114 protein-coding genes, 1 tRNA gene, 3 pseudogenes and 1 riboswitch are annotated in these 110,418 nt (G+C 59.2%); of the genes and pseudogenes, 64 read left to right on the top strand and 54 right to left on the bottom strand.

What is annotated here, in order from left to right:
• Positions 1-48: 48 nt before the first annotated feature.
• Entirely contained in the window at positions 49-522 is a 474-nt protein-coding gene (locus tag ACYP2A_RS21600; protein WP_459747936.1) for a phosphate-starvation-inducible protein PsiE, read from the bottom strand.
• A gap of 223 nt (positions 523-745) precedes the next feature.
• Here ACYP2A_RS21600 and ACYP2A_RS21595 point away from each other — a divergent pair, with 223 nt between their 5' ends.
• A complete protein-coding gene (locus ACYP2A_RS21595; protein ID WP_459747935.1) occupies positions 746-1,009 on the top strand; it encodes a YebG family protein in 264 nt (87 codons plus the stop codon).
• Between the two features lie 77 nt (positions 1,010-1,086).
• Here ACYP2A_RS21595 and ACYP2A_RS21590 read toward each other — a convergent pair whose 3' ends face one another.
• From ACYP2A_RS21590 to pdhA, 4 genes are all read right to left on the bottom strand, one after another.
• Positions 1,087-1,728, bottom strand: coding sequence for a DsbA family protein (locus ACYP2A_RS21590; RefSeq protein WP_459747934.1), 642 nt, complete (start codon positions 1,726-1,728; stop codon positions 1,087-1,089).
• A 130-nt stretch (positions 1,729-1,858) separates the two neighbouring features.
• On the bottom strand, positions 1,859-2,962 hold the full coding sequence (locus ACYP2A_RS21585; protein WP_459747933.1) for a dihydrolipoamide acetyltransferase family protein: 1,104 nt from the start codon (positions 2,960-2,962) through the stop codon (positions 1,859-1,861).
• Positions 2,963-2,979: 17 nt separating this feature from the next.
• Entirely contained in the window at positions 2,980-3,966 is a 987-nt protein-coding gene (locus ACYP2A_RS21580; protein WP_459747932.1) for an alpha-ketoacid dehydrogenase subunit beta, read from the bottom strand.
• Positions 3,956-5,056 carry a pyruvate dehydrogenase (acetyl-transferring) E1 component subunit alpha gene (gene pdhA, locus ACYP2A_RS21575; protein ID WP_459747931.1) on the bottom strand — a complete coding sequence of 367 codons (1,101 nt, stop codon included), beginning with the start codon at positions 5,054-5,056 and terminating at the stop codon, positions 3,956-3,958. Before pdhA ends, ACYP2A_RS21580 begins: the two co-directional genes overlap by 11 nt.
• A gap of 257 nt (positions 5,057-5,313) precedes the next feature.
• Between pdhA and ACYP2A_RS21570 the strand changes: the two genes are divergently transcribed.
• The gene (locus tag ACYP2A_RS21570) at positions 5,314-6,117 is read left to right on the top strand and encodes a SirB1 family protein (RefSeq protein WP_459747930.1); all 804 of its coding nucleotides are present in this window, start codon (positions 5,314-5,316) and stop codon (positions 6,115-6,117) included.
• A gap of 2 nt (positions 6,118-6,119) precedes the next feature.
• Here the strand turns inward: ACYP2A_RS21570 and ACYP2A_RS21565 are convergent, their stop codons facing one another.
• Complete coding sequence (locus tag ACYP2A_RS21565; protein ID WP_459747955.1) at positions 6,120-6,659, bottom strand: hypothetical protein; 540 nt, start codon at positions 6,657-6,659, stop codon at positions 6,120-6,122.
• A gap of 229 nt (positions 6,660-6,888) precedes the next feature.
• Between ACYP2A_RS21565 and ACYP2A_RS21560 the strand changes: the two genes are divergently transcribed.
• Complete coding sequence (locus ACYP2A_RS21560) at positions 6,889-7,272, top strand: hypothetical protein (protein WP_459747929.1); 384 nt, start codon at positions 6,889-6,891, stop codon at positions 7,270-7,272.
• A 58-nt stretch (positions 7,273-7,330) separates the two neighbouring features.
• Here the strand turns inward: ACYP2A_RS21560 and ACYP2A_RS21555 are convergent, their stop codons facing one another.
• The gene (locus ACYP2A_RS21555) at positions 7,331-7,852 is read right to left on the bottom strand and encodes a hypothetical protein (protein WP_459747927.1); all 522 of its coding nucleotides are present in this window, start codon (positions 7,850-7,852) and stop codon (positions 7,331-7,333) included.
• Between the two features lie 250 nt (positions 7,853-8,102).
• Here ACYP2A_RS21555 and ACYP2A_RS21550 point away from each other — a divergent pair, with 250 nt between their 5' ends.
• Both ACYP2A_RS21550 and ACYP2A_RS21545 read left to right on the top strand, forming a co-directional pair.
• Positions 8,103-8,555, top strand: a complete 453-nt coding sequence (locus ACYP2A_RS21550; protein WP_459747925.1) for a hypothetical protein — start codon at positions 8,103-8,105, stop codon at positions 8,553-8,555.
• Positions 8,556-8,668: 113 nt separating this feature from the next.
• Entirely contained in the window at positions 8,669-9,769 is a 1,101-nt protein-coding gene (locus tag ACYP2A_RS21545; RefSeq protein ID WP_459747924.1) for a hypothetical protein, read from the top strand.
• Between the two features lie 10 nt (positions 9,770-9,779).
• On the opposite strand, the gene ACYP2A_RS21540 is transcribed toward ACYP2A_RS21545, so the two are convergent.
• A complete protein-coding gene (locus ACYP2A_RS21540) occupies positions 9,780-10,232 on the bottom strand; it encodes a flavodoxin (RefSeq protein WP_459747923.1) in 453 nt (150 codons plus the stop codon).
• 179 nt (positions 10,233-10,411) lie between these two features.
• On the opposite strand from ACYP2A_RS21540, the gene ACYP2A_RS21535 reads away from it, so the two are divergent.
• The 7 genes from ACYP2A_RS21535 to ACYP2A_RS21505 all read left to right on the top strand — a co-directional run bounded on the left by ACYP2A_RS21535 (position 10,412) and on the right by ACYP2A_RS21505 (position 14,321).
• Positions 10,412-11,026 carry a hypothetical protein gene (locus ACYP2A_RS21535; RefSeq protein WP_459747921.1) on the top strand — a complete coding sequence of 205 codons (615 nt, stop codon included), beginning with the start codon at positions 10,412-10,414 and terminating at the stop codon, positions 11,024-11,026.
• A gap of 175 nt (positions 11,027-11,201) precedes the next feature.
• On the top strand, positions 11,202-11,771 hold the full coding sequence (locus tag ACYP2A_RS21530; RefSeq protein ID WP_459747920.1) for an antibiotic biosynthesis monooxygenase: 570 nt from the start codon (positions 11,202-11,204) through the stop codon (positions 11,769-11,771).
• 189 nt (positions 11,772-11,960) lie between these two features.
• Positions 11,961-12,671 (top strand): dihydromonapterin reductase, encoded by a 711-nt coding sequence (gene folM / locus ACYP2A_RS21525; RefSeq protein ID WP_459747919.1) that lies wholly within the window; start codon positions 11,961-11,963, stop codon positions 12,669-12,671.
• A gap of 34 nt (positions 12,672-12,705) precedes the next feature.
• Positions 12,706-13,269: a GTP cyclohydrolase I FolE gene (folE, locus tag ACYP2A_RS21520; RefSeq protein WP_459747917.1), complete on the top strand. Its 564-nt coding sequence runs from the start codon at positions 12,706-12,708 to the stop codon at positions 13,267-13,269.
• Entirely contained in the window at positions 13,269-13,640 is a 372-nt protein-coding gene (gene folX, locus ACYP2A_RS21515; RefSeq protein ID WP_459747916.1) for a dihydroneopterin triphosphate 2'-epimerase, read from the top strand. The genes folE and folX overlap by 1 nt, the downstream gene beginning before the upstream one ends.
• Before the next feature lie 53 nt (positions 13,641-13,693).
• Positions 13,694-13,987, top strand: coding sequence for a DUF1244 domain-containing protein (locus ACYP2A_RS21510; RefSeq protein WP_459747915.1), 294 nt, complete (start codon positions 13,694-13,696; stop codon positions 13,985-13,987).
• Positions 13,980-14,321, top strand: a complete 342-nt coding sequence (locus ACYP2A_RS21505; RefSeq protein WP_459747914.1) for a HopJ type III effector protein — start codon at positions 13,980-13,982, stop codon at positions 14,319-14,321. The genes ACYP2A_RS21510 and ACYP2A_RS21505 overlap by 8 nt, the downstream gene beginning before the upstream one ends.
• A gap of 207 nt (positions 14,322-14,528) precedes the next feature.
• On the opposite strand, the gene trxB is transcribed toward ACYP2A_RS21505, so the two are convergent.
• Together trxB and ACYP2A_RS21495 are read right to left on the bottom strand one after the other, a co-directional pair.
• Positions 14,529-15,491 carry a thioredoxin-disulfide reductase gene (gene trxB, locus ACYP2A_RS21500; protein ID WP_459747913.1) on the bottom strand — a complete coding sequence of 321 codons (963 nt, stop codon included), beginning with the start codon at positions 15,489-15,491 and terminating at the stop codon, positions 14,529-14,531.
• Positions 15,492-15,555: 64 nt separating this feature from the next.
• The gene (locus ACYP2A_RS21495) at positions 15,556-16,155 is read right to left on the bottom strand and encodes a redoxin domain-containing protein (protein ID WP_459747912.1); all 600 of its coding nucleotides are present in this window, start codon (positions 16,153-16,155) and stop codon (positions 15,556-15,558) included.
• Between the two features lie 265 nt (positions 16,156-16,420).
• Between ACYP2A_RS21495 and cysZ the strand changes: the two genes are divergently transcribed.
• Together cysZ and ACYP2A_RS21485 are read left to right on the top strand one after the other, a co-directional pair.
• Positions 16,421-17,176 carry a sulfate transporter CysZ gene (cysZ, locus tag ACYP2A_RS21490; protein WP_459747911.1) on the top strand — a complete coding sequence of 252 codons (756 nt, stop codon included), beginning with the start codon at positions 16,421-16,423 and terminating at the stop codon, positions 17,174-17,176.
• 325 nt (positions 17,177-17,501) lie between these two features.
• Complete coding sequence (locus tag ACYP2A_RS21485) at positions 17,502-18,134, top strand: hypothetical protein (protein ID WP_459747910.1); 633 nt, start codon at positions 17,502-17,504, stop codon at positions 18,132-18,134.
• Positions 18,135-18,177: 43 nt separating this feature from the next.
• Here the strand turns inward: ACYP2A_RS21485 and ACYP2A_RS21480 are convergent, their stop codons facing one another.
• Positions 18,178-18,516 (bottom strand): flagellar protein FlhE, encoded by a 339-nt coding sequence (locus tag ACYP2A_RS21480; RefSeq protein WP_459747954.1) that lies wholly within the window; start codon positions 18,514-18,516, stop codon positions 18,178-18,180.
• A 394-nt stretch (positions 18,517-18,910) separates the two neighbouring features.
• Here ACYP2A_RS21480 and ACYP2A_RS21475 point away from each other — a divergent pair, with 394 nt between their 5' ends.
• On the top strand, positions 18,911-20,101 hold the full coding sequence (locus ACYP2A_RS21475; RefSeq protein WP_459747909.1) for a glycosyltransferase family 4 protein: 1,191 nt from the start codon (positions 18,911-18,913) through the stop codon (positions 20,099-20,101).
• Here the strand turns inward: ACYP2A_RS21475 and ACYP2A_RS21470 are convergent.
• Together ACYP2A_RS21470 and ACYP2A_RS21465 are read right to left on the bottom strand one after the other, a co-directional pair.
• Complete coding sequence (locus tag ACYP2A_RS21470) at positions 20,070-20,552, bottom strand: glutathione peroxidase (protein ID WP_459747908.1); 483 nt, start codon at positions 20,550-20,552, stop codon at positions 20,070-20,072. The genes ACYP2A_RS21475 and ACYP2A_RS21470 overlap by 32 nt on opposite strands.
• A 121-nt stretch (positions 20,553-20,673) precedes the next feature.
• Positions 20,674-21,159: an FKBP-type peptidyl-prolyl cis-trans isomerase gene (locus ACYP2A_RS21465; RefSeq protein WP_459747907.1), complete on the bottom strand. Its 486-nt coding sequence runs from the start codon at positions 21,157-21,159 to the stop codon at positions 20,674-20,676.
• A gap of 13 nt (positions 21,160-21,172) precedes the next feature.
• Here ACYP2A_RS21465 and ACYP2A_RS21460 point away from each other — a divergent pair.
• From ACYP2A_RS21460 to ACYP2A_RS21450, 3 genes and pseudogenes are all read left to right on the top strand, one after another.
• Positions 21,173-21,507: pseudogene (locus ACYP2A_RS21460) on the top strand (DUF3565 domain-containing protein).
• Between the two features lie 57 nt (positions 21,508-21,564).
• On the top strand, positions 21,565-23,661 hold the full coding sequence (gene pta, locus ACYP2A_RS21455; RefSeq protein WP_459747906.1) for a phosphate acetyltransferase: 2,097 nt from the start codon (positions 21,565-21,567) through the stop codon (positions 23,659-23,661).
• 61 nt (positions 23,662-23,722) lie between these two features.
• A complete protein-coding gene (locus ACYP2A_RS21450) occupies positions 23,723-24,631 on the top strand; it encodes an acyltransferase (RefSeq protein WP_459747905.1) in 909 nt (302 codons plus the stop codon).
• Here the strand turns inward: ACYP2A_RS21450 and ACYP2A_RS21445 are convergent.
• Positions 24,628-25,332 (bottom strand): OmpA family protein, encoded by a 705-nt coding sequence (locus tag ACYP2A_RS21445; RefSeq protein WP_459747904.1) that lies wholly within the window; start codon positions 25,330-25,332, stop codon positions 24,628-24,630. The two genes, ACYP2A_RS21450 and ACYP2A_RS21445, sit on opposite strands and share 4 nt — an antisense overlap.
• A 436-nt stretch (positions 25,333-25,768) precedes the next feature.
• On the opposite strand from ACYP2A_RS21445, the gene ACYP2A_RS21440 reads away from it, so the two are divergent.
• From ACYP2A_RS21440 to ACYP2A_RS21430, 3 genes are all read left to right on the top strand, one after another.
• Positions 25,769-26,947: an HD-GYP domain-containing protein gene (locus tag ACYP2A_RS21440; protein WP_459747903.1), complete on the top strand. Its 1,179-nt coding sequence runs from the start codon at positions 25,769-25,771 to the stop codon at positions 26,945-26,947.
• A gap of 321 nt (positions 26,948-27,268) precedes the next feature.
• The gene (locus tag ACYP2A_RS21435; protein ID WP_459747902.1) at positions 27,269-30,661 is read left to right on the top strand and encodes a toxin VasX; all 3,393 of its coding nucleotides are present in this window, start codon (positions 27,269-27,271) and stop codon (positions 30,659-30,661) included.
• Between the two features lie 126 nt (positions 30,662-30,787).
• Positions 30,788-31,489 (top strand): permease, encoded by a 702-nt coding sequence (locus ACYP2A_RS21430; RefSeq protein WP_459747901.1) that lies wholly within the window; start codon positions 30,788-30,790, stop codon positions 31,487-31,489.
• A 64-nt stretch (positions 31,490-31,553) separates the two neighbouring features.
• Here ACYP2A_RS21430 and ACYP2A_RS21425 read toward each other — a convergent pair whose 3' ends face one another.
• The 4 genes from ACYP2A_RS21425 to ACYP2A_RS21410 form a co-directional block, all read right to left on the bottom strand.
• Positions 31,554-32,918 (bottom strand): DUF1329 domain-containing protein, encoded by a 1,365-nt coding sequence (locus ACYP2A_RS21425; protein ID WP_459747900.1) that lies wholly within the window; start codon positions 32,916-32,918, stop codon positions 31,554-31,556.
• A 24-nt stretch (positions 32,919-32,942) separates the two neighbouring features.
• Positions 32,943-34,880 (bottom strand): DUF1302 domain-containing protein, encoded by a 1,938-nt coding sequence (locus ACYP2A_RS21420; RefSeq protein ID WP_459747898.1) that lies wholly within the window; start codon positions 34,878-34,880, stop codon positions 32,943-32,945.
• Between the two features lie 279 nt (positions 34,881-35,159).
• Positions 35,160-36,842, bottom strand: a complete 1,683-nt coding sequence (locus ACYP2A_RS21415; protein ID WP_459747897.1) for a fatty acid--CoA ligase — start codon at positions 36,840-36,842, stop codon at positions 35,160-35,162.
• A gap of 130 nt (positions 36,843-36,972) precedes the next feature.
• A complete protein-coding gene (locus ACYP2A_RS21410) occupies positions 36,973-37,602 on the bottom strand; it encodes a LysE family translocator (RefSeq protein WP_459747896.1) in 630 nt (209 codons plus the stop codon).
• 123 nt (positions 37,603-37,725) lie between these two features.
• Between ACYP2A_RS21410 and ACYP2A_RS21405 the strand changes: the two genes are divergently transcribed.
• From ACYP2A_RS21405 to ACYP2A_RS21395, 3 genes are all read left to right on the top strand, one after another.
• On the top strand, positions 37,726-38,691 hold the full coding sequence (locus ACYP2A_RS21405; RefSeq protein ID WP_459747895.1) for a 2-hydroxyacid dehydrogenase: 966 nt from the start codon (positions 37,726-37,728) through the stop codon (positions 38,689-38,691).
• 35 nt (positions 38,692-38,726) lie between these two features.
• The gene (locus tag ACYP2A_RS21400; protein WP_459747894.1) at positions 38,727-39,725 is read left to right on the top strand and encodes a methyltransferase; all 999 of its coding nucleotides are present in this window, start codon (positions 38,727-38,729) and stop codon (positions 39,723-39,725) included.
• Positions 39,726-39,764: 39 nt separating this feature from the next.
• Positions 39,765-39,864: riboswitch (yybP-ykoY riboswitch) on the top strand.
• A 104-nt stretch (positions 39,865-39,968) separates the two neighbouring features.
• Positions 39,969-40,553: a TMEM165/GDT1 family protein gene (locus ACYP2A_RS21395; protein ID WP_459747893.1), complete on the top strand. Its 585-nt coding sequence runs from the start codon at positions 39,969-39,971 to the stop codon at positions 40,551-40,553.
• A 16-nt stretch (positions 40,554-40,569) separates the two neighbouring features.
• On the opposite strand, the gene ACYP2A_RS21390 is transcribed toward ACYP2A_RS21395, so the two are convergent.
• Positions 40,570-41,388 (bottom strand): M48 family metallopeptidase, encoded by an 819-nt coding sequence (locus ACYP2A_RS21390; protein ID WP_459747892.1) that lies wholly within the window; start codon positions 41,386-41,388, stop codon positions 40,570-40,572.
• A 288-nt stretch (positions 41,389-41,676) separates the two neighbouring features.
• Between ACYP2A_RS21390 and ACYP2A_RS21385 the strand changes: the two are divergent.
• Together ACYP2A_RS21385 and ACYP2A_RS21380 are read left to right on the top strand one after the other, a co-directional pair.
• Positions 41,677-42,951 (top strand): annotated as a pseudogene (locus ACYP2A_RS21385) (methyl-accepting chemotaxis protein); the annotation flags it as partial.
• Between the two features lie 15 nt (positions 42,952-42,966).
• A complete protein-coding gene (locus ACYP2A_RS21380; RefSeq protein WP_459747953.1) occupies positions 42,967-43,809 on the top strand; it encodes a methyl-accepting chemotaxis protein in 843 nt (280 codons plus the stop codon).
• 9 nt (positions 43,810-43,818) lie between these two features.
• Here the strand turns inward: ACYP2A_RS21380 and ACYP2A_RS21375 are convergent, their stop codons facing one another.
• The 3 genes from ACYP2A_RS21375 to ACYP2A_RS21365 are packed head-to-tail and all read right to left on the bottom strand — an operon-like array spanning position 43,819 to position 44,885.
• Positions 43,819-44,439: an SOS response-associated peptidase gene (locus tag ACYP2A_RS21375; protein ID WP_459747891.1), complete on the bottom strand. Its 621-nt coding sequence runs from the start codon at positions 44,437-44,439 to the stop codon at positions 43,819-43,821.
• A gap of 3 nt (positions 44,440-44,442) precedes the next feature.
• Positions 44,443-44,703: a putative signal transducing protein gene (locus ACYP2A_RS21370; RefSeq protein WP_459747952.1), complete on the bottom strand. Its 261-nt coding sequence runs from the start codon at positions 44,701-44,703 to the stop codon at positions 44,443-44,445.
• A complete protein-coding gene (locus tag ACYP2A_RS21365; RefSeq protein ID WP_459747889.1) occupies positions 44,703-44,885 on the bottom strand; it encodes a CPXCG motif-containing cysteine-rich protein in 183 nt (60 codons plus the stop codon). Before ACYP2A_RS21365 ends, ACYP2A_RS21370 begins: the two co-directional genes overlap by 1 nt.
• A gap of 135 nt (positions 44,886-45,020) precedes the next feature.
• Between ACYP2A_RS21365 and ACYP2A_RS21360 the strand changes: the two genes are divergently transcribed.
• Together ACYP2A_RS21360 and ACYP2A_RS21355 are read left to right on the top strand one after the other, a co-directional pair.
• Positions 45,021-46,190, top strand: coding sequence for a 1-acyl-sn-glycerol-3-phosphate acyltransferase (locus tag ACYP2A_RS21360; protein WP_459747888.1), 1,170 nt, complete (start codon positions 45,021-45,023; stop codon positions 46,188-46,190).
• Positions 46,191-46,312: 122 nt separating this feature from the next.
• The gene (locus tag ACYP2A_RS21355; protein ID WP_459747887.1) at positions 46,313-46,519 is read left to right on the top strand and encodes a hypothetical protein; all 207 of its coding nucleotides are present in this window, start codon (positions 46,313-46,315) and stop codon (positions 46,517-46,519) included.
• 65 nt (positions 46,520-46,584) lie between these two features.
• On the opposite strand, the gene ACYP2A_RS21350 is transcribed toward ACYP2A_RS21355, so the two are convergent.
• Positions 46,585-47,172, bottom strand: a complete 588-nt coding sequence (locus ACYP2A_RS21350) for a YajG family lipoprotein (protein WP_459747886.1) — start codon at positions 47,170-47,172, stop codon at positions 46,585-46,587.
• A gap of 179 nt (positions 47,173-47,351) precedes the next feature.
• Between ACYP2A_RS21350 and ACYP2A_RS21345 the strand changes: the two genes are divergently transcribed.
• Positions 47,352-47,585, top strand: coding sequence for a hypothetical protein (locus tag ACYP2A_RS21345; RefSeq protein WP_459747885.1), 234 nt, complete (start codon positions 47,352-47,354; stop codon positions 47,583-47,585).
• A gap of 689 nt (positions 47,586-48,274) precedes the next feature.
• Entirely contained in the window at positions 48,275-49,786 is a 1,512-nt protein-coding gene (gene mqo, locus ACYP2A_RS21340; protein ID WP_459747884.1) for a malate dehydrogenase (quinone), read from the top strand.
• Between the two features lie 381 nt (positions 49,787-50,167).
• Here mqo and ACYP2A_RS21335 read toward each other — a convergent pair whose 3' ends face one another.
• Positions 50,168-51,064 carry a homocysteine S-methyltransferase family protein gene (locus tag ACYP2A_RS21335; RefSeq protein ID WP_459747883.1) on the bottom strand — a complete coding sequence of 299 codons (897 nt, stop codon included), beginning with the start codon at positions 51,062-51,064 and terminating at the stop codon, positions 50,168-50,170.
• 143 nt (positions 51,065-51,207) lie between these two features.
• Here ACYP2A_RS21335 and ACYP2A_RS21330 point away from each other — a divergent pair, with 143 nt between their 5' ends.
• Both ACYP2A_RS21330 and ACYP2A_RS21325 read left to right on the top strand, forming a co-directional pair.
• A complete protein-coding gene (locus ACYP2A_RS21330) occupies positions 51,208-51,996 on the top strand; it encodes an ABC transporter substrate-binding protein (RefSeq protein WP_459747951.1) in 789 nt (262 codons plus the stop codon).
• Positions 51,993-52,826, top strand: a complete 834-nt coding sequence (locus ACYP2A_RS21325) for an amino acid ABC transporter permease (protein WP_459747949.1) — start codon at positions 51,993-51,995, stop codon at positions 52,824-52,826. Before ACYP2A_RS21330 ends, ACYP2A_RS21325 begins: the two co-directional genes overlap by 4 nt.
• Positions 52,827-52,837: 11 nt before the next feature.
• Here the strand turns inward: ACYP2A_RS21325 and ACYP2A_RS21320 are convergent, their stop codons facing one another.
• The 3 genes from ACYP2A_RS21320 to ACYP2A_RS21310 form a co-directional block, all read right to left on the bottom strand.
• Positions 52,838-53,128, bottom strand: coding sequence for a PA4642 family protein (locus ACYP2A_RS21320; protein ID WP_459747881.1), 291 nt, complete (start codon positions 53,126-53,128; stop codon positions 52,838-52,840).
• Positions 53,129-53,194: 66 nt separating this feature from the next.
• Positions 53,195-53,677, bottom strand: coding sequence for a hypothetical protein (locus ACYP2A_RS21315; protein WP_459747880.1), 483 nt, complete (start codon positions 53,675-53,677; stop codon positions 53,195-53,197).
• 50 nt (positions 53,678-53,727) lie between these two features.
• Complete coding sequence (locus tag ACYP2A_RS21310) at positions 53,728-54,285, bottom strand: hypoxanthine-guanine phosphoribosyltransferase (protein WP_459747879.1); 558 nt, start codon at positions 54,283-54,285, stop codon at positions 53,728-53,730.
• Between the two features lie 167 nt (positions 54,286-54,452).
• On the opposite strand from ACYP2A_RS21310, the gene upp reads away from it, so the two are divergent.
• Positions 54,453-55,091, top strand: coding sequence for a uracil phosphoribosyltransferase (gene upp, locus ACYP2A_RS21305; RefSeq protein ID WP_459747877.1), 639 nt, complete (start codon positions 54,453-54,455; stop codon positions 55,089-55,091).
• Positions 55,092-55,095: 4 nt separating this feature from the next.
• On the top strand, positions 55,096-56,355 hold the full coding sequence (locus ACYP2A_RS21300) for a uracil-xanthine permease family protein (protein WP_459747876.1): 1,260 nt from the start codon (positions 55,096-55,098) through the stop codon (positions 56,353-56,355).
• A 71-nt stretch (positions 56,356-56,426) separates the two neighbouring features.
• On the opposite strand, the gene hemH is transcribed toward ACYP2A_RS21300, so the two are convergent.
• Positions 56,427-57,449, bottom strand: coding sequence for a ferrochelatase (gene hemH, locus ACYP2A_RS21295; protein WP_459747875.1), 1,023 nt, complete (start codon positions 57,447-57,449; stop codon positions 56,427-56,429).
• A gap of 12 nt (positions 57,450-57,461) precedes the next feature.
• Positions 57,462-58,364, bottom strand: a complete 903-nt coding sequence (locus ACYP2A_RS21290) for a TIGR01777 family oxidoreductase (RefSeq protein ID WP_459747874.1) — start codon at positions 58,362-58,364, stop codon at positions 57,462-57,464.
• A 303-nt stretch (positions 58,365-58,667) separates the two neighbouring features.
• On the opposite strand from ACYP2A_RS21290, the gene ACYP2A_RS21285 reads away from it, so the two are divergent.
• The 5 genes from ACYP2A_RS21285 to phrB all read left to right on the top strand — a co-directional run bounded on the left by ACYP2A_RS21285 (position 58,668) and on the right by phrB (position 63,331).
• Positions 58,668-59,654, top strand: coding sequence for an NAD(P)/FAD-dependent oxidoreductase (locus ACYP2A_RS21285; protein WP_459747873.1), 987 nt, complete (start codon positions 58,668-58,670; stop codon positions 59,652-59,654).
• Positions 59,651-59,866, top strand: coding sequence for a TIGR02450 family Trp-rich protein (locus ACYP2A_RS21280; RefSeq protein WP_459747872.1), 216 nt, complete (start codon positions 59,651-59,653; stop codon positions 59,864-59,866). Before ACYP2A_RS21285 ends, ACYP2A_RS21280 begins: the two co-directional genes overlap by 4 nt.
• A gap of 106 nt (positions 59,867-59,972) precedes the next feature.
• Positions 59,973-60,935: a YbgA family protein gene (locus tag ACYP2A_RS21275; protein WP_459747871.1), complete on the top strand. Its 963-nt coding sequence runs from the start codon at positions 59,973-59,975 to the stop codon at positions 60,933-60,935.
• Between the two features lie 2 nt (positions 60,936-60,937).
• A complete protein-coding gene (locus ACYP2A_RS21270; RefSeq protein WP_459747870.1) occupies positions 60,938-61,876 on the top strand; it encodes a MerR family transcriptional regulator in 939 nt (312 codons plus the stop codon).
• A 24-nt stretch (positions 61,877-61,900) separates the two neighbouring features.
• The gene (phrB, locus tag ACYP2A_RS21265; RefSeq protein WP_459747869.1) at positions 61,901-63,331 is read left to right on the top strand and encodes a deoxyribodipyrimidine photo-lyase; all 1,431 of its coding nucleotides are present in this window, start codon (positions 61,901-61,903) and stop codon (positions 63,329-63,331) included.
• Positions 63,332-63,333: 2 nt separating this feature from the next.
• Here the strand turns inward: phrB and ACYP2A_RS21260 are convergent, their stop codons facing one another.
• The 6 genes from ACYP2A_RS21260 to hemA all read right to left on the bottom strand — a co-directional run bounded on the left by ACYP2A_RS21260 (position 63,334) and on the right by hemA (position 68,743).
• Positions 63,334-63,852, bottom strand: coding sequence for an acyloxyacyl hydrolase (locus ACYP2A_RS21260; protein ID WP_459747867.1), 519 nt, complete (start codon positions 63,850-63,852; stop codon positions 63,334-63,336).
• Between the two features lie 119 nt (positions 63,853-63,971).
• A complete protein-coding gene (gene murI, locus ACYP2A_RS21255) occupies positions 63,972-64,787 on the bottom strand; it encodes a glutamate racemase (RefSeq protein ID WP_459747866.1) in 816 nt (271 codons plus the stop codon).
• 4 nt (positions 64,788-64,791) lie between these two features.
• A complete protein-coding gene (locus ACYP2A_RS21250; protein WP_459747946.1) occupies positions 64,792-65,541 on the bottom strand; it encodes a molybdopterin-synthase adenylyltransferase MoeB in 750 nt (249 codons plus the stop codon).
• A gap of 11 nt (positions 65,542-65,552) precedes the next feature.
• Positions 65,553-66,386 (bottom strand): peptide chain release factor N(5)-glutamine methyltransferase, encoded by an 834-nt coding sequence (gene prmC / locus ACYP2A_RS21245; protein ID WP_459747865.1) that lies wholly within the window; start codon positions 66,384-66,386, stop codon positions 65,553-65,555.
• Positions 66,387-67,469 carry a peptide chain release factor 1 gene (prfA, locus tag ACYP2A_RS21240; RefSeq protein WP_459747864.1) on the bottom strand — a complete coding sequence of 361 codons (1,083 nt, stop codon included), beginning with the start codon at positions 67,467-67,469 and terminating at the stop codon, positions 66,387-66,389.
• Complete coding sequence (gene hemA / locus ACYP2A_RS21235) at positions 67,466-68,743, bottom strand: glutamyl-tRNA reductase (RefSeq protein WP_459747863.1); 1,278 nt, start codon at positions 68,741-68,743, stop codon at positions 67,466-67,468. Before hemA ends, prfA begins: the two co-directional genes overlap by 4 nt.
• A gap of 224 nt (positions 68,744-68,967) precedes the next feature.
• On the opposite strand from hemA, the gene ACYP2A_RS21230 reads away from it, so the two are divergent.
• From ACYP2A_RS21230 to ACYP2A_RS21190, 9 genes are all read left to right on the top strand, one after another.
• Positions 68,968-70,695, top strand: a complete 1,728-nt coding sequence (locus ACYP2A_RS21230; RefSeq protein ID WP_459747862.1) for a tetratricopeptide repeat protein — start codon at positions 68,968-68,970, stop codon at positions 70,693-70,695.
• A gap of 4 nt (positions 70,696-70,699) precedes the next feature.
• The gene (gene lolB / locus ACYP2A_RS21225; protein ID WP_459747861.1) at positions 70,700-71,317 is read left to right on the top strand and encodes a lipoprotein insertase outer membrane protein LolB; all 618 of its coding nucleotides are present in this window, start codon (positions 70,700-70,702) and stop codon (positions 71,315-71,317) included.
• 2 nt (positions 71,318-71,319) lie between these two features.
• Positions 71,320-72,168, top strand: coding sequence for a 4-(cytidine 5'-diphospho)-2-C-methyl-D-erythritol kinase (gene ispE / locus ACYP2A_RS21220; protein ID WP_459747860.1), 849 nt, complete (start codon positions 71,320-71,322; stop codon positions 72,166-72,168).
• A 38-nt stretch (positions 72,169-72,206) separates the two neighbouring features.
• A tRNA-Gln gene (locus ACYP2A_RS21215) sits at positions 72,207-72,281 on the top strand.
• Between the two features lie 47 nt (positions 72,282-72,328).
• Positions 72,329-73,270, top strand: a complete 942-nt coding sequence (locus ACYP2A_RS21210) for a ribose-phosphate pyrophosphokinase (RefSeq protein ID WP_056841711.1) — start codon at positions 72,329-72,331, stop codon at positions 73,268-73,270.
• Between the two features lie 137 nt (positions 73,271-73,407).
• On the top strand, positions 73,408-74,013 hold the full coding sequence (locus ACYP2A_RS21205) for a 50S ribosomal protein L25/general stress protein Ctc (RefSeq protein WP_459747858.1): 606 nt from the start codon (positions 73,408-73,410) through the stop codon (positions 74,011-74,013).
• A 233-nt stretch (positions 74,014-74,246) separates the two neighbouring features.
• On the top strand, positions 74,247-74,831 hold the full coding sequence (gene pth / locus ACYP2A_RS21200; RefSeq protein ID WP_459747857.1) for an aminoacyl-tRNA hydrolase: 585 nt from the start codon (positions 74,247-74,249) through the stop codon (positions 74,829-74,831).
• Between the two features lie 20 nt (positions 74,832-74,851).
• Positions 74,852-75,952 carry a redox-regulated ATPase YchF gene (ychF, locus tag ACYP2A_RS21195; protein ID WP_459747856.1) on the top strand — a complete coding sequence of 367 codons (1,101 nt, stop codon included), beginning with the start codon at positions 74,852-74,854 and terminating at the stop codon, positions 75,950-75,952.
• 154 nt (positions 75,953-76,106) lie between these two features.
• Entirely contained in the window at positions 76,107-76,301 is a 195-nt protein-coding gene (locus ACYP2A_RS21190; RefSeq protein WP_459747855.1) for a helix-turn-helix domain-containing protein, read from the top strand.
• 51 nt (positions 76,302-76,352) lie between these two features.
• Here the strand turns inward: ACYP2A_RS21190 and ACYP2A_RS21185 are convergent, their stop codons facing one another.
• The gene (locus ACYP2A_RS21185) at positions 76,353-77,483 is read right to left on the bottom strand and encodes an RNA-guided endonuclease InsQ/TnpB family protein (RefSeq protein ID WP_459747852.1); all 1,131 of its coding nucleotides are present in this window, start codon (positions 77,481-77,483) and stop codon (positions 76,353-76,355) included.
• A gap of 289 nt (positions 77,484-77,772) precedes the next feature.
• On the opposite strand from ACYP2A_RS21185, the gene ACYP2A_RS21180 reads away from it, so the two are divergent.
• On the top strand, positions 77,773-78,297 hold the full coding sequence (locus ACYP2A_RS21180; RefSeq protein WP_459747851.1) for a hypothetical protein: 525 nt from the start codon (positions 77,773-77,775) through the stop codon (positions 78,295-78,297).
• Between the two features lie 28 nt (positions 78,298-78,325).
• Here ACYP2A_RS21180 and ACYP2A_RS21175 read toward each other — a convergent pair whose 3' ends face one another.
• Positions 78,326-79,084 (bottom strand): SDR family NAD(P)-dependent oxidoreductase, encoded by a 759-nt coding sequence (locus ACYP2A_RS21175; protein ID WP_459747849.1) that lies wholly within the window; start codon positions 79,082-79,084, stop codon positions 78,326-78,328.
• 158 nt (positions 79,085-79,242) lie between these two features.
• Here ACYP2A_RS21175 and ACYP2A_RS21170 point away from each other — a divergent pair, with 158 nt between their 5' ends.
• Complete coding sequence (locus ACYP2A_RS21170; protein ID WP_459747848.1) at positions 79,243-80,142, top strand: AraC family transcriptional regulator; 900 nt, start codon at positions 79,243-79,245, stop codon at positions 80,140-80,142.
• Between the two features lie 135 nt (positions 80,143-80,277).
• On the opposite strand, the gene ACYP2A_RS21165 is transcribed toward ACYP2A_RS21170, so the two are convergent.
• The gene (locus ACYP2A_RS21165) at positions 80,278-80,835 is read right to left on the bottom strand and encodes a hypothetical protein (RefSeq protein WP_459747846.1); all 558 of its coding nucleotides are present in this window, start codon (positions 80,833-80,835) and stop codon (positions 80,278-80,280) included.
• Positions 80,836-80,922: 87 nt separating this feature from the next.
• Between ACYP2A_RS21165 and ACYP2A_RS21160 the strand changes: the two genes are divergently transcribed.
• A complete protein-coding gene (locus ACYP2A_RS21160; protein WP_459747845.1) occupies positions 80,923-81,225 on the top strand; it encodes a hypothetical protein in 303 nt (100 codons plus the stop codon).
• A gap of 34 nt (positions 81,226-81,259) precedes the next feature.
• Here the strand turns inward: ACYP2A_RS21160 and ACYP2A_RS21155 are convergent, their stop codons facing one another.
• The 3 genes from ACYP2A_RS21155 to ACYP2A_RS21145 all read right to left on the bottom strand — a co-directional run bounded on the left by ACYP2A_RS21155 (position 81,260) and on the right by ACYP2A_RS21145 (position 85,492).
• Positions 81,260-83,758 (bottom strand): TonB-dependent siderophore receptor, encoded by a 2,499-nt coding sequence (locus ACYP2A_RS21155; protein ID WP_459747844.1) that lies wholly within the window; start codon positions 83,756-83,758, stop codon positions 81,260-81,262.
• Positions 83,759-83,999: 241 nt separating this feature from the next.
• Positions 84,000-84,980 (bottom strand): FecR domain-containing protein, encoded by a 981-nt coding sequence (locus tag ACYP2A_RS21150; RefSeq protein ID WP_459747843.1) that lies wholly within the window; start codon positions 84,978-84,980, stop codon positions 84,000-84,002.
• Positions 84,977-85,492 carry a sigma-70 family RNA polymerase sigma factor gene (locus tag ACYP2A_RS21145; protein ID WP_459747842.1) on the bottom strand — a complete coding sequence of 172 codons (516 nt, stop codon included), beginning with the start codon at positions 85,490-85,492 and terminating at the stop codon, positions 84,977-84,979. Before ACYP2A_RS21145 ends, ACYP2A_RS21150 begins: the two co-directional genes overlap by 4 nt.
• Positions 85,493-85,868: 376 nt before the next feature.
• On the opposite strand from ACYP2A_RS21145, the gene ACYP2A_RS21140 reads away from it, so the two are divergent.
• Positions 85,869-87,509, top strand: a complete 1,641-nt coding sequence (locus ACYP2A_RS21140; protein ID WP_459747841.1) for a methyl-accepting chemotaxis protein — start codon at positions 85,869-85,871, stop codon at positions 87,507-87,509.
• Between the two features lie 7 nt (positions 87,510-87,516).
• On the opposite strand, the gene ACYP2A_RS21135 is transcribed toward ACYP2A_RS21140, so the two are convergent.
• The 3 genes from ACYP2A_RS21135 to ACYP2A_RS21125 all read right to left on the bottom strand — a co-directional run bounded on the left by ACYP2A_RS21135 (position 87,517) and on the right by ACYP2A_RS21125 (position 90,243).
• A complete protein-coding gene (locus tag ACYP2A_RS21135) occupies positions 87,517-89,325 on the bottom strand; it encodes an ABC transporter ATP-binding protein (RefSeq protein WP_459747840.1) in 1,809 nt (602 codons plus the stop codon).
• Between the two features lie 139 nt (positions 89,326-89,464).
• The gene (locus tag ACYP2A_RS21130) at positions 89,465-89,791 is read right to left on the bottom strand and encodes a helix-turn-helix domain-containing protein (RefSeq protein WP_459747839.1); all 327 of its coding nucleotides are present in this window, start codon (positions 89,789-89,791) and stop codon (positions 89,465-89,467) included.
• A 122-nt stretch (positions 89,792-89,913) separates the two neighbouring features.
• Positions 89,914-90,243 (bottom strand): helix-turn-helix domain-containing protein, encoded by a 330-nt coding sequence (locus ACYP2A_RS21125; protein WP_459747838.1) that lies wholly within the window; start codon positions 90,241-90,243, stop codon positions 89,914-89,916.
• Positions 90,244-90,498: 255 nt separating this feature from the next.
• On the opposite strand from ACYP2A_RS21125, the gene ACYP2A_RS21120 reads away from it, so the two are divergent.
• Entirely contained in the window at positions 90,499-90,735 is a 237-nt protein-coding gene (locus tag ACYP2A_RS21120) for a hypothetical protein (protein ID WP_459747837.1), read from the top strand.
• On the opposite strand, the gene ACYP2A_RS21115 is transcribed toward ACYP2A_RS21120, so the two are convergent.
• The 4 genes from ACYP2A_RS21115 to ACYP2A_RS21100 form a co-directional block, all read right to left on the bottom strand.
• Positions 90,692-92,335 carry an ABC-F family ATP-binding cassette domain-containing protein gene (locus ACYP2A_RS21115; protein WP_459747835.1) on the bottom strand — a complete coding sequence of 548 codons (1,644 nt, stop codon included), beginning with the start codon at positions 92,333-92,335 and terminating at the stop codon, positions 90,692-90,694. The two genes, ACYP2A_RS21120 and ACYP2A_RS21115, sit on opposite strands and share 44 nt — an antisense overlap.
• Positions 92,336-92,482: 147 nt before the next feature.
• Positions 92,483-93,247, bottom strand: a complete 765-nt coding sequence (locus ACYP2A_RS21110; protein ID WP_459747832.1) for an SIR2 family NAD-dependent protein deacylase — start codon at positions 93,245-93,247, stop codon at positions 92,483-92,485.
• Positions 93,240-93,524: a hypothetical protein gene (locus ACYP2A_RS21105; RefSeq protein ID WP_459747830.1), complete on the bottom strand. Its 285-nt coding sequence runs from the start codon at positions 93,522-93,524 to the stop codon at positions 93,240-93,242. Before ACYP2A_RS21105 ends, ACYP2A_RS21110 begins: the two co-directional genes overlap by 8 nt.
• Positions 93,511-93,921, bottom strand: a complete 411-nt coding sequence (locus tag ACYP2A_RS21100) for a hypothetical protein (RefSeq protein ID WP_459747828.1) — start codon at positions 93,919-93,921, stop codon at positions 93,511-93,513. The genes ACYP2A_RS21105 and ACYP2A_RS21100 overlap by 14 nt, the downstream gene beginning before the upstream one ends.
• Positions 93,922-94,030: 109 nt before the next feature.
• Between ACYP2A_RS21100 and ACYP2A_RS21095 the strand changes: the two genes are divergently transcribed.
• Complete coding sequence (locus tag ACYP2A_RS21095) at positions 94,031-95,137, top strand: saccharopine dehydrogenase NADP-binding domain-containing protein (RefSeq protein ID WP_459747826.1); 1,107 nt, start codon at positions 94,031-94,033, stop codon at positions 95,135-95,137.
• Positions 95,134-95,604, top strand: a complete 471-nt coding sequence (locus ACYP2A_RS21090; protein ID WP_459747824.1) for a DUF2269 family protein — start codon at positions 95,134-95,136, stop codon at positions 95,602-95,604. Before ACYP2A_RS21095 ends, ACYP2A_RS21090 begins: the two co-directional genes overlap by 4 nt.
• Before the next feature lie 6 nt (positions 95,605-95,610).
• Here the strand turns inward: ACYP2A_RS21090 and ACYP2A_RS21085 are convergent, their stop codons facing one another.
• Positions 95,611-97,305: an aryl-sulfate sulfotransferase gene (locus tag ACYP2A_RS21085; RefSeq protein WP_459747822.1), complete on the bottom strand. Its 1,695-nt coding sequence runs from the start codon at positions 97,303-97,305 to the stop codon at positions 95,611-95,613.
• A 156-nt stretch (positions 97,306-97,461) separates the two neighbouring features.
• Here ACYP2A_RS21085 and ACYP2A_RS21080 point away from each other — a divergent pair, with 156 nt between their 5' ends.
• Positions 97,462-98,415, top strand: coding sequence for a LysR family transcriptional regulator (locus ACYP2A_RS21080; protein ID WP_459747820.1), 954 nt, complete (start codon positions 97,462-97,464; stop codon positions 98,413-98,415).
• On the opposite strand, the gene ACYP2A_RS21075 is transcribed toward ACYP2A_RS21080, so the two are convergent.
• A complete protein-coding gene (locus ACYP2A_RS21075) occupies positions 98,412-100,775 on the bottom strand; it encodes a TonB-dependent receptor (RefSeq protein ID WP_459747817.1) in 2,364 nt (787 codons plus the stop codon). The genes ACYP2A_RS21080 and ACYP2A_RS21075 overlap by 4 nt on opposite strands.
• Before the next feature lie 112 nt (positions 100,776-100,887).
• Between ACYP2A_RS21075 and ACYP2A_RS21070 the strand changes: the two genes are divergently transcribed.
• The 4 genes from ACYP2A_RS21070 to ACYP2A_RS21055 all read left to right on the top strand — a co-directional run bounded on the left by ACYP2A_RS21070 (position 100,888) and on the right by ACYP2A_RS21055 (position 103,280).
• Positions 100,888-101,034 (top strand): hypothetical protein, encoded by a 147-nt coding sequence (locus ACYP2A_RS21070; protein WP_459747816.1) that lies wholly within the window; start codon positions 100,888-100,890, stop codon positions 101,032-101,034.
• A 4-nt stretch (positions 101,035-101,038) separates the two neighbouring features.
• Positions 101,039-102,640 carry an alkaline phosphatase family protein gene (locus ACYP2A_RS21065; protein ID WP_459747814.1) on the top strand — a complete coding sequence of 534 codons (1,602 nt, stop codon included), beginning with the start codon at positions 101,039-101,041 and terminating at the stop codon, positions 102,638-102,640.
• A gap of 86 nt (positions 102,641-102,726) precedes the next feature.
• The gene (locus tag ACYP2A_RS21060) at positions 102,727-103,008 is read left to right on the top strand and encodes an antitoxin of toxin-antitoxin stability system (RefSeq protein ID WP_459747812.1); all 282 of its coding nucleotides are present in this window, start codon (positions 102,727-102,729) and stop codon (positions 103,006-103,008) included.
• Positions 103,005-103,280 carry a type II toxin-antitoxin system RelE/ParE family toxin gene (locus tag ACYP2A_RS21055; RefSeq protein ID WP_459747811.1) on the top strand — a complete coding sequence of 92 codons (276 nt, stop codon included), beginning with the start codon at positions 103,005-103,007 and terminating at the stop codon, positions 103,278-103,280. Before ACYP2A_RS21060 ends, ACYP2A_RS21055 begins: the two co-directional genes overlap by 4 nt.
• A gap of 34 nt (positions 103,281-103,314) precedes the next feature.
• Here the strand turns inward: ACYP2A_RS21055 and ACYP2A_RS21050 are convergent, their stop codons facing one another.
• Positions 103,315-104,220, bottom strand: coding sequence for a TauD/TfdA dioxygenase family protein (locus ACYP2A_RS21050; RefSeq protein ID WP_459747810.1), 906 nt, complete (start codon positions 104,218-104,220; stop codon positions 103,315-103,317).
• 166 nt (positions 104,221-104,386) lie between these two features.
• Here ACYP2A_RS21050 and ACYP2A_RS21045 point away from each other — a divergent pair, with 166 nt between their 5' ends.
• On the top strand, positions 104,387-105,301 hold the full coding sequence (locus tag ACYP2A_RS21045; protein ID WP_459747808.1) for a LysR family transcriptional regulator: 915 nt from the start codon (positions 104,387-104,389) through the stop codon (positions 105,299-105,301).
• A gap of 140 nt (positions 105,302-105,441) precedes the next feature.
• The gene (locus ACYP2A_RS21040; RefSeq protein ID WP_459747805.1) at positions 105,442-106,125 is read left to right on the top strand and encodes a hypothetical protein; all 684 of its coding nucleotides are present in this window, start codon (positions 105,442-105,444) and stop codon (positions 106,123-106,125) included.
• Between the two features lie 54 nt (positions 106,126-106,179).
• Here ACYP2A_RS21040 and ACYP2A_RS21035 read toward each other — a convergent pair whose 3' ends face one another.
• Positions 106,180-107,046 carry a hypothetical protein gene (locus tag ACYP2A_RS21035; protein ID WP_459747803.1) on the bottom strand — a complete coding sequence of 289 codons (867 nt, stop codon included), beginning with the start codon at positions 107,044-107,046 and terminating at the stop codon, positions 106,180-106,182.
• Between the two features lie 444 nt (positions 107,047-107,490).
• Here ACYP2A_RS21035 and ACYP2A_RS21030 point away from each other — a divergent pair, with 444 nt between their 5' ends.
• On the top strand, positions 107,491-108,174 hold the full coding sequence (locus ACYP2A_RS21030; protein WP_459747801.1) for a hypothetical protein: 684 nt from the start codon (positions 107,491-107,493) through the stop codon (positions 108,172-108,174).
• 54 nt (positions 108,175-108,228) lie between these two features.
• Here the strand turns inward: ACYP2A_RS21030 and ACYP2A_RS21025 are convergent, their stop codons facing one another.
• A complete protein-coding gene (locus ACYP2A_RS21025; protein WP_459747800.1) occupies positions 108,229-109,092 on the bottom strand; it encodes a hypothetical protein in 864 nt (287 codons plus the stop codon).
• Between the two features lie 444 nt (positions 109,093-109,536).
• Here ACYP2A_RS21025 and ACYP2A_RS21020 point away from each other — a divergent pair, with 444 nt between their 5' ends.
• Entirely contained in the window at positions 109,537-110,220 is a 684-nt protein-coding gene (locus tag ACYP2A_RS21020; RefSeq protein WP_459747798.1) for a hypothetical protein, read from the top strand.
• Positions 110,221-110,294: 74 nt separating this feature from the next.
• Here ACYP2A_RS21020 and ACYP2A_RS21015 read toward each other — a convergent pair.
• Positions 110,295-110,418 (bottom strand): annotated as a pseudogene (locus ACYP2A_RS21015) (IS5/IS1182 family transposase); the annotation flags it as partial.

The raw sequence follows: 110,418 nt of genomic DNA, 5'->3' as shown, positions 1-110,418 counted from the left end.
GCTTGACGAAAATGCCCCGCACCTGGCGGGGCATTTTGTTGTCCGGCTTTATTTATCCGTGACGTTGTCGCCCACATACTCGCCCGTCGAATCGATGGCCTTGCTCGACGGAAATTTGTACGAGGCATAGCGCACGGCAACGACCGACAGCGCCAGCAGAAAGATCCCGCCACACATGTACAGCAGGCCAACTTCGGGCGCCTTGTGGTGCGAGACATCGCCGATCAGGTAGCGGGTCAACGCGGTGATGGCGATGTACAGCAGAAAGCGGATCGGCAGATGGTTGGTCTTGAAATAGATCCCCACCATCGCACCCAGTTCGAGATAGATGAACAGCAGCAGAATGTCATCGATGCTGGCATGGCCCTTGTCGAGCATTTCCATGAACGCCATGACCGATGCCCAGGCCGTGACGCCGCCAATGGCAAACAGCCCCAGATAATGAAACCCTTCGACCAGCAGGTTCCCGATGGCGTTGGCGCCATCATGCATGCGCTTGCGGCTGTTGTTTGCCCACTTCATCTTCTATTTCCTCAAGAACCAATCAGGTATTGCGGCCAGCTTTGTAAAGCAGGATCAAGGCCAGATCCAGCTTCGTAGACGCGTCCCGTTGTCGCAAGGCACGTTTGACAGTGGAAAAGATCTGCATGAGCCACTATGCATAAGAGGCAAGAATGGCGTATGCTCGACACTGTATAAAAACACAGCTATCGTAATTCAATCTGAAAGGCTTGTGAGGTGGTGAATGGCCGTCGAAGTGGTATACCGCAGCAGCCGAGATCTGGAGCGTTTGTTCATGGATAAAGCCGAAGCTGATCGTCATGACAAAATGCTGGAACTCGCCGAGTTGCTTGGGTCCGTGTTGAAAAAAGCCGTACCGTCGCTGACGGAAGAGCAGCTTGAAGAAGCCGGCATCTATATGGCCAAGAACCGCGATGTGTTTGCCCGCGCGTTCAAGAGCCAGCCGGACGCGTTGAACGAGCTGATCAATGGTGCCGAAGCCGAGTGACGGTTTCGCGACATTGAGCAAAGGACCCGTAAGCAAGGGCAGCGCCCTGCTGACGGGTCAGGCTGCAAGCCGCTGTATCAAAGTGTACGCAGGCTGTTCAGCAGTGTGTCGAGGCTCGCAAAGAGCCCATTGGCACTCACCAGGCGCGTTTCATTACCGCGGCTGACCACCAGTGCCGGCACACCATTGGCGCCCAGGCTTTCCATTACTGCGCGACTTTTCGCAAGGCGTGCATCGTTCAGTGCCAGCAGCGTTTCGCTCTGGGCACAAAATACATCCGCCGCTTGCTTGAGCCCGATATCGTCAAGCGTCTGCGCGAGAATATCCTTGTCAGTGATATCCAGTCCCTTGATGTAGCGCGCCTGCTGAATAGCTTTCAAGGCCGCCAGTTCCAGCGTTGGCGCCGTGGCAGCCACAGCGGTCAATGCACGTGTGGCGGGGCCGGAATCGAACAGTGTGGCGTGGTCAGCGAGCACCTTGTTCTGGTAATCCTCGGTAAAACGCTGCCCGGTAAGGCGCTCGATACGCTGGTCGTTCGACCAGGCGTACTCGGCAAAGCTCTTGTTCATTGCCCGAGCATTGCGGTCTGCAAACAATCCGGTCGGCCAGAGTTCTACCGCAAACTCCTGCAGGCTGACCAGTTGCTCAAGCACCGGCGATGCGCCGTAGCACCAGCCGCACAGTGGGTCAAAAAGGTAGGCGATGCGCAAAGGATTCATCCTGTCATTCGTGGATAGACCGAAAGACTAATCGAGATAAATGCACAGAAAAACGCCGAATTACGCTCAGGTTTGTTTCTGGAATAGCACCAATAAAGGCCAGCCGTGGCACGGCTGGCCTTGTCCGAACTTACTCGGGCTTCTCGAGTGCCTGCACCAGCGCCTTGAAAAACCGAGCCGCCTCACCGCCCGTCACCGCCCGATGATCGAAGGTCAATGACAACGGCAAAACCGGATGAACCACGACTTCGCCGTTGACCGCCACCGGCTCATCGCGAATGCCACCGGCGCCGAGAATCGCCACTTGCGGTGGCACCACCACCGGATTGGCGTAGCGCCCGAACAGCGTGCCGAAGTTCGACAGGGTAATGGTGGCACCCATCATTTCCTGCGGTGGAATCGAACGCGCCTTAACATCATTGCGCAAGCGGCTTAGCCCGTCTTTCAGATCCTGCGCACTACGGCCGCCCACATCACGCAGCACCGGGACGAATAAACCGTCCGGGGTGTCCACGGCAATCCCCAGATCCAGCCGTTCGTGTTGACGAATCGACAGCGATTTACCCTCGAACCAACTGTTGAGCACCGGCTCGACCTTGCACGCCTCGGCCATGGCCTTGCCGATACGAATCAGCGGGTCGCGGGCCTGCCCCCAGGCATGCAGGTCGGCGTCGGCAAACAAGGTGACGGGCACCACCTCGGCATGCGAGCGGGCCATATTGATCGCCATGCTGCGCCGCACGCCGCGCAGTTTCTGGCCGCCAAAGCGGTCTCGTTCGGCCTGGGCTGCACCCTCCACATCGTTGCGGGTGATCAGCCCGTCATTGCCCGAGCCGGTCAGGCCATTGAGTTCGACCCCCAGTTGCCGGGCCAGCTGGCGCACCGCAGGCGTGGCACGGGCGGCCAGGTGCTCACGGGTCGAAGGCGCGGCACCGACGAAGAATTGATCTTCATGGCTGCCGCCGCCTTCCAGTTTGCCAACGACGGTGCCGTTGTCGCCCTCGCCTTCGAAGGCAATCAGCGGTTCGCCCACATGCAGAATCTCGCCATCGGCGCCAAACAGCCTGGCCACCACCCCATCATAAGGCGCCGGAATATCGACCAGCGCCTTGGCGGTTTCGACCGACACCAGCAGTTGATCGGCCTTGACGCTGTCGCCGGCCTTGACGTGCCACTGCACCACTTCAGCTTCTTGCAAACCTTCGCCCAGGTCGGGCAATTTGAAAAATTTCATCGCAACCTCCTCGGGTCTCAGGCGTAGTCCAGCGCGGTATCGCAGGCATGCAGAATGTCTTCGACGCCCGGCATATACAGCTGCTCCAGCCGGTACAGGGGCGGCGGGATATCGGGTGCGGTGACACGCTGAATCGGCGCCTGCAGGTCGAGCAAGGCGCGCTCGTACAGGCTGGCGGCGATTTCTGCGCCCACGCCACACGAGCGCGGCGCTTCATGAACGATCACGCAGCGCCCGGTCTTGCGCACCGAGGCTTCGAGGGTGTCCAGGTCCAGCGGCTTGATGCAGGCCACATCGATGACTTCCGCCGACACCCCGCGCTCGGCCAGCGCCTGCGCCGCCTGCAGGGTTTCATGCACGCTGGCGCCCCAGCTCACCAGCGTGATATCGCTGCCTTCACGCAGGGTGAAACACGTGTCCAGCGGCAAGCGCTTGCCATCGTCGACAAGCGGTTGCGGGTTCATGCGATACAACCGGGTCGGCTCCAGAAAAATCACCGGATCGGGATCGTCGATACTGGCCAGCAGCAACCCGTACGCCCGGGCCGGCGATGACGGGATCACCACGCGCAAGCCGGGAATATGCGCAAACAGCGCTTCGGTGCTTTCACTGTGATGTTCAGGCGCACGAATGCCGGCGCCCATCGGCGCGCGCAACACCATCGGGCAGCTCAGGCGGCCACGGGTGCGGTTGCGCAGGCGGCTGGCATGCGACACCAGGTGTTCCATGGCGGCATAGATAAAACCCAGAAACTGGATCTCCATTACCGGTTTCAGGCCTTGTGCAGCCATGCCGACTGCCAGCCCGCCGAGCATGGTTTCGGCCAGCGGCGAGTCGATCACGCGCTTGAAACCAAAGCTGTCACGCAGCCCCTGGGTGGCACGAAACACCCCACCATTGACGCCGACATCCTCACCCAGCACCACCACGTTTTCATCTTCGGTCATGGCCCGGTGCAGGGCCATGTTGACCGCTTCGAGCAAGGTGATCTTTTCATTGTTCATGCTGTTCGCCCCCCTCACGCCGTGCGACCCGCTCCATAAACCACTCGCGCTGTTCGGCCAGTGCCGCAGGCCATTGCGCATAGACATGGTCCATGGCCGACTCGGGCGGTTGCGCAGCGCGGCTTTCATAAGCGTTGACGGCGTCTTGCACCAAGGCCTGGCATTCGGCAATCAGCGCCTGCTCACGGCCCTCATCCCAGATGCCCTGCCCGGCCATGAAGCTTTGCAGGCGTTTGATCGGCTCTTCCTGCCAGGCCTGCCGGACCTCTTCGGCCGAGCGATAGCGGGTCGCGTCATCAGCGGTGGTGTGGTCGCCAAGTCGATAGCTCAGGCACTCCAGTAACACCGGCCCCTTGCCTTTGCGGGCACGGTCAAGGGCGATGCGCATCCGGTCGTAGACAGCGATGATGTCGTTGCCGTCGACCTGTTCACCGTGAAACCCGGCGCCAATGGCTTTTTGCGCCAGCGTTGGCGCACCGCACTGAATCCGCCGGGGCACGGAAATCGCCCACTGGTTGTTGTTGATCACGAACACCACCGGCAATTGCCAGGCACCGGCGACATTCAACGCCTCAAGAAAGTCGCCCTTGCTGGTCGCGCCATCACCACAGGTAGTGACCGCCACCCGATGCTCGCCGCGCACTTTAAAAGCACTGGCCACGCCACAGGCATGCAATGACTGGGTTGCAATCGGTACACATAAAGGGAAGTCCTGCGCAACGGCAGGCTCCGCGTATGCGCTGCCGCGCTCGTCGCCGCCCCAATACAGCAGAATCTCGTCCATGCGTACCCCGCGCATCAGTTGCACGGCAGTGTCGCGGTAGTACGGCACCAGCACGTCTTCGGCCTGCATCAGGCTGCCAATGGCCACGCCGATGGCCTCCTGGCCCAGGGTTGGGGCGAAGGTGCCGATGCGGCCGGTGCGTTGCAGGGCGACGGTTTTCTGGTCAAACAGGCGGGTCAGTACCATCTGCCGATACAGCCTTGTCAGCAGGTTGAAGTCGTCAGCCCAGGCGGGCAGCGGTGCGATGAGGTGGCCGTCGGGGGCCAGATAACGGGTGTACGCAAGCTCATTGTTGTTATTGGACATTGCCTACTCCTGCCACGCAGAGGCTGCGTGGTACGCATGGTTCGCAGCTTGTGGCTGCATGGAACCGTCGGGCAGCACCGGGTAATGGTGCGTTGGCCGACACTCGAAAGGCTCATGGTATTGAGCATGAACCTTCCACAATCGTAGCCCGAATCGGAAAATATGCGCGGCCGGCGTGGCTGGTGCGTCCAGTGCTGGACGAAACCCGGCCAGAGGGCTACAACAGGTTTGAAACAAGGAAAGAGCGGGAGGAGATCATGACTCCACGTCAACAGTGCCTGGCCTGCCTGCAACGCACGCCCATCGCGGTATTTGAAGCGGCGCTATGGATCAGTGCCGAGCACGACTCCGGTTTTACACCACCACAGATCCTCGAAGACATGGACCGGCTGCAACGCCAGATCAACGCGCTGCTGCCCGCGCTGCCGGTCACCGAACTGGCCCAGCCGCTGCTGCGCGAGTTCATCAACCTGGGCTTTCAGCGTGACGAGTGGAACCCGCCCAAGCCAGAATCCGCCCTGCTGCACAAAATCGTTCAACGCCGCCGGGGCCAGCCGTTGGGCCTTGCGCTGGTGGCCATGGAAATCGCCCGGCGCCTGGGCATTCCCATGGAGGGCGTGAATTTTCCGGGGCATTTCCTGCTGCGCGTACCCGGCGCCGATCATGTACTTGACCCATGCAGCGGCCGCCGCCTATACCCCAAGGACTGCCGCGAGCTGCTGGTGCGCCAGTACGGCCCGGACATGACCTTGCGCGCCGAACACATGCTCCGTGCCAGCCCCTTGAGCCTGTTACAGCGCATGTCACGTAACCTGCGCCATCTGCACCAGATCAACGATGACTTTCTCTCGGCCCTCAAGGACGCCAACCGCATCGTCGAACTCGGCGAAGCGACCAGCAGTGACCACATGGCCCGCGCCAGCCTCTACGAAACCCTCGACTGTCCGCAGGCCGAACGCTTCGACCTCGAACACGCCCTGCTGCTCAGCGACGACCCGCTGCAGCGCTTGAGGCTGGCCGCGCGACTGAGCCAACTACCCGGCAGCCGCGCACTGCACTAGCGTTATTGAATGCCATCTCTTTGCGCGGCCTTGCTCTTCTGCATTTCATAGCTGTCGCCTGAACTGGCGAAAGCCTGCAGATTCTGGATGACATGAATGGCGCGCACGTAATCGGGCATCAAGGTCTGCGCATACGGGTCGCCCCACGCGGTTTTCTCTCTCATGATCACGATCTGATTGGCCAGAAATTCCAGCGCATTGATCGGCTCATCGGCATTGATGACCTTACCGGCCTTGTCGAACTCCGCGCCGGCACGGTTCATCAGGTCAGCGGTTAAATTATCAATGAAGCCGCTCTTGTACAGCAGTGTGCCCGCCTTGCTGAGTTCCCTGGGTGTGATGTGTTCGGGGTCGAAGCCCTTGAACAGTTTTTTCATGTTGCTCTTTTCCATCGCCAGCGAATTGAGCGCAATGGCATTTTCGCCCACTTCACTGAGCACCTGAAATGCCTGCGCACTGGTGGGGCTGACCGTACTTTTCTTTGTTATTGATGAAGGCCTGATGGTAAACGGCGGAAGGTCGCCCCAGATGGGTTTGGACATGGTGAGTACTCCTGAAGAGTGCGGTGATGACTTCAGCACTATCGGAGTTTTCGAGGATTAATTAAGGGTGAAATTAAAAACCATACAAGACCTACAAGGCGAAAAGAAAAGTCCTACATAATCTTCAGGTAGCACTGCAGGACAGAAATGTGCTTAAAGCTTTATTAGTCGGTTAAAAACATTGATCGACCTAACCTCAAAAAACAACAAGAACGAAAGGAAACATAGCATGAAAGCACTCATTCTTACATTTGCACTGGCATTTAGCCTTGCAGGTTTTAATCAACCAGCATTGGCCAATCCGCTATCCTGCCTGCAGGTCACTCAAACCATTTACGAAAGCATGGCTCAGCCGGGTGAGTACAAGGTTGTTTATGGGCCTTATACCGCGCACTGCGCAACACCATCGCACCGGATCGAGCTGCGCACCCGAAGAGGGATGCGCTTGCCAGTGACCATTGAGAAGCTGCAAGACGGCGTATGGAAAACTGTGATATCCAAACAACTGGATCCCTCTTCACAACTGGGAACAGGCACCTTCCGGGTCGTTCTGGACTGGATTGAGGAAGACAAACCAACTCATTACAGAGGAACGGTGAAAATGCCCTTGTAAATGATCGCATGAGATGTCCGGCTTCCTCTTACAAACCCGGACACTCATTAAAAAACGCTCAAACATGTACATCTACAAAATCAGGATGAAAGCGCTTCGATTTATCCTCCAGCGCCAACATGACTGTCAGTGCCAGCTCAAATTTTACCAGGCCATCTCGTGCATAACCGTGCCCCTCGCTGATTTCTTTCTTTAGAAAATCCAGATTCATATGCAGCCAGGCAATGGCATTTACTTTTTTGTCCTTGTTGATTTGCATGCCATTCCGATCAAACTCTACGCCGGCATAATCCAGCCCAGAACGGGTCGCCGAGTCGACAATGCCAAGATCCAGAAGGAGCAGGCCGATTGTTTTCATTTCGTTGAAACTCGTATTACGGGGGTCGAAGTCAGCCAGATCAAGCTCAAACCCCGACAACTTGACATCATTCGGAATATTTTCATCTGCCCAGAATTGCCTAAGCTTCTGCATGACCGCCTCTTCGTCCGATTTATACCCCGACTCGGTTCTAAACGCCGGATCCGGCCTGGCCGTGTAATGCGCCAGCCGATCGTTGATTCTGATAAATGCATCTTCCATTTTTTGTCTCCACGACGAGTTAATTTCGGCATTCTATCGGATGACATTGCGGGTACTTGATAGAGCAAAGCACGACTGCTTCAACATTTAAGAAAAAGCCGAAAATTCCTACACCCATCTCAGAGCGCGGACTACAGAAAAACTGCTATCGATGTGTTTAAACATTTACTAATACGTCGACATACAAGCACCACAAACTGAAAATTTATTGGCCTTACTCAAAAAGCCAAACACAAACAAGGAATGCATAATGAAAGCGCTACTCTTTACCGCACTTATCCTGGGATCTGCCTATGGCTACGCCGGAGAAAAGACCATTGAGAAATCCATAGCACCTGACATCGTAAATCTCCGACTGGCTGGCAGCGGGCTTGCACAATTCAGTATCAGATTCGCAGACTTACCAACCCCTCCGCTCGGAGGCCCTATGAAAATTGAGCAGATACTCTGGCGTACAACCTTCTACCCTTACGAAACCATCAATGAAACTGTAGAAATCTGCTACGAACCTTATGGTCCTCAAAGAGCCAATCCTCCCGTTTGTGAAGGTATCGTTCCAAATTCGGCCGGGATCGCACATACATTTAATTCGCTCAGATTCGGCCATGAATCACGACTGCTGATTCGTCACAAAATTACGGGCGGGCGGCAAACGCTCAGGCCTGCGGGTAAAGACAGTGTAACGATTCGCGTCAGCTACTGATTGCAACGGGACTGCGCATCACTGCGCAGCCCCATTTGGCCTTCTGCATACGGAATCATTGGGTTCACCAAGGCCGCCATGTGGATTCACCCATAGAATGAATGGATAGCCCTATGTCTACCATCAATGGCAATGGATTACTGATCAGCCATTCTTATCGTCCGACAATAGCAACCCCTGACACGTTAGCTGCTGATAATGCCGGGGCTACGGTAGCCAATATACCCGGCACCGTAGCTATAACACCTTCTTTATTGAGCGAAGCAACTATTCGGGCTGAAGCTTTCGATGCAGCCCTTGTCCGGCCTCCTTCCCAACGAGCTATTAAATTGCAGGGCAACAATAGTGACACGCTCACCTACTCAGCCAGTAAAGCGCTGAATGACTACAGACAGTTTGCAGCTCTTGAGCAGTCGGACGGCGCTCATGAGGCAGACCGGCCGTCGCAGCTATCACTATTCCCTCATCGTGAAGGCTATAAAACCCTTGTTTCTCGTCTTTTTTTCAATAGCGAGCCTCCCGTGCGCGATGGGGTAACAGGAATGAACAGCCTTAATATAAGCCGGCCTGAGGTTGAGTTTCTTACACAGCAAGACCGCACTCTGCTTTCACGCATGTACAACTATGCTCAGGAACAAGGTGCCGACTTACAGTATGTCGATGACGTAGCCAGAGACATTGGGGATTATCGGCAACATAATGACGGTCGCGCATTAGTCAACATGAATACCGGAAACAGCTACGATATACAGGGACGTCAGTTAAGCGTCAAATTCACTGAACCCTATGCAGCCACCGTCGAGCACATCCTGAATGGAACCGCTATCAATAGCACGCTGCTGGATAAAGGGTTTCTGCGCTTTTCTCTTGACCCTGGCCACCACCCCTACACGACGCATAGCGACCTGAAATTTATGGCGCAGATGGTGAATCATTTTTCAGTTCAACCCAGTGAAGGCAATGTTTTGAGCCGTGATTTCGCCACTTACAGCCGCAACCACAAAATCAAGGACAAAATCGTTCAGGCGTCCGACACAATACGTCTTGAACTTCGTGAAGAGCCCGAAGCCTCCAAGGTCACTGCCAAACCAAAAGCCCCCATCAATCCTTTCGAGGGCCTGATCGGCAAGAAAGCCGGCAAATCCCGCCTGCTCACCCTGTTCGACTACCTGTTCATGAAAATGAAAACCCAGGGCCGGGTGCGCAGGCCTTGATCGGTCGGCCTCAGCCCAGCTTCTGGATAAACTCGGCCAGCCAGGGTTCGGCGTCGGTGTCCGGGGTCACGCTTTCACTGGCGTCCAGACGCAGGATGTCCTGCACCTCGTTCACGCCCAGTTCGCCGAACAGTTCCTGAATCAAACCGCCGCCACCGCAAAAGGTGTCGTCATAGCTAGAGTCGCCAAGCGCGATGACACCACCGGGCAACCCGCGAAAGACCGCCGGCAGGGTGTCGCGAAGCTGGTAATACAGCGGTTGCAGGTTGTCGGGCAACTCGCCCAGACCAGTGGTCGAGGTCACCGCCAGCAGCGCTTCTGGCGCGAATGCCAGCAGTTCGGCCTGGGTCAGGCGTGTGTTGAACAGGGTTTCGTGACCGGCCTCACGCAGCAGCTTGTCGGCATGACGGGCAACGTCTTCTGCCGAGCCGAAGACGGTTCCGGAAATGATGGCGATTTTCATAAGGATTCCGATGACAGAGTAAAAACTCAGGCATTATGCATCATTCGATCAGCCTGCTTGTGCGGCAGAATGATCCGCACGGCGATGGCGTGCAGACGTCGAAAAAATGACCAACGGTCACAACACACCAGGAAATTTGTGGTCTCTTTTCCACTTAACGGATCGATCCGGGTTTCATCATGCAACCTGAAACAATTCTGACCCAGGACGAACTGGATTTTATCCTGGGCATGCAGCGCAATCCTCAGTTGAACGTGCGCGACTCGACACGCAACCTGATCGTCAATGGCGGTATCCAGATCCAGGATCTGTTGGCGCGGCTGGCGGCCAGTGAACAAGTGACGATCCAGGCACAGTTCAACAATCAGAAAATCAGCTTTCCACTGCAGATGGTGGAGGATGAGTTTCATGCCCAGCATCTGGAAATCGGTACACCCAGTATCTATGAAGAAGGCCCGCAGATTCGTCCATGGCGTCTGGTGCTGCCTCAACCGATTCCATTGGAAACCGAACACGGTGCCTTGACCCCTTTGTGGGTACACGAAGTGTCGTTCAAGGGCGTGTTGATCGAATACCGCCGCAAGGGCAACCCGCCCCGGCATTTTTCGGCCTGGTTCAACCCGGCAGGTCACGCACCGATCGCCATGCGCGGCCGTCTGGAGCGCATGACCGAGAAAGGCATGGCGGCCTATCACCTCAGCGAAAAATACCCCGAAGACACCGAGCGCCTGCGCCAGTACATGCTCAACGAGCATCGTCGTCTGCATCCGGCCGTGCACACGCTGGCCGGTTGACTCGCCGCCAGAATCAGCTGTTTGCCTGCCGCACCAGATTTCCATGGCGTATTTCAGGATTTCAGGAATAATCCTTGCTTGCTTCTTACCCGAAGCTGACACGTTGCCACCACCCCGGCGCCGTGCCTGATGAGTTCCCTACCCGGGAATCTCGTACCGCCCATGGAGATACACAATGTCTACCGCTCCCGTCACCTTGATGGTGGCCCGCCGTGTTGCCCACGGCCGCTACCAGGAACTTATCGCCTGGCTACATGAAGGCGAACGACTGGCCACCGACTTTCCCGGCTACCTGGGTTCGGGCGTGCTGGCCCCGCCGCCTGGGGACAATGAATTCCAGATGATTTTCCGCTTTGCCGATGCGCAAACAATGCACGCCTGGGAGCATTCTGCCTCGCGACGCGCTTGGTTGGTGCGTGGCAGCGGTCTGTTCGAGCAGCCCTCGGAGCATCGCGCCAGCGGCATCGCCGGCTGGTTTGGCGCCGCCGGCTCCCGCCCGCCGCGCTGGAAACAGGCCGTGGCCATCTGGCTGGCGTTCTTTCCGGTGTCGTTGCTGTTCAACTTTGTGCTGGGCCCGTTGCTCAGCCAGATGGAGCTGATGCCACGCATCATGTTCAGTACCCTGATCCTGACGCCGCTGATGGTGTACCTGTTTATTCCTCTTTCGACCCGCCTGCTGGCGCCTTGGCTGCAAGGCAGTACGCAACCGTCGCACAGCAGCACCGAATCGGCCTCCTCGCGCTGATCGACGCGCGTAGCCGGTGCCGAAAACAATCCGGTGCCGGCTGCATGCCGCGCCCTCCGATACAGCAGGCCGCCCCAAGGTTGTACAGCGTTCGGCATTGGTATAACTTTGCCGCTTATTGCTGTTTTCCTACCTTGTTGATGGGATCGTGTTCCCATCATCGCGCCTGAGTGGATTCGTGAGCTGTCGATGGCCCCCAGCATTGCACCGATACTGATCACCGGCGCCAGCCAGCGCGTCGGCCTGCATTGTGCGCAGCGCCTGCTCGATGACGGCCAGGCGGTGATCATCAGTTACCGCACCCTGCGCCCCGGCGTCGAGCAGTTGCGTGCTGCCGGTGCTATCGCCCTGCCCGCCGACTTTTCCAGTGAAGCCGGCATCATGGCCTTCATTGAACAATTGAAGCAGCACACCGACTGCCTGCGTGCCATCGTCCACAATGCCTCCGAGTGGCTGGCCGAAACCCCGGGCAGCGAGGCTGAGGTCTTTACCCGGATGTTCAGCATCCACATGCTGGCACCCTACCTGATCAACCTGCACGGTGCCGAACTGCTGCAGCGCAGCGCGGTCGCAGACATCGTGCATATCAGCGATGACGTGACCCGCAAGGGCAGCAGCAAGCACACCGCCTATTGCGCCAGCAAGGCGGGCCTTGAAAGCCTGACCCTGTCGTTCGCCGCACGCCTGGCGCCGCAGATCAAGGTCAATGGCATCGCCCCGGCCTTGCTGATGTTCCAACCCGATGACGACGCGGCATACCGCGCCAAGACCCTGGCCAAGTCGGCGCTGGGAATCGAGCCCGGTGCCGAGGTGATCTACCAGAGCCTGCGCTACCTGCTCGACACCCCCTATGTGACCGGCACAACCCTGACCGTAAACGGTGGACGGCACCTTAAGTAAGCCACTTGAGCAAGCCGCCCCGAGGACCCCGATGATGAGCGAATCCCTGCCACAGCAATACCGAGACATTCTCGTGGGCCTGGGCGAAGATCCAGACCGTGAAGGTCTGCTGGATACCCCGAAACGCGCCGCCAAGGCCATGCAGTACCTGTGTCATGGCTACAATCAAAGCCTTGAAGAAATCGTCAACGGTGCGCTGTTCGCGTCCGACAACGACGAGATGGTGATCGTCAAGGATATCGAGCTGTATTCGCTGTGCGAGCATCACCTGCTGCCGTTCATTGGCAAGGCGCATGTGGCCTACATTCCGACCGGCAAGGTGCTGGGCCTGTCGAAAATTGCCCGGGTGGTCGACATGTTTGCCCGCCGCCTGCAGATTCAGGAAAACCTGACCCGGCAAATCGCCGAGGCCATTCAGGGCGTGACCCATGCTGCCGGTGTGGCAGTGGTCATCGAAGCCAAGCACATGTGCATGATGATGCGCGGTGTCGAAAAGCAGAACTCGACCATGAACACCTCAGTGATGCTTGGCGCCTTCCGCGAGTCGAGCACCACGCGTATGGAGTTTCTGCAACTGATCGGACGGAGCAAGGGTTAATGGCCAGACTGGAACCAGGCACCGCGCGCATTCGGGTCAAGGACCTGCGCCTGCGTACGTTTATCGGCATCAACGAAGACGAGATTCTCAACAAGCAAGACGTGCTGATCAACCTGACGATCTGCTACGCCGCCCAGGAAGCCGTGCGCGACAACGACATTGATCACGCCCTGAACTACCGCACCATCACCAAGGCAATCATCCAGCACGTCGAGGGCAATCGCTTCGCCCTGCTGGAGCGCCTGACCCAGGAAGTGCTCGACCTGGTCATGAGCCACAAGGCTGTGACCTACGCCGAGGTCGAGGTCGACAAACCCCACGCGCTGCGCTTTGCCGAGTCGGTGTCGATCACCCTCGCCGGGCAGCGCTGAACCGCCTTATCATTGCGCGCCTCGATAGCGCCCGACATCAGCGAGCAATCTCTATGACCGATCAACAACGCCTGGAACTCGAAGCCGCCGCCTTTCGCCGACTGGTTGCACACCTGGACAGCCGCAAGGATGTGCAGAACATCGACCTGATGAACCTGTCAGGCTTTTGCCGCAACTGCCTGTCCAAGTGGTACAAGGCCGCCGCCGACGAGCGCCAGATCGACGTCAGCCTCGACGATGCCCGGGAAGTCGTTTACGGCATGCCCTACACCGAGTGGAAATCGCTCTACCAGCAAGAAGCCAGCGCCGAGCAACTCGCCGCCTTCAAGGAACCCAAGCATGACTGACCTGACCACCCTGCGCGCCAGCCTGCGCAGCGGCCAACACGCATTCGCCGACACCCTGGCTTTTATTGCCGAGGGCTACGATTACCAGCCACAAGCCTTTCGCAACGGTGACGTAGAAAACGCCGCCGGGCAAAACGAAGGCTCGTGCAAGACCCTGGGCCTGGCCCTGCTCGAAGGCCTGAGCGACGAAGAAGCGTTGCTGGCCTTCGGTGAGCACTACCGCTCGGTCCAGGCCACGCCTGAAGGCAGCGACCACGGCAACATCCGCGCCCTGATCGCGCATGGCCTGGCCGGCGTGAAGTTCGAAGCTGAGCCGCTCACGCGTAAAGCGTAAAAGCAAAAAACCGGCGCAAGGCCGGTTTTTTATTGCTCGCAAAACGTGATCAGAACGAGGCGTTAGTGTGCCTCTAAAAACGTAGGCGAGGCAGTCAGCGCAATACCGATGGCGGCCCCACAAAAACAGGCGAGGAAGCAGAATGTACTGAAGTACATAAGCATTCCGAGCCTGTTTTTAACGCAGCGATGACAACGCAGGTAGTTTTTAGAGGTGTACGTTGGCCAGGCCGTCCAGATAACGTTCCACGTCCAGGGCCGCCATGCAACCGGCGCCGGCCGAGGTGATGGCCTGACGGTAAACGTGGTCAGCCACGTCACCGGCGGCGAACACGCCTTCTACGCTAGTAGCCGTGGCATTGCCTTCACGGCCGCCGTGCACAACCATGTAGCCGTCCTTCAGTGCCAGTTGACCTTCGAACAACGTGGTATTCGGCGTGTGGCCGATGGCGATGAATACGCCGTCGACTTTCAGTTCGTCGCTGCTGCCGTCGTTGTTCTTCAGGCGCGCACCGGTCACACCCATGTTGTCGCCCAGCACTTCGTCCAGGGTCGCATTGAGCTTGAGTTCGATCTTGCCTTCGGCAACCCGCGCATGCAGCTTGTCGATCAGGATCTTCTCGGCGCGGAAAGTCTCGCGACGGTGCACCAGAGTTACCTTGCTGGCGATATTGGCCAGGTACAGCGCCTCTTCCACCGCCGTGTTACCACCACCGACCACAGCCACCGGTTTGTTGCGGTAGAAGAAACCGTCGCACGTCGCGCAGGCCGAAACGCCCTTGCCCATGAATGCTTCTTCCGAGGGCAGGCCCAGGTAACGGGCGCTGGCGCCGGTGGCGATGATCAGCGCGTCACAGGTGTAGGTCGCGCTGTCGCCCTTGAGGCTGAACGGCTTGCCGGCCAGGTCAACGGAGTTGATATGGTCGAAGACAATTTCAGTCTCGAAACGCTCGGCGTGTTCGCGCATGCGCTCCATCAGGGCTGGCCCCGTCAGACCGTGCGGATCGCCCGGCCAGTTGTCGACTTCGGTGGTGGTGGTCAACTGACCACCCGCCTGCATACCGGTGATCAGCAGCGGCTTGAGGTTGGCACGGGCGGCATATACCGCCGCACTGTAGCCGGCAGGGCCGGAGCCGAGAATAATCACTCGTGAATGACGTACATCAGACATGACACACTCCTAACGGGGTGGATCAGCGCACACGCGCTGATCGCGTAATCAGATTGGCTGCGTCTTACAGGGCAGTGGCGTTGGACGCCAAATAATCGGCAACGCCCTGGGCGTCGGCCTTCATGCCTTTCTGGCCTGGACGCCAGCCGGCCGGGCAGACTTCGCCGTGCTCTTCGGTGAACTGCAACGCTTCGACCAGACGGACCATTTCGTCGACATCACGACCCAGTGGCAGGTTGTTGACCACCTGGTGCTGAACCACGCCGGCCTTGTCGATCAGGAACGAAGCACGCAGGGCCACGCCCGCATCGTGCTCGATACCGTAGGCGCGAGTGATCTCGTGCTTGACGTCGGCAACCATGGTGAACTCGACTTCGCCAATGCCGCCCTTCTCGACCGGCGTGCTGCGCCAGGCGTAGTGAGTGAATTGCGAGTCGATCGAAACGCCAACCACTTCAACACCCAGCTCGCGGAATCTGGCGATTCGGTTGTTGTGGGCAATGATTTCCGACGGGCAGACAAAGGTGAAGTCCAGCGGCCAGAAGAACAGTACGACGTACTTGCCGCGCAGGGAAGACAAGGTGAAGCTGTCGACGATCGAACCGTCGCCCAATACGGCGGCGGCATCAAAGTCAGGGGCTTGCTTGTTGACCAGTACGCTCATGAATGACTCCAGATCAGAAAGGGGAAGGATAGGTCAGGAAAGTGATCGCCAGCCTATCGGGGTGGCGCAGATTAAGGAAATTTCGTTTCACAATCCACTTCATAGACTTCGCCTATGTTGAAAACGGCAGGCCACTATTTTACGCCAGGCGCCGGGCAATCGCGAACGCCGGTCAACCAGGCGAAAGGTGCGGCCGCAAACCTTCTCTTTAACCGTTACGGCAAAGCCGGTAAGGTCGGCCTTCGAGCATTTTTCGGAGACCATGATGCCCTTACCCGCCCTTACCGGCCCGCAATACCTCGTTCAGGGCTTGCAACTGATCATGCGCCCCGGCCTGCGCCTGTTCGTACTGTTGCCCCTGAGCATCAACCTTGTGCTGTTTGGCGGCCTGGTCTATCTGGCCATGCACCAGTTCGGTATGTGGGTCGATACCTTCATGCCCACCTTGCCGCACTGGCTGAGCTTTCTCAGTTATATCCTCTGGCCGCTGTTTGTGGTGCTGGTGCTGCTGATGGTGTTTTTCACCTTCACTTTGCTGGCGAATATCATCGCCGCACCGTTCAACGGCTTTTTGTCCGAGAAAGTCGAATCGGTGATCCGCGGCGTAGACGACTCGCCGCCCTTCAGTTGGGCCGAGTTGCTGGCCATGATTCCGCGCACACTGTCCCGCGAACTGCGCAAGCTGGGTTATATGCTGCCGCGAGTGATCGCCCTGTTCATCCTGTCGTTCATCCCGGTGGTCAACCTGATCGCGGCCCCTTTATGGCTGCTGTTCGGCGTGTGGATGATGGCGATCCAGTACATCGACTACCCCGCCGACAATCACAAGATGAGTTGGCAGGACATGCTCGCCTGGCTACGCGCCAAACGCTGGGCCAGTTTGAGTTTTGGCGGCTGCGTGTATGCGGCTTTGCTGATTCCCTTCGTCAATATCTTCATGATGCCGGCAGCGGTGGCGGGGGCGACGTTGTTCTGGGTACGTGAACGGGGTGCGCAGGAAGTTACAGGCGCACGGGGTTGATGGATAAGCAGGGCAAAGTTTTTAATCTTTGCCCTGCACGTTTACTTACTCATTACAACACCGTATAGAAACAAAAGAAGAATCCTACAAACAAAAAAGAAAACAGCCTGACTTCTTAATTTTTTTCAGTGGCTCTATCGGCAACAATTTTCCATATTCGGCAAATGCTCGCCTGACACCTCTGCGTTGGCACTCTATACATCCGTTGAATCAAACAGGCCTCTTGCCCCTGCTATTGCGAGGCATGCCTGTCGACATAAAGGGATATTCGGATTCTGGCATCCCGCTTGCTCTTGTACTTGAGACACGTCAAAGAGTAGATGCCATGAACATTACCTCGTCACCCATTGATAATCATCGTGCGCCCACCGCCCTGAAAACTGCACCCACCCCGCGCACTTCGGGTTTTAGTCAGATATTGCAAGGGCTCACCACCGAGAAACTGCCAGTCACCACTCAGGCTTCACGAGCACCTCTTTCTGCCGAAATCCGATTAGAGGACATGCGGTTTTCCCGACGTACCAGTTCTGAACCCGAGTTTGTCAACGTGACCTGCAAAGGGCCACGTGCCAAGGTGGTCGTGAAGACACATGAAGACGCTGACACACGTACCGGAATCAAAAGAGGTGGCGCATGGCGGCAAGACCTGCTCGATCAAGCCGCCAACGATCCCGCCGAAGCTGCAGACCTGGCAAGAAAATATGCCTTTAACTCATTGAATGGACAGATCCTTGATTTATCCGAATACCCGACCATTCGCTATAGCGCGACAGGCGAAATCGTCAATGACGAATCCACTGCCTGGTTCGAGAAAAACCTGCAACTCATGCAAAAGCAGCGATCAGAACTTTATGAGTCCGAGATGATGAAAGGCACGCCGGCTTCTGTCGTGCTGGAAAAAATCCTGGACTTCAATGATGCATTGCCACAACGATTTCGCGACATGGCCTTTTGGTAAACCCCTTGCCCCCGATGATTGAAATCGGGGGCGATCAAGCCGCTTACCAATTTACTGTGATACGTCCCTGCTGCCCTGCAAGGGGGACGTGGCCGGACTGCCCTATTCTGAGTGCAAAATAGAATTTTTGCTGCGCAGGGTTCCCAATGAAATGTCGGGTCGACCCAGAGCGCTGCCGAGAGACGTCGATACAATTACTTTTCCCCGTGCACAGTTGAACCTCCAAAGCTCTGGGCCAACCGATCACATTCCAGGTCCAGCTAACGTCAGTAACTCTCCCCCCTGCGGGAGGCCTTCCAGAAACTGGAATATGGGCGGTATATAAATACCCCTTCGAATGGGCCGTCGGCAGTGTCACAGACGAACTGTAGTTGCCCGCCATTGCCATGGACGAAAGGCCCAATGCCATAAAACCAATAATCGAGGCCGAACGAATCCGTTTCGACTTTTTAAAGTCAAATTTCATTTTATGCTTTCTTACATTGTCGAGGTGAGCGCAGCGAACTAACCGTCCACTGCGACTTGATAACCAGATCGATTAATCTGATGGCTCGACGTTATCCAGAAAGCATTGTGTTGCAACACCAAAGTACGCTTAAACAAGAATTACAGACGTTTCCTACAATCGCATCGGAATTTAAACTCAGGGTGTAGTCCCATTTTAAGAAAAACCGACTAATCCTCGAAAAGTCGCAACTCCTGCCATGGGCCTTTTCGTCACAAACCCATCACAAATCCGCCACAGAACCGCAACCCGGCCAGCCGACACTGGACCAATGAGCACACTCCTGCATGTCACCCTGGTCACCGAAACCTACAGCCCCGAGATCAATGGCGTCGCCAATACGCTAGGACGGTTATGCGACGGGTTGCGGCTGCGTGGGCATACCGTGGAGCTGGTGCGTCCGCGTCAGGGTGGCGAGGCGGCACCTGAGGCGCCACAGGAGTTGCTGCTGTGCCGGGGCTGGCCGATTCCGGGTTATCCGGGGCTGCAATGGGGTCAGGTGTCGATGCACAAACTGCTGCGCCGTTGGCAGCGGCGCCGGCCGGATGTGTTGTACATCGCTACCGAAGGGCCGCTGGGCCTGTCGGCGCTGCGGGCGGCGCGGCGGCTGGGGATTGCGGTGGTCAGTGGCTTTCATACCAACTTTCCGCAGTACAGCCAGCAATACGGCATGGGGTTTGTGACGCGTTTGCTGACCCATTATTTGCGCTGGTTCCACAATCGTTCGCAGCTCACGCTGGTGCCCAGTGTCAGCCAGAAACTGGAGCTGGAACGCAGGGGGTTCGAGCGCGTCGAGCAACTGTCGCGAGGCGTGGACAGTCAGTTGTTTCATCCATCGAAACGCTCTCAGGCACTGCGCGAGCAATGGGGGCTGCAAGACGATGAAATTGCCGTGCTGCATGTCGGCAGGCTGGCGCCGGAGAAGAATCTGGGGCTGCTCAAAAACAGCTTCGAGGCGCTGAACGAAAGCTACCCGCACTGCAAGCTCAAGCTGATTATGGTCGGCGACGGGCCACAACGGGCCGCTCTACAAGCGCAATTGCCCGAGGCGATTTTTTGCGGTGTGCAGCGGGGTGAGCTGCTGGCGAGCCATTACGCATCGGGCGATCTGTTTCTGTTTCCCAGCCTGACCGAGACCTTCGGCAATGTGGTGCTGGAGGCCCTGGCGTCGGGCCTGGCAGTGGTGGCGTACGACGAAGCGGCCGCCGGGCAGCACATTCGCCACGGCCATAATGGCGCACTGGCCATGCCCGGTGACGAAGAGGCTTTTATCGATGCGGCCCGCTGGCTGCTCGAAGACCGCGAAACCCTGCGCCGGGTGCGGCTTAATGCAAGGCAGCACGCCAGCCGCCAGGGCTGGCAGAGCATCATCGATCAGTTCGAACGGCAGCTGTACGGGGTTTGCCCGCGTGAAGCCGACCGCTCGACAATCAACCCAACGCCTTTTCGATCGCCGCAATAATCGCCGGATCATCCGGGCTGGTGCGGGGCGAGAAGCGGGCAATCACGGCACCGTTACGACCGACCAGAAATTTCTCGAAGTTCCAGGTGATATCGCCCGGAAACTCGGCGCCTTCGCCGGCCAGTTGCACGTACAGCTTGTGGCGATGCGCGCCGTTGACGTCGAGCTTTTCGCCCAGCGGAAAGGTCACACCGTAGTTGACCTCACAGAACGACTGAATCTCTTGCTCGGTGCCCGGTTCCTGGCCTGCAAACTGGTTGCAAGGCAGCCCCAGCACACTGAAGCCTCTGTCGTGGTACTGCTTATAAAGGCTCTCAAGGGCCGCGTACTGTGGCGTCAGGCCACACTTGGACGCGACATTGACCACCAGAACTACCTTGTCCTTGAACGGTGCCAGTGGCAGTTCCTTGCCATCCAGCCCATTCAGCTTAATGCCGTGAAAAGCGCTCATGAATCACCCCCTTCAAACCGTGACCGCAAAAAAGGCGTCTGGCAAGCTGCGTAATATGCAGACCTGCCTGGACGCCTTGGCGGTTATTTGAGCCTAGCAGCGGATCGCCACCTGGCACAAATCAATGGTGATGGCCGCCTTCGCCATGGACGTGGCCATGAGCGACTTCTTCTTCACTGGCTTCACGAATGGCAACGACCTTGACCTGGAAGGTCAGGCGCTGGCCAGCCAGAGGGTGGTTGCCGTCAACGGTGACATCGTCGCCATCCAGGTCGCGAATGGTCACGATCTGCATGCCGCCGTCAGGGCCGGAAGCATGGAACTGCATGCCGACTTCAAGTTCGTCGACGCCTTCGAACATGCTGCGGCTCAGGGTGCTGACCAGCTCGGCGGAGTATTCGCCGTAGGCATCTTCTGGCTCGATGGAAACGTTCAGCTCGTCACCGACGTCTTTGCCTTCCAGCGCTTTTTCCAGACCCGGGATGATGTTGCCGGCACCGTGCAGGTACACCAGCGGCGCGCCGCCGGACGAGCTGTCGATGACCTCACCAGCATCGTTGGTCAGGGTATAGTCGATGGAGACAGCCTTTTTGGCAGCGATAGGCATGAGGGCAAAACCTTTGCTTGATATGAATGAAAGGGCAAGTCTAACCAAGCCATCGCCCGAAAGCGAACGCAACACCGACCGGTGGACCCTATGCACGCGACAACCCTGACCGGCTGGCGCCAGGATGAAGACGATCATTGGATCGCAATTCTGGCCTGTGGCCATACCCAGCACCTGCGTCATCAGCCCCCCTGGCAGTCGCGGGCCTGGGTACTGGACCGGGCCCTGCGCCTGGAAAAAATAGGCCAGCCCTTTCAATGTGGATGGTGCGCACAAGGCACCGATAACGATAGTCTTGACCCCAGGATGCCCTTGAGTAGAGGCGCTGCGAAAGACAGCGCCCTGTGACGACAAGCATCAAGAAAAGCGCCACGCCCCTTGCACTGCCTAAATTCGGAAGCCCGCATGCAGACTTTTTTCATTGCGCCCACAGATTTTGGTGTGGGCCTGACCTCCATCAGCCTTGGCCTGGTCCGCACTCTGGAACACGCAGGGCTGAAGGTCGGTTTTTTCAAGCCCATTGCCCAGCCACACCCAGGTGATACCGGCCCGGAACGCTCCACCGAACTGATTGCCCGCACCCATGGCCTCAAGCCGCCAAAACCGCTGGCATTGGCCCATGTAGAACGCATGCTCGGCGATGGCCAGCTCGATGAACTGCTCGAAGAAATCATCAGCCTTTATCAACAGGCGGCGGTGGGCAAGGACGTACTGATCGTCGAAGGCATGGTACCCACCCGCAACGCCAGCTATGCCGCCAGGGTCAACCTGCACCTGGCCAAGAGCCTGGATGCCGAGGTGATCCTGGTCTCGGCACCGGAAAACGAAGTGCTCACAGAATTGTCGGGCCGCGTCGAGTTGCAGGCACAGATGTTCGGCGGCCCGAAAGATCCGAAAGTGCTCGGTGTGATTCTCAACAAGGTGCGCACCGATGAGAGCATGCAAAGCTTCGCCGCGCGCCTCAAAGAGCACTCACCGTTGCTGCGCAGTGGCGATTTCCGTCTGCTGGGCTGTATTCCCTACCAGGCCGACCTCAACGCCCCGCGTACCCGCGACGTCGCCGAGCTGCTGGGTGCCCAGGTGCTCAACGCCGGCGATTACGAACAGCGGCGCATGTCGAAGATCATCATCTGCGCGCGCACCGTGGTGAACACCGTGCACCTGCTCAAGCCCGGTGTACTGGTGGTAACGCCAGGCGACCGCGACGACATCATTCTTGCCGTAAGCCTGGCGAGCATGAACGGCGTGCCGCTGGCCGGCCTGTTGCTGACCAGTGAAATCGTTCCAGACCCGCGAATCATGGAGCTATGCAAAGGCGCCCTGCAAGCCGGCCTGCCGGTGATGTCGGTGAACACCGGCACCTACGACACTGCCAACCGCCTTAACCAGCTCAACAAGGAAATCCCGGTTGATGACCGTGAACGCGCACAGATCATCACCGATTTCGTGGCCGGCCATCTGGATGCCGACTGGCTGCACCAGCGCTGCGGCACACCCCGCGAACTGCGCCTGTCGCCTGCGGTATTCCGTTACCAGTTGATCCAGCGCGCCCAGGCCGCCAACAAGCGCATCGTGCTGCCCGAAGGCAGCGAGCCGCTGATCATCCAGGCGGCAGCGATCTGTCAGGCACGCGGCATTGCCCGTTGCGTGTTGCTGGCCAAGCCAGAAGAAGTGCATGCGGTGGCCAAGGCCCAGGACATTGTGTTGCCGCCGGGCCTGGAAATTCTCGACCCGGACCTGATTCGCGAGCGCTATGTCGCGCCCATGGTCGAGCTGCGCAAAAGCAAAAGCCTCAATGCGCCGATGGCCGAGCAGCAGCTCGAAGACCCGGTGGTGATCGGCACCATGATGCTGGCACTCGACGAGGTCGATGGTCTGGTCTCGGGCCTGGTGCACTCCACGGCCAACACCATTCGCCCGGCCCTGCAACTGATCAAGACCGCACCGGGCTGCAAGCTGGTGTCGTCGGTGTTTTTCATGCTGTTCCCTGAACAGGTGCTGATCTACGGCGACTGCATCATGAACCCGCACCCCGGCGCTGAAGCGCTGGCAGAGATCGCCCTGCAAAGCGCCGACTCTGCGCAAGCATTCGGCATCACCCCGCGGGTGGCGATGATCAGTTATTCCAGCAGCCATGCCGACCACAGCGACGAAGAAGTCGAAAAAGTGCGCGAAGCCACTCAACTGGCCCGCGAGGCACGCCGTGGCCTGCTCATCGACGGCCCGTTGCAGTACGATGCCGCCGCCAACGAGAACGACGCCCGGCAACTGGCGCCCGACAGTCAAGTGGCCGGGCGGGCCACGGTGTTCGTGTTCCCTGACCTGAATACCGGTAACACCACTTACAAGGCGGTGCAACGCAGCGCTGACTGCGTCACCCTCGGGCCGATGCTGCAAGGCTTGCGCAAGCCGGTGAACGACCTGCCGCGTGGCGCTCAGGTCGACGATATCGTGCACACCATTGCGCTGACCGCGATTCAGGCCGACACATTGTCCTGTTAAACCTGCCGATGCCGTGGCCAAGAGCCCGGCATCGTTTCTTTACCTGGAGTTTTTCATCGTCATGGCTTTCTTGCCTGCCCCCTTGCGTGGCGTTATTGCCTCGCTGCTTCTGGCACTCAACACGGTGGCCTGCTGCTTGCCGCTGTTTGTGGTGACCCTGTTCAAGCTGTGCCTGCCCTTCCCGGCCGCCCGGCGTTTTTGCGACTGGCTGATGGGCCATATCCAGGAAACCTGGATCAGTAACAACAATGCCTGGATCCGCTTGCTGGGCCGCACCCGCTGGCACGTCAGCGGCCTGGAGACACTCGACTACCAGCATTCGTATCTGGTCACCAGCAACCACCAGAGCTGGGTCGACATCATCGTTTTGCAGTACCTGCTCAACCGCAAGATTCGCCCGCTGAAGTTCTTTCTCAAGCAGGAACTGATCTGGGTGCCGGTCATAGGCCTGGCCTGGTGGGCACTGGGCTTTCCGTTCATGAAGCGCTACTCCAAGGCTTACCTGGCCAAGCACCCGGAAAAGCGCGGCAAGGACCTGGAAACCACCCGGCGCACCTGCGCACGCTTTCGCAATAACCCGGTGAGCATTTTCAACTTCGCCGAAGGCACACGCTTCACCAAGGCCAAGCATGCCGAACAGCAGTCACCCTTTCGCAACCTGCTCAAGCCCAAGGCCGGCGGTATCGCTTTTGTGCTCGATGCCATGGGTGAGCAACTGGAGTCCATCGTCAATGTAACGCTGCACTACCCGCAAGGCCGTTCAGGCTTCTGGACGTTGCTGTGTGGCGAACTGGATGAGGTGGTCGCGCACATTGAAGAAGTCCGCATTCCGGCGCAGTTCATTGGCAAGAACTACGACCAGGACGAAGCCTACCGCCGGGAGTTCCAGCAGTGGATCAATGCGCGATGGGAAGAGAAGGACCGGCTGCTGGACCAGTTGAAGGCCCGGCAGCCAGGAGACAGGATTTAGTACTGCTGACCCGGAATCGGCTTGAGATTGACTTCTACACGGCGGTTTTGCGCACGGCCATTGGCGTCGGCGTTGCTGGCAATCGGTTGGTCGGGGCCGGCGCCGCGGACTGACAAGTGGCTTTGGTCAACGCCCTGAGACGTCAGGTAGGTCGCCACGCTTTGCGCACGCTGCTGCGACAGGTCCATGTTGTGCTGGCGGCTGCCGGTGCTGTCGGTATAACCGATGATTTCGATGTTGTTCTGGTTGAACTGGCGCAACGAACCGGCCAGGTTGTTCAGCGGCGAGTAGAAGCTGCTGGAGATCGCTGCCGAGTCGGTGGCGAAGGTGATATTGCCCGGCATGATCAACTTGATCTGGTCACCCTGGCGCTGCACTTCGACGCCGGTATTGGCCATCTTGGTGCGCAATTCGGCTTCCTGGCGGTCGGCGTAGTAGCCATAGCCCGCCGACGCTGCACCGACCACGGCGGCACCGATCAGCGCGCCCTTGCCACGGTTGTTATGGTCGATGGCCGCACCGGCCACAGCCCCCGCCAATGCACCCAGCCCACCGTATTTCGCGGTACGGCTCATGCCTTGTTGTTGCTCGTTATTGCCGTAGCCTCCCTGGCCCTGGTTGTCGTAAGGGTTGGGCGAAGCACAGCCGGCCAGCAAGGCCACGGCGGTGGCCGCAATAATCAGACGGGGCGAGGTCAGCATGGAAAAAACTCCTGATTTCAATGAACGCTCATGGCCCTTTGGAACGCGAATCAGGGCAAAAATTCCTTGCCCTGCCAAGCCTCTGTTGTCGTGAGCCTGCGAACTGGCCACCACCTTAAAACAGGCGTTTGACCATGGTTGTGAAATATTTTTTAAATGGGTTTCTGGCGCCAGAAAAGCAAAATTACCCAACGACTTGATTTGCCTTGAAAAAGCACAAACAGCAAGTTCCTGACGCTTTTTTAATGTCATACACAATGACAAATGCGCCCCCTATACTGGCGATGCGAGATCAGCTTTCCCTGCTGCCATCCAAGGGGGCCAATAGCATGCCGAAACATACCTGCCCAATCAGGCACTCTGTTTTTTCCACTCTCTCAACCTTCTGTCAGGCATGGATTGCCAGTGCGACCGACGAATAAAGCGGTGACCGGCCATGTTAAGAAAAATACCGGTTTGCGAGCTTGTTCTGGGTATGCACATTCACGAATTCTGCCGTCCGTGGAACGGCGATCCGTTCTGGGTCGATCAGGTCGAATCGGTCCTGCGCGACATGGACGTGCTGGAACGCATCAAACGCTCCGACACCCGTGAGGTCTGGATCGACACCAGCCTGGGCAAAGCACCCGTAAGTGTCGCCACGCCGCCCGATGAAAACACCGCACCTGTCAGCCTCGAAAAAGAGCTGAACCGCGCCCGGCTGATTTGTGGCCGCGCCAAACAGGCGGTGATGGTCATGTTCAGCGAAGCCAAGATGGGACGCGCCATGAACGTCGCCGACGTCGGGCTGATGGTGGAGGAAATCTCCAATTCGATCCTGCGTCATCCGCACGCACTGATCAGCCTGTCACGCCTGAAAAACTCGGACGAATACACCTACATGCACTCGGTCGCGGTCTGCGCCTTGATGGTCGCCCTGGCCAGGCGCATGGGCATGAGCGAAGAACAGGTGCGCGACGCCGGTGTGGCCGGCTTGATGCACGATGTCGGCAAGATGCTCATGGACCCGGAGATTCTCAACAAACCCGGGCGTCTGACCGACGAAGAATTCACGGCGATGAAGGCGCATCCCGCCGCCGGGTTAAAGATTCTGGAACAAAGCCAGCAGGTGATTCCGGCGGTGTTGGATGTGTGCCTGCACCATCATGAAAAGTTCGATGGCTCAGGCTACCCGCACGGCCTCAAAGGCGAAGACATCAGCATCTTTTCGCGGATGGGTGCGGTCTGCGACGTGTATGACGCGGTGACCAGCGACCGCCCTTACAAAAAGGCCTGGGAAGCCGCCCACGCGATTCGCGAAATGGCCTCCTGGAAAGGCCACTTCGATGAGCGGATCTTTCAGCACTTCGTCAAGACGGTCGGTATCTACCCGGTTGGCGCGCTGGTACGCCTGGAAAGCGAGCGGCTGGCCGTGGTCATGGAACAAAGCGAGCATTCGCTGCTGATGCCCAAGGTCAAGGTGCTGATGTCGGTGCGCACCCGCAAGCCTGTCGAGCCGAGGATCATTCAACTGGGTAAATGCAGGGACGCAGATAGCATCGTCAAGATCGAGTCCCCCACAGACTGGGGGCTCGATAATTTCAACGAGCTATGGTCGGGCGCGGCGGCGCAGTGATCATTGCGCATAAAATTGCGCACCCCGCCGTGCATAAACCTGTGGACTCCTGCCTGTAGCCCAGCAACGCCAAGGCCTGCATCCAGTGCGCAACTATCTGCATACCCCATGCAAGGTATTGCGCAGTTTTAGCGGCGTTTTGCTCAAAAAACATACAACCTTAGCTACCCACTCAATTCAAGCCCCTGATTAAAAAGGAAATTATTTTCGTGGCACATATCTTGGTATGGCTTGTTCCTCAGCCATTACCGGGAGAACCGGCATGTCCACTCAAACCCATCCGTTGTCCTGCACCCTGAAATTGCTCAAGGGTGTCGGCCGATGAATAAGAAACAGGGCACCGAACGACAACGCCGCGCCACAGAGTTCAGCAAGAACCCGGCCACCGGCACCAGCCTTTGCCCGTTCAAAGGCCCGGACATTGCCATCGTACCGATGCGCTACGCGCTGGACCGATCGCGCTACGACCCCAACCCGCACGCGCTTACGCCACTGTGCAAAACCGGCAAATGGCCTTGGCTGCCAACGCTCCAAAGCCGCACCTATACCCTGCGCCAGCTGTACGACGGCTATGTCTATGTGTTCGACGAAACCGCCGGCACCCTGCACGAATATGCGTTTTCGGCGACCGATGCAGGCCTGCGGCGTATCGTCTGGACTGAAGCACATCTGGGCCAGGATGAACGGACAGGCGACGGTGAAGCGCTGCCGTATCTGCTTTACCCGCGCAACCACACGCTGCATATCGCCTATGCACCGATGCAGTGGACGTGGCGGATCTGCGAACACCTGCGCTCGCATGACGACAGCCGGGCACTGTGGATGAAGCGCCTGGACCTGGCGAGCTACTGCATCACCATGAATGAACCGGGCACCTTGCCGCTGACCGAGATTGCCAGGGCGGTGGCGGAAGTCGATACAGGCTGTATCAACGAAGACCAACGCTTTGCCGATACCGCGCTGCCCACGACCCAACCGCCGCCCGACCCGGAAAAACCTGATCAGAAACCTGAGTGGGTACCACTGGGTGCCGACGTGCACTGGCTGGGCAGCGTGCCAGACAAGGACAGCGCGCTGCTGATTGCTCTGGATGATCCGCTGGCCATACTCAAGGATCTGGGCATGCAACTGGCGGGTGATCAGGCGGCTTATCAAAGCTGGCAGGCTGAGCATGGACACAAGGTGGAGATGGCCACCACCGTCACCGGCCTGTGTGGCCAGTCCATCGAGACTGAAGACAAACTGCCCTTCCCGTTCAAGGACAACCCCGTCTTGACCCAGCAGTATCTGCTGGATGCCGAAAGCTATCTGGAGCAATGCGAGCTCGAACACCACCTGCACAGCCCGGTTGCCATCGCCCCTGACACCCTTCCCTCGATCGAGATCAAGAGCGATGCCATGCATCAAAGCCTGCTTGATCGCTATGGCCGGGCGCCCAATCAGGCTGACAAACAGGCCTGGAAGGAGCGCAAGAAGTGGCGTCGCGAGATTGACCTCAAGGCCGCACGTGGTCACCTGCAACGACAATACCTGACCAGCCAGCGGCTGCTGCAACGGGTTCGCGACACCCAGGCCGATCTCCAGCAATGGAGCGAGCGTATCGGCCTTGAGCCGGAGCAGTTGTTCATCGATACCGGCAATCCCAACACCCTGCTGCACCTGCAAATGATCATGGTCGGGCTGACCACGGTCTTGAGCCAGGACAACAAAGCACTCGACTGGCTGATGCAGCAAGAGAAAAACGCTACCACCTTGTTCGGCACGATGCGCTACGGTTTCTCGCTTGCATTGAAAGAAGCCTTGCACCACGAAGCCGACACGCTGATCGGTGGTTTTGGCGACATCGCCAACATTGCCACCCGCGCTGGCGAACTCAACAGTGCGCTAAACCACGAGGGCTTTGCCGAAGCCGCCTGGATGAAAGCCCTCAAGCAACCGGTGCAAGACACGTTCAAGGCGCTGCGTAGCCTGGCCAGTAGTACATTGGAGGATGCGCGGCTGACAGCGCAGAACATGCTGATTGCCTGGCTGCCCGTCGACAGCCGCCTGGCGCACGGTCCGGAGCAGAACCTGGGCGCCCTGCTGCGCAACCTGCTGATCGGCCAGATTTTCAGTAACTCCCCCATACCCTTGGCCGTTGACAATGAGTTCGCCAGAAAGCTCAGCGAATGGAAAAGCGAGCGTCTGCGATTGAGTCGAAACCTCAATACCGTACAAATGAGATGGTTCTACCCCCGCGAGCCCTGGATACGTCAAAGCCTGACCCGCGATGTACAAGCCCGTACTGACCGCCTCAAGGCCCACGACCAGAAACTGCCAATGCTGTTGGACTTTCAGAATAACCGCTACGCCGCGTTGTTCCGGCAGGAAATCGAGCGCTTCTTTCAGGCGGGCAAGGATATTGGCAAGCACTGGCAACAACAGGTCAGAAACTGGAGCCAGCGGCTGAGTATCGGTGCCAGTATTAGCTGGGGCGTGATCATGCTTAACTTTATTAATACGGCGTTGACGTATGAGCAAGTGAGTCGTGATGGTGATTTGTCGGCCAAGGATCTGGTCAAGGTGGCTTATAACCTGGGGTATAGCTTTAACTTGTTGATGGCGTTGTATGTCGAAGCGCCATGGGGAATCATCAAGAATGCACAACCACTTCAAAGAGGAAAATATAGCATTGGGATATTGGACAGATCCTCAAGTTACTGGAAGGCACAAGGTCGGGCAGTATGGGGAGATGCGGTTCGTAGCTTCAAGATAAGATTGCTGGCAACAGGGGGATTTGCAATCGGCGCTGTGCTACTTGAGGCATGGGACCTACATGATGATTATGAAAATGCAGCAACGCAGAATGAAAAAACCGTCACAGCCATCAAAGGCTTGGCCGTCGGCATAATGGGGATAGGCGGTACGGCTCAGATTATTGCTGTGACAACAGCATCACGCGGCGTCGCCGCATTCGTCATGGGACCGTGGTTTGCCGTCGGCATGCTGGCCGCTGGTATGACCTACCTTGCCGCCACGCTATTACTTAACTATTTAAAACAGGACAACATTGGCTCATGGCTTAGAAAATGCTCATGGTCCCGCTCACCTGAATACCGTTTTCCCGAAACACCCGAAGGTCAGCAAGAGGAAAAGCGAGCCTTGCTGGAAATCCAGCTCAGCCCACAGGTTATGGTCAAGAGCACAGTAATCTACAGACATGTTCAGATTGGAAAATCTTATACTCCGCGAGCAGTACAAAATGGTGCCTGGATCCAGATTCGTTTTCCACACGCACTACGAGGTCAGAGCATACTGTTCAACGCCATCGCCAGTAAACGCACCCTTCCCTTGGTGCCTACCCAAAAAATCGAGTCTTCCGTCAAGGAAGAGTTCGAAGATAAAGGCTTGTACCATCCCGTCTCGGACTGGGGAAAAATCGATAATCAGCGCCCTCCTGTTGGCTTCTATCCGTACGCGTGTCCTGCCATCCCAGAAACAGAAGACATTATCTGGAAAGTCTGGGTACCCCTTGATCAGAATGCGCAATTCCTGGAGTTTCAAATCTGGTACCCACTGGACTTGCTTCACGCCTCCCCTCAGGACAGCGGTTATCTTTATCAGATTGAACTGAGCGAAGAAGGTAAAAGCACGTTGGACGGGCTCAGCAAAACCGAACTCCCGGTAAAAAACAAAAACCGCGAAGGCGCAGTACAGCTGTTTATGATTCCGTGACTGGAAGGTAGCCTTCAACCCAAAAAACATATTTTTAAACCACCCACTAACAAGCTCATAAAACCCTCTCAGTGGGCACTATCCATCCAGCAGACCTTGATCGTTTTCAATAAAGGAATAGCAGTAATGGACACGCAAAAAAGAGAACTCGGAAAAACTAAAACTTCAGCACCTTCAACCGCAACTTTCATAATGAGCTGGTCTATAAAAACGTCAGGATTAGAACGCCCTGCCATTAAGGTCATCCACAGGACGTATCTTGGAATACCACTCGTCATTTGCAGCGTCATCACCTGGAAAATGTGGGGATCCATCATTGAAGATCTTGGCTTATGGCTAACCCTCTGCATATCCATAGCAACCATGAACTTATTGGCGATCGCCATGTTCATGCAAAAAACCGTTTTCAATTATCAAATCCACCTTGACCATGGCAAGCTAGATCATCAATTGTATTTCCCCGATTTCGCCGGTGGTCTTTTCAAAGGCATTGCCGGCATTGCCATTTTATTTTTCGTACTCGTCGCAATTCTCACAGGCTCCCTGCTCTTCCTCCTCGGCCCGGCCGCCGCAGCCGCATGTTCAGCCCTAAAACTGATGAACTGGAAAAAGCCTGAGGTCGAACACGAAGAAAGCATGCCATGGCACGAACACTACTTCGTCACCGTCGACCGTAGATACCTGATCATCGTGGCGCATCACGATGACACGACAATTGGCTTCAAAGCCCGCTTCCCTAACAAAGATCTATTCGAGCAATACCTGGCCTTTTTACGTACCGTCGTCGCACCACACGCCAAATTCACTGAAACAGTCTGGAAGTGGTAACCCAACAACCTCATACCTCAAAAAACAGCGCTGCATCATCGACACAGCGCTGTCAGGCAGTCAATCAGCGCACGCCGTCCTGACGCAGTGCGTTAGCCGTGAAGTCACTGGTATTGGCCTCAAACCCGAACTCGTAGGCGCGAGCCTCTTCGTTTTTCATGCCCAACGCCATGTAGCGGCCCGATTGCAGGTCGTACAGCGTTTCGACCACGTACCACGGCACTTGCTTGTCGTAGTAATTGACCGCATGCGCTTCGGCCACACGCCACAGCTGGTCACGACCGTCGTAGTGATCGATGACCGCGGCTTGCCAGGTGTCTTCGTCGATGAAGAAGTCGCGCTTGGCATAGATATGCCGCTGCCCGGGCTTGAGGGTGGCGGTCACGTGCCAGACGCGGCGCAGCTCGTAACGGGTCAGGTCCTGGTTGATGTGCCCGGCCTTGATGATGTTGTCGTACTTGAGCGTGGTGTCATCGAGTTTGTGGCTGTTGGCCGGGATGTACAGTTCCTGTTTGCCGATCAGCTTCAGGTCATAGCGATCCGGCGCGCCGTTGTACATGTCGAGGTTGTCGGAGGTGCGCGTGCCGTCGGAGGCGGTGCCCGGTCCGTCGTAGGCCACTTCTGGCGCCTTGCGCACACGGCGCTGGCCAGTGTTGTAGACCCACGCCGAGCGCGGTTCCTTGACCTGGTTAAGGGTCTCGTGCACCAGCAGCGCACTGCCGGCCAGACGCGCCGGCGCAGTCACTTGTTGTTTGAAGTAGAACAGGATGTTGCCGGGGTTTTTCGGGTCGTAATCTTTCATACGGTCGCGGAACACGAACTGGTCGCTGAACTTTACGATCAGGTACGAGCCATTGGGCTGCGGCGTGGCCTGGGTGACCAGGCGCTTGACGGTGCCGCCGCGATAGCGGGTGATGTGGTTCCAGATCACCTCTACGCCGCTGGCCGGAATCGGAAACGGAATGGCCGTCTCGAAGTTTTCCAGGCCATTGCCGCCATCGGTCAGCTTGGTATTGGTGGCGTTGCGTTTGATGGCAGCGAGTACCGAATCGGGCACTACGGCCCCGCGATGGCTGGTGTACACCGGTATGCGATAGGTTTGCGGGTAGCGCTTGAACATCGCGTACTGCCCCGGCGCCAGCTTGCTTTTGTATTGTTCGACGTTACTGGCGGTGATGACGAACAGCGGCTTTTCACTGGCATACGGATTGGCCAGGAAGCCTTTGCCGTCCACGGCACCGGCGTTTTTCGGCATCGGGTTCCAGGCGGGAATGCTGTTGTCGGCGTTGCCGGCTTTTTCCGCGCCAATGGGCGTCAGCGAGGTACCGAGTTTGGCGGCTTCGGATTCCGAGACCGCTGCCATCACACCGGTCGCCAGCAGCGACAACCCCAATACACCGGCCGTTAACAGGCCTTTGGTCATTTTCATAGTCTTTATCCTGAAAACCGATGCTTAGAAGTTCACGCCGAAGCTGAGCGCCACAAAATCGCGGTCATCCACCGTGGTGTATTTACCGTCGAAGAAGTTGGTGTAGAACAGGCTGGCGGTGTAGGTGTTCTGGTACTCGGCATCAAGCCCCAGGCTGACGGCCTTGCGACCCTCTTCGAAATTGCCGCCCGGGCTTGGCGAGTAGCCCTTGACGTCATGTGACCAGGCCACGCTGGGGCGCAGATTCACCCCGGCCAGTACGTTGTTGTAGTCCCAGATCGCCCGGGCACGGTAGCCCCAGGAATTGCTGGTGGTGAAACCGTCGTTCTCGCAATAGCGGGTCAGGTTGTTCTGCGCGGTGCCGGTCAGGGTGCCGGCATTGAGAGCCGCACATTGCCCGTTCGGCAGCGGGCCAGGGCCGTACACCGGGTCACGGCCGTAGCGCAGTTTGGAGGTGCTTTCGAGCCCGCCGACATGGGTCCAGCCCACCTCGCCCACGACAGTCAGCCGCTCGGCACCCATCACCTGATCGAAGAAATGCGTGAAGGTGGTCTGCAGTTGAGTGATTTCCTTGCGCGAGTAACCCGGCTGATCGGTGTCTGGCCGGCCATTGAGCAGCGAGACACTGGGGTTGAGCGGCGACAGCCCCGAATACAGGATGTCGGTGGTATTGATCTGCACCGGCGCGTTGGGCCGGTAGCTGATTTCTCCGCTCCAGGCCGTGCCGGTGGGCAAGGTGGTGGAAAAGCTCAGGCCATACAGGCGAATGTCTTCAGGGTATTCGACGTAGTAACTGGAGTTACCGGCGACGACCACCGGCAGCAGGGTCGGCGCCAGGGCGGCTGCGGTGGCGGCCGGCAAGCCGTTGCGCATCAGCGAGCCGACCAGGGACGAGGCGCTGTAGGCACTGGCTGAGCCGCCGCGGCCACTGAAGATCGGCAAACGGCTGTGGTAATTCATCATGTAGGCGCCGAACTCGGTGTTCAGCGGTGCGAAGTTGTAGCGCATGGCCAGGCCGAACTGGCCGCTGTCGCGGGCATCGCGGTCCGGGCCACGGCGCACGATCACGCCTTCATCGGGCGAACCGAACGTGGCGCCCTGCTGGGCCAGCGCGTTGAACGCCGCACCCCGCGCTGCGGCAGGCAGGCCGGCAGCGGTCAGCGCCGAGTTCAGGCCGCTCTGGCTGCGCAGTACGGCAAGATTGCTGCTGCAACCATCGGCGATCACATCGGGCTGCGAGAAGAAGGTGCCGCAGTTGTCGACCACCGTCTGGTCCCATTCCAGCTGGTAGAAGCCCTCGGCGGACAAGTCCTGGGTCAGGCCCTGGGACAGGTAGAACATGTTGACCGGGATCAGGCCTTCCTTGATCTCGGAACCGGGCCGGCGAAAGGCTGAAACATCGATCGGGTTGACGCTGTTGATGCCGCCGCCAATAAACGTGCTCTCGCCCCAACTGACCACTTGTTTACCGAAACGCACGGTGCCTGGTTCGTCGCCAAGCGAGTAGCGGTGATAGACAAAGGCATCGAGCAATTGTGCGCCGGACGACTTGGCGCCTTCCTTGCGGTTGGAATCGCTGATGTCCTTGAACTCGCGGCCTTCATCCTTGAGTTCAAAGTCGTACCAGTACTTGCCACGCAGAAACACCCCGGTGTCGCCGTACTTGAGTTCAAGGTCATGGATGCCCTTGAAAACTTTTGAAAAGGTTTCGCCACGTTTAAAGTTCAAATGACCGTCGTCAGACGTCTGCGACAGGCCACGGCCGCCGTTGTTGGCGCCGATCAGGTTCTTGTTGGGGCTGGCGGTCGACCAGCTCGAGCCGATGGAGAGCGACGAATCGAAGCTGCCTTCGATTTCACCGACATTGAAACTGACGCCGAAGGCTTGGCCTGCAAGCGTTGAGGCAAGGCTGACGGCCAAGGGCAGTCTCGCCCGGCGCCAGAAGGGGGTTGCTGTGGTCATCGTCGCTACTCCGTGTGCTTTTATTTTTTATGGCACTCAGGACGCCCGGCGCTCCAGTTCAAACCGGGGACAATGCTTCTCTGACAATTACGTGTTGCCACGTCCTTGTGCCGACTCCTCTGAAACACATAAACAGCCTCATCCGGCCCGCCCGCTCCTACCCGAGAGCGCGACAGGCTTCGAGGGAGAATGGCTGAATATGGCGATTTGGCAAGCTGCGTGTAAGACACATCCTACGCAGCAATCTGCCGGGTATTGAAAACCCGGCAGAGGGCGGGATCAGAGTGTAGACAGCAAAGCGCTATTACTGTTCTGCCATTCGGCGATGTCTACGCGCATGCGTTTCTTGTCGAGCTTGCCGACGCTGGTCTTGGGAATCTCGGGCACCACGGCAATCTGCTGGGGAATCGCCCATTTATTGAGGTGACCCTGCTCGACGAACGGTGTGAGGTGTTCCTTGAGCGTGGCGGCATCAAGCCGCTGGCCCTCATGCGCCACCACCAGGGCAAAGGGGCGCTCGCCCCACTGCGGATCGGGAATGCCGACCACCGCGACCTCGCGTACTGCGGGGTGACGACTGCACAGATCCTCCAGCGCCAGCGAAGACAGCCACTCGCCGCCGGTCTTGATCACGTCCTTGATGCGGTCGCGGATATCGATGAAGCCGTAGTCGTCCAGGGTCGCGACATCGCCGGTGTGCATCCAGCCACCGGCCCACAGTTCGCGGCCTTTTTCCGGCTCGCCCAGATAGTTCTCGGTCAGCCAGGGCGCGCGCAGCACCAGTTCGCCCTGGGTCTGGCCATCGGCGGGCAGGAAGTTGCCTTCCTCGTCGACAATCGCCGCATCGACCAGCATGCCCGGCACCCCGGCCTTGATCTTGAAACGAATGCGCTCGTCTTCAGAGCCGGCCAGCAACTCTTCGTTGAAATGCGCGACAGAAATCAACGGGCCGGTTTCCGACATGCCATAGGCAGCGGTCAGCGCGATGCCTTTGGCCTTGGCCGCCAGATACAGGCTGCGCGTCAGCGAGCTGCCACCGATGATAATTTTCCAGCCACCGAAATCCTTGTCTTTGGCGCCTTTGGCGTTGAGCAGCATCTGCAGAATGGTCGGCACGCAGTGCGAGAAGGTGACCTTTTCGGTCTCCCACAAGCGCACCAGCAACTCGGGATCGTAGCGCCCCGGATAAACCTGCTTGATACCGAGCATGGTCGCTGCATAGGGCATGCCCCAGGCATGCACGTGGAACATCGGCGTGATAGGCATGTAGACATCGCCGCTGCCCAGGATGCGGTCCTTTTCGACGCAGCCCAGGATGGCAGCCACGCCCAGGGTGTGCAGCACCAGCTGCCGATGGGTGAAGTACACGCCCTTGGGATTGCCGGTGGTGCCGGTGGTGTAGAAGGTGGTCGCTACCGAGTGCTCGTCGAAATCCGCGAACTCGTACTCCGGGCTGGCGGCGGCCAGCAGCGCTTCGTACTCGCCGATCAGGTTTGGCAGTTCGACGGGCTGGTCGGGAGTGTCGGTGAGCAGCAGGGTTTTCTCGACCGTGGTCAGGTGCCCGGCAATACCCTGATACAAAACAGCAAACTCACTGTTGACCAAAACCACGCGGTCATCGGCGTGGTTCATGGTGTAGACGATTTGCTCGGGCGACAGGCGCACATTAATGGTGTGCACCACCGCGCCAATCATCGGGATGGCAAACATGCACTCAAGATAACGGTGGCTGTCCCAGTCCATGACCGCCACGGTATCGCCGGCCTTGACCCCCGCTTGCGTGAGGACATTGGCCAGGCGCCGCACGCGCTGGTTGAGGGTGGGATAGTCATAGCGGACTGAATCGCGGTACACGATCTCGCGGGTTCGTTCATAGCGGCTGCCGGAAACCAGCAGGCTTTTGATCAACAGCGGGTACCGATAAGCGCCTTCGGCTGGCGCAAGAACGCGAGTCTGCAACATAAGAGTCCCTTTCCAGAGTTCACAGGCGAAGCACCAATATGGACGCTGATGCTCTGTCTCGCCAGTTGCATTGGATAAAGGGACAACTTGCCGCCCCCTGTGCACGACAGCACACGGGGGCGGATGCAGATTATGCCGCTTGAGTGAACGCCAGCTTCACGCCAAGCGCGACCAGCACGGCGCCCATGGCACGGTCGAACCAGTGGCCCATGCGCGCAAAGCCTGCGCGCACGCGCTCCTGGCTGAACAGCCGCGCCACCATGCAGAACCACAGCGCCGTGGCGATGGCCAGGTACACGCCATAGCCGCCCTGCACCAGCAACGGTGTATGCGGATCGATGACCACGGTGAACAGCGACAGAAAGAACAGCGTCGCCTTGGGGTTCAGGCCGTTGGTGACGAAACCGCTGACATAGGCACCACGAGCCGAGCGCTCGACGCTTTGCGCCTTGATGTCTTCGGCCGACGCGCTGGCCGGTTTCGCGCGCAAGGCCTTGATGCCGATGTACAACAGATAAGCGGCCGCCGCCCATTTCAAGGCGTTGAACAGCATGATCGACTGCGAAACGATGATGCCGATGCCCAGCAGCGAATAGCCGACATGCACAAAAATTGCCGAACCCACGCCCAGTGCCGCCCAGGTGCCGGCCTTGCGCCCGTGGGTCACGCTCTCGCGCACGACCACGGCAAAGTCGGGGCCAGGGCTGGCCACGGCCAGCAGGTGAATCAGTGCAACGGTCAGAAATTCAGCCCAGTACATGGAATTCTCCGGGGGCGAACAGCCGGGCAGTGGCAGACAAAAGCTGTCTGCGCCGCCTTCAGCCGTGATAGAAAAAAGGCCTTCAAAGATACAACTCCAATTCTTTGCAAAAAAGGTACAGCGATGAGCAATGTCGGCAGAGCAGTTTTTCTTGATCACACCTCCCTGGATCTGGGCGACCTCGACCTGAGTGCTCTCGAGGACAGCTTTGCCGAACTGGTCCTGCACGCCAGCACCACGCCCGAGCAAGTCATAGAGCGTCTACAGGGCGCGCAAGTGGCGATCACCAACAAGGTGCGGATCGATGCCAGCACTTTCGCTGCCTGCCCGCAGCTCAAGCTGGTGCTGGTGGCCGCCACCGGTACCAACAACGTCGATCTGGCTTCAGCACGCGAACACGGCGTGACGGTGTGCAACTGCCAGGGCTACGGCACCGCTTCGGTCGCCCAGCACACGCTGTTGTTGCTGCTGGCCCTGGCCACGCGCTTGCCCGATTACCAGCGCGCCGTGCAGCAAGGCCTGTGGCAGAAATCCTCGCAGTTCTGCCTGCTCGACTTCCCGATTGTCGAGCTGGAAGGCAAGACCCTGGGCCTGCTGGGTCACGGTGAACTGGGTGGTGCGGTAGCGAAACTGGCCGAGGCGTTCGGCATGCGCGTGCTGATCGGCCAGTTACCGGGCCGCCCGGCACGCGCTGATCGATTGGCGCTGGATGAACTGTTGCCTCAGGTCGATGCCCTGACCCTGCACTGTCCGCTCAACGAACAGACCCGGCACATGATCGGCGCCCGTGAACTGGGCCTGCTCAAGCCGCAGGCGCTGGTGGTCAATACGGCACGCGGCGGGCTGATCGACGAACAGGCGCTGGCCGACGCCTTGCGCAACGGGCATCTGGGTGGCGCGGCGACCGATGTGCTCAGCGTCGAGCCACCGATAGACAGCAATCCGCTGCTGTCCGGCGACATCCCACGTCTGATCATCACCCCGCACAGTGCCTGGGGCGCCCGCGAGGCCCGGCAACGCATCGTCGCGCAGATTGCTGAAAATGCTCAGGCGTTTGCCAGTGGTACGCCGGTAAGAGTGGTTGCCTAACCTGTTAAACTGCGCCCTTTTTCAGGAGCCAGGACATGGACCCGCGCAGTGAAGTGATACTCCGCCACCCCGAGCTGTTTCAGGGCAAGGTGCTGCTGGCCGGGCTGCCGGCCGATGACTTGATGGGCAAGCTACCCAATGCCTGTGGCTGGTCCTGGCATGCCGGTGAGCGGGCGGCGCTCGACGCACGTTTCGAAGGCCGCACGCATTTTGGCACCGAGCACCCGGCCGATGAGTTCGAGGCCGTGGTGCTATTTTTGCCCAAGGCCCGCGACCTGACCGACTACCTGCTCAATGCCCTGGCTTCGCGCCTGGCCGGGCGCGAGCTGTTTCTGGTCGGCGAAAAACGCGGCGGCATCGAAGCCGCCGCCAAGCAACTGCATCCCTTCGGCAAGCCGCGCAAGCTCGACAGCGCCCGTCATTGTCAGCTGTGGCAGGTCAGTGTCGAACACGCCCCGCACGTACAAACCCTCGACAGCCTGGCCAAGACCTATGAAGTGGCGCTGGCCGACGGTCCATTGAACGTCATCAGCCTGCCCGGCGTATTCAGCCATGGCCGGCTGGATCGCGGCACCGCGCTGTTGCTGGAGCATCTGGACAAGATGCCGGGCGGCTCTCTACTGGACTTCGGCTGCGGTGCCGGCGTACTGGGGGCTGCGGTAAAACGTCGCAACCCACAGACCGACGTGGTAATGCTCGATGTCGATGCATTTGCCACCGCCAGCTCCACGCTAACGCTTGCTGCCAATGGTCTGGAGGCTCAAGTGGTGACCGGCGACGGCATCGATGCGGCACCCAAGGGGCTGAGCACGATTTTGAGCAATCCACCGTTCCATACCGGTGTGCACACCGACTATAAGGCCACCGAAACCTTGCTGAAAAAAGCCCGCGAACATCTGCGATCCGGCGGCGAAATGCGCCTGGTAGCGAACAGCTTCCTGCGTTACCAACCGATGATCGAAAGCCAGTTCGGCACCTGCGAAACCCTCGCCCAAGGCAACGGCTTCAAGATTTATCGCGCCCGGCGCAGTTGAAAATAAGCGCTTGCCCAAAGCGTTTGGCGAAGGCAGAATCCGCTCCGTCCTAGGGGAGTAGTCTCCCACGAGCACCCAGCTCGACGGCATGCATCAACATACTTGGTCAACAGACCATGGTGCATGCGACCCGGAATCCGCATAGACGGATCAGCGGTTTGACAAGACCTATGACACGCACACCTTACCGGGCGGGAAGGCTGTACGTGTCATAGCCGTGTCGACCCGCCCCCAGGAACCCTGATGCTGGAATCGCTACTTATCCCTACCGCCGTTGTGGCACTCGCTGAAATCGGCGACAAGACCCAATTGTTGGCGCTCATTCTCGCCGCCCGCTTTCGCAAACCCTGGCCGATCATCGCCGGTATCGTGGCCGCCACCCTGGCCAACCATGCCGCTGCCGGTGCCGTGGGCGCCTGGTTCAGCCAGTACTTCTCGGATGTGGTGTTGCACTGGGTGCTGGCCGCCAGTTTCACCGCCACGGCCTTGTGGACCCTGGTGCCGGACAAGATGGACGAGGACGAAGCGAGTACCAAGCGCCAGTTCGGCCCGTTCATGACTACGCTGATCACCTTCTTCATCGCCGAAATCGGTGACAAGACCCAGATCGCCACGGTGATGCTCGCCGCGCAGTACGACTACCTGTGGCTGGTGATCATCGGCACCACGGTCGGCATGCTGATCGCCAACGTGCCGGTGGTGCTGGCGGGCAATTTCGCCGCCGAGAAACTGCCGCTGACGCTGATCCGCCGACTGGCCGCCAGCGCCTTTTTCGTCCTGGCGCTGGTGGCGGTGTACAAGGCCATGCAGGTGAGTGGCTGGGTGTAGGCCCGACCAAGAACTGTTAGTTCTTCGGCGCCTGCTGGTAAAGCGGCATGACCTTCGGAATTGCCGCATTCAACGAGGCCATGCGGCTCTCGGAGGCCGGGTGGGTGCTCATGAATTCGGGCGGTGAGCCGCCTGATTTCTGGTTCATTTTCTGCCATAGCGTTATGGCGGCATTAGGGTTGTAGCCCGCACGAGCAGCCAGCTCCAGCCCCAGCAGGTCGGCTTCGTTTTCGTTGCTGCGGCTGTTGGGCAAGGTCAGGCTGTAATTGACCACGGTATCGGCCATCGCCAAGCTGGTCTCGCCCAGGCCAAGCAGTGCGCCCGCGCCTTGCTTGGCCACCTCTACTCCATACGCCTTGGACATCGCTTCACGGCCATGCTCACGCAGGGCGTGGGCAATCTCGTGGCCCATGACCGCCGCGATCTCGTCGTCGCTCAGGTTGAGCTGGTCGATAAGACCGGAATACACAATGATTTTGCCGCCCGGTCCGCAGTTGGCGTTGAGCTCATCGCTCTTGATCAGGTTCACTTCCCATTGCCATTGCGCTGCATCGGGGCGCAGTTTCGGCGCCTGGGCAATCAGTCGGTTGGCGATGGCCTGCACCCGCTTGGCATTGTTGCTGGTCTTGTCCAGCACACCCTTGCTGGTCGCCTCACTCACGGTTTTCTGATAGGACTGGGCATACATCTGGTTGACCTGTTCGGTCGGCAGCATGCTGAACATGTACTGCTTGCGCTCAACCCCTACCGAGTCACCACTGGTGGTGTTGACCGCCTGGCAGCCTGCCAGCAACAGAGTGGCGCTCAAGGCAGACAAAGCAAAATACTGACGCATTACTGGACTCTCCTGTTAAACGTGGCGGTCATGCCAGGCCGTGCAGTGGTTCTGCGCCAGAGACCGGCCAATTGCCCTATTGGTCCATCATGACCGGGCCTTGGTTCCATGACTGCCTGTACTCAACGATTATTTATCTGAATAACAAAGCCCGACGCCCGATCAGCCACATTCTTTGCTGGCCTGTCATACAGATGCACCCATTTTAGTGGCTGAATCGGCTCATGTTTTTCATGTGTCGGGCGATAGCGCTTTATAGAGCGTGCCCTCTTGCTGTGCGGAGACGATATGAAGTTCAAGTCGATCCAGTTTTCCATCGCATCCCTGGCAGGCGCCATTGTATTGGGCGTCGCCGCAGTCTTGATTGGCTATGCCCTGTATACCGGCGCCCACACCCAGACGCTGGTCGAACAGCGTACCCGCCAGCAGTCGGAGCTGGCCGTCAGGCAACGCCTTGAGGCCCTGGCGCAAAGCCAGGCCAGCGCGATCAAGCAGGCGCTGGAATTGCCATTGCAAGCGGCAACCAACCTGGCACAGATCAATGCCCTGCTCGGCAGCGTCGACAGCCTGGGCCGTGCAGGCTTGAACATGAGCCGCGAAGACCTGATCACCCTGACCCGCGATGTCGTCGATAAAAATCCACGCCTGGTCGATGCCTATATCGGCTGGGAGCCCAACGCTCTGCTGCGCAACGACGCCCAGTACGCCGGCCAGCCAGGCATGGAACAGGACGGGCGCTTTATCCCGCTGTGGTTCCGCAACGCCGATGGCAGCGTGGCACTGGACAAGCTCACCGACCTGGATAACAACAACCTGCTGCCCACCGGTGTGCGCGCCAACGAGTACTATGTGTGCGCCAAGGAAACCGGCAAGGGCTGCGTGGTCGACCCTGCGCCCTACCCGATCGGCAACCGTACCATCATGCTCTCTTCGTTCATCGCGCCGATCATGGTCAACGGCACCTTTCAGGGCATCGCCGGCGCCGACCTGTCGGTGGACTTCATTCAGGAAATGCTCGAAAGCGTCGACCGCAGCCTGTACGACGGCGCAGGCGAAATCGCCCTGATCGCCAGCAACGGTGGCCTGGTCGCCTACACCAAGGACAAGAGTCTGCTGGGCAAGAAGGCCAGTACGATCCTCGACCCCAATGAAGTCGACAACCTGAGCAAGCTGACCAGCGGTGAAGTGAGCTACGACCTGGACGAGGAGCATGGTCACATCGAGGTGTACATGCCGTTCAGCCTCGGCGCAACCAATGCCCGCTGGACCCTGATGATGCAGTTGCCGCTCGCTGCGGTCATGGCCGACCAGGAAAAACTTCAGCAAGACCTGCAAACACAGCGCAGCGATGACATTGTCGGCATGAGCCTGTTCGGGCTGCTGATCGCCGCGGCCGGGCTGCTGGTGATCTGGCTGGCGGCACGCGGTATTGCCCGACCGCTCAAGCAGATGGTCGTCATGCTCAACGACATCGCTCAAGGCGAAGGCGACCTGACCCGCCGTCTGCACAGCGACCGCGCCGATGAACTGGGCAGTATTGCCAACGGCTTCAATACCTTCCTGAGCAAGCTGCAGACCATGATCAGCCAGGTGGTGACTTCGGTGCAGAAGGTCAGCGATTCCTCGGAGCATTCTGCCGACATCGCCATTCGCACCCATCAGGGCATTCAGAAACAGCTGGCCGAGATCGATCAGGTGGCCACCGCCGTGCAGGAAATGACCGCTACCGCTCAGGACGTGGCGCGCAATGCCACCCAGGCAGCACAAGCCGCCAGCCATGCCGACAGCGCGGCCCATCAAGGCATGAGCATCGTTCAAAGCACGTCCGACTCCATTGCCCACCTGGCTCGGGAAATCGGGCATGCCGTGGAAGTGGTGCAGACCCTGTCGCGCGACAGCGAGAACATCAACGCGATCCTGACCACGATTCGCGGCATCGCCGAGCAGACCAACCTGCTGGCGCTCAATGCTGCCATCGAGGCTGCGCGCGCCGGCGAACAGGGCCGCGGCTTCGCCGTGGTCGCCGACGAGGTGCGCAACCTGGCGCAGAAAACTCAAGCCGCGACCCAGGAAATCCAGAGCATGATCCAGCAATTGCAGTCCGGCACCCGCCAGGTGGTGCAGGTCATGCAGGACAGCCAGAACAGGACCGACGAAAGCGTCAGCCACGCCACCCAGGCCGCCGAGGCGCTGGGCAGCATCACTCAGGCGGTGTCAGTGATCAACGACATGAACACCCAGATCGCCAGCGCCGCCGAAGAGCAAAGCGCGGTGGCCGACGACATCAATCGCAATGTGATCAATATCGGCCAGGTGGCCCGCGAAGTCGCCGGCGGCGCCGATGAAGCCAGCCAGACGAGCACCGAGCTGACCCTCCTGGCGGAACAACAACGGCGGTTGATCAACCAGTTCAAGGTGTAGGTAGGGGGATTACAGCGGAGTCAGGCACTCGGGGCCGTTGATTTTCGGGTCATTGACCAGTGTGTTCAGCGGTCGCTCGCGCAGCTGGATCTGCCTTGAAACCAAGAGCTCCTGCAACACATGCTCGCTGGCTTCAGGGTCGAGCCACGCCTGTTGCCCTTGTTCATCGAGGATCAGCGGCCTGCGCTGGTCCATCGCTGGCTGGGTGATCAGTGCCACGCTCAGCCAGATTTGCTCTTGCACCGGATAGGCTTCCCAGATGGCCGCAAAAAACAGGGTCGAGCCTTCACCCGGGGTCAGCCAGAAAGGCCGCTTGCGCGCCCCGCCTCGCCATTCATAGAAACCGTTGGCCGGCAGCAGGCAACGCCGGCTATTGAAGGCCTCGCGAAACATCGGTTGTTCGGCCACGGTTTCAGCGCGCGCATGCGCAGGCGTACGGGTCAGGTCGGTCAGCCAGGGCGGGGTCAGCCCCCAGCGGGCGCGGACCACATTCATGCCGTCCTCACCTGCGCGCAGCATCAAGACCCAGTCGGCCGGGCAAATGTTCCACTTCGGCGGATGCTTGTCAGGAAATCCCGGCAAGGCCGCAAAGGCGGGAGTCCAGCGAAACAGCGCATAACGTCCACACATTTTTCAACACACCAGTACATCGGGATAACTGTCCGGCTCGTCGCCGTCCACAGGCAGCGCGGCATTGTACGCACTGATCAGCGCCTGCGCCCGGTCGACCTGCGCATCCTCGACCTCGATGCCCAGCAGGCCGGTCACCGGCAAACAGCCCATGCCGCCCAGCAGATCTTGCCCGGTCAGGCGCGCCTGCACGCCTTCACTGCCGAGCATGGCCAGCAGCAGTTCGCCCTCAAGCAGGTGTTCCGGCTCGTAGATCCTTTGCATCATTCGTTCTCGCTGCGCACATCCAGAGTCCATTCTTCACCGTCGGTGCGCAGGTCAAAGACGATCGGCCGGCAACACACCTGACAATCCTCGATGTACTGCTGATCGCCACCGGACAGGTCCAGCAAGGTCTCGACGGGCTCACCGCAATAAGGGCACTCGTAATCCACTAGTTCTTGCATCGGGTCTGACCTCAAGTTTTGCGTATAATCGGCCGTCTGTTCGAAGGCCGAGGCTTTTTGCTGAAACCGGAGTCTGTTATCCGTTTTATTTCAGACCGGCCTTCCCTTAACTCTATCCGTTCCCTACAAGAGAGCATGATGGGCGAATTCGATGCCATCCGACCTTATAACGACGCAGAAGTAGCCCCTGTACTGGCGCGCCTGCTCAGTGACAAGGCTTTCCTCGCCACCCTGACCAAATTCCGCTTCCCGCGCCTGGCCAGTTCCCTGGGCTGGGTTCTGCAACCGGCCCTGGCGCGCAAGCTGCGTCGCCAGTTTGCCGGTATCAACTCGGTGGCCAGCCTGCAAGACAAGGTCGAGGTGTATGTCGACCACACCATTGACCGGGCCACCGATGGCGTGACCTATACCGGTGTCGAGCAATTCAAGTCCGGCAGCGCCTATCTGTTTCTGGCCAACCACCGCGACATCGTCATGGACCCGGCCTTCGTCAATTACGCGATTTATCACGCTGGCCTGCCAACGCCGCGCATCGCGATTGGCGACAACCTGCTGCAAAAGCCGTTCGTCAGCGACCTGATGCGCCTGAACAAGAGCTTTATTGTGCACCGCTCGATCAGCGGCCGCCGGGAAAAGATGGCCGCGTATCAGCTGCTGTCGGCGTATATCAATCACTCGATCGTCCGCGACGTACAGTCGATCTGGATTGCCCAGGCCGAAGGCCGTGCCAAGGACGGTGACGACCGCACCGAGTCGGCGATTCTCAAAATGTTCCACATGAGCCGCAAGGACGAACCGTTCGCCGAGGTGATTCGCTCGCTGAACCTGACCCCGGTGTCGATCAGCTACGAATACGATCCCTGCGACCACGCCAAGGCCCGCGAGCTGTACATCCGTGCCACCACCGGCAGCTACACCAAGACCGAGGGCGAAGACGACATCAGCATCGCGCTGGGCATTACCGGCTACAAGGGCCGTGTACACGTCAACTTCGCACCGCCGATCACCGGGCAGTTCGAGGACACCAAGCTGCTGGCGCAGGAAATGGACCGGCAGATTCTCGGCGGCTACCGCTTGTTCCCGGTGCACTACCTGGCCTGGGCACAATGGAGCGAAGCCGATGCCAGCCTGAATGTGCCCACCGCCAGCGAGCTGTTCGGCACCCAGGAACTGGACAAGGCCCGTGCCGAATGGGAAAGCCGCCTGGCCGGCTGCCCTGTCGAACATCGCCCTTACCTGATCCAGCAATATGCCACGCCGGTGCGCAACCAGTACCGCATCAAGGCCGGTCTGGCCCTGCCATAAGCGGGCGCCCGTCACATGATCGTCATCATGTGACGGCATTGTATGGCTCCTCAAACGGAGTGTGGCAGCGCAACGGCGTCTGCTACACAGCTTGCAGGGAATGCCAACATTGCGGAGTCACCATGCTGCACGCCAATAACCAGGACCGTCTTTACCTGATTGCCCAGAACGAAGAACAGCAGGATCTTGTCGATGCGCTGGCCTTCAATGTCCACGACCGCCGCTGGCTGGTCTACTGCGCACTGGGCGGCCATCAGCATCAGGATCTGCCCGAACAGGACCCTGACACAGGCTTGAGCTTTCTGGATTTTTCCCAGCAGGTGGCCTGATATTTTATTGCAGGCAAGAAAAAGCCCGGCCTGTGTGCCGGGCTTTTTCGTCTTGCCGTTACAGCTTACTGCGCCAGGGTGGTCGCAATCGTCTGGTCCTGGAACACGCGGGTCAGGGCATCGCTCAGGACATCGCTGACCAGCTTGGTGTTGGTTTCCTGGTTGGGTGCCATGCCAAAGCGCTGGTCCAGAGAGGCGGCGTAACGGCCGTTGTAGCTACGACCACTGTTGTTGTTGCGCACATCGGCACGGAAGGTCGAGCTGATGGTGGCTTCGGTCACGTACAGGCCCTCTTTGGGCGACTGGTAACGCAGGTCGGCCAGGGTCACGGTCAGTTGCGGCGCGTTGCCGCCTTGCGTTGGAGTGAAGCCCAGCAGGCGCACAGCAGCTTCGGCCTGGGCCTGCAGCTTGGGCAGCAGATCAGCGCCATTGACAGTGATCGCGCTGGTTTCAGGGTACAGACCGCCACGGGTGCCAAGGGACTGGCTCTGGCGACCATCGACCACGCGAACCACGACCGGCTGACCATGGCCCACCGGCGCCAGTTGTGTGGTGATTCGTGGTTGCGGGCTCAGTTGTTGCGGGCTGTGGGCACAACCGACCAGAGTCAAACTGCTTACAGCAAGCAGACCAAACAAAACGCGACGCAGCATGTTCAATTCTCCATGGGCCAGGCACTCGATGGGCGGCAGTATAGCGGCGACCTCTATCGCCTCACTAGCTGAAATTCCGACCATTGGCGGGCTGCAGTGGTTCAGCCTGGCGTGGATTGTAATCAGGGTGTCACCTGGCCCGGCCAAGCTATGCCCATTGATTGCACAGGAGCACTCTCATGGGATTTTTCTGGTCGCTGTTCACCGCACGCCCTGCACTGCGCCACTACGCCCGCGTGGATCAAGCCGGTATTTGTTGCGCGCTGAAGCATTGCCGCCAGGCGCCCGAGGGTCACGAATGGGTCGAAGTGGTCGAACAACGCCTCGCCTGGCTGGGCCAGCCACTGCCCGCCAGCGCCCGGATTGCACCGCGTGCAGCACATTCGGGCCTGCGTCCAATGCTCGCCACGTGATTTCTTCGCGAATAAATGTCACTTAAGCCGATCAATTCTTGATATTTCATCGCTATAATCTCCCCCCGATTATAAGGACGTCTCCTGATCGGGCCTCGCAGCATCGCTAATCCACGAAATTAGCACCTCCGCCATGCCCACAGAGAGCCGCCCACGCAGTCTGCTTCACGCAGGATTTCGATGGACGGTGTGCAATCGCCTGCATCCAGGCGAACCTTTGCCGACCCTCGACGCCTATCAGTGAAGACAGCACTGGCCAGAGCTGCATTGCAGCCCTTTTTGAGGTTTGGTTCGCGCGTCCAAAAGAGCGCGAAATAACGGGTTTCACAACTTCACAAGAGTGTGGCGAGCACATGAATAGGTTTGAAGATGCACCCTTGGTGTCCCCATCGGCTTCACCCGGCAGGGTCGAACGTCGCGGCGCAACCTTCCGTAAAGGAGCCTGAGCCATCGTCCTGACGATGGTCGAATGGCCCTGCGGGCTGCAAAATGCGTTCATTGCTGTGTAATGAACCCTTGAACAGCTCGACCGGACCTGCGCTTGAGATGCAAAACATTGCGAAGAATCGGACACTCGATCCCGGCCAGTTACCGTGGGGGCACAACCTTGATCCACTCCTCACACACTGGCATCCAGCCTCGGGATCGCAGGCCGTCAATTGGGTGCTGCAGATTTTGGAGACGCGTTAATGGCGCATAACGAAGCAGTCGACGTGGTACTGGTCGGGGCAGGCATCATGAGTGCCACCCTGGCAGTACTGCTCAAAGAGCTTGACCCCAGCCTGAAGCTGGAAGTCGTCGAGCTGATGGATTCCGGTGCTGCCGAGAGTTCCAACCCATGGAACAACGCCGGTACCGGTCACGCCGGCCTGTGCGAGCTGAACTATACGCCGCAGGCAGCCGACGGCTCTGTCGACATCAAGAAAGCCGTGCACATCAATACCCAGTTCGAGGTCTCGAAACAATTCTGGGCGTATCTGGTGCGCAAGGGCAGCTTCGAAACGACACGCACATTCATCAATCCCGTCCCGCACCTCAGTTATGTGCAGGGCGAGAAGGACATGTCGTTCCTCAAGGCGCGCTTCGAAACCCTGCGCCAGCATCATGCGTTCTCGGCGATGCAGTACACCGAAGACAAGGCCAAGCTGGCCGAGTGGATGCCGCTGATGATGTCCGGGCGCAAGCCTGACGAGAAGCTGTCGGCCACTTACATGAGCAACGGCACCGACGTCAACTTCGGTGCCCTGACCAACCAGTTGCTCAAGCACCTGGCCAGCACCCCCGATGCGCAGGTCAAGTACAGCAAGCGCGTGACCGGCCTGACCCGTAACGGCAAGGGCTGGACCGTGACCGTCAAGGACGTCAACAGCGGCAGCAGCCGTGATATCGATGCCCGCTTCGTGTTCCTCGGCGCCGGCGGCGCGGCCCTGCCGCTGCTGCAGATGTCGGGCATCGAAGAAAGCAAAGGTTTCGGCGGTTTCCCGGTCAGCGGCCAGTGGCTGCGCTGCGACAACCCTGAAGTGGTCAAGCATCACCAGGCCAAGGTCTACAGCCAGGCCGCCGTGGGCTCGCCACCGATGTCGGTGCCGCACCTGGACACCCGCGTGGTCGATGGCAAGAAATCCCTGCTGTTCGGACCGTTTGCCGGCTTTACCACCAAGTTCCTCAAGCACGGCTCGTTCCTCGACCTGCCGTTCTCGGTGCGCCTGAGCAACATCAAACCGATGCTGGCGGTGGCCCGCGACAACATGGACCTGACCAAGTACCTGGTCAGCGAAGTCCGGCAAACCATGGAACAGCGTCTGGATTCGTTGCGCCGCTTCTATCCTGAAGCCAAGTCCGAGGACTGGCGTCTGGAGATTGCCGGCCAGCGCGTGCAGATCATCAAGAAAGACGCCAGGAAAGGCGGCGTGCTGCAATTCGGTACCGAGCTGGTCTCGGCCGCCGACGGCTCGCTGGCCGCCCTGCTGGGCGCCTCCCCTGGCGCCTCGGTGACGGTGTCGATCATGCTGGAACTGATCGAGCGTTGCTTCCCGGAGCAAACCAAAGGCCAGTGGGCTGCCAAGCTCAACGAAATCTTCCCGGCCCGCGAAAAAGCCCTGGCCACCGATGCTCAGCTGTACCAGCGCATCAGCAGCCAGAGCGACGAAAACCTCGGCCTGGTAGAGCACTCGCAGAACGAGGCACAAAGCATCGCCTGATGCCTTGATTGCCACACAAACAAAAACCCCGTGCCTCAATGAGACACGGGGTTTTTGTTTTTTACCAAACCGACACAACGCCTGTTCCCTGCCCCCATAGGAGATCACCCGCCGCCGCGCTGTCGCGCAGCAAACATGGGACTTGTAGGAGGGAGCTCTGCTCGCGATCGGCTGCACTAGCAGTCGTAAAATGTCAGCGTTTCAGAAGTTTCTGTGAGCGCTTCGCGCTCAATCGCCAGCAGAGCTGCCTCCTACAGATTGGTGTTTTTAATTCAATAAAATCAATGAGTTATTTTGTTTTTGATGAGAGTGGCTTCAGCCGCGAATGGGGTCACCACAGGATTATGGGGTGAGCCTGCTCCCGACTGAAGTCGGTCGGTTTTACAGGCGTGTGGCCAACACGGCAATGTGCTCAGGACCAATGCCGCAGCAACCGCCAATATGGGTGGCGCCGCGCTTAACCCAATTGGCGGCCCACTGCTGGTAGCCTTCGGGGTCGAGGTCTTCGCGCAACTCGTCCAGGCCGTCGTTGGCAGTGGCGTCCTTGGGTTGCGGCGGGAAAGCATTGGCGTAGGCACCCACACCAATATCCACACCCAGCTCGGCAAATACCGCACGGGCGGCATCGATGGCCGCGCCGATCACTTCAGGCTGGCTGCAGTTGAACAGCAACGTCGCCACACCCAGCTCAGCAGCGGCACGGGCGGCATCGGCCACCGGCTCGCCGGAGCGCAGGCGCGGCGTCTCATCGACGTCTTCGTCCTGCAAGGTGAACGACAGCCAGAACGGCTTGCCGTCGGCGGGCAATCCTGCGCGAATGGTCCGCGCCTCGACGATACTGCTCTGGGTTTCGGCCAGCCACAGGTCGACATGCTCGCTCAGGCCGCGTACCAGCGGCTGCAGAATCTGGTTTGCCTGTTCGGCATCGAACAGGTCTGGGCGATAGGAGCCGAACAGCGGCGGCAAGGAACCTGCAACCAGCACATTGGCACCGTTGGCATCGGCTGCCTGGCGTGCCAGTTGGCCTGCGGTGGCGGCCAGCGCCTCACCTTCACGGGCAAAACGCTCGTCGCCGATATGAAACGGCACCACCGCGTAGCTGTTGCTGGTGATCACCTGCGCCCCGCTGTCGATATACGCCGCATGCACGGCGATGACCGCCTCGGGGGCTTCGGTCAGCGCCAGCGCCGACCACTCCGGTTGCCGGAACGGCGCGCCTCTGCGCTGCAGTTCCCGGCCCATTCCACCATCAAGAATTACTGTCGTACGCTGAGTCATATTTGATCTACTTATATACATATGAAAAAGACTCATTAGAATCGAGCCCTATATAACGTATTTAATACGCCCCTTTATTCGAACTACAACCGTTTTTTCGAGGTTCTGACGTGAAACTACGCACGCTTGCGGGTATCGGCCTGATGGCCCTGACAGTCTCCAGCCAAGCCTTGGCGGGCGCCACCCTGCAACGGGTGGAAGAGAAAAAAGAGCTGGTCAACGTGCTGATGGAAAGCTACCCGCCCTTCTCGTTTCTCAATGACCAGAACCAGCTCGACGGTTTCGACGTCGATGTAGCCAAGGCCGTCGCCGCCAAACTGGGCGTCAAGCTGCGCCTCGAAACACCGTCCTGGGACGTGATCGCCGCCGGCCGCTGGAGCGGTCGTTACGATATCTGCATCTGCTCGATGACCCCAAGCCAGTCGCGCGCCGAAGTGTTCGACTTCCCGGTCGAATACTACGCCTCGCCTGCGGTAATCGTCGTCAATGCCAAGGATGATCGCATCCAGTCGGCCAAGGACCTGAGCGGCAAGAAAGTCGGCCTGACCAGCGCGTCGAGCTACGAAAGCTACCTGAACAAGAACCTGGTGATCGAAGGTGCCACCGGCAAGCCGCTGGAATACCCGTTCGAAAACGTGCAGATCGCCCCTTACGACAACGACAACGTTGCTTTCCAGGACCTGGGCCTGGGCGCCGGCAAACGTCTGGATGCGGTGCTGACCAACCTGGTCACCGCCCAGCCACGTCTTGATCAGGACAAGCGCTTCAAGCTGGCCGGCGCTGCGCTGTATGAAGAGCCGAACTTTGTCACCGTCGAGAAAGGCGATGCCGAGTGGAATGCCAAGGTGCGTGAAGTCTTCGAAGAACTGAAGAAAGACGGCACCCTGAGCAAGCTGTCGCAGAAATGGATCGGCGCCGATATCAGCAAATGACCGGCATGCCTTCACAACGTCCACCAGCACCCGCCAAGGCCAGCCTGCTCAAGCGCGTGTTCGGCTTTCGCACCCGCCTGTACCTGACGTGGGCGGCGATGTTCGCCCTGTTTGCCGGTTTTTTCCTGAGCTTCGACCTGAAGTTCTCGATCATTCTCGACAAGCTGCCGAATCTGATAGGCCTGAGCCTGGCGCCCAACGGCTTTCTGCAAGGCGCGGCGCTGACGCTGTTTGTCTGCGTATGCTCGATTGCGGTGTCGGTGCTGCTGGGCTTTGTGGCAGCGCTGGCGCGGCTGTCGCGTAGCGCGGTGGCGTTTGGCATTGCCAGCTTCTATGCCTCGTTCTTTCGTGGCACGCCGCTGTTGATCCAGATTCTGCTGATCTACCTGGGCCTGCCGCAGATCGGCGTGGTGCCCGGCGCCATCGTCGCCGGCATCATTGCCCTGTCGCTGAACTACGGCGCCTACCTGAGCGAGATTTTTCGCGCCGGTATCATCGGCGTCGCCGCAGGTCAGCGTGAAGCGGCCATGGCCATGGCTTTGCGCCCGGTTCAGGTGTTCTGGCTGGTAACCCTGCCGCAAGCCATGCGCACGATCATTCCGCCGACTACCAATCAATTCATCTCGATGCTCAAGGACTCGTCGCTGATTTCAGTGATGGGGGTCTGGGAAGTGATGTTTCTGGCGCAATCGTATGGCCGGTCCAGCTATCGCTACATCGAGATGCTGACCACCGCAGCGGTGCTGTACTGGATCATGTCGATCGGCCTGGAATTGCTCCAGGCACGGATGGAGCGGCATTACGGCAAGGCGTATCAGCCGCGCCAGTGAATCGACCTCGATCAGGCCTTACGGGCCTGGTCGATCAATTCGATGTATTCCTCGGCGTTGCGCTGGTCCTTGATCAGGTCAACGAAGGTGTTGCCCTTCTCGTCCTGGCCATCGAGGTCATAACCGGCTTCACGGAAGAACCCCAGAAAGCGCTCGAAGTCGTCGATCCGCAGACCACGGTAGGCCTTGATCAGCTTGTGCAGCGACGGCGAAGTGGCATCCACCGGCTCGAATTCCAGGAACAGTTTGATCTGATCGTCGCCGATTTCGTCGCCAATGATCTGTTTCTTGTCTTTACGCATTACGGACTCCAGCGGGTCGCGGTCACTCATCAGGGTCGGGCAGTCTAGCGCCAGTAATCGGTCAGCTCAACGCGGCTTTGAGCCGGCGGTGTGCAGGTCGGCCCAGACGTGGCCGTTGGCATAGGTCAGGAACTGGCAGTAGACCTTTTCATTGCGCAGCAGGTCGACCAGCACCGGGTAATGCGACTGCGGGTAGTACAGCGTCAGGGTCCGGCTGGCGTCGTCGTAGCCGGGCTTTTTCAGGCTCTTGCTGTCAGCGCCATCGAAGTGGATCTGCACCTGCACCACAGTCGCACCCTTGTTCAGCGGCTTGCCCTTGAGCAGGATCGACAGCGGCGAGGTCACCGGAATCGGCTGCTGGTTGGACGGCCGCTGATTGCCGACCACCACCGAATACTCGGTCACCAGCAGCAATTGTTGTTGCTCCGGGGCGCCGACGCGCAGGCTCTGGTCGTCCGGCGGCAGGTATTGCTCATGCATGGGTGCGGCCAGGGCCGCGTCTGCCAGCATGGCCAGCGCGAGGGCGCCGGGTATCATCAATGATTTCATCAACACCTCTAGACCATTCCCTGAACCTGCCGCCATGAGTGCCGCAGGTATTACATGCCTTTTACAGCAAAGATGCCGGCGGCGTTACGCCAGTAGCCTTTGTAGTCCATGCCGTAACCGAAAATAAAGCGGTCGATGCACGGCAGGCCGACGAAATCGGCTTTCAGGTCCGGGCGCGCCTTGCGGTTGTGATCCTTGTCGATCAACACCGCCGTGTGCACCGCGCGGGCGCCGGCATGCCGGCAGAAATCGATGATCGCGCCCAGGGTGTGACCTTCGTCGAGGATGTCGTCGATGATCAACACATCGCGGTCGATGAACGACACTTCAGGCTTGGCCTTCCAGAACAGCTCGCCGCCGCTGGTTTCGTTGCGATAACGGGTGGCGTGCAGGTAGGACGCTTCCAGCGGGAAGTTCAGATGGGTCAGCAGCTTGCCGGAAAAGATCAGGCCGCCGTTCATCACACAAAACACCACAGGATTGCGGTCGGCCAGCGTGGCATTGATCTGCTCGCCGACGCGGGCGATGGCTGCCTCGACTTCGGCTTCGGTGTACAGGCAGTCAGCCTCGCGCATGATTTGACGGATATGCTCGAGATCAGCAGACATTGATCGCTCCAGGTTGCGTGGGAAAAACGCGCAAAGGTACGCATCCACTCGATTCAGGGCAAGCGGATATGGACTAACGTTGCCAGTATCGCTCCTACCGAGTAGGACAGTAACCGCCCAATCGATTAATCTAGGCCGTTTTTTTGCCCGCCCCCAGGAGCATTGCCATGCCTGTCCGTGAAATCCGCCACCCGTTGATTCGCCACAAACTCGGCCTGATGCGCCGTGCCGATATCAGCACCAAGAATTTCCGTGAGCTGGCCCAGGAAGTCGGCGCCCTGCTCACCTATGAAGCCACCGCCGATCTGCCGCTGGAAAACTACGATATCCAGGGCTGGGCCGGCACCGTGCAGGTCGAGAAAATCGCCGGCAAGAAAATCACCGTGGTGCCGATTCTGCGCGCCGGCATCGGCATGCTCGACGGCGTGCTCAGCCTGATTCCGGGCGCCAAGGTCAGCGCCGTGGGCGTGGCCCGCAACGAAGAAACCCTTCAGGCACACACCTATCTGGAAAAACTGGTGCCGGAAATCGACGAGCGCCTGGCGATGATCATCGACCCGATGCTGGCCACCGGCAGTTCCATGGTCGCCACCATCGACCTGCTGAAGAAAGCCGGTTGCCGCGAGATTCGCGCCATGGTGCTGGTCGCCGCTCCCGAAGGCATTGCCGCCGTCGAAAAGGCCCACCCGGACGTGGTGGTCTACACCGCCTCCATCGACGAGCGCTTGAACGAACACGGCTACATCATTCCGGGCCTGGGCGATGCCGGCGACAAGATTTTCGGCACCAAGCAGAAGGACGCCTGAATCAATGAAGCCCGATGAGTTCAACGATCCCCTGTGGCGCACGGTGCTGTCAGGGGCGCAGATGCTGTTCGTGGCCTTCGGCGCGCTGGTATTGATGCCGCTGATTACCGGGCTTGATCCCAACGTCGCACTGTTTACCGCAGGCCTGGGCACCTTGCTGTTCCAACTGGTCACCGGGCGTCAGGTGCCGGTGTTCCTGGCCTCAAGCTTTGCCTTTATCACCCCGATCATCCTTGCCAAGGGCCAGTTCGGCCTGGCTGCCACCATGGGCGGCGTGATGGCGGCGGGCTTTGTCTACACCTTCCTGGGCCTGGCGGTGAAGATCAAGGGCACCGGCTTCATCGACCGCTTGCTGCCGCCGGTAGTCATCGGCCCGGTGGTGATTTCCATCGGCCTGGCCATGGCACCGATCGCGGCGAACATGGCGATGGGTAAATCCGGCGACGGCGCCGAGCTGATTCCCTATCAAACCGCCATGTGGATCTCTATGCCCGCCCTGCTCACCACGCTGGTGGTGGCGGTTTTTGGCCGTGGCATCTTCAAGCTGGTGCCGATCATTTCCGGTGTGCTGGTGGGCTTTGCCATGGCGTTCTGGTTCGGCGTGGTCGACACCGCCAAAATCGCCGCCGCACCGTGGCTGGCGATGCCGCACTTCACGGCACCGGAGTTCAACTGGCAGGCGATTCTGTTCATCGTTCCGGTGGCGCTGGCACCGGCCATCGAGCACATCGGCGGGGTGATTGCGGTCGGCAGCGTGACCGGGCGTGATTATCTGAAAAAGCCTGGCTTGCACCGCACGCTGTTGGGCGACGGTATCGCCACCACGACCGCCGGCCTGTTTGGCGGCCCACCCAACACCACCTATGCCGAAGTGACCGGTGCGGTGATGCTGACCAAGAACTACAACCCGAAAATCATGACCTGGGCATCGATCTTCGCCATCAGCCTGGCCTTCGTCGGCAAGTTCGGCGCACTGCTGCAAAGCATCCCGGTGCCGGTCATGGGCGGCATTCTGTGCCTGCTGTTCGGTTCCATCGCAGCGGTGGGCCTGAACACCATGATCCGCCACAAGGTCGACCTGAACGAGGCGCGCAACCTGGTGATCGTTTCGGTCACGCTGGTATTCGGGATTGGCGGCGTCTTGATCGGCAGCGGCACCGGGCCTGATGATTTCGGCCTCAAAGGCATCGCCCTGTGCGCGATCACCGCCATTGCCCTGAACCTGATTCTGCCAGGCAACGACGGGTGGAAGCACAAACCGTAGGACCGACTTTAGTCGGGAAAGGCACGACACCGCGTTGCGCCTTTCGCGGCTAAAGCCGCTCCTACGACGTATTACAACGCCGGCGCGCGCTCACACAAGGTGTTGAGCGCCGCCGCCCAGTTCGGGTCGTCATTCAGGCACGGCACCAGCACCAGCTCATCACCGCCGGCTTCCTTGAACTGTTCGGCGCCGCGATCGCCGATCTCTTCCAGGGTCTCGATGCAATCGGCGACGAACGCCGGGCACATCACCAGCAAGCGCTTGACGCCCTGGGCGGCCAATTCTTCGAGGCGCTGCTCGGTGTAGGGCTCGATCCACTTGGCCCTGCCCAGCCGCGACTGGAACGACACAGACCACTTGCCCTCGGGAATGCCGATCAATTTGGCAAAGGCGGCTGCCGACTGGATGCACTGCGCGCGGTAGCAGGTGGCAAGCACCTCAGGCGGTGCCTTCAGGCAGCACTCGTTGTCCTGAAAACAGAAGTTGCCGGTCGGGTCGAGCTTGCGCAGGTGCCGCTCCGGCAGGCCGTGAAAGCTCAGCAGCAAGTGGTCATAAGGCTGTTCCAGGTGTGGGCGCACGCTCTGCACCAGCGCATCGAGGTATTCGGGCTGGTCATAGAATGGCTGAACCACAGAGAACTGCATGTCCAGTTTGCGTTCACGCACCACGCGCTTGGCCTCCTCGATCACGGTGGTCACCGTGCTGTCGGCAAACTGCGGGTACAGGGGCGCCAGCGTGACCTTGCGGATACCCTGCCCGGCCAGGCGCAGCAGCACCGACTCGATGGACGGCTGGCCATAACGCATGGCCAGCTCTACCGGCCCCTGCGTCCACTGGTTGCGCATTTGCGTCTGCAAACGGCGGCTGAGCTCGACCAGCGGTGAGCCCTCGTCCCACCAGATCGAGGCATAGGCATGCGCCGACTGCTCGGGACGCTTGATCAGGATCAGCGACACCAGCAAACGGCGTACCGGCCACGGCAAATCAATGACGTACGGGTCCATCAAAAACTGATTGAGGTAGCGGCGTACGTCCGCGACGCTGGTGGACGCGGGCGAACCCAGATTGATCAGCAACAGCGCATGATCGGTCATGCAAGATCCTATTTAGTGACGGTCCAGCACGTTACGCAGGGCGTCGTGCAATTGGGTAAAGCGGAAGGTGTAGCCGGCCTCTTGCAGACGGGCTGGCCGCGCACGCTGGCCGCCCAGCAGCAGCCCGGACATCTCGCCAAGCAGAATGCGCAGCGCCAGCCCCGGCATTGGCATGAACGCCGGGCGGTTCAGAACCGTGCCCAGCGTCTTGGCAAATTCGCGGTTACGCACAGGTGACGGCGCGCACAGATTATAAGGACCGCGCGCATCGCTGTGATTAAGGAGAAAATCGATGGCGCCGACCTGATCGTCGATGTGCACCCACGGCATCCACTGCCGACCGTTGCCGATGGGGCCACCCAGCCCCAGCTTGAATGGCGGCAGCAGACGCTGGACCATCCCGCCCTTGGCGGAGACCACAAGACCGGTGCGCAACAGCACCACGCGCACACCCATGGCTTCGGCGCGCAGGGCGGTTTCTTCCCAGGCCAGGCACAGGTGGCTGGCAAAGTCTTCTTTGACTGGCTGGGTACTTTCGTCGAGCTCACGCTCGCCACCGTCGCCGTACCAGCCCACCGCAGAACCTGAAAGCAGCACCTGCGGACGCTGCGGCTGGCGCTCGATCCAGGCCAGTATTTGCTCGGTCAGGTGGATGCGGCTGTCCCACAACAGCAGGCGGCGCTTGCGTGTCCAGGGCCGGTCGGCAATCGGCGCACCGGCCAGGTTGACCACGGCATCGACAGTCTGGCCGTCCAGTTCCTGCAGTTGAGCGATACCGCGCACCTGCTCACCGCACAGTCGTCGCACCTGATCGGGATGGCGGCTCCAGGCCGTCAGTTGATGCCCCTGAGCCTGCCAGAATTGGCAAAGTGCTTTACCGATCAAACCTGTACCGCCGGTCAGCAAGATGTGCATGGCAGGTATCCTTAAGTGGCGTTCGCGGCCATTGAGTAGTCTATTTCTTGCAGGTTGTGCTTATTCGTCAAGCGAGACCCTTAGCTGAAACATAGGCCACACCTGAAAAGATTTGGAGCTTTACTGCCCGAACCGGGTAGTTGGCCCATTGTCTATTAGCTACAGACTGACCGTCATGGACCGTACGAGTTGCAGAGCCCTCGTCACTGCCGAAATGTGAACGACTGCAACCTATACCAAAGAACAAGATTGTACAGGTTTTGAGGACGGCGTAGTCTGTGCAGACAAGGTAACGAGGCCCCTATGACTGTACCCATCGCAATCATCGGTACCGGTATCGCCGGACTCTCCGCCGCGCAGGCGCTGACCACTGCCGGACACGCTGTACACCTTTTCGACAAGAGCCGCGGCAGCGGCGGACGCATGTCCAGCAAGCGCAGCGACGCAGGCTCTCTGGACATGGGCGCGCAATATTTCACTGCGCGCGACCGTCGTTTCGTGACCACCGTCAATCAATGGCAAGCCAATGGCTGGGTCGCCGAATGGACCCCTTCGCTGTACAACTTCCATGGCGGGCGGCTCAGCCCCTCGCCCGATGAGCAAGTGCGTTATGTCGGCACGCCCGGCATGAGCGCGATCACTCGGGCCATGCTCGGCGATCTGCCGGTGACCTTCTCGTGCCGTATTACCGAGGTCTTTCGCGGCGCCGAGCACTGGCATCTGCAAGACGCCGAGGGCCAGACCCACGGGCCGTTCAGCCATGTGATCGTCGCCACCCCGGCGCCGCAGGCCACCGCCCTGCTGGCCGCTGCACCGAAACTGGCCGCCGTGGCCGCCGGCGTCAAAATGGACCCGACCTGGGCCGTCGCGCTGGCGTTCAGCACGCCGCTGCAAACCTCGATGCAAGGTTGCTTCGTGCAGGACAGCCCGCTCGACTGGCTGGCCTGCAACCGCAGCAAACCGGGGCGCGACGGCGAGCTCGATACCTGGATACTGCATGCCACCAGCACCTGGAGCCGCGAGCATGTCGACATGCCCAAGGAAACGGTGATCGAGCATTTACATGGCGCTTTTGCCGAACTGCTCGACTGCAGCATGCCCGAACCAGTGTTCAGCCTGGCGCACCGCTGGCTCTACGCCCGCCCTGCCGGCGCACATGAATGGGGCGTGCTGTCCGACGCCGACCTGGGTATTTACGCCTGCGGCGACTGGTGCCTGTCGGGCCGGGTCGAAGGCGCCTGGCTCAGCGGCCAGCAAGCCGCCCGCCGCCTGCTCGAACACGTCCGTTGAAGCGCCTCAATCCCCGCAAGCTGCTGCTGTCGAAATGGACAGCGGCAGTGCCGCAGAACCGTGAAAAGCACTTTCTGGTGACCGAACTGTTTCGCGACGAAGAAGGCACGGTGCTGGAAATCGAATTGCAGGCCGTGCTGACCGGGCGCAATCAGCGCCTGCCCTGGCAAACGTTGCAGGATGCCGAGCACTGGCGAATGGGTTGGCAGTGACCTTTTATCTTGTACAAAGCATTTGACTTGTACAACCTCACATTTATCATGAACTTCAATTGTACAAAGCAGGTCATCTGTACAAGTTCCTGAGCCGAGGTGTGCAATGTTCCAGTCTGTGACCGACAAACCCAAACTGGGCGTCAGTGCCTGCCTGATGGGCGTCGAGGTCCGTTTCAACGGCGGCCACAAGCAGTCCGACCTGTGCACTCAGGCGCTGGACACCTATTTCGATTTCATTCCCGCCTGCCCGGAAGTCGCCATCGGCATGGGCGTGCCCCGCGAGCCGATCCGTCTGGTGGGCGACATCGACAAGCCGCAGGCTGTCGGCACCGTGCATCCCGAGCTGGACGTGACCCAGGCGCTGGCCGAGTACGGCGAGCACATGGCCGACACGTTGAGTGATATCAGTGGTTACATCTTCATGCAGAAGTCGCCTTCGTGCGGCCTGGAGCGGGTCAAGGTGTACCGCGAAAACGGTGCTCCCTTCGACGGCGGCGGCCGTGGCATCTATGCCCAGGCGTTTTGCGCACGCCACCCGGACCTGCCTGTAGAAGAAGATGGCCGGCTGAACGACCCGGTATTACGTGAGAACTTCATCACCCGCGTGTATGCCTATGCGGCCTGGCAGCGACTGCTCAAGGCTGGCATCAGCCGCCGTGCCCTCACCGACTTTCATTCGCGCTACAAGTATCAGGTCATGGCCAGCGATGTGGTTCAATACCACGCCTTGGGCAAGCTGCTTGGCAGCATGGGCCGCAGCGACCCGAACGTTATTGCCCCTCAATATTTCAGCCAGTTGATGCAAGCCCTGAAAAAATGCGCCACACGGCGCGGGCACACCAATGTGTTGCAGCACCTGAGCGGCTATCTCAAGCAAACCCTGAGCGGCGACGATAAACAGGAGCTTCAGACGCTGATTGCTCAATACCGTCACGGCATCGTGCCACTAGTCGTGCCGTTGACCTTGCTCAAGCATCACTTCCGTCATCACCCGGACCCGTATATTGCCCTGCAGGTGTATATGCAGCCGCACCCGGAACCTCTTAGCCTGCGAAATGCGATCTGATCATGAAACCAGCCCCCCTCCAGGAACCTGACACACAGGACGCCGCTGCCGCCTGCCCTTTGCCGGATGGCTGGCTGCCGATCCGTGAAGTCGCGCGCCAGACCGGCGTCAACGCCGTGACCCTGCGCGCCTGGGAGCGTCGTTACGGGCTGATTGTCCCGCACCGCACCGCCAAGGGGCATCGGCTGTATTCCGACGACCACGTGCAGCGGGTGATGAAGATCCTCACCTGGCTCAACCGTGGCGTTTCTGTCAGCCAGGTCAAAGCCCTGCTCGACAACGACAGCGTTATTACACTGCCTTCCGGCAACGACTGGGACACCCTGCGCCAGGCCTTGCTGCAGGCCATCGCCGGACTGGCCGAGCGACGGGTCGACGACCTGTTCAACCAGGCCATGGCCCTGTATCCGCCGCGCACCCTGTGCGAGCAATTGTTGATGCCGCTGCTGGCCGATCTGGAACAGCGCTGGCAGAACCCGTTCGGCAGCCAGATGGAACGGATGTTTTTCCATTCCTGGCTGCGCAGCAAATTCGGCGCGCGCATTTATCACAACAATCGCCAGCTCAGCGGCCCGCCGTTGTTGCTGGTCAATCAGTCCGACCTGCCGATGGAGCCACACCTGTGGCTGGCGGCGTGGCTGATCAGCAGTGCCGATTGCCCGGTCGAGGTGTTCGACGGGGCGTTGCCGGTGGGTGAGCTGGCACTGGCCGCTGAATACCTGACCCCACGCGCGGTGCTGCTGTACTCCGGCAAGGCCCTTAACCTGAGCCAGTTACCGAAGCTGTTGAGCAATATCCATTGCCCGGTCGTGATCAGCGGCCCGGCGGTGGTCATCCATCACGACGAATTGCCCGCCTGCACCCACGCGATTGCCAACCTGAGCCTGACCCGCGACCCGCTTGAAGCGCACAGCGAGCTGAACAGACTCGGGATTATCTGATTCATTTGAAGAACGGGACTGCCCATGCAACTGCTTTGGCTGCGCAGCGATTTGCGCGTTCACGACAACACTGCCCTGAATGCCGCCCTTGGCAAAGGCCCGACCGTGGCCGTTTTTCTGCTCAGCCCGACGCAATGGCAGCGCCATGACGATGCGGCCTGCAAAGTCGACTTCTGGCTGCGCAACCTGGCCGAGCTGGAAAAAGCTCTCGGCAAACTCAACGTGCCGCTGCTGATCCGTGAGGCCGATACCTGGGACAAGGCACCCAAGGTCCTGGATGCGCTGTGCAAGGAGCTGAAAGCCGAAGCGTTGCACGTCAACGAAGAATACGGCGTCAACGAAACTCGCCGTGATGAAGCCGTGCAGCAGGCGCTGGAAAAATCCGGGGTCACCTGGCACAGCCATCTGGATCAGTTGCTGTTCCCGCCGGGCAGCATCCTGACCAAAAGCGATCAGTACTTTCAGGTGTACAGCCAGTTTCGCAAGGTCTGCTATTCACGCCTGCACACGGCCACGCCGCACCCGCATCGCCTGCACCGCGCGCAACAGCCGGTGTCGATCAAGAGCGATCCGATACCAGCCACCGTCAAAGGCTTCGATACTCCCAATGAAGCCCTGCGCGCGTTATGGCCTGCTGGTGAGGCCGAAGCGAAAAAGCGCCTGGATGCATTCAGCGACGAGCAAATTCATTACTACGAGAGCGAACGCGACTTTCCGGCCAAGCCTGGCACCAGCCAGTTGTCGGCCTACCTGGCCGCCGGGGTGATTTCGCCGCGCCAGTGCCTGCATGCCGCACTGAACAGCAACCAGGGCGAATTCGACAGCGGCAACACTGGCAGCGTGACCTGGATCAACGAGCTGTTGTGGCGTGAGTTCTACAAGCACATTCTGGTCGGCTACCCACGGGTTTCGATGCACCGGGCCTTTCGCAGCGAGACCGAAGCCCTGCCCTGGCGCAATGCCCCCAAAGACCTGCAAGCCTGGCAAGAAGCCCGCACCGGCCTGCCGATCATCGACGCCGCCATGCGTCAATTACTCGAAACCGGCTGGATGCATAACCGCCTGCGCATGGTGGTCGCGATGTTCCTGACCAAGAACCTGTTGATCGACTGGCGCGAGGGCGAGCGCTTCTTCATGCGCCACCTCATCGACGGCGACCTGGCGGCCAACAATGGTGGCTGGCAATGGAGTTCTTCGACCGGCACGGACTCGGTGCCGTACTTCCGCATCTTCAATCCGCTGTCACAGTCGGAACGATTCGATCCCGACGGCCGCTTCATTAAACACTGGCTGCCGGAACTGGAAGGGTTGAATAAAAAGGAAGTGCACAACCCGGCGGCCAGCGGCGGATTGTTTGGCGTGGATGGCTATCCAAAGCCCATCGTCGATCTGAGTGCAAGCCGCGCAAGGGCCCTGGAAGCCTTTAAAAACCTGCCAAAGCGCGGCTCTGCCTGATTTTAGAACGGCAGCTTGTAATGCAGGGCGAAGCTTTCGGCGCCATCGTTCGGCTGTTTGATGCCGGCGTTGGAATAGTGGGTCGCACGAATGCCCACTTCGTGGCCGCCCTTGAAGCGCAGACCAAAGCCGATGCGGTCTTCGAAGTTGAAAGAGCTGCCCAGTTTGTTGTCTTCAAGCTGGGTGTTGGCAAACGCCGAAACGCCAATGCCCGCTTCGATGTAGGGTTTTATGTTATCGCCCGCGAACTCGTATACGAACACCGGCGAAAACGACAGGCTGTGGTTATTGGAGCTTTTGTCGCCTTCCCAGAAGGTGTACGCCGCATCCCAGTAACCGGTCAGGCGACCCACATCGCTTTGCAGCCAGCTCTTGTCCCAATCAAATTGAACACCCAAGCGATAGGTCATGGTCGAGTCGCTCGTCTGCCCGACCGAAAACTCGACACCATCCGCTTGTGCTACAGCAATTTGCCCCATCGTTGCAGCCACAAGTGCAGCCACACAAAAAAGTCGTTTCATTAGAAACATCCTGTGCTAATCACGCCGTTGTAGTTTTTTTGAAGCTTGTTTCAGACCTGTTTATAGAAATCTGTTACAGAACATTAGTTCAGCGATGCAACGAAGATTTCACATTTTTTTTACAAGTCAAAGCTTCGCACAGCGTCGGATTTTTTCCACAGGATAGGCAGGATTTTTCTGAAATTGTCCGAATCGCCACTGGTCCAGAACAACGTGTCGCGCGCCGGGCCGTGAGCGGCCAGATCGCGTTGCGCCAATAAACGCTGCAATTGCCGGGCAACCGCTGTCCCGGTGTCGATCAACGTCACGCTGTCGGGCACCATCTGGCGCAGTAATGGTTTGAGGAAGGGATAGTGCGTACAGCCCAAAATCAGCGTGTCACAGCCTTGAGCCAATAACGGCTCGACATAGCCTTGCAGTAATTGCCTGATGGCCGCGCTGTGCAGGTCGCCGGTTTCGATCAGTTCGACCAACCCGGGGCAAGGCTGGGTGACCACCCGCACATCGCTGGCAAAACGGTCGAGCAAGGCGGCAAAGCGTGCGCTCTGCAAGGTGCCGGTGGTGGCCAGCACACCGACCACACCGCTGCGCGTGGCTTCGGCCGCCGGTTTGACCGCAGGCTCCATGGCCACGATCGGCCAGTCGTGATAACGCTCGCGCAATGACGCGGCGGCCGCTGCGGTTGCCGTGTTGCACGCCAACACCAGCGCCTTGGCGCCCTGGGCATGAAAGAAGCCGGCAATCGCCATGCAACGCTCGACAATGAATTGCGGGGTCTTCTCGCCGTACGGCACATGCCCGCCGTCGGACAGGTAGCACAAGGATTCTGCGGGCAGCAGCTGGCGAATCTCGGCCAGCACCGACAGCCCGCCGACACCGGAGTCGAACACGGCCACCGGCGCCTCGCGGCCATGGCTCATCTGCACGTCGGTCATGAATTCAGGACACTCCGCCACACACTGCACAAGCCGGATCACGGCGTACTTTCAGTTCGCGAAAACGTGTACCCAGCGCATCGATCAGCAGCAGCCGACCGACCATGGGCTCACCGAATCCGGCCAGCAACTTGAGCGCCTCAAGGGCTTGCAGGCTGCCGACCAGCCCCACCAGCGGGCCTACCACACCGGCTTCGCTGCAGGTCAGTTCAGCCTCGCTGCCATGCCCGTAGAGGCAGTGGTAGCACGGACTTTGCGCATTGCGCGAATCGAACACCGACAACTGTCCTTCCAGGCGAATCGCCGCACCGCTGACCAACGGCTTGCGTGCCGCGACACACGCAGCGTTGACCGCCTCGCGGGTTGAAAAGTTATCGCTGCAATCGAGCACCAGATCGACCCCGGCCACGGCGGCAGCCAGAGAATCGGCATCCAGCGCCTGACGATGCGCGACCAGCTCGATCTTGGGGTTAAGCGCCGTGAGCCGGGCCATCGCCGAATCGACCTTGGGCTGGCCGACACTGTGGCTGTCATGCACGATCTGGCGTTGCAGGTTGGTCAGATCGACGCTATCGAAGTCGGCCAGGTGCAGCTCACCGACACCGGCGGCGGCCAGGTACAGCGCCACCGGCGAGCCCAGCCCGCCTAAACCCACGATCAATACGCGACTGGCCTTGAGGCGCAACTGGCCGTCGATATCGACGTGTTGCACCAGAATCTGCCGGCTGTAGCGCAGCAGCTCTTCATCACTCAGGCCTGCATCCGTCAGCACGGCAGGCTACCGAAGGTGATGCGCTCGTGATCGCCCAGGTCGCGGCGCGTCTGGATACGTTCGTAGCCTTGCTGCAACAGCAGTTCACGCACTGCTGCGCCTTGGTCGTAACCATGTTCGAGCATCAGCCAGCCGCCGGCATTCAGGTAGTCCGGTGCCTGCGCAATGATACTGCGCAAGTCATCCAGGCCATCGCTGCCCGCCACCAGCGCACTGCTGGGCTCGAAGCGCACATCGCCCGCGCTCAGGTGCGGATCGTTGTCGGCGATATACGGCGGGTTGCTCAGAATCAGGTCGAAACGCTCACCGGCCAGGGCCTCGAACCAGTGGCTTTGCAGCACACGGGCGTTGTCCAGGCGCAGCCGCTGACGATTGCGCTCGGCCAGCGCCACCGCTTCCGGTACACGGTCGACGGCAGTGACCTGCCAGGTGCTTTTTTCATGGGCCAGCGCCAGGGCGATGGCGCCACTGCCGGTGCCCAGGTCCAGAATGCGTGCACTGGCAAACGCCGGCACCAGCTCCAGGGCCGCCTCAACCAGCATTTCGGTTTCCGGGCGCGGGATCAGCGTGTGCGGGGCCACTTCCAGATCGAGCTTCCAGAACCCTTGCTGGCCGAGAATGTACGCCACCGGCTCGCCCTGACGACGCCGCGCCAGATAACCGGAAAAAGCCACGGCCGCCTCGGTGCTGACGATGCGCTCGGGCCAAGTGTGCAAAAAGCTGCGCGGTTTGCCCAGCGCGGCGGCCAGCAACAGTTCGGCATCGAGGCGCGCGGTCGGTGAATCGGGAAGTTCAGCACTTCTTAACAGGCTGGCGATGATGGTCATTTATTCACCCAGTGCCGCAAGTTGGTCTGCCTGATATTCGGACAGCAGCGGTTCTATCACTGCATCGACTCCACCGCTCAAAACTTCATCGAGCGAATACAAGGTCAGGTTGATGCGGTGATCCGTCACTCGCCCTTGGGAGTAGTTATAGGTACGAATGCGCTCGGAGCGGTCGCCCGAGCCCACCAGCAGCTTGCGCTCGGTGGCAATGGCATTGGCCGCTGCACTGGTCTGTATGTCGTTGAGTTTGGCAGACAACCAGGACATTGCCCGTGCACGGTTCTTGTGCTGCGAACGCTCTTCCTGACACTCCACGACGATGCCGGTGGGCAAGTGCGTAATGCGGATGGCCGAATCGGTCTTGTTGATGTGCTGACCACCGGCACCCGACGCACGGTAGGTGTCGACGCGCAGGTCGGCCGGGTTGATCTCGATAGCCTGCTGCTCGTCGGGCTCTGGCAACACTGCCACGGTGCAGGCCGAGGTGTGGACGCGGCCCTGGGATTCGGTTTCCGGCACGCGCTGTACGCGGTGCGCACCGGACTCGAACTTGAGCTTGCCGTAGACGCTGTCGCCTTCGACCCGGGCAATGATCTCTTTATAGCCGCCGTGCTCGCCTTCGTTCTCCGACAGCACTTCAACGCGCCAGCCACGCCGCTCGGCATAGCGCGAGTACATGCGGAACAGGTCGCCGGAAAAAATCGCCGCCTCGTCACCGCCGGTACCGGCGCGGATTTCAAGAAACACGTTACGCCCGTCGTTGGGGTCCTTGGGCAGCAGCATGCGTTGCAGGCTGGCTTCGATCACCTGCAACTGTTGCCTGGCTTCGCGGACCTCTTCGACGGCCATTTCGCGCATGTCCGGGTCGTTGTCCTTGAGCAGCGCCTGGGCGCCCTCCAGATCGGCCTGCACCTTGACGCGCTGCCTGTAGACCTCGATGACCGGCTCGACCTCGGCGTATTCACGCGAGTAGGCGCGAAACTTCGTCTGGTCGCTGATCACCTCAGCGTCGCCCAGCAGCGCGGTCAGTTCCTCGAAACGGTCGCTGAGCACATCCAGCTTATTGAGCAGTGAAGCTTTCATTGCGGGGGTTTATCCGTCGAGCCCTCACCGAGGGCAAATAGTTCCTGGGCCATGGCCAGCGCATCGACGCGGCCTTCGGCAGACAGTTTCTTGAGCTGCACGCTGGGAGCATGCAGCAATTTGTTGGTCAGGCCACGCGCCAGTTGCACCAGCACATCCTCGGCATTGGCGCCGTTGGCGAGCAGGCGTTGGGCCTTGCTCAGTTCGTCGTCGCGCAAGCGCTCGCTCTGCTGCCGATAGGCCTTGAGCACATCCACCGCTGCCAGTTCGCGCAGCCGCGACATGAACTCTCCGGCACCGACCTCGACCAACGCCTCGGCAGCCAGTGCAGCGCCCTGACGGGACTTGAGGTTTTCGGCGACCACTTCGTGCAAATCGTCGACGGTGTACAGATAAACATCGTCCAGTTCGCCGACTTCTGACTCGATATCGCGCGGTACAGCGATATCGACCATGAAGATCGGTTTGTGCTTGCGCAGCTTCAACGCGCTTTCTACCGCGCCCTTGCCCAGGATCGGCAACTGGCTGGCGGTGGAGCTGATGACGATATCGCTGTTGACCAGCTCCGCCGGAATGTCCGACAGCAGCACCGCATGGGCGCCGAACTCGGCAGCCAGAATGCTGGCACGCTCCAGGGTCCGGTTAGCCACCACGATACGCTTGACGCCCAGATCGTGCAGGTGGCGCGCCACCAGAGTAATGGTTTCTCCGGCGCCGATCAGCAGTGCCTGGCTGCGTTGCAGGTCGCTGAAAATCTGCTTGGCCAGGCTGACAGCGGCAAACGCCACCGACACCGGGTTCTCGCCAATGGCGGTGTCGGTGCGCACCTGCTTGGCAGAACTGAAGGTCGCCTGAAACAAACGCCCCAACAGTGGGCCGACGGTGCCGGCCTCGCGGGCCACGGCGTAGGCCGACTTCATCTGGCCGAGAATCTGCGGTTCACCCAGCACCAGCGAGTCGAGCCCCGAGGCCACACGCATCATGTGCCGCACGGCGGCGTCATCTTCATGCACATAAGCACTGGCGCGCAGCTCATCGAGGCTAAGCTGATGATAGTCGGCCAGCCAGGCAAGAATGGCCTCGGGGGCCAGTTGCTCGTGCTCGATGTACAGTTCGCTGCGGTTGCAGGTCGACAGGATTGCCGCTTCCCGGCTGTGGGTCAGGCGGCAAAGCTGTTGCAAGGCCTCAACCAACTGCTCGGGCGTAAAAGCCACGCGCTCGCGGACGTCTACCGAGGCAGTCTTATGGTTGATACCAAGTGCAAGGAAGGCCATTCAGGGTCGCTGGTGGTGACGTGAAGCCGACAATTGTCCTACTTCGATAGACTTAGAACAACCACCGCATATTATTGTCCCACTAGAATCGGGGCTGGATGGCACACCTGATGGCACGCACAACGCCGCATGCCGGGCCGCCAGCTGATTTTCAGGTGGCTGTGGGTTTTGCCGACAGCCTTGTGTCATGATGCGCCAAACCGCAGGTAGCCGCTCCTCTCTATATGAATAGATCCTCCGCGCTGTTCCTCGCCCTCGCTCTGCTCGGCGGTTGCCAGTCCATGGCCACTGTCGACACACCGCCCGCGCAGGCCCAGAAAGACCCGACTCCAGCACCTGAGGCCAAGCCGACGGTCTATGGCTCGTTCACCCAGGACCAGATGTTCAGCCTGCTGAGTGCCGAGCTTGCCGGGCAACGCAATCGTTTTGACATCGCCCTGGACAACTACGTGACCCAGGCGGTCAATACCCAGGACCCGGCGGTCTCCGAACGGGCCTTTCGCATTGCCGAATACCTGGGTGCAGACCAGGCCGCGCTCGACACCGCGCTGATCTGGGCACGCAACGACCCTGCCAACCTGGAATCGCAACGTGCCGCTGCTATCCAGCTGGCCCGCGCCGGTCGCTACGACGACTCCATGCTGTACATGGAGCGCGTCCTGCAAGGCCAGGGCGACACGCACTTCGACTTTCTGGCCCTCACCGCCGCAGAAAGCGACACCGACACCCGCAACGGCCTGATCAAAAGCTTCGACCGCCTGCTTGGCAAATACCCGAGCAACGGCCAGTTGATCTTCGGCAAGGCGCTGCTGCTGCAACAGAACGGCGATTCCGAACAATCGCTGAAGCTGCTTGAGGATCACCCGCCAAAAGATGGCGAAATCGCGCCGATCCTGCTGCGTACCCGCCTGCTGCAAAGCCTGGGGCGTGGTGACGAAGGCTTGCCGATCCTCGAAAAAAGCATCAAGAAGTATCCCGACGACAAGCGCCTGCGCCTGACCTACGCGCGCATGCTGGTCGAACAGGATCGCATGAACGATGCCAAGACCCAGTTCGCCAACCTGCTGCAGCAATACCCGGACGATGACGACCTGCGCTTGTCACTGGCACTGGTCTGCCTGGAAGCCCGGGCCTGGGACGAAGCGGCCGGTTACCTGCAAGAACTGGTGGCCCGCGATGCTCACGCGGACACCGCGCATCTGAATCTTGGCCGCATTCATGAAGAGCGCAACGACCCGCAAGGCGCGCTGGCCGAATATGAACAGGTAGGGCCCGGCACCGACTTCTTGCCTGCCCAGTTGCGCCAGAGCGATATCCTGATCAGCAACGGCAACGCCGCCGAAGCCTCACGACGCCTGAGCGAGGCCCGTGACGAGCAGCCCGAGTTCGCCATTCAGTTGTACCTGATCGAAGCCGAGACGCTGACCGCCAACAACCATGCAGAACGTGGCTGGCAGGTGCTGAACAAGGCACTCAAGCAGTACCCGGACGACCTGAACCTGCTGTACACCCGCGCCATGCTCGCGGAAAAGCGTGACGATCTGAAACAGATGGAAACCGACCTGCGGGCAATCCTGGCCCGTGAACCGGAAAACGCCATGGCCCTCAATGCCTTGGGGTACACCCTGTCGGATCGCACCAACCGCTATGCCGAAGCCCTCGAACTGATCGAGAAAGCCCACCGGCTCAACCCCGATGACCCGGCCGTGCTCGACAGCCTTGGCTGGGTCAACTATCGCCTGGGCAATCTGGACGAAGCAGAGCGCCTGCTGCGCCTGGCGCTTGAACGCTTCCCCGACCATGAAGTGGCCGCCCACCTGGGTGAAGTGCTGTGGGCCAAAGGTCAACAGCGTGAAGCGCGCAAGGTCTGGGGCAAGGCCCTTGAAGAACAACCCGACAGCCCGGTTCTGCGCAGCACGCTGCTGCGCCTGACCGGCTCAGAGAAGCTTTGAACCCATGCATTTGCGCCACATCATCGCTATAAGCCTCATCGCCCTGCTTGCCGGCTGTACCGGTATCGGTTCACGTGAAGCCCTGCAAGGCAAGGGCGATCCTGCGCAATGGCGGGTACACAAACAGCAACTGACCGGCCTTGATGGCTGGCAGATCAACGGTAAAGTCGGCATTCGTGCACCCAAGGATTCCGGCAGCGGCACGCTGTTCTGGCTGCAACGCCAGGAGTATTACGACATTCGCCTGTCCGGCCCTCTGGGTCGCGGTGCTGCCCGCCTGACCGGCCGCCAGGGCGCCGTCGCCCTGGAGGTCGCCAATCAGGGCCGCTTCGAGGCAACGACCCCCGAAAGCCTGCTTGAAGCGCAATTGGGCTGGAAACTGCCTGTATCGCATCTGGTCTGGTGGATTCGTGGCCTGCCGGCGCCCGACAGCAAGAGCCGTCTGACACTGGACGACGACAGCCGCCTGGCCAGCCTCGAGCAGGACGGCTGGCAGGTCGAATACCTCAGCTACATAGAGCAAAACGGCTATTGGCTGCCCGAGCGGGTCAAACTGCACGGGCAGGACCTGGACGTGACGCTGGTGGTCAAGGACTGGCAACCGCGCAAGCTGGGGCAATAAGCATGGCTGTACCGCAACTTGTTCTTCCTGCGCCCGCCAAACTGAACCTGATGCTGCACATCCTCGGCCGTCGCGCCGATGGCTATCACGAGCTGCAGACGATCTTTCAGTTTCTCGATCATGGCGACGAGCTGGGTTTTGCCCTGCGCGACGACGCACAGATCGTTTTGCGCACCGATGTACCGGGTGTCGCCCATGACAGCAACCTGATCGTGCGTGCCGCCCGTGCCCTGCAACAACAATCGGGTTGCACGCAAGGCATCGATATCTGGCTCGACAAGCGCCTGCCCATGGGCGGCGGCATTGGCGGCGGTAGCTCGGACGCCGCCACCACCCTGCTCGCCCTCAACCATCTGTGGCAACTGGGCTGGGATGAAAACCGCCTGGCCACGCTGGGCCTGAGCCTGGGCGCGGACGTGCCGGTATTCATCCGCGGGCATGCCGCATTTGCCGAAGGCGTGGGCGAGATTCTTACCCCGGTAAGCCCCGAAGAACCCTGGTATCTGGTGCTTGTGCCACAAGTCTCTGTAAGTACAGCAGAAATATTTTCCGATCCATTGTTGACACGCGATTCCAAGCCCATTAAAGTGCGCCCCGTTCCCGAGGGAAACGGTCGAAATGACTGTCAGGCAGTGGTTGAAAGACGTTATCCAGAAGTACATAACGCCTTGATACAGCTAGGTAAATATACCGAAGCAAAACTGACTGGAACTGGAAGTTGTGTGTTTGGGGCCTTCCCAAGCAAAGCTGAAGCTGATAAAGTCTCGGCCCTTCTTGCAGAGACCCTTACAGGGTTTGTAGCCAAAGGCAGCAATACTTCGTTATTGCACCGTAAACTGCAGAATCTGTAACAGGAACAGAGTGCCAGGCACTCACCAGCATCATCTACAGGGGCGTCGCCAAGCGGTAAGGCAGCAGGTTTTGATCCTGCCATGCGTTGGTTCGAATCCAGCCGCCCCTGCCATTTTCTCTATACTCATCCAGGTTACCCTCAGCCTCCAGGTACTGCGCGTGTCCAAGATGATGGTCTTTACGGGGAATGCCAACCCCGATCTGGCTCGGCGTGTAGTACGTCAGCTGCATATCCCTTTGGGTGATGTCTCCGTCAGTAAGTTCTCCGACGGCGAAATCAGTGCTGAGATCAATGAAAACGTCCGCGGTAAAGACGTCTTCATCATCCAGCCTACTTGCGCACCGACCAACGATAACCTGATGGAACTCGTCGTGATGGCTGATGCCTTCCGTCGCTCCTCAGCGTCCCGAATCACTGCTGTGATTCCCTACTTCGGTTATGCCCGCCAGGATCGCCGTCCGCGTTCCGCACGTGTTGCCATCAGCGCCAAAGTGGTTGCTGACATGCTCACCGTGGTGGGGATCGATCGTGTTCTCACGGTTGACCTGCACGCTGACCAGATTCAGGGTTTCTTCGATATTCCGGTAGATAACATCTACGGTTCGCCTGTACTGGTGGACGATATCGAAGACCAGCGCTTTGAAAACCTGATGATTGTCTCCCCGGACATCGGTGGCGTCGTGCGTGCACGTGCCGTTGCCAAGTCCCTGGGTGTCGATCTCGGGATCATCGACAAACGCCGTGAGAAAGCCAATCACTCCGAAGTGATGCATATCATCGGCGACGTCGAAGGGCGCACCTGTATTCTGGTCGACGACATGGTCGATACCGCAGGGACTCTGTGCCATGCAGCCAAAGCTCTTAAAGAGCACGGCGCGGCCAAGGTCTTCGCCTACTGCACACACCCTGTGCTGTCTGGCCGTGCGATCGAGAACATCGAAAATTCCGTGCTCGACGAACTCGTGGTGACCAACACCATCCCGTTGTCCGCCGCCGCACAAGCCTGCAGCCGTATCCGTCAACTGGATATCGCGCCGGTGGTTGCCGAAGCGGTTCGCCGCATCAGCAACGAAGAATCGATCAGCGCGATGTTCCGCTAAGGCTCTGCCTTAGTCCCCCATCGTGTCGACGAAAAGCGCCCCGCCCCGATCATCTGATCAGGGCGGGGCTTTTTTGCCCGTATCGGCCTGACGCTGGTCGCAAACGTCAGGTCGAATGGCTATTTTGGAGATACAACATGAACGATTTTACTTTGAATGCCGAAACGCGTTCCGACCTGGGGAAAGGTGCGAGCCGCCGCCTGCGTCGTCTCGCAAGCCTGGTTCCAGCTGTCGTTTACGGCGCTGACAAGGCTCCTGAGTCCATCAGCCTGCTGGCCAAGGACTTCGCCAAACTGCTCGAGAACGAAGCGGCTTACGCCCACGTTATCGCGCTGTCCGTTGATGGCAAGAAACAAGACGTCGTCATCAAGGCTCTGCAACGTCACCCAGCCAAGGGCCACGTCCTGCACGCTGACTTCGTACGCGTTGTCGCAGGTCAGAAACTGACCGCTCTGGTTCCGGTTCACTTCATCAACGAAGAAGCTCCGGTCAAGAAAGGCGGCGAGATCTCGCACACCGTTACCGAGCTGGAAGTAAGCGTCCTGCCGAAAGACCTGCCTGAGTTCATCGAAGTTGACCTGGGCAACGCTGAAATCGGCACCATCATTCACCTGTCCGACCTCAAAGCCCCTAAAGGCGTTGAGTTCGTAGCACTGGCACACGGCACCGACCTGGCTATCGCCAACGTCCACGCGCCGCGTATCGCTGCTGAAGAAGCTGGTGAAGAAGGCGCTGCCGAGTAATTCATTAGGGTGCCTCTAAAAACGTAGGCGAGGCAGTCAGCGCAAGGCAAAAACAGGCGAGAAAGCAGAGTTTACGAATTGTAAATGAGCATTTTGAGCCTGTTTTTAACGCAGCGATGACCACGCAGGTAGTTTTTAGAGGTGCCCGTTACCCGGTAATGCCGAGTTGCTCTGATAACATCGCAGGCCAGAGTGGCTGATGTCATCCACAACTCCAAGGAAGAGCCCCTGTCGTGAGCGCCATAAAACTGATCGTTGGTCTGGGAAATCCAGGCGCCGAATACGAACAGACCCGGCATAACGCAGGGGCTCTTTTCGTTGAGCGTATTGCTGCGGCCGAACGGGTCAGTCTCGTCGCCGAGCGCAAATTCTTTGGCCTGACCGGGCGCTATTCGCATCAGGGTCAGGATGTTCGTCTGTTGATCCCCACCACCTACATGAACCGCAGCGGCCAGGCCGTGGCGGCACTCGCCGGTTTTTACCGTATCGGTATCGACGAGATTCTGGTGGCCCACGACGAACTCGATCTACCCCCAGGCGTTGCCAAACTCAAAGTGGGCGGCGGCCATGGCGGCCACAACGGCCTGCGCGACATCATCGCGCAGCTCGGTAACCAGAATACTTTCCATCGCTTGCGGGTCGGCATCGGCCACCCGGGCGATGCGAGCAAGGTGTCGGGGTTTGTCCTGGGTCGTGCGCCACGCGCCGAACAGGAAAAAATCGACACCAGTATCGACTTTGCCCTCGGCGTGCTGCCGGACATCCTCGCCGGTCAATGGAACCGCGCGATGAAAAACCTGCACAGCCAGAAGGCCTGACATCACTCGAGGGGAATACCATGGGATTCAATTGCGGCATCGTCGGCCTGCCTAACGTCGGCAAGTCCACCCTGTTCAATGCCCTGACCAAATCCGGCATCGCGGCAGAAAACTTCCCTTTCTGCACCATCGAACCGAACAGCGGCATCGTGCCCATGCCCGACGAGCGCCTTGCCGCACTGGCAGCCATCGTCAATCCCAAGCGCATCCTGCCGACCACCATGGAATTCGTCGACATCGCAGGCCTGGTCGCCGGCGCGTCGAAAGGTGAAGGCCTGGGCAACAAGTTCCTGGCCAACATCCGCGAAACCGACGCTATCGCCCACGTGGTGCGCTGCTTCGAAGACGAGAACGTGATTCACGTCTCCAACAGCGTCGACCCCAAGCGTGACATCGAGATCATCGACCTCGAGCTGATCTTCGCCGACCTCGACAGCTGCGAGAAGCAACTGCAAAAGGTCACGCGCAACGCCAAGGGCGGCGACAAAGACGCCGTGGTCCAGAAAGGCCTGCTGGAAAAGCTGATCGCCCACTTCACCGAAGGCAAGCCAGCCCGCAGCCTGATGAAGAACATGAGCGCTGACGAGAAAACCGTCATCCGTGGCTTCCACCTGCTGACCACCAAGCCGGTCATGTACATTGCCAACGTCGCCGAAGACGGCTTCGAGAACAACCCGCTGCTCGACGTAGTTCGCGCCATCGCCGAAGAAGAAGGCGCGATGCTGGTACCGGTCTGCAACAAGATCGAAGCCGAAATCGCCGAACTCGACGACGGCGAAGAAAAGGACATGTTCCTTGAAGCGCTGGGTCTGGAAGAGCCAGGTCTGAACCGCGTGATTCGCGCCGGTTACGAAATGCTCAACCTGCAGACCTACTTCACCGCCGGTGTTGAAGAAGTGCGCGCCTGGACCGTCAAAGTCGGCGCCACTGCGCCACAGGCTGCCGGTGTTATTCACACCGACTTCGAGAAAGGCTTTATCCGCGCCGAGTGCGTTGCGTACAACGACTTCATTCAGTTCAAGGGTGAGGCCGGGGCCAAAGAAGCCGGCAAGTGGCGTCTGGAAGGTAAGGACTACATCGTTAAAGACGGTGACGTGCTGCACTTCCGCTTTAACGTCTGATTGAAGGCCGTGGGATTCCACGGCACTTGAGACAGATGAGAACCCCCGTTATCGCGTTGGCGATGCGGGGGTTTTATGTTTTTACGGCCACAAGGCATATTTTTTGCTCACTAAAAGACATTAACCCTGAACTGATCGTCATCAAGGTAGCGAAATGTCTACGAGCGCCGGTAAAGCCACCCTCAAGGGAAAGGTGCCATCGAAATGGCAAATCGATACCATCTCCCTCAGGCTTATCATCGCCGTCTTTGATGAAGGCAGTATCGCCAAAGCCGCTCGACGCGAATTCATTGCCGCTTCTGCTATCAGTAAAAGGCTCATTGACGTCTTCCCCCACCTCGATCCTTGATCGGCGCCGCAGGCGCAAAGGAAGGGGATTCCTGCTTCATAGAGCACAGCCTCAGGCTACTTGAGCCATCGGTCTTACACGCTCTCCACAGGCTAATACCGTAAGTCCCACGGCTTTTATATTCTTTGCAGCATTGGTGTCGCGGTCATGCTCGGCGTTGCACGATGGGCATACCCAGATTCGAGTCGAGAGTGATAGCTTGGCCAATACGTGACCACAACCTGAACAGGTTTTGCTGCTCGGGTACCACTGATCAATCCTCACGACCTGCCGGCCCGCCCAGTCACCCTTGTACTCCAGCTGCCGGGCGAACTCACCCCAGGCGGCGTCTGCAATGGCTTTGGACAGTTTGCGATTCCTGATCATGTTTTTGACTTTCAAAGACTCGACGCAGATCACTTGGTTTTCGTTGATCAATCTGCGCGACACCTGATGAAGGTTGTCCTGGCGGGCATCTGAAATTTTTGCGTGCAGCCTGGCCACCTTGCGTTTCGCTTTCAGGCGATTGGCTGAGCCAAGCTTCTTCTTGGCCAATCGGCGCTGTAACAGCGCCAGCCTTGCGGCGTATTTGGCCGTGTGCTTAGGATTGGGCTCTTTCTGTCCGTCGCATCGCGTAAAAAGATCTGTGATACCCAGATCAATGCCGATCATGTTTGGCGAAACCGTGAGCTTTTCAGGCTCAAAGTCACACAGCAGGGACACGAAATAACGACCGGACCTGTCTTTTGAAACCGTGACGGTGGAAGGCTCACTCGGAACGCCTCGACTCCAGCGAATATCAAGGGGCACCTTGCTTTTCGCAATGAAAAGCTTGCCGTCGACATACTTGAAGGCGCTGCGTGTGAACTCAGCGGACTGACGATGGTGTTTCTTTTTGAATGAAGGGTATCCGCAACGCTTTTCGAAGAAATTAGTGAAGCCCTTTTGCTGGTGGCGAAGCACCTGCTGCAAAGGAACGCTGGAGATCTCGTTGAGCCATGCCTTCTCTGGATCTTTCTTCAACCGGGTCAACGCCGCATTAGCGCCAGTAAAGCCAATGTTCGTCTTGTCTTCGGCGTAAGCTTTGGAGCGAAAATCCAGGATGTAATTGTAGACGTAGCGTACACAGCCAAAGGTTTTCTCCAGTAGCAGTTTCTGCTCTGAAGTGGGGTAAAACCTGAATTTATAGGCGCGCTTGCTCATCGATGGATAGTGCCATCAAGCTGTATTTATGTACAGCTCATACAGCTACGCCGCGCTCCTTTCCTCCCCTACCTGAAAGAAGGGGTTTCTCGGAGCGATCTGGATGAAGATACCAACGTCTCTCATGATTTTCGGCGGCCTGCTTTCGCTCTCCAGCAGTGGTCACTTACTCGCGGACACACTGACGCTTAGCGTTTCATTGCCTGGTCCACTCCCGCCGCTAAAGGTGCTGACAATCCTTGTAGGCATACACCTGCTCGGTATGTGCTTGGGCCTCGGTGGAGCGACGATGCTGGACCTCTGGATTTTAAGCTGGATACGCAGGGGTAGCCTGCCCATTGAAATCGGACGCGCCTTTCATTTCATCAGCCACGAGGTCGCTATTGGACTCTTGCTTCTGTGGCTTTCAGGCCTTGGTTTCCTTGCCCTTTACGCGATGGAGTCGCCGGAAAAACTTGAAAACCCCAAGCTCTGGGCGAAAGTGATTGTGGTGATCGCTCTGACCATCAACGGATTCATCATCCACGCGTTTGTGTTGCCAGAAGCACTGCGCGATTTGAGCCGCCCCCTGCTCTTTGGCGTCTCCCGCACAAGAGCCACCTTATTTCTCGCATCAGGCGCCGTTTCGGGTGTGTCCTGGTACACCGCTTTTGTCTTCGGCATTTTTCGTGAGTTAAACAACAGTGTGACACTCACCCTGCTGCTCATCCTGTGGCTTACGCTGATAGTCGCCGCGTCTCTCGCCGCCATTTTGTTCTGGTTAAACTCTGCAGCGGTAGCCAGAAAACCACCGCTGCTCAGCCCTCCGACTTAAAAATCGCTTGTCGCTTTTTCCGGGTGCCCTACAGCAACTGCCCGCCCGAAATATCAAACGTCGTGCCGTTGGCCCAGGCCAGGTCATCGGACAGAATGGCCGCTACTGCACGACCTATATCGTCCGGCAGACCCACACGCCCTAGCGCGATGCCCTGTGCCACATAGGCGTTTACATCCTTGTTGTCGCGTACCACACCGCCGCCAAAATCGGTGGCGATGGCACCCGGGGCAATCGCATTCACCCGAATCTGGCGCGAACCCAGCTCCACCGCCATGTAACGGGTCAACACCTCGACGGCGGCCTTCACCGCCGCATACAGGCTGTAGCCCGGCAGGGTAAAGCGCACAAAGCCCGAAGAAACGTTAAGGATACGACCGCCGTCTTCGATCAGCGGCAACAGCTTCTGGGTCAGAAAAACCGGACCGCGAAGGTGCGTGGCGACCAGTGAACCGAACTGCTCTTCGGTGGCATCAGTGAAGTTCGCAAACAGGCCGTTGCCGGCATTGTTGACGAGAAAGTCGAAGCGCTCGCGGCCGAACTCGCTCTTCAGCGCGTCAGTCACCGCGACTGAAAAAGCCTGATAGTTGGCGGTATCGGTGATGTCGAGCGCCAGCATCGCGGCTTTTCCGCCCAGCGCTTCGATCTCCTGCTTCAGCGATTGGGCTTCGGCCGCACCGCTGCGATAGGTGCCGATGATGTGAACACCGCGCTTGGCGAGGTGAAGCGCCATGTTGCGGCCAAGGCCACGGCTGGCGCCGGTGATGAGTACGATCGGTTGGGTCATGAGCAGTCTCTAGCAGATTTAGGCGCACCGTTTGGTGCGTTCTTGACCTGCTCAGAATAAGTAATCATCAGCGGGCAACCCACGCCCGATCAGCTCAATTGATTGCCTGATTGTCTCAATCGTTTTGCGTGATGACGGGGCATTGGCATAATCGGCTCATGCACAACGACCTTGCACCGCACCTTGATATAGCCCTGCGCCATGCGCCACCGGGCTTGACCATTACACCGATCCCGCGTGTAGATATCTGCGTTGGCCAGGGTTCTACCGACAAGGCGCCGTGCCTGTATCGCTCGATGATCTGCTTCATCCTGCAAGGCTCGAAACGCGTTGCGATCAACGACAATCTTCTGAGCTACGACAGCGAGCAATACCTCATCAGCGCCCTGGATCTGCCTCTTTCCGGGCAGATTCTCGATGCCGAAGACGGTCAGCCCTACGTGGCGGTATCGCTCGTGCTAGACCCGGCCCTGTTGGCGGAGCTGGCATCGACCATGGCGCCGATTCGCGAGAGCGAACAAAAGGGCATTGGCATCACCCTCAACCCGATGACCGCGCCGCTGCGCGACACGTTACTGCGCCTGTTGTCGTTGCTCGACACGCCTGCCGATATTCCGGTGCTCGGCCCCATGATCGAACGCGAATTGCTCTATCGTCTCTTGCAAGGCCCCCAGGGACGGCTGCTGCGGCAAATCGCCCAACCCGATGGCGCACTGGGCAGTATCCGCCGGGCCGTGGCCTGGATCAGGGACCACTACACCACCCGACTGCGCATCGAGGCATTGTGTGATGCCAGCGGCATGAGCCGGGCAAGCCTGCATCGCCATTTTCTGTCGATGACAGGCCTCAGTCCCATCCAGTACCAGAAACAGCTCAGATTGCAGGAAGCCCGCCAGCTGTTGCTGGCCGGCGAACATCGCGCCTCTGACGTGGCATTCGCTGTCGGCTATGAAAGCGCCTCCCAGTTCAGCCGCGAATACCTACGGCAATTCGGCGCACCACCGGCACGCGATGTGCGCGAGATACGGCTGGCGATTGGTAATCCGGCACGGGCGTAGTAGCAGACAGGTACTTGCCCAGTGCGTAAAGCTCAATTCGCGACGCAGTGCGTCGCGAATTCAACTGTAACGCAGCGAACCTTAACGGCTCACCCTTCTACGGACGCAGCGTTAGAACAACTTGCACTCAATATCTCAGGGGCATTTCAGATCCATAGCCCCCAAAAGAACCTCGTTATAACGTTTGGCAAACTGGTTAGCGGCGGGCTGGAGCCGTACGATTTCATCGGTGCACAGCACATCCGAGGTTCCCGGCATCGGCATGCTCGATGCGCTACTGAGCACGCACTGCCAATAAACCGGGTCGTCTCCCAGACCGGGAAAAGTGGCCCCATAGCCCCTAACGGCAATAAATTGCGGCCGTTCTTTTTGGGCCTCGCTCTTGGCCAAGGCCTCAGGATCCTTCTCAAGCAGGATTTTGAGTGCCGCCACCTCCTCTTCTTGAGGCGGGCAATCAAGATCAGGGGAAGCCCACGCGCACGCCAGCGGCGAGAGGGTCATAACCAAAAGAACTGCGCAGCGTCCGGGCATGTAAGTCGATCTCCATGAATGTCTGGAGAAGAATACGCGGAAGAAGACGCCCCACCCTACCCTGTCCACCGAGCAATGCACGCTCTTCGCCACACTCAATTCGTGACGCAGTGCGTCACGAATTGGCACCAGGTTTTCTATTTTTTGGAGATGAATCGGCATCCCCCTCCAACACGGCACTGCGCATGTAAATCCCGACAGAAAGTTGATAAGTTGCAATGCCATCCACAAAAACGAAAGGTGTCATTCATGGCAGCGGTGCAGGATCGTTTTTCACGCGCATTCAGCTTTGTTCTCAGCAACGGCACAGAGTTGTTTCCGGTGCAGATGAAGCGAAGGGATACCGGAAAGATCGCTTACCGTATTTCACGCGGAGGCACTGGCGGAAACACGCTGGCAGCAGGTGAAGAAGCCGATGAAAAAACGATGATCCACAAGGTTCTGGATCTTGGTTATGCCGTCCGCTGCTCATCGCTGGACGGCAAAACCAAAGGCCTTTATAAACCGGACCAGAGATCTGTACGCGAAGTACGCTGCAAGCATGGCGGCTAGCCCACCCGCCCTACTGCCGCCTCAGCCTACCCCCTCAAAACTCATACTTCGTATTCACCATAAAACTGCGCGACTCTCCCCACGAGGCGCTGTAGAAGTTCTCGTCCAGCGAACTCAGGTACTTCTTGTCGAACAGGTTGTTCACCGTCACGGTCGCCGACCACTGCGGGCTCAGGTCGTAGCGGGCCATGAGATTCGCCGTGGCGTAGTCGCCCTGCTTGACCTTGGCAGGTGCCGGCAGGCGCCAGGAGTTGACCGTCATGTGGATGCCGCTCTGCCAGTTCACCCCGCCACCCAGCGTCAGGTTCTCCAGCGCCCCGGACAGGCGATACGTGCTGAACACCTTGACCATGTCAGCGGGCACGTTGTTTTTCACCCGCTCGTGCTCGCTGTCCTTGACCACAGCATGGCTGTAGCTGGCGGCCAGATTCCAGTTGGGCAGCAGCTCGCCGCTGGCTTCCAGTTCGAGGCCCTTGGTGGTGGTTTTCGAGGCGCGATAGGCCGTGATCAGCGAGTTGCCTTCCACGGTGCCGTCAGAGAGTGCGTCATTGTCGAGTTTGACGGCGAACAGCGCTGCCGAGGTATTCAGCCGGCCGCCGAAATATTCGCCTTTCAGGCCCAACTCGTAGTTGTCGCCTTCGCGTGGGTCGAGCAGTTTTCCCGAGCGGTCGCGGTAGGGTTGCGGTTTGAAGATGCTGGTGTAGCTGGCGTACACAGAATGGTTGTCGTCGAGGTCATAGACCACGCCGGCGTAGGGTGTGACCTTGCCATTCACGTGCACCTGATCATCGGTGCCGTAGGGCACCAGGCTGGCGACGTGATAGATAAGCGCTGCGTCATAGCGATAGCTGGTCACCCGCGTGCCGAGGATGACCGAGAGATCGTCGGTGGGTTTGAGGCGGGTGGCCAGGTAGATGCCGTTCTGCCACTGGTCGATGTTGTCGTCTTCGCGGTTGAAGTTATAGCTGGCCGTGGGCGCGTAGTTGTTCCAGGTGTAGAGGTTGACCGCCTGGCCGCTGACGCCGTTGTTGCTGGTGCCGTTGGCCAGCAGGTTGCCGAAGCCGTTGCGGCGGTTTTCGTAATCTTGCAGGTTGAAGCCGACCACCAGTTCGTGTTCACGCCCGAACAACTGATAAGGCCCGCTGGCCATGACATCCAGGCCTTTTTGTTCCTGGGTGTTATCGCCCTTGGTCGCGGTGTAGCCAAGGCCGCTGCCGGTTTGGGAATTGACGAAACCGGTGGTGGTGCCAACGATGATCGAATCGTAGTCGCGGGTGCTGTGCAGGTAATTGGCCGCCACCTTGAGCTTCCAGTCATTGCCCAGTTTGTGTTCCAGCGAAGCGAAGGTGTTGATCGACTCTTGCACATTGCTGCTGTCGCGGCTGGCCGGGTTGTCGTGCCGGGAGGTCTTCAAGCGCTTGCCCTGACTGTCCAGCACTGGCAGGCCAGTGGTCGAAAAACCGTTCTGGTCGCTGTGCAGGTAATCAACGCCGACCGTGAGCAGGGTGTCGTCGCTGAGGTCGGCTTCCAGCACGCCATAGCCGATGGTTTTTTCCTGCTGCAAGTGGTCGGTGAAGCTGTTGCCTTGCTGATAGGCCGCCACCGCCCGCCCGCGTATCGCGTGGTTGTCACTGAGCGGGCCGGACACATCCACTTCGCTGCGGTAGCGGTCCCATGAACCGATGCCGGCCGTGACGTGGCCCTTGAAGGTCTGCGTCGGTTTTTTGCGCACCAGATTGACCGTGCCAGACGGGTCACCGGTGCCGGACAACAAACCGTTGGCGCCGCGTAACACCTCGACCCGGTCATAAATAGCCATATCGGACACCGCTTGCGGCAATGCCTGGGTGAAGGCGAACGAGGTGGTCGGCATGCCGTCGTACTGGTAATTGTCGACCGCCAGCCCGCGCGAATAGACATACAAACGCTCGCTGCCCGGGCTTTGTACATTGACCCCTGGCGTCTGCTGCAACACATCGCCGATGCTCTTGAGGTTCTGGTCGTCCATGCGCTGGCGGGTCATGACACTGACACTTTGCGGTGTTTCACGCAGCGACAGGTTCAGTTTGGTAGCGCTGCTGCTCTCACCCAGGGTGTAAGCGCCAGTGCCCTCGGTCACGGCACCGAGGCTACTGGCACCGATGTTGGTGGCATCGAGTTGCAAGGCACCGGTCTGGTTGCTCAGCGGATACAACAGCCAGTTGCCGCTGGCATTACGGGTAATGGCCAGGCCACTGCCGGCGAGCAGGCGATCAAGCCCCTCACGAACCCCATATTCGCCGCGCAGTGCGGGTGCCTGCTTGCCGCGCACCAGAGCAGGGTCGAAAGGCAGGGTAATGCCGGCCACCTGCGCGAAGCTGTTAAGTGACTCTTCCAGGGAGCCTGCGGCCAGATCGTAGCGGCGGTTCTCGGCTTGCTCGGCGTGCACGGCAAAACTGGCCAGTGGCAGGCAGGCGATACCGCCCAACAGTGCGCCATGCAGGGCGAGCGCGAGGGTGCTGTGGCGCAGGTGCCGTGGTGGAATCGAAGACATGAACAGCGAACTCCTTTCGAATAACAGGGTGTATTCCCTGTTTGTCGAAGAGCCCGGAAAAACCCGTAAAACTTTTCCAGGATTTTTCTTGTTGCGCTAAAGGGTGCCTCTAAAAACGTAGGCGAGGCAGCCAGCGCAAGGCAAAAACAGGCGAGGAAGCGGAGTTGACTGGTTGTCAATGAGCATTCCGAGCCTGTTTTTAACGCAGGGATGGCAACGCAGGTAGTTTTTAGAGGTGCCCTTAACGGGCGACGATACGGGTCCAGAGCTGGGTAAAACGCTCGATGCGTACCGGCAGCGAATCGCCCAGCGCGCTCAGGGCGCGGTCGATGTCATCGAGCTGGAACACACCTGACACCTCCAGATCGGCAATGGCCGGGTCACAGCTCAACCAACCCTGTCGATAGCGCGCCAGTTCGGCGGTCAGTTCACGCAGGCGCATGCGTCTGGCCACCAACTGGCCTCGGATCCAGGCGCTGGCGTTCAGGGGACTGACCTCTATGCGCCGGCTGCCGCTGGCATCGATCAGATATTCTTCACCGGCGTGTACAAGGATCGGTTCACCGTTGCCGTGAATACCCACAACGCCGTCCTCGACCCGCAACCGCGTAGCGTTCTGTTCATCGCGGACCGCAAAGGCCGTACCGATCGCCTGCAACTGCGCATGCCGGCTGTTGACCCAGAAGCTGCGGCGCCCGCCCGGCGCGGTGCTGTCCTTGCCGGTATCGATGAAAATCTCGCCACGTCGCAGTACGATCAGCCGGCGCTGAGCGGTGAACTGCACGTCGACCGCGCTGGCGGTGTTCAACTGCAAGCGGGTGCCATCGTCCAGCATGACCTGACGGCGCTCACCCACCCCCGTGGCATAGTCCGCCCCCCACGAAACCAGCGTACTGTCGCCCAACGACCAGCCGCCAGCGCCACTGATGATCAGCCCGGCACCGAGCAGCTTGATGACCTGACGTCGGCTGTGACGACCACCGCGCACACGTTGCAGCGTATCCAGCGCCACGCCTGTAGGCAGTGCCGCCAGCCCGTGAAACGTGGCATCGCTTTTTTGCAGCGCCTGCCAGGCTGCTTCATGCAACACATCGGCCTGACGCCAGCGCTGGCAAGCTTCCAGCAGTTGCGGATCGGCGCCGTCAGACTCCATACGCACCAGCCAGCCGATCGCCTGATCGAGCACCGCGTCGGGCAGTTCAGGCAGTGGACGAGCGCTCATCGCTGGGCCAGATAGCAATGACGGATGGCGCTCGCCATGTACTTCTCGACCGAACTGAGGCTGGTGCCCAGGCGTTCGGCGATGTCCTTGTAACTGAGCCCTTCCAGCCGCGACAGCAAAAAGGCCATGCGCACCTTGGGCGGCAGGCCATCGAGCAAGGCTTCTACACGGGCCAGGGTTTCCAGCAGAATCAGTTGCGACTCCGGCGAGGGCACTTGCTCCTGCGGCAGATGGGCGATGGCTTCCAGGTAAGCTCGCTCGATGTGTTGGCGCCGAATGCGGTCCACCAGCAGACCATGCGCCACCGTGCTCAGCCAGGCCCGTGGCTGGCGCAGTTCCTGAACCCGTTCAGGCTTGCCGAGGATATGCACGAAAGTGTCCTGAGCCAGATCGGCCACACTGTCGCCATGGCGCAATCGCTTGCGCAACCAGTCCAGCAGCCAGGCGTGATGATCGATGTACAACGCGCGAATATCGGCGTGCGGAGCTGGCGGGATGGGTGAAGACGACACGGAAGGCCTCTGCACGATAATTCGGTGCACTTGAGAATTTGTCGCATCCTAGTGTGGGTGAGTGGGGGTCGGCAAGTGGGGACTGTGTTTGGAGTGACTGATAGCTAAGCACCTGCGCCGTCATACACAACGTGTCGCCGTTTCTCGATTTCAGCGACACGTTATGCACTCATGTCGCCGTCAGCGACATGTATCTGCCACAGATCGTCTCCGCCTCAAAACCGCAGAAAATGTCGCAAACAGTGATGATTACCATTCTAAAAACGACATGACATCCGACGGACGGCAAAGTGCCATTAAAGTTTTCGATGAACGGTTCGAGACAGTAGCTACCGCCCGGCCAGGATTGCCGGGCACCTATTGGAACCCACCCGCCATGTTCCTGAATAACTTTCGCCTGCAAAGCAAGCTCTTGCTGGCGCTCACCGTGGTCAATCTGATCAGCATCGCCTCTTTCATCAGTTACGCGCAGTACGCCAAGGCGCAGGACATTCGCCAGCAGATCGACAACCGCTTGCGCACGGCTGCCTATGCGGTGCCGCGCTTGCTCGGTGAGGATTACCTCGATCGCACGCGCAAGCCCGATGGTCTGAAAGACGGTGAGTACCTGGCTCAGGTACGCAACCTGGGCGCCTATGCGGCAGAGGTGGACCTCAAATTCGCCTACAGCATGATCGTCGATGATCAGGACCGGGTGTTCTACATCGCCGACGGCGCCAGCGATCAGGACATTGCCAGCGGCAAGTATTCCAAGCACCTAGAACATTACAAGGACGCCAGCCCTGCCGTGCTCAAGGCAGCGCGCAGCGGCCAGGCGCAGTTCGATGAGTACACCGACAGCTATGGCAGCTTCCGCTCCATTTTCCTGCCGCTGCGCAGTGCCAGCGGCCAGTCATATGTCGTCGGCGTCGACGTCACGCTCGACGCCTTGGCGCAGGCCATCAGCGCCAGTCTTCAAAGCCTGCTGCTGATCGGCGCGGCGACCCTTGCGGTGGGTTTGCTGCTGTCGTGGATGGCGGCGCGCATGCTGGTGTACGGCATTCATCACCTGACCGGGCAGTTGAATCACATTGCCGAGCAGCGCGATTTGTCGACCACGGTCACCGTGGTCACCCGCGACGAGATGGGCCAGATGGGCAAACACTTGTCCAGCCTGCTTCAGGATTTGCGGCAAACCCTGGGCAGCGCCTCGGGCATGGCCGACAGCAACCAGCAACTGGCCGAAACGTTCCTGCAACTGGCCGACGACATTGCCCGGCGCATCCAGCAGGCAAGCGGACAACTGGCCGATATCAATCAGGATGGCCAGTCGATTCGCCAGTCTGCCGAGCACTCTTCCAGCCTCGCCGGTACGGTGCGGGTCGATCTGGAATCGGCGGTCGGCGAGTTGAGCCGCACTCATAAAGAATTGCAGCGGCTGATTGGCGATGTGCATCAAAGCACCTCGGACAATATCGAGCTGGCCGGTGACCTGAACCGCTTGAGCGGCGAAGCCGAGCAGATCAGCAAAGTGTTGCAGATGGTCGCCGGGATTTCTGACCAGACCAACCTGCTGGCCCTCAATGCGGCCATCGAAGCAGCCCGCGCCGGTGAAGCAGGACGCGGCTTTGCAGTGGTCGCCGATGAAGTCCGCAAGCTGGCCGCGCAGACCCAAGGCGTACTGGCCGATGCCAATCAGGTGATCAACACCGTCACCGGTGGCATTCGTCAGATCGCCCAGCGCATGGGCAGCACCGCCGAGCAGTCACGCGCCCTGGCGGTGACATCGGACGGCGCCCTGGATGTGATCGACGGCCTGGTGCAACAGATGGGCGTGGTCAGCGGCACTATGGACCGCGCACTGGCCAGCAGCGAAGAAATCCAGCACGCCGTCACCGAGATATCCGGGCGGCTGGGCGGCATGCATGAAACCTTCAAATACACCCATCAAGGCATTGCCGAAATTCATGAATCAGCCACCGCACTGGGCAGCACCGCACGGGCGCTCAAGGGTGGTTTGAGCGTGTTCCGCACCTGACAAAGACTCAGCCGGCTTCCTGCTGTGGGAATACACCACCGACCTGGCGTTCCCACAACCGTCGGTAAGCGCCGCCGGGTTTGGCAACCAGCTCGTCATGGCTGCCGTCTTCGGTAATGCGGCCATTGTCGAAAAACAGAATGCGGTCCAGTTGCGCCACTGTCGACAGGCGGTGCGCAACCACGATCACGGTCTTGCCGAGCATGACCTCGGTCAGGGTTTCCTGAATAGCCTTTTCAGTGATCGAGTCCAGCGCCGAGGTGGCTTCGTCCATGATCAGAATCGGCGCGTTCTTGACGATCACCCGGGCGATGGCGATGCGTTGCCGCTGCCCGCCAGACAAGCGCACGCCACGTTCGCCAACCAGCGAGTGATAGCCCTGATCCATACGCGCAATGAACTCATGCGCGTGGGCCTTGCGCGCCGCCAGCTCGACCTCGGCCTCCTGCGCCTGCGGGTTACCGTAGCGAATGTTATCCAGCAGGCTGCGGTGAAACAGCCCCGGTTCCTGCGGAATCAGGCTGATCTGCGAGTGCAGCGATTGCTGGGTGAAATGCCGAATGTCCTCGTCATCGATGCTGATGCTGCCCTGCTGTGGCTCGTACAAGCGCAGCAGCAGATTGATCAGGGTCGACTTGCCTGACCCGGAATAACCCACCAGGCCAACCCGCTGCCCGGCCGCAATTGTCAGGTTCAGATGATTGAACAACGGGCGCTCGGGCTGATAACCGAAGGTCACGTCACGCAGCACGATACCGCCATGCTTTACCTGAATGGCCCGCGCCTGCCGGGTATCGATGATTTCGTGCGGCACCACGATGGTCCTGACGCCGTTCTCGATATTGCCGATGTACTCGAACAGGTCGAGAAAACGCCGACTGATATTGCGCGCCTCGGAGATCACCACGAACGACAGCGTGGTGCTCATCACAAACTCCGGCACACCGATTTTTCCTTGCTGCCATAACCACAGGCCAGCGCCCAGCAGGCCGATCTTGAGCACCAGCGAAGCGACAAACTGGAACAGCACGATCTTTTCGTTGAAGCCAAATGTACGCCGCGCCGCGCCGATCTCGCGGGTCAGGAAGCGTTGCAAATGCGCGCGCTCAAAGCCCAGACGGGCGAACAAGCGCACAGCGGTAAGGTTGGTAACCGCATCCACCACCCGCCCGGTGGTTTCGCTGCGTGCCGCCGAAAACGCCTTGGACAGCGGCTGGCAACGCCGCGCCAGCGCATAGGAACACACGATAAACAGCACCGACCAGGCCAGGGTAAACAGCGCCAGCACATGGCTGACCGTGGTCAAAATCACCACCGCCACGCTCATGCTGACGATTACCGGCAGCACATCGAAAATAATGGCCCATAACGTCATGTTGACGCCCATAGAGGTTTCCGAAATACGGTTGGCCAGCGAGCCCGCAAAGTTGCTGCCGATGTAGCGCTGCGAATGGTGCTGCAAGTAGGCGAACAAATGCGCCGTGACCCGCGTACGTTGCAGCGGCGCAACATGCACGCGGGCAAAGCCTGCGATACGGCCGAACACCAGTTCGCCCAGATTCAGCGCGATGAACAGTAGCAGCGGCGGCCAGACAGCATCCAGCACACGCACCTCGCCGGTGTCATGACTGATCGCGCCCACCACCTTGCCCAGCGCCAGCGAAACACTGACCCCGCATGCCGAGGAGATGATCTGCAAAATCGCGATGGTCAGATACCAGTGCCAAAAGTAGCCGGCAAATTGCAGGGTGAAGCGCAAAGGGCTGGAGGCAAGCTCGGGAGGGTGGGAATCGAGATCGGTGCTGGAAGTAGACATTGTGAGTGCGGTACGCCCCGCCGAGTGGCTGGTAAGGGGGTGGCACTATCGTCCAGCGCAAGGGGTTTCAGAAGTAACAAAAAGCACTATGCACCGTCGTGTCGGGAATATGCATCGGATGTGCTGACTGAACAATTCTCTATCTGCGCCGGCGTGTCTTGGGCACTTCCTGCCGGTCAGGTGAAAAATGAGAGCGGTACGGGGGGCTGTTTTCCAGCACCTCTCTGACCACGGTCAGGGCACTGACCGAATCGCGCCTGGCATAACACGCCACCAGCAACTCCAGCGGATGAACGCCTATATGGCTGGCCAGTTGATCGATTTTCTCAAGCGTCGGACTTTTCAGCCCGCGTTCTATTTCCGACAAATAGGTGCGTCCACTCACACCGACAAAGTCTTCCTGGGTAAGACCCCGGGCTTCGCGTGCTTCCCTGAGCGCAGCGCCGATTGCTTTGCTCAATTCCATACGCGGCCCGTCAGTATCAAGGGGGGCAATTAAAAGAGTGCCTAGACGTTATTGATCCTAGTCCCCTTTTAAACAAATCGTTCATTGACTGACGAATGACCACCCCGTCGGCATGGGAAATATCAACTGCCATCCGCCTGCGAGCCCTGCCCGTTGCTAGTGTGGCGTGCGTGATTATCGAACGACTGCAACAACCTGCCGTGCAGCAACCCCAATACATCCTCTGTCGTGACCGAGTCCCGCTTGGCGTAACACGCCACCAGCAGCTCCAGCGGATGAATGCCCATGTGGGTCGCCAGTTGATCCAGCTTCTCAAGCGTAGGGCTTTTAAGTCCGCGTTCTATTTCCGACAAGTACGTGCGGCCACTCACGCCCACGAAGTCTTCCTGAGTCAGTGCCTTGGCTTCCCGGACTTCCTTGAGCGCTGCTCCAATCGCCTTGCTCAGTTCCATAACGTGACCCTTTACAAAATAAAGGGTTTTCACTTGAATGACCGCTATGGCACTACACGCTATAGCGTTCAATGAAGTGTCATGTTTATTCACTGATGGATTAACCGCCGTACTGCAAGGACCACAACCGTGATAAACCGCAAGTCCTCCGCTGCCCGTTGTCGAAAACACGCAGGTACAGCCCCGCAACCTGTGTGCAGGAAATGCCGCCTCGTCCAGCACCGCTATCTGCGCATGGGGCGCATTGCCAAACCTGTGTCCACGCAGCCTTATGCACCGCCATTGATGCTGAGCAACGCGGTGCAGGCAGCACTTCTGGACAGTTGGGAGGCACTGCCCGAGCGCAGCAAACGCGCCTTGAGCGCCAATATCGCTTCTGGCAGGCAAGGGGAAGAAGCCGCGCTGACCGATCTGGCACGGCTGTTGATGGACTGTGCGGGCGTGCTGTTCAAGCGGGCACTGACGGCGCGCCATAACCGGCTTCGGGAATGAGCGTCCAGCCCTGTCCGGCGGCCAGCAAACGATCGGTCAGGCGCAGGTTGTGCAGAAACACATCGTCGTGGGAAACCACCAGCAGCGCGCCGCGATACGCCTCAAGCATGGTTTCCAGTGCCTGCATCGACGGCAGGTCCAGGTGGTTGCCTGGCTCGTCCAGCAACAGCAGTTGCGGCGGCGAATCTCCATACAGCGCACAAGCCAGCGCAGCTTTCAGGCGCTCGCCGCCACTGAGTTGACCGCTGGGAACGAGGATCTTCTGCGCATCCAGACCAAGCTGGGCCAGGCGCGTGCGCAGCTCGCTTTCGCAGGCTTTGCGGTTGGCACGTTGCAACTGTTCAAGTACCGGCCGCAAAGGATCGAGCAGGGTCAAATGCTGATCAAGGTAGATGCACTCGGGCGTGACGCTGCACGTGCCGGCCAGCGGCTCAAGCTGACCGGCCAGCACCTTGAGCAAGGTGGATTTGCCACAACCGTTCGGGCCGATCACGCCGACCCGTTGCCGTGCGCTCAGTAACAGGTCGGTACGCCGTGTGGCGGCCGGCACGAAGGGCAGCATCACATCATCAAGTTCCACCACGCGGCGGCGGGCGACCTGATTGAGCGCAACGCCCTGTACATGGATGACTGCCGAATCGTCGACCTGCTGCGCCGCCTCGCGCACCCGCAGGTTCAGTTGCGTTTGCAACGCCGTATGCTGCTGGCGCAGGCGCCCTGCCGAGCCTTCGCTGCGCTCTTTCTGGCGCCCCAGCACAATTGCCGCCTGATTGGCCTGCCTGCCCTGCTGTTTACCCTGCGCCTGACGCCGCTCCTGACGTTCATGCTGCGCGCGCATGGCGTGTTGCTCACGCGAGCGTTCCAGCTTGCAGCGCTCAAGTTGCTGCCGGGCAGCCTGCTGTTCCTGCGCCTTGCTGTGGCTATAAAAACTGTAGGGGCCGCCGTAACTGCGCAACCCCAGGGACGACAGTTCTACCGTGCGCTGCATCACCTCCAGCAATGCCCGGTCATGACTGATCACCAGCAACCCGTGCGGCCAGCGCTGCAGTTGTTCGATCAGCGCTTGCCGGGCAGGTCGGTCCAGGTGATTGCCGGGCTCATCCAGAATCAGAAAGTCCGCCTGCGCCAGCGTCGCACCGATCAATGCGACGCGCATGGCTTGACCGCCACTCAACGTATTGGCGGGTCTTGCCGGCTCAAGATGGCCCAGGCCATTGATCTGCAACGCCTGCTGCAACCGCTGGCGAATGTCCCACTGCTCGCCCACCGCCTCGAAATCCTCGAGCGCGCAACTGCCGGCTTCGATGCGTTCCAGCGCCTGGATAATCGGCCGCACGCCGGCCAGGCTGGCAACACTGTCATCGGCGTCCGGGGTGATTTGCTGCGCCAGGTAATGCACATGGCCGCTGCGCGTGCAGCGCCCGTGAGTGGGCGTCAGCCAACCTGCAAGGATGCGCGCCAGCACACTCTTGCCCACACCGTTGCGCCCGACCAGGCCGGTGCGTCGTGAGTCGAATTGTTCATTGATGTCTGAAAACAGGGTTTTGCCGCTCGGCAGAACCCAGGAAACGCCTTGCAGCGTGATGCAGGCCGTGGTCATACGCGACTCCATCGATGCCAATAACTCGCCCGCACAGGTGCAGCCTTGAAGGGGGCGGTGGAAATTGGCCGTCCAAAGGGACGGCGGCATCAATGGCGCATCGGACCAATACCTCGGTGATGGAGTCAGACGGACAGCATAGAAGCGTTATGGCGATTTTTCAAAGTCGGCCTGTGCCAACAACGATGGCAATACCTGCGCCGCCTTGCCTGCCAGAACAAACTCGCGTTGACCGGAAACGGCGTCTGGTTGCAGGTTGATATGCAGCACTCGTGCGCCATTGCGCAGGGCGAGACGCGGAATTTGCGCTGCGGGCTGGACCAGCCCAGAAGTGCCGATCGACAGCAACAGGTCACAGCCCTCGGCGGCGGCCATCGCAGTACTCCAGGCCTGCTCAGGCAATGACTCGCCAAACCAGACCACACCCGGCCGGATCAAATCGTTGCAGTGCAGGCACAGCGGTGGCTCGATGCGCTGCCCTCCTTCAGCCTGGTCAATCGGCTCCTGACTCAAGGCATGCGGCCGAGCGCAACTGAAACAACGCGGTGTATGCAGGCTGCCGTGCAGGTGCAGCACATTCTGACTGCCGGCGCGCTCGTGCAGGTCGTCGACATTCTGGGTCACAACCGTGAGTTTCGGCACCTGGCTTGCGAGTTCGGCAATGGCCCGGTGCGCCGCATTCGGTTGCGCAGCGAGCACCTTGGCCCGCCGCCATTCGTACCAGCCCCAGACCAGTGCCGGGTCACGGCGAAACGCCTCGGCGGTGGCAAGCGCAGCCGGATCAAAGCGCTCCCACAGGCCGGTGAGCGCATCACGAAAGGTCGGGATCCCGCTCTCGGCAGAGACGCCGGCACCGGTAAACACCAGCACATGCCCGGCTTCGCGCAGATGGCGCCCTTCAAATTCAGTCATTGACCTCTCCTTGCCTGTTTGCCAGCCATTGTTCACCCGCCGCCAAGGCGGCCTCACGTGTCGGCCAGGTAGTACTCGGGCCGCTGATGATCCGCGGTGAGGTCTCGCCGTCGCCTTCGGTGGTCCACAACTCCCAGCGGCCATCGCCCTGGCAACCGGGCACCGCAGTGTAGGGCTCGGTTTCCAGCGTTTTCAGCGCCTGCTCAACGTCCGGGCGCAACTTGAGTTCACCGCTGTAAACGTAAGGTGTGCCGCAACGCGGGTCAGAGGGACGCATCGGCCGGGCTCCAGAGTTCGGGGGTATTGAGTCGATGGTGTTCGACAAGGTAGCGGGTCATTTTTTCGATCCGCTCGATATCCTCGGCATCATCGGTATTGGTGTACTGCCCAGGGTCGCGATTAACTTCGGCATGGGTAGCCCGCAGGCCGCCTTCATGCACAACGAAATGCACCTGGGCAATGCAGTTGCCGGTCCAGCTACGGTGCTGATAAAGCGTGTTGTCGACAAAGTAAAAGAACCATTTGTCTTCCATCTGCTGCGGAATCAGGCCCTGGCGCAAGGCGATTACATCGTCGCCGGTGACGCTGAAGTCCAGCGCCAGGGTGATGTACCGGTCCGGAAAAGGCAGGGTTTTCCAGTCGCTGGCCGTGGTGATCGGGGGATGCTGAGTCATTGTCTGCTCCTTGCAGTGTCTGCCGGATGATAACCCTGGATAACCTCGCAGGAGCGCCGCCCGGTCAGTTCTATTAAGATCGGCCCAGACCTTACACACGGAGTTTGTCATGTCATTGAAGGTGCTGGTCGTTGGCGGCTATGGCAATTTCGGTTTTATCGTTTGCCGGCATCTGGCAACAGTGCCGGGTATTGAAGTCATCGCTGCCGGGCGCGATGCCGCGCGGCTTGCGGCCCTGGCAAAACAGTTGCCGCTCGCCACCTGGTGCGGCGATGCGCAAGGGCCGGAGTTCAGCGAGGCGCTGCGCCAGTTGCAGGTCGATCTGGTGGTGCACACCGGCGGGCCATTCCAGAACCAGCCGTACCGGGTTGCCGAGCAGTGCATCGCCGCTGGCGTGCATTATTGCGATCTGGCCGACTGCCGGACCTTCGTCAACGGCATCCATGTGCTCGACGAACAGGCGCGCGCCGCCGGTGTGGCAGTGCTGAGTGGTTGCAGCTCGGTGCCGAGCCTGTCGGCAGCGTTGCTGGATGAGCAGCGCGAACGCTTCAAACGGATTGACCGTATCGAACACGGCATTTCGTCCTCGGCCAAGATGCCCGGCCTGGCCACGATAGAAGGCGTGCTGGCCTACGCCGGCACACCGATCCTGCAGCTGCGTAATGGTCAGCCGCACGCGGTGCCCGGCTGGCTGGGCCTGCAACGGCGCAAGCTGCCGGGGCTGGGCTGGCGCTGGCTGGCCGATGTCGATGTGCCCGACATGGACCTGTTCGGCGCGCGCTATGGCGCCACCGATCTGGTGTTCAAGGCCGGTCCCGGGCTGATGCCCGGCGCGCTGGCCAATGCCGCGCTGGCGCAAGCACGACGCCTGGGCCTGATCAAGGATCCGTTGCCGTGGGCGCAGCGCCTGCATCGTCTGGGGGTCAAGTGCGAGCGTTTCGGTGACGGGCTCAGCGCGCTGTATATCGAGGCCACCGGCGTCGACCACAATAACCTGCCGCTGCGTGTGAATATCCAGCTCACCGCCGATCGCGACAAAGGCCCGGAAATTCCCAGCTGCGCCTCGGTCGCCTTGGCGCTGAAGATGGCCGCCGGTTACCGACCGGCAGCCGGTGCGCGGCCGTGTGTAGGCGAGATCAGCGTGGCCGAATACCTGGCGGCCATCGATGCGCCGCAAGACATTCACCTCAGCGTGCGCTATCAGGGCCGCGTATGACCTACCTCTATCTCAAGTACCTGCACGTCATTGCGGCGGTGTTTCTGTTCGGTTTCGGCATGGGCTCCTATCTGTACCTGATCGCCGCCCGCAACACCCGCAACCCGCAAGTGATCGCCCACGTTGCGCGCATGGTGGTGCGTTTCGACACCTGGATCACCACGCCGGCCGGCGTGTTGCAACTGGGGACGGGCCTGGCGATGTTGCACCTGACCGGTATGTCGCCGGCCCTTCCCTGGCTGCGCGATGCGCTGATCGTCTTCGTTGCCGTGGGTTTGTTGTGGATACCGGTGCTGGTGCTGCAAAAACGCATGCAGCGCCTCGCCGAACACAGCGCCCGGCAAGGCGAGCCGCTGCCCGCCAACTGGGACAAACTGTTCCGCCCGTGGTTCTGGATGGGCGTGGCGGGCTTTGCCGGGATGTTCGTGATTGTATTGTTGATGGTGAGCAAACGCGGACTGTTTTAGGACCGGTCAGCCAAACGCCCTGCCCGGCTCGATCACCAGCGCCCGGTAACCGACATTCCCCGGCTGATGACTGGTCACCCGGTATTCGGCCAGCACGGTCTGCGTGCCGTATTGCACTTCGCTGAGTACTGGGCGAGTCAGGCGTTGTGCGGTCAGAAAATCGATGGACGCCGAGTAAATCAATTGCGTGTCCGTCTCCGGCCGGTACTCGACCACCGAGGTAATCGGGCTGTACCAGGCATCGCCGCGGTCCTTGCCAAATTCCCAGACCTGCTCGACGGTGCCTTGCTGTTCATCGATGCGGTATTCCACCGCCCGGCTGTAATTACCCTCCAGGCGCGTCGGGGAAAAGTCGCGGCCCCAGCCGTTGTCGAACACGGTCAGGGTGCCCTTGCCGGTCAGCCAGGCAGTATGTTGGGTCCATGACCAGTCAAAATCGGCTGCGCTATTTATCGGTTGCAGAACCTTGTCGCGCAATTGCGCATTCCAGCCACGCGGGTCGGCCAACAGCCATTTGACCTGTTTGTCGCGACCGATCTTGGCCACGCCCTGATGCCGGGCCGAGACGATGATGCTATCGTCGGCCGGGTCATGGGCGATGGAGTTGATGTGCGCCCAGTTGCGCCCGACACCGACGCCGGGAATGTCGCCGAATGGCAGGTGCGGGCCTTCGTTGCGTTCGTTGTCCAGCAGGCTGTCGCTCTTTTCCACGCCCTCGGGCAGCAGCACTGCGGCCTTGCCCAAGGTGTGCAGCAACTCGCTGCGGTACGGGTCGAGAATGCTGGCCAGGTCCCAGTAATCGATCACCTCGCCGGCCTGATCGACCTCGATGATCTGGTCACGCACACTGCGCACCCGCTGGCCGTCGGCGCGTCGGTAATCGCTGCTGCCAACGCGCAACAGGTAAGTGCCCTTGTCGGTTTCACGAATCTCATGCGAGAAATCGGCAAACTTCTCCGGCAAGGTGCGCGCCCAGACCGTGCGGCCCAACAGGTCGTGTTTGTAATAACGCTGGCCCTGGCCCCAGATCAGGTGGCCGTCGCGGGTCTGCTGAAAGCCCATGCTCGCGCCCATGCCTTCCTTGCGCGTGGAATCGTGAATCTGCTCGATATCCAGGTACCAGCGTACATCGCCGTTGCTGTCGGCGATCCAGTTGATGCCCACCGAATCCCACTCGGCCGCGCCACCCTGGCCGCTCCATTTGAATAGCCGGTTGGCGCCGGGAATTTCAGTCAGCAGGTGGTTGAACAGGTACAGGCGTTTGCTCAACTGCGCCGCCACCGTCACCGGCTCGACCTTGGGTAACGCGCCGTCCTGCTGCCCGGCCACCACCGGCAAGCGCACCGCCGGGGCATAGATCCGATAAGTCTCGTGCACGCGCTGGCCATCGAGGTCGTAGGCCACCTCGACCTCGTTGCGGTGCTCGGGGTACAGGCCGAACACCGGAATGCCGCCGTGGGTCCACAGCAATGAATCGCGCACCTGGTAATCGATGTCGACACCCCGCTCGCCACGGCCCTTGACCCGTACGCGAGCATTGGCGATACGCTGACCGCCATCGCGAATGATCGCCGTCAACGGGGCCAGGCGGTAAGTGTTGCTGACGATGGGACCGAGGCGGTTTTCAGTGGCGCTGTCCGGTACTTTGGCGGTGATGCAGGCGCCTTCGGGAAGGGCCTGGGATGGCGTGTTATCCGTCATGAGAGAGACCTTGTGGAATAAATAAAGAAAGAACTCATATACAAAAAAGGAATTTATTTATTACTTATTAAGCGTTTTAGTCATAACCAATTCCCTTTATAAAGTCGCTCTACGCCTTGCAGCAATTGCATTTGCCCGAAACTTTCGATGTAGAAAATGCATATCGACCTTCGCCAGCTCCGTCACTTCATCGCCCTCGTCGAGCACCGCAGTTTTGTCGCGGCAGCGGCGGCGGTAAACCTTTCGCAATCGGCGTTCAGCCGCAGCATTCAGGCGCTGGAGCACAGCGCAGGCTTTCAGTTGATTGACCGCGCCAGCAAGGAATTGCCGCCGACCAAGCAGGGTCTGGTGGTGCTGGAACATGCGCGGCGGCTGATTCGTGAAGCGCAAGAGTTGAACAACGAAATCGGCCGCCTGGGCGGTGCGGAAATCGGCACCTTGCGCTTCGGCTGCGGGCCGGCGCCGGCAGGCCAGCTGGTGCCCAAGGCGGTGGGGCAATTCATTGCCGACTACCCCAAGGCCCGGGTGCATTTTCAGGTGGATAACTGGCAGGATCTGAACCAGCGACTGATCAGTGAAGACATCGAGTTTTTCGTCGCCGACACCCGGCGTTTCGAGGCCGACCCGGACTACCGGATTACCCGCCTGCGGCCACAGCGCATGAGTTTTTGCTGCCGCGCCGATCACCCGCTGGCGCAGCAGGAGGCGATCACTTGCGAGGCACTGTTCAGCTACCCACTGGCGACCACCTTCCGCCCGCCGAACATCCGCAAACTGCTGACCGAATACAGCGGCCGTCGCGACTTCATGCCCCAGGTGGAATGCGAGCACACCTATGCGCTGCTCAATGTGGTGATGCACTCGGACGCCATCGCCATCGGCAATGCGCTGAACCTGGAGCCGTATTTCCTCAAGGGCGAACTGCACCCGCTAACGCCATTGGACATGCCCGAACACCTGGACGAACTGCACACCCGCTACGGCATCGTCAGCCGTAACGCGCGCTCGTTGTCGTCACTGGCCAAGGCGATGATCGAGCGCATCGAGCACGTCGACCAAAGCTTGAGCGAACACCTGACCGGGCTGTCGGCAGAGCGGATCGGGGTTTAAAAATCATACCGCCCCGTCACGCCCATGGTGCGTTGTGCGCCCAGCAGGCCGGAGTAGCCGCCGTTGGGTTCGCTCCACAGGCTGGTGGCGTAGGTCTTGTCGAAGGCGTTCTTGACCCACAGCGAAACGTCCCACTGGCCCTGGCCCAGATCGCCGCGCAGCCCGGTGGAGAAGTTGCTTACGCCGTACCCGGCAATCTGCGCGTACGCCGAGTCTTCCACGGCGCCCACGGCCTTGGAGCGGTAGGCGTAGCTGGCGGTCACGTATTGTTCCAGGCCGTTGTCCCAGCCCCATTTGTATTCGCCGTTGACGTTGCCGATCCACTTCGAGGCGCCCACCACCTGATGGCCGCTCAGGTCGCAGGACGCAGGCGCACCAGGCTGGTAGCTGACTTCCGGCGGGCATGGCGCGTCCTTGTACGATAGGTAACGCACATCGTTGTACGAGCCATTGACGTTGACGGTCAGGCCGCGCACCGGCACCACGGTGGCTTCCAGCTCTAGGCCGCGTGAGCGCACAGAGCCTGCGTTGGTGAGGTACTGCACGCGGTTGGCGTCGTCGTAGGCGGTGGTCTGGTAACCGTTGACCTTGCTCCAGAACAGGTTGCCGTTCAGTTGCAGACGGTTGTCCCACAGGGTGCTCTTGACCCCGAGTTCCAGGTTATTGGCGCGCTCGGTGCCGATCAGCAGCGAGTCGGCGCCGGCGGTCGGTGCGGTGCCAACGGTCAGGTTGACCCCGCCGGATTTTTCACCGTGCGACAACGTTGCGTAGCCCAGCACGTCATCGGTGAAGCGGTAGCTGAGGTTGAGCAGGCCCGACGGGCTGGCGGTGTACTGATTCAGGTCGCCGGAATCGTAAACGCCATAACGGGCGTTGCGCGCCGCCAGGGCCGCACCGGTTACCGTCGCGCCACCGGTGGGCGCCAGGCGGTTGACCCAGGCGCTCTTCTCTTCATAGGTGCCGCGCACCCCGGCAGTGAAGTCCAGTTTCGGCGTCAGGTGCCAGGTACCCTGGGCGAACAGCGCAAAGCTGTTGGTCTCGATATGGCCCTTGGCAACACTCGACACGTTGGCCAGCGCTCCGGTCGCGGTGCCGTTCCAGACATCGGCCAGCGGGCCGTTGCTGGCAATGTTGCTGTTGTCCAGGTCCGAGCCGTAGTAATAGGCACCCAGCACGTAATCGAAGGCGCCGCCGGTGGGCGACGCCAGGCGCACTTCCTGGGACCACTGTTTGTCTTGCACCGACACACCACCGTTGTAGCTGGCCGGCACATTGAGGCCGTCGTCGTTGCGCGGGCTGAAATTCCACCAGCGGTACGAGCTGACCGAGGTCAGGGTGAAGTCGCTGGGCAGCTTCCAGTTGGCTTCGACCGAGGCGCCGCCCTGATGCACGGTGACGCGCTGGGTGGCGTCGAGATTGACCTTGCGCTTGCTGCCATCGACCAGTGTCGCGCCCGCAGCGGCTGCACGCGCTTCGTAGCGGTTGACACCGTTGATGGTCGGGCCGGTGCTCAGCAGCGCGCGGGTGCCGGCGCTGGACGACTCTTCGTTGTAGTCGCCGATAAAGCGCAGGCTGAAGTCTTCGTTGGGCTTGAACAGCAACTGGCCACGGAAGCCTTCGCGTGAACCGCCATTGAGGTCATGACCGTCGTATTCGTTTTTCAGGTCGCCATCGCTGCGGCTGCGGTACGCCGAGAAGCGCCCGGCCAGCTCATCGGTCAGGGGACCTGAAATCGTGCCCTTGGTCTGGAAGAAACCGTCTTCGCCCACCGAGGTTTCAATCGTGCGCTCAGGGGTGAAGGTCGGCGCGCGGGTGCCGATATTGATCACGCCTGCGGTGGTGTTCTTGCCGAACAACGTGCCTTGCGGGCCGCGCAGCACTTCAAGCTGTTCGATGTCCATCAGATCAAACACCGCCATGCCCGGCCGGCCCAGATACACGTTGTCGATGTACAGCCCGACGCTGCCTTCCAGGCCATCGCTGGCAGGGTTATTGCCCAGGCCGCGAATCGATACGCTGGACTGGCGCGCATGCATGTACGCCACGTTCAGACTCGGGGTCAGTTGTTGCAGGTCCTGAATGCGATAAACCCGCTGGCTCTCCAGCGCCTCACCACTGATCACGCTGATCGGGGTCGGCACGTTCTGCGCGCTTTCTTCACGCCGACGAGCGGTGACGGTCACGGTTTTCAACTGCGCACCGTCGGCCTGGGCCTTGCCCGCTGTCACCGGCTGTTCAGCCGCTGTCGGTTCGGCGGCATGGGCCAGCGACCCGCCGGCACAGCCCGCCAGCAACAAGGCCAGCGGTAGACGTTTGAGTCGCCAGGCGGATAACGGGACGGGGGTGGCGGACGGGTTCATACAGGCTCCTTTGAATACTTCTAATATTCTAATAAGTTATTTATTTATGCCTTTAAAGACATTAAACGAATAAGAGAATGCCTTTATAAGGAGTTCCCCCAAGTGCGGGCAAATGCATTTGCCCGATACTTTCGATGTTCAAAATGCATACGCAAAAACCGTCCTGTCGATGCAGCGTATGCATCGTCGATATTCAGCAAATGCGCTTGCCGCCAGCGCCGCCTACACGCGAAATAGCCGTTTTGATTTTCCGTGGTGAACCTGTGTCAAAGCCTGTGCGCAACGTGCTCTACATCATGTGCGACCAACTGCGTCGCGATTACCTGTCCTGCTATGGCCACCCTCACCTGCACACGCCGAACATCGACCGCCTGGCCGCCGCCGGGGTGCGTTTCAGCCGCGCCTACACCCAAGGCACCATCTGCGGGCCGTCGCGGATGTCGGCCTACACCGGGCGTTATGTCAGCAGCCATCAGGTGGCCTGGAATGCCGTGCCGCTGCCGCTGGATGAACTGACCATTGGTGATTACCTGCGCCCGGCCGGCATCCGCACCGCACTGGTCGGCAAGACCCACGCCACGCCCAACCGCGAGGCACAACAACGCCTGGCCATGGACCTGGACGGCGCCGAGGCGCAACAGCTCAATGAAGTGGGGTTCGAGCCTTATGTGCGTCACGACGGCCTGTACCCGGACAGCCCGGTGTTCGACGACAAACGCGAAAGCGCGCCCTACACCCATTACCTGCGCGACCTGGGCTACAGCGCGAAAAACCCGTGGCACGACTGGGCCAACGCTGCCCAGGGTGAGCACGGCGAGATCCTCAGTGGCTGGAAGATGCGCCATTCGCATTTGCCGGCGCGTGTTCCCGAGCAACACTCGGAGACGGTGTACACCACCGATCGCGCCATCGACTTCATCGACGAGCAAGGCGAACAGCCCTGGTGCCTGCACCTGTCGTACATCAAGCCGCACTGGCCCTACATCGCGCCGGCGCCGTACCACGCGCTGTATGGCGCAGAACACGTCATCGCCCCGGTGCGCGCCGCCGAACCGAACGATCACCCGGTGTATGTCGCCTTCCGCCAACATCAGGAAAGCGTGAACTTCTCCCGTGATGACGTGCGCCTGAACGTGGTGCCGACCTACATGGGCCTGATCAAACAGGTCGACGACCAGCTCGGCCGCCTGTTCGATCACCTGCAAGGCAGCGGCCGCTGGGACGACACGCTGATCGTGTTCACCAGCGACCACGGCGACTTTCTCGGTGATCACTATCTGGGCGAAAAAGAGTTTTTGCTGGAGCAAGCGGTGGGCGTGCCGCTGATCGTGCGCGACCCGCGCCGCGAGGCCGATGTCACCCGTGGCAGCGTCGATGCGCGCCTGGTCGAAACCATCGATGCCCTGCCGACCTTTCTTCAAGCGCTGGGCTTGCCCGCCGCCGATCACCGCCTCGAAGGTCGCTCGCTGATCCCGCTGCTGCACGGCGAAACCCCGGACTGGCGTCACTACGCGATTGCCGAATACGACTACGCCTTCCAGGCCCCGGCCCGCGAACGCGTCGGCCAGCCGATCGACCGCTGCCGCATGTACATGGTGCGCAGCGAACGCTTCAAATACCTGGCCTACGACGGCGTGCGCCCGCAACTGTTCGACCTGCACAACGACCCACAGGAACTGCAAGACCTGGGCACCGATCCCGCCTTTGCGGCGGTGCGTGAACAGCATCAGGCTTATCTGTTCGACTGGTTGCGCGGCCTGAAACGCCGCACCACGATCAGCAACGCCGAGATCGACCTGCGCGGCCAGCGCTTCAGGTACGGCGAACCGGCGGAAGAGAAACTGGTGCCGATCGGGGTGTGGTGAGGCCTTTGGGCGGTCAGGTTTGTGGCGAGTGGTACTGACCCTGTATATACATAGTTAGTACCAAAGCCACCGGAGTACGCCTCATCATGAGCAAAGAAGCTGTTTTTACGATGAAACTGGAACCGCAACTGAGGGCTGAATTCATGGCTGAAACCGCTCGAGAAGATCGTCCTGCCTCCCAAGTGATGCGCGAACTGATGCGTGCTTATGTCGAGCAGCGCCGTCAGGGGCGTGAACATGACCAATACCTGGAGCAAAAAGTTGAACAAGGCCGGGCTTCCAGGCAAGCCGGCCTTGGGCGCTCCAACGATGCCGTAGAAGCAGCATTTGCCGCCCGGCGTGGCCAGATCAAAGATGATCAGGTTTGAAAATCACATGGGTACCGGAGGCGGAGCAGGACCGCCTCGATATCTGGGAATACATTGCCGCCGAGAACCCGGCGGCCGCCAGGATAGACGCTCTGTTCAGCCATGCCGTATCCGGGCTGGCCAGTCATCCGTACTCCGGCAGAACCGGAAGAATCCCCGGCACTCGGGAGCTGATCCCGCACCCACACTATTGCCTGATCTACGAGTTCGAACACGAGACCCTATGGATCCTGGCCTTGGTCCATACCTCGCGACAGTGGCCTCCCGTGTAGGCGTCATGGTTGTTATGACCCACCAGAGCCAGCCTTAAACCCCGCGCGTGGTCACGCTGCGCTGGCCATGCACGCCTACCGGCACTTCGCCGTGCAGGGTGACGCGGCGCACGATGCGGGCCTGGCTGCCGTAGTCGTCAATCGCGTAATGCTGGGTCGAGCGGTTGTCCCAGATCGCCACGTCACCAACATTCCAGCGCCAGCGCACGGTGTTTTCCAGGCGGATCACGTGGCTCTGCAACACGCTGAACAAGTGCGCCGAGTTCACTGGCGAGTAGCCCTTGATGCGTTTGACGAAGTGCCCCAGCAACAATGAACGCTCGCCGCTGATCGGGTGGACGCGCACCACCGGGTGCTCGGTTTCGAACACGGTCGAGGTGAAGGTCTTGCGGTACTTTTCCAGTTGCTCGGGCGTCACGTTAGGGCGCGGACCGACGTAGTCGTATTCGTTGCTGTGCACCGCCCATAGCTTGTCGGCCAGCTCACGCAGGTCTTCGGTCAGGTCGTTGTAGGCGGCGGCTGTGTTGGCCCACACCGTGTCGCCACCGGACTCTGGCGCCACCACCGAGCGCAGGATCGACGCCTTGGGGTATGCGTCGACGAAGGTCACGTCGGTGTGCCACGAGTTGGCGCGCTGGCCGTCGGCGGCGCTCAGTTGCATCAGGTAGCTGGAGCCTTCACTGACCGGCACGGTCGGGTGCGGCACCGGCTCGCCGAGCAATTTGGCAAAGGCTTCCTGCTGCTGATCGTCCAGGTGCGTCTGGCCCCGGAAAAACAACACCTTGTAATCCAGCAGCGCCTGCTGGATGGCATCGACCACCTCGGGTTGCAGGTCTGCACTCAATTTGACGCCATGCACCTGGGCCCCGATGCGGCCCGCGACCGGGCGGATATCCAGGGTGTGCAGCGCAGGTTGCGTGGCGATTGCCGCATTGCTCATGGGTGAACCTCACTGTTCGGGTTGGGCGGGTCGCTCTATCGATATGCAATATCGCTATATCTAAAAAGCAAACACTTCGTTGACGGAATAAGAGCTTGCATTTAAAACCTCTATCCAGCCTCACGGCCAATACCTTCGCCCTATTTTTAAAATGCCGGGAATGCATATGGATCTTCGCCAACTGCGCTACTTCATCGCCCTGAACGAACATCGCAGCTTCGTGCGCGGCGCCGAAGCCATGGGCATTACCCAGCCGGCATTCAGCCGCAGCATTCAAAGCCTGGAACAGGAATTCGGCTGTGTGCTGGTCGACCGTGCCAGCAAGGACTTGCGCCCCACGCCGGAAGGCCATGTGGTGTTGCAGCACGCCATGCGCCTGGTCAAGGGCGCCAACCTGCTGACCCGTGAGGTCGCCGAGATGACCAAGCTGGACGCCGGCGAACTGCACTTTGGCTGCGGCCCGGCACCGGCAGTAAAACTGGTGCCCGATGCGGTGGCGCAGTTCATCAGCGCCTACCCCAGAGTCAAGGTCGGTTTCGAGGTCGCCAACTGGGAAAAACTCAGCCGCAGCCTGATCCGTGAAGAGATCGAGTTCTTCATCGCCGACATCCGGCACTTCGAGGCCGACCCCAATTTTCACACCCAGGCGCTGACACCCAAGCGCGGGGTATTCTTCTGCAGGCCCCACCACCCGTTGCTGGAAAAGGAAAGCCTGTCGACCAACGACATGTTCGACTACCCGCTGGCCAGCACCCTGCTGCCGCCGGGCTTTCGCAAACTGCTGGCCACTGCCAGTGGCCGGGGCGACTTTACCCCCGGCATCCAGACTGACCACTTTCCGAGCCTGGCCAAGATCGTCCGGCAGACCGACGCCATCGGCATCAGCAGCGAAGAAAGCTTTATCAACGACGTGCCACCCGGCGCACTGGTGCGCCTGCAATGGCGCAACCTGTCGCTGGAACAACTGGGCGCCGGCGCCCGCTGCGGCATCGTCAGCCGCGCAGGGTTTCGCTTGTCACCGGCAGCACGGGCGATGATTGACGCGATTGTGAGTCTGGATGAGGTGCATGTAGCGGCGTGAGGCAGTGGAGTATTGCGATAGATATGAGAACCCGTTGGCAATCAGGTATGTCTTCGGAATAGTCCTACAACATGTTCAGGAACAGTTCTCTGGGGTATGGCCGTTAGCAATAACGAATCCATCTGTCAGAGAATTTCAATATGGACATCATCAGCTACTCACCAGGCCTCGTAATTTCTCATTGGCTGCCGAAGCTCGTCACACCGGATGCTGAAAATACATCACCCAACCTTCAACACGCTGCCGAAGATCGCGGGGACGCCCGGTCAAAAGCGTTCTACACCCGTGAAGCAGAGCCGTGGAAGGGGAAAACCTATATCTACTCTGACTTTGGGAAGCCTGAAGAAGTACGCCCGATGACCAAGGCAATGTATCTGGAGGAACTGAAGCGGGACCTGGATTCAGAACTCACGGTCCAGCAGAGCATCTATAGCAAAATAAGAAACGAGCTCGGTGTATTCAGGCCTGACCTCGCCAGCAAGAATTTCAGCTACACGCTGGGCGATGACAAACAAGTAAAGATACTTAATCAAGATTCCTCACTCACTGAAGACGACCTGGAATATTTAACCAAGCGTTTCAATGATCACAGTCGATTCAGAGACAGTGTGAACCAGCACGCTAAAATGGCCATGGCCCTGGTTGACCACGATGACGAAACATTTGGCGGCAAATACAAGCTGGATCTGTTGAATATCCAAAACACGCTTGATTATGGAAAGCTCATTATGCTGAAACCAGAAAATATGCACGAAGCCTTTATCCGTCAGATCATCGAAAATGGCGAGAGACGTGAACAACCTTTGGTTGATATCACCGTATAGTCACGCATAAAGACGCCCTGCCGACCAAGCGCCTGCAGGGCGCACGCTAAAGCATCAGTTTCTGGACCAATTGATCAACCACCGCTTACAAATGTGCCCAAAATTATAAAGATGGGGCTTGTCGGCATGAATGCCCGGCAATACGTTTAGCGCCTCGTAACTCCCTTTCTCGTACCGGGTAGCCCATGTATTTCTGCCGTTATTGACATGGATAAACGGTTGAGCATAATGACCGCCCTCGCAGCCACTGAACTTGATGAGCTCCGATACCTTCCCAGCACTATCAGATGTGTAATTAGTGGTCTTTCCACCAATATTACTATTGGGTTCGAAATAAAATGCCACCACACCGCACTCCAGCGGATGCTTTTTACTGTCAGTGAACGTGACCTCCAACTGCGCTTCGGTCAATGCCTGTGTCGCGAGAAAAGCAGGATCACTTAGCCCATAAGGAATAGGCATAAACCCCTGCTGGTGATGAAAGTCATAGTTCATGTGCGGATAAGAACCGAACACAAGTCCATACTCTGCTTTCTCGAACTGGACGCCCTCGGCAGCCATCACCCGCACTTCAACCGTCGCCCCTGGCGCCAATCGCTCCATTTTTTCCGGCCCGTTCCAGCGTTTGGCTTTCCATTCACCGCCATCGATGCGGTATTCCAGCCTCCACTGCTTTCCATAGGATCTGACATCCGGGATGGCCAACAGAACATTCTGACCACGTACGCTCGTAAAGCTGTAGTGATGAACGGCCGTCACGCTCTCCAGTGCATTGCTGATCTGGTGAATACGATCCTCCAGAACCGTCGCGACCGGCGCTTGAGCCGGCAGTGGATCTGTCTGGGCGAATGCCTGTAGAGCCTTAACAGCGAATACACCCGCCAGCAGCATGTTCAGACGCTTTTTATTTTTATTCATCATTGCAAAAATCTCATTGGGTTATTTGGGTAGACCCGTGGGCCATCTGGCATGAATGCCAGAACATGCCCGACCTAATCCCTCAACAACCCAATGATCAATAGCGATAAACAAAAATCAGAAACGTCCTACACTAAAGTGCTTTATCCGACACCCATTCACTCACTTTGAACGCTTTACGAATCAGTCGCTGTTCCACAGCCAGGCCCACCGATTTTTTCAGCCGCGCAGGGTTTCGACTTTCTCCGGCAGCACAGGCGATGATTGACGCGAGTGTGAGTCTGGATGAGGTGCATGTCGCGGCATAGGCCGTGAACTATTGCGATAAATTTGAGAACTTGCTCGCAATAAAGTGTGTCTTCGGAATAGTCCTACAACATGTTCAGGAACAGTTCTCCAGCGTGTGGCCGTTAGCAAGAACGAACCCATCTGCCAGAGAATTTCACTGTGAACATTACCAGCATCACATCAAACATCGTGACTATCCCGCTTCTGTCGAAGCCTATTGCATTGGGCGCTGAAAAGGCTTTGCCCAGCCTCCCAAAAGTCGACGAAGATCCCAGGGAGGCGCGGGCAAAAGCGTTCTATACCCGTGAGGCAGAGCCGTGGAAGGAGAAAACCTACCTGTACCATGAGACCGGAAAACCTGAAGAAGAACGCCCGATGACCAAAGAAATGTATTTGGACCACTTGAGAAGTTTTTTAAACATAGACCTTGAGATTCAGCAGAGCATCTATAGCAAAATTAGAAATGAACTCGGTGTGTTCAGACCCGATCTCGCCAACAAAAATTTCAGCTACACACTGGGCGATGACGCTCAAATAAAAGTACTCAACCAAGATCCGTTACTTACTGAAGGCGATCTAGAGCATCTAACAAAACTCTTCAATGATCGCAGGGGGTTCAAGGACAGCATACACAGGCACGCCAAAATGGCCATGGCCCTGGTTGACCACGATGACAAGACATTTGGCGGTAAATACAAATTGGATCTTATGAATATCCAGAACACACTTGATTATGGAAAGCTCGTCATGCTGAAGCCGGAAAAAATGCACGAGGCCTTTGTGCGCCAGATTATCGAAAATGGCGAGAGACGTGAGGAGCCTTTGGTGGATATCACCGTGTAGTCGTGAGCAAAGACGCCCTACTGACACTACGTCTGCAGGGCGTCCTTTAAAGCATCAGTTTTTAGACCAGTTGATCAGCCAGCGTTTACAAATATGCCCAAATTTATACTTATAAGGCTTGTCAGCATGGGCTCCCGGCAATACGTTTAGCGCATCATAATCGCCCACCTCGTATCGGGTAGCCCATGTATTTCTACCGTTATTCACATGAATGAACGGCTCAGCATAAAAACCGCCTTCACAGCCACTGAACTTGATGAGTTCTGAAATCTTCCCACTACTATCAGATGTATAACCAGTAGTCTTTCCACCTACTTTGCTATTGGGTTTGAAATAAAATGCCACCACCCCACCCTCCAGCGGATGCGCTTTGCTGTCGGTAAAACTGACCTCCAACAACGCTTCGGTCAATGCCTGAGTACCCAGGAAAGCTGGATCGGTACGCCCATGAGGAATAGGGATAAATCCCTTTTCGTTATGAAAGTCGTAATGCATGTGCGGGAACGAACCGAACACCAGTCCATACTCCGCCTTATCGAACTGAACACCCTCGACGGCCATTACCCGCACTTCAACCGTCGCCCCTGGCGCCAATCGCTCTATCTTTTCAGGCCCGTTCCAGCGTTTGGCTTTCCATTCACCGCCATCGATGCGGTATTCCAGCCGCCACTGCTTGCCATAGGATCTGGCATCCGGGATGGCCAACAGAACATTCTGACCACGTACGCTCGTAAAGCTGTACTGATGAACCGCCGCCGTGCTCTCCAGTGCGTTGCCGATCTGGTGAACACGATCCTCCAGAACGGTTTCGACAGGCGCTGACGCAGGCGGCGGATCTGTCTGGGCGAATGCCTGTAGAGCAGCAATAGCCAATACAGCCGCCACCAGCCCGTTCAGACGCTTTTTATTTTTATTCATCGTAAAAGTCTCATTTGGTTATTTGAGTAGACCCATCGGCCATCTGGCATGAATTCCAGAACATGTTCGACCTAATCCCTCAACAACCCAATGATCAATAGCGATAAACAAAAATCAGAAACGTCCTACATTAAAGTGCTTTATCCAACACCCATTCACTGACCTTGAACGGTTTGCGAATCAGCCGCTGTTCCGCCGCCAGGCCCACCGAATTTGTCAGCCGCGCAGGATTTCGACTGTCTCCGGCAGCACGGGCGATGATTGATGCGATTGTGCGTCTGGATGAGGTGAATGTCGCGGCATAGGCCGTGAACTATTGCGATAAATTTGAGAACTCGCTCGCAATAAAGCGCTTCTTCGGAATAGTCCTACAACATGTTCAGGAACAGTTCTCCGGCGTATGGCCGTTAGCAATAACGAATCCATCTGTCAGAGAATTTCACTGTGAACATTACCAGCATCACATCAAACATCGTGACTGCCCCTCTTCTGTCGAAGCCCATTGCACCGGACGCTGAAAAGGCTTTGCCCAGCCTCCAGAAAATTGAAGAAGATCCCAGAGAGGCCCGGGCAAAGGCGTTCTATACCCGGGAAGCAGAGCCGTGGAAGGGAAAAACCTACATCTACTCTGAATTTGGTGGACCTGAAGAAGAACGCCCGCTGACCAAAGAAATGTATCTGGAGGATCTGCAATGGTATTCAAACCTGGAGCTCAGGATCCAGCAGAGCATGTATAGCAAAATAAAAAACGAACTGGGTGTCTTCAGACCTGATCTCGCCAGCAAGAACTTCAGCTATACATTAGGTGATGACGCACAGGTAAAGATACTTGATCCTGAGAAGTCACTCAGTGAAGGCGACATGAAATATTTGACAACCCTTCTCAATGATCGCAGAGGATTCAGGGACAGCGTGTGCAAACACGCAAAAATGGTAATGGCCTTGGTTGATCACGATGACAAGGCATTCGGGGGAAAATACAAAATGGATTTGTTGAATATCCAGAACACCCTTGATTATGGAAAACTCATTGCGCAAAAACCAGAAAAAATGTACGAAGCCTTTGTGCGCCAGATTATTGAAAATGGCGAGAAGCGTGAGGAGCCCTTGGTGGATATAACCGCGTAGTCTCGAGCCAAAACACCCTGCCGATACGACATCAGCAGGGTATCCATCAAATCATCAATTCTTGGACCAGTTGATTAGGTTTTGTACGAAAAGTATTGCCGCATACAACGCAGACTGCAGGCCAGCGTGACCATGGCTGCAAAGCTCCTGGCCAGCTTGTCGTAGCGAGTGCCTATTCTGCGGTTCTCCTTTAGCCAG

This window comes from Pseudomonas sp. 3A(2025) (assembly GCF_054589175.1).
This window is presented reverse-complemented; position numbering and strand designations above follow the sequence as displayed.

Bases quoted from the DNA above. Each gene is read 5' to 3' on its own strand.
- folM (WP_459747919.1), top strand. From the start codon at position 11,961: ATGGCCCCCAGCATTGCACCGATACTGATCACCGGCGCCAGCCAGCGC.
- ACYP2A_RS21300 (WP_459747876.1), top strand. From the start codon at position 55,096: ATGAAGCCCGATGAGTTCAACGATCCCCTGTGGCGCACGGTGCTGTCA.
- ACYP2A_RS21115 (WP_459747835.1), bottom strand. From the start codon at position 92,335: ATGACCACGGCCTGCATCACGCTGCAAGGCGTTTCCTGGGTTCTGCCG.
- ACYP2A_RS21390 (WP_459747892.1), bottom strand. From the start codon at position 41,388: ATGCGTCAGTATTTTGCTTTGTCTGCCTTGAGCGCCACTCTGTTGCTG.
- ACYP2A_RS21060 (WP_459747812.1), top strand. From the start codon at position 102,727: ATGAGCAAAGAAGCTGTTTTTACGATGAAACTGGAACCGCAACTGAGG.
- ACYP2A_RS21040 (WP_459747805.1), top strand. From the start codon at position 105,442: ATGGACATCATCAGCTACTCACCAGGCCTCGTAATTTCTCATTGGCTG.
- ACYP2A_RS21310 (WP_459747879.1), bottom strand. From the start codon at position 54,285: ATGTCTGCTGATCTCGAGCATATCCGTCAAATCATGCGCGAGGCTGAC.
- ACYP2A_RS21090 (WP_459747824.1), top strand. From the start codon at position 95,134: ATGACCTACCTCTATCTCAAGTACCTGCACGTCATTGCGGCGGTGTTT.
- ACYP2A_RS21045 (WP_459747808.1), top strand. From the start codon at position 104,387: ATGGATCTTCGCCAACTGCGCTACTTCATCGCCCTGAACGAACATCGC.
- ACYP2A_RS21425 (WP_459747900.1), bottom strand. From the start codon at position 32,918: ATGAAAATGACCAAAGGCCTGTTAACGGCCGGTGTATTGGGGTTGTCG.
- ACYP2A_RS21540 (WP_459747923.1), bottom strand. From the start codon at position 10,232: ATGAAAATCGCCATCATTTCCGGAACCGTCTTCGGCTCGGCAGAAGAC.
- ACYP2A_RS21485 (WP_459747910.1), top strand. From the start codon at position 17,502: ATGAACATTACCTCGTCACCCATTGATAATCATCGTGCGCCCACCGCC.
- ACYP2A_RS21535 (WP_459747921.1), top strand. From the start codon at position 10,412: ATGCAACCTGAAACAATTCTGACCCAGGACGAACTGGATTTTATCCTG.
- lolB (WP_459747861.1), top strand. From the start codon at position 70,700: ATGCATTTGCGCCACATCATCGCTATAAGCCTCATCGCCCTGCTTGCC.
- murI (WP_459747866.1), bottom strand. From the start codon at position 64,787: ATGACCGACGTGCAGATGAGCCATGGCCGCGAGGCGCCGGTGGCCGTG.
- ACYP2A_RS21285 (WP_459747873.1), top strand. From the start codon at position 58,668: ATGACTGTACCCATCGCAATCATCGGTACCGGTATCGCCGGACTCTCC.
- ACYP2A_RS21185 (WP_459747852.1), bottom strand. From the start codon at position 77,483: ATGAGCAAGCGCGCCTATAAATTCAGGTTTTACCCCACTTCAGAGCAG.
- hemA (WP_459747863.1), bottom strand. From the start codon at position 68,743: ATGGCCTTCCTTGCACTTGGTATCAACCATAAGACTGCCTCGGTAGAC.
- ACYP2A_RS21140 (WP_459747841.1), top strand. From the start codon at position 85,869: ATGTTCCTGAATAACTTTCGCCTGCAAAGCAAGCTCTTGCTGGCGCTC.
- ACYP2A_RS21510 (WP_459747915.1), top strand. From the start codon at position 13,694: ATGACCGATCAACAACGCCTGGAACTCGAAGCCGCCGCCTTTCGCCGA.
- ACYP2A_RS21160 (WP_459747845.1), top strand. From the start codon at position 80,923: ATGGCAGCGGTGCAGGATCGTTTTTCACGCGCATTCAGCTTTGTTCTC.
- ACYP2A_RS21105 (WP_459747830.1), bottom strand. From the start codon at position 93,524: ATGCGTCCCTCTGACCCGCGTTGCGGCACACCTTACGTTTACAGCGGT.
- ACYP2A_RS21475 (WP_459747909.1), top strand. From the start codon at position 18,911: ATGAGCACACTCCTGCATGTCACCCTGGTCACCGAAACCTACAGCCCC.
- ACYP2A_RS21400 (WP_459747894.1), top strand. From the start codon at position 38,727: ATGGACCCGCGCAGTGAAGTGATACTCCGCCACCCCGAGCTGTTTCAG.
- ACYP2A_RS21330 (WP_459747951.1), top strand. From the start codon at position 51,208: ATGGCCCTGACAGTCTCCAGCCAAGCCTTGGCGGGCGCCACCCTGCAA.
- ACYP2A_RS21110 (WP_459747832.1), bottom strand. From the start codon at position 93,247: ATGACTGAATTTGAAGGGCGCCATCTGCGCGAAGCCGGGCATGTGCTG.
- ACYP2A_RS21370 (WP_459747952.1), bottom strand. From the start codon at position 44,703: ATGCAAAGGATCTACGAGCCGGAACACCTGCTTGAGGGCGAACTGCTG.
- folE (WP_459747917.1), top strand. From the start codon at position 12,706: ATGAGCGAATCCCTGCCACAGCAATACCGAGACATTCTCGTGGGCCTG.
- ACYP2A_RS21545 (WP_459747924.1), top strand. From the start codon at position 8,669: ATGTCTACCATCAATGGCAATGGATTACTGATCAGCCATTCTTATCGT.
- ACYP2A_RS21320 (WP_459747881.1), bottom strand. From the start codon at position 53,128: ATGCGTAAAGACAAGAAACAGATCATTGGCGACGAAATCGGCGACGAT.
- ACYP2A_RS21315 (WP_459747880.1), bottom strand. From the start codon at position 53,677: ATGAAATCATTGATGATACCCGGCGCCCTCGCGCTGGCCATGCTGGCA.
- ACYP2A_RS21175 (WP_459747849.1), bottom strand. From the start codon at position 79,084: ATGACCCAACCGATCGTACTCATCACCGGCGCCAGCCGTGGCCTTGGC.
- ACYP2A_RS21180 (WP_459747851.1), top strand. From the start codon at position 77,773: ATGCTGGACCTCTGGATTTTAAGCTGGATACGCAGGGGTAGCCTGCCC.
- ACYP2A_RS21395 (WP_459747893.1), top strand. From the start codon at position 39,969: ATGCTGGAATCGCTACTTATCCCTACCGCCGTTGTGGCACTCGCTGAA.
- hemH (WP_459747875.1), bottom strand. From the start codon at position 57,449: ATGACCGATCATGCGCTGTTGCTGATCAATCTGGGTTCGCCCGCGTCC.
- ACYP2A_RS21260 (WP_459747867.1), bottom strand. From the start codon at position 63,852: ATGAAACGACTTTTTTGTGTGGCTGCACTTGTGGCTGCAACGATGGGG.
- ACYP2A_RS21585 (WP_459747933.1), bottom strand. From the start codon at position 2,962: ATGAAATTTTTCAAATTGCCCGACCTGGGCGAAGGTTTGCAAGAAGCT.
- ACYP2A_RS21085 (WP_459747822.1), bottom strand. From the start codon at position 97,305: ATGACGGATAACACGCCATCCCAGGCCCTTCCCGAAGGCGCCTGCATC.
- ACYP2A_RS21480 (WP_459747954.1), bottom strand. From the start codon at position 18,516: ATGGCGGGCAACTACAGTTCGTCTGTGACACTGCCGACGGCCCATTCG.
- ACYP2A_RS21495 (WP_459747912.1), bottom strand. From the start codon at position 16,155: ATGAGCGTACTGGTCAACAAGCAAGCCCCTGACTTTGATGCCGCCGCC.
- folX (WP_459747916.1), top strand. From the start codon at position 13,269: ATGGCCAGACTGGAACCAGGCACCGCGCGCATTCGGGTCAAGGACCTG.
- ACYP2A_RS21555 (WP_459747927.1), bottom strand. From the start codon at position 7,852: ATGGAAGATGCATTTATCAGAATCAACGATCGGCTGGCGCATTACACG.
- ACYP2A_RS21155 (WP_459747844.1), bottom strand. From the start codon at position 83,758: ATGTCTTCGATTCCACCACGGCACCTGCGCCACAGCACCCTCGCGCTC.
- ACYP2A_RS21050 (WP_459747810.1), bottom strand. From the start codon at position 104,220: ATGAGCAATGCGGCAATCGCCACGCAACCTGCGCTGCACACCCTGGAT.
- ACYP2A_RS21130 (WP_459747839.1), bottom strand. From the start codon at position 89,791: ATGGAATTGAGCAAAGCAATCGGCGCTGCGCTCAGGGAAGCACGCGAA.
- ACYP2A_RS21325 (WP_459747949.1), top strand. From the start codon at position 51,993: ATGACCGGCATGCCTTCACAACGTCCACCAGCACCCGCCAAGGCCAGC.
- ACYP2A_RS21290 (WP_459747874.1), bottom strand. From the start codon at position 58,364: ATGCACATCTTGCTGACCGGCGGTACAGGTTTGATCGGTAAAGCACTT.
- upp (WP_459747877.1), top strand. From the start codon at position 54,453: ATGCCTGTCCGTGAAATCCGCCACCCGTTGATTCGCCACAAACTCGGC.
- ACYP2A_RS21505 (WP_459747914.1), top strand. From the start codon at position 13,980: ATGACTGACCTGACCACCCTGCGCGCCAGCCTGCGCAGCGGCCAACAC.
- ACYP2A_RS21465 (WP_459747907.1), bottom strand. From the start codon at position 21,159: ATGCCTATCGCTGCCAAAAAGGCTGTCTCCATCGACTATACCCTGACC.
- phrB (WP_459747869.1), top strand. From the start codon at position 61,901: ATGCAACTGCTTTGGCTGCGCAGCGATTTGCGCGTTCACGACAACACT.
- ACYP2A_RS21355 (WP_459747887.1), top strand. From the start codon at position 46,313: ATGCTGCACGCCAATAACCAGGACCGTCTTTACCTGATTGCCCAGAAC.
- ACYP2A_RS21270 (WP_459747870.1), top strand. From the start codon at position 60,938: ATGAAACCAGCCCCCCTCCAGGAACCTGACACACAGGACGCCGCTGCC.
- trxB (WP_459747913.1), bottom strand. From the start codon at position 15,491: ATGTCTGATGTACGTCATTCACGAGTGATTATTCTCGGCTCCGGCCCT.
- ACYP2A_RS21025 (WP_459747800.1), bottom strand. From the start codon at position 109,092: ATGAATAAAAATAAAAAGCGTCTGAACGGGCTGGTGGCGGCTGTATTG.
- ychF (WP_459747856.1), top strand. From the start codon at position 74,852: ATGGGATTCAATTGCGGCATCGTCGGCCTGCCTAACGTCGGCAAGTCC.
- ACYP2A_RS21095 (WP_459747826.1), top strand. From the start codon at position 94,031: ATGTCATTGAAGGTGCTGGTCGTTGGCGGCTATGGCAATTTCGGTTTT.
- ACYP2A_RS21380 (WP_459747953.1), top strand. From the start codon at position 42,967: ATGATCAGCCAGGTGGTGACTTCGGTGCAGAAGGTCAGCGATTCCTCG.
- ACYP2A_RS21570 (WP_459747930.1), top strand. From the start codon at position 5,314: ATGACTCCACGTCAACAGTGCCTGGCCTGCCTGCAACGCACGCCCATC.
- ACYP2A_RS21350 (WP_459747886.1), bottom strand. From the start codon at position 47,172: ATGCTGCGTCGCGTTTTGTTTGGTCTGCTTGCTGTAAGCAGTTTGACT.
- cysZ (WP_459747911.1), top strand. From the start codon at position 16,421: ATGCCCTTACCCGCCCTTACCGGCCCGCAATACCTCGTTCAGGGCTTG.
- ACYP2A_RS21100 (WP_459747828.1), bottom strand. From the start codon at position 93,921: ATGACTCAGCATCCCCCGATCACCACGGCCAGCGACTGGAAAACCCTG.
- ACYP2A_RS21365 (WP_459747889.1), bottom strand. From the start codon at position 44,885: ATGCAAGAACTAGTGGATTACGAGTGCCCTTATTGCGGTGAGCCCGTC.
- ispE (WP_459747860.1), top strand. From the start codon at position 71,320: ATGGCTGTACCGCAACTTGTTCTTCCTGCGCCCGCCAAACTGAACCTG.
- ACYP2A_RS21070 (WP_459747816.1), top strand. From the start codon at position 100,888: ATGCATTTGCCCGATACTTTCGATGTTCAAAATGCATACGCAAAAACC.
- ACYP2A_RS21035 (WP_459747803.1), bottom strand. From the start codon at position 107,046: ATGATGAATAAAAATAAAAAGCGTCTGAACATGCTGCTGGCGGGTGTA.
- mqo (WP_459747884.1), top strand. From the start codon at position 48,275: ATGGCGCATAACGAAGCAGTCGACGTGGTACTGGTCGGGGCAGGCATC.
- ACYP2A_RS21135 (WP_459747840.1), bottom strand. From the start codon at position 89,325: ATGTCTACTTCCAGCACCGATCTCGATTCCCACCCTCCCGAGCTTGCC.
- ACYP2A_RS21440 (WP_459747903.1), top strand. From the start codon at position 25,769: ATGTTAAGAAAAATACCGGTTTGCGAGCTTGTTCTGGGTATGCACATT.
- ACYP2A_RS21560 (WP_459747929.1), top strand. From the start codon at position 6,889: ATGAAAGCACTCATTCTTACATTTGCACTGGCATTTAGCCTTGCAGGT.
- ACYP2A_RS21165 (WP_459747846.1), bottom strand. From the start codon at position 80,835: ATGCCGATTCATCTCCAAAAAATAGAAAACCTGGTGCCAATTCGTGAC.
- ACYP2A_RS21470 (WP_459747908.1), bottom strand. From the start codon at position 20,552: ATGAGCGCTTTTCACGGCATTAAGCTGAATGGGCTGGATGGCAAGGAA.
- ACYP2A_RS21275 (WP_459747871.1), top strand. From the start codon at position 59,973: ATGTTCCAGTCTGTGACCGACAAACCCAAACTGGGCGTCAGTGCCTGC.
- ACYP2A_RS21080 (WP_459747820.1), top strand. From the start codon at position 97,462: ATGCATATCGACCTTCGCCAGCTCCGTCACTTCATCGCCCTCGTCGAG.
- ACYP2A_RS21415 (WP_459747897.1), bottom strand. From the start codon at position 36,842: ATGTTGCAGACTCGCGTTCTTGCGCCAGCCGAAGGCGCTTATCGGTAC.
- ACYP2A_RS21420 (WP_459747898.1), bottom strand. From the start codon at position 34,880: ATGACCACAGCAACCCCCTTCTGGCGCCGGGCGAGACTGCCCTTGGCC.
- ACYP2A_RS21600 (WP_459747936.1), bottom strand. From the start codon at position 522: ATGAAGTGGGCAAACAACAGCCGCAAGCGCATGCATGATGGCGCCAAC.
- ACYP2A_RS21445 (WP_459747904.1), bottom strand. From the start codon at position 25,332: ATGCTGACCTCGCCCCGTCTGATTATTGCGGCCACCGCCGTGGCCTTG.
- pta (WP_459747906.1), top strand. From the start codon at position 21,565: ATGCAGACTTTTTTCATTGCGCCCACAGATTTTGGTGTGGGCCTGACC.
- ACYP2A_RS21170 (WP_459747848.1), top strand. From the start codon at position 79,243: ATGCACAACGACCTTGCACCGCACCTTGATATAGCCCTGCGCCATGCG.
- ACYP2A_RS21450 (WP_459747905.1), top strand. From the start codon at position 23,723: ATGGCTTTCTTGCCTGCCCCCTTGCGTGGCGTTATTGCCTCGCTGCTT.
- ACYP2A_RS21345 (WP_459747885.1), top strand. From the start codon at position 47,352: ATGGGATTTTTCTGGTCGCTGTTCACCGCACGCCCTGCACTGCGCCAC.
- ACYP2A_RS21075 (WP_459747817.1), bottom strand. From the start codon at position 100,775: ATGAACCCGTCCGCCACCCCCGTCCCGTTATCCGCCTGGCGACTCAAA.
- ACYP2A_RS21410 (WP_459747896.1), bottom strand. From the start codon at position 37,602: ATGTACTGGGCTGAATTTCTGACCGTTGCACTGATTCACCTGCTGGCC.
- ACYP2A_RS21230 (WP_459747862.1), top strand. From the start codon at position 68,968: ATGAATAGATCCTCCGCGCTGTTCCTCGCCCTCGCTCTGCTCGGCGGT.
- pdhA (WP_459747931.1), bottom strand. From the start codon at position 5,056: ATGTCCAATAACAACAATGAGCTTGCGTACACCCGTTATCTGGCCCCC.
- ACYP2A_RS21435 (WP_459747902.1), top strand. From the start codon at position 27,269: ATGAATAAGAAACAGGGCACCGAACGACAACGCCGCGCCACAGAGTTC.
- ACYP2A_RS21150 (WP_459747843.1), bottom strand. From the start codon at position 84,980: ATGAGCGCTCGTCCACTGCCTGAACTGCCCGACGCGGTGCTCGATCAG.
- prmC (WP_459747865.1), bottom strand. From the start codon at position 66,386: ATGACCATCATCGCCAGCCTGTTAAGAAGTGCTGAACTTCCCGATTCA.
- ACYP2A_RS21360 (WP_459747888.1), top strand. From the start codon at position 45,021: ATGATGGGCGAATTCGATGCCATCCGACCTTATAACGACGCAGAAGTA.
- ACYP2A_RS21335 (WP_459747883.1), bottom strand. From the start codon at position 51,064: ATGACTCAGCGTACGACAGTAATTCTTGATGGTGGAATGGGCCGGGAA.
- ACYP2A_RS21205 (WP_459747858.1), top strand. From the start codon at position 73,408: ATGAACGATTTTACTTTGAATGCCGAAACGCGTTCCGACCTGGGGAAA.
- ACYP2A_RS21550 (WP_459747925.1), top strand. From the start codon at position 8,103: ATGAAAGCGCTACTCTTTACCGCACTTATCCTGGGATCTGCCTATGGC.
- ACYP2A_RS21595 (WP_459747935.1), top strand. From the start codon at position 746: ATGGCCGTCGAAGTGGTATACCGCAGCAGCCGAGATCTGGAGCGTTTG.
- ACYP2A_RS21430 (WP_459747901.1), top strand. From the start codon at position 30,788: ATGGACACGCAAAAAAGAGAACTCGGAAAAACTAAAACTTCAGCACCT.
- ACYP2A_RS21530 (WP_459747920.1), top strand. From the start codon at position 11,202: ATGTCTACCGCTCCCGTCACCTTGATGGTGGCCCGCCGTGTTGCCCAC.
- ACYP2A_RS21190 (WP_459747855.1), top strand. From the start codon at position 76,107: ATGTCTACGAGCGCCGGTAAAGCCACCCTCAAGGGAAAGGTGCCATCG.
- ACYP2A_RS21590 (WP_459747934.1), bottom strand. From the start codon at position 1,728: ATGAATCCTTTGCGCATCGCCTACCTTTTTGACCCACTGTGCGGCTGG.
- ACYP2A_RS21565 (WP_459747955.1), bottom strand. From the start codon at position 6,659: ATGTCCAAACCCATCTGGGGCGACCTTCCGCCGTTTACCATCAGGCCT.
- ACYP2A_RS21375 (WP_459747891.1), bottom strand. From the start codon at position 44,439: ATGTGTGGACGTTATGCGCTGTTTCGCTGGACTCCCGCCTTTGCGGCC.
- ACYP2A_RS21125 (WP_459747838.1), bottom strand. From the start codon at position 90,243: ATGGAACTGAGCAAGGCGATTGGAGCAGCGCTCAAGGAAGTCCGGGAA.
- ACYP2A_RS21580 (WP_459747932.1), bottom strand. From the start codon at position 3,966: ATGAACAATGAAAAGATCACCTTGCTCGAAGCGGTCAACATGGCCCTG.
- ACYP2A_RS21405 (WP_459747895.1), top strand. From the start codon at position 37,726: ATGAGCAATGTCGGCAGAGCAGTTTTTCTTGATCACACCTCCCTGGAT.
- prfA (WP_459747864.1), bottom strand. From the start codon at position 67,469: ATGAAAGCTTCACTGCTCAATAAGCTGGATGTGCTCAGCGACCGTTTC.